This window comes from Shewanella sp. 492, from assembly GCF_059338445.1.
This window is the reverse complement of sequence record NZ_CM181702.1, coordinates 2710562-2825904: the sequence shown is the minus strand read 5'-3', so window position 1 is coordinate 2825904 and position 115343 is coordinate 2710562. Positions and strand designations below refer to the sequence as shown.

Sequence of the window (115343 nt, the reverse complement as noted above, 5' to 3'; positions counted from 1 at the left end):
GATAAATATGATGCCGCTGGAGCTCTTAAAGGGGTTGATACGCGATCCTAGGCGCGCCGTGGAACTAGATAAAGAGTTAACCATTTTACGCGGTGTGAGCCAAGGGCTCGCGTTGCAGCAAAACTATGGTCAAGTATTAGCGCAGCAAAATCAGCAGCTATTCAATTTGACGGAAAAACTGGCGCAGTTAAATAGTGCGGTTGACGAGGCCATGCAGGCACAGCAGGCTAAAGCCGCCGAGGCGCGGCAGCAATTTTTACAGCAACTGTCTTGGGCTAAAGCCGGGTTATGGAGTACGGGCTTATTGATGTTGATCTTAATGCTGCTGGTGGTCTATCGGGTGATTTACCGTGGTATTGCGCTGCGTTTAAATGAGGCGACCTATGCGCTGTCTCGCCTCAGTCGCGGTGATACCTCGGTCGCGTTAGACCCACACGGTGATGACGAACTCACCGCCATGGCATCCGCTATCGAAGTGTTTAAGCAAAAGACGCGGCATAATCAGAAGCTGCAAGCTGAGCTTATTCAGCATAAAGCCTCGCTGGAAAAGACCATTCAAGCTAGAACTCAGCAGCTCGCCGAGGCGAACCGCCAGCTCGATGCCGAGGCCAAAGGGCATAGCGCGGCAAGGGTGATAGCCGAGGAAGCCAGTAAAGCCAAATCGCTATTCTTAGCCACGATGAGCCATGAAATTCGCACGCCGCTCAATGGATTATTAGGCACTTTAACCTTGCTGGGACAATCACCGCTGCCCACGGCGCAAAAACAGATGTTGGCCTTGTCGCAATACAGCGGCACGCTGCTGCAAACGGTATTAAATGATATTTTGGATTTTTCACGTTTAGAGCAAGGTCAGTTTAATAATGAACCGCGTCCGGTCGCCTTGCCTGCGCTGCTCGACGATATCGTGGCCATTATGTTAGCCGGCGCCGGATTATCTGGTTTAGCTCTCAGGCTCGAGAGTGACAATGTGCCTGATTGGACGTTGCTTGATGGGCCTAAACTGCGACAAGTGTTGTTTAACTTATTGGGCAATGCCATCAAGTTCACTCCCGAGGGTGGGATCATCTTACGAGTCCGCGCACAGGAAAATCGGCTCTATTTTGAGGTGGCCGATACTGGCGTTGGCATCAGTGATGAGGGGAAAGCACAACTTTTTAAAGTGTATAGTGACTTGCCAAATCAAGGTCGCTCGCGCGGAACCGGGCTAGGGTTAGCCATCAGTAAAGAGCTGGTGGAGGTGATGAATCAAGGCGCAAGCGAACACGCCGCGAGCGAGCACACCACATTATGGGTGCAAAGCGAGCAAGATAAAGGCAGTGTATTTGGTTTTAGTGTGCCATTTATTAACTGTGAGCCGGCGGTTGAGGCCAGCGGCGAAATCATCAAAACCGTGTTAAAGCAGCGAGTGCTTGTCGTTGAGGACAACAAGGTTAATGCCATGGTGGCGCAAGGCTTTTTAGCCCATTTAGGGCATGAGGCCGTACTGGCGACCAGCTGTGCACAAGCGCTCAATTGCTATTATGCTGACGCGCGTGGTTTCGATGCCGTTATGCTTGATATTCAGCTAGGTGATGGTTCGGGATTTGAATTACTGAGGCAATTGAAACCTGACAATGACACCAACATATCATCGGTAACGTTTGCGGCATTTACGGCGCAGATCCAAAGCGAGGATGTTGTCAGTTATCAGCAAGCGGGTTTCGATGTGGTATTGGCTAAACCGCTCAATATGCAAGCCTTGATGAGTTGGATTGGTGTGGTTGCAGTTAAAGATACACCACACACGCCTGATGAGGTTGTTATACAAACTGACGGGCAGCAAGATAGTGAGGTAATAGCAGGGGATGCAACCCTGCCGCACCCGTTACTCAATCAGCGCCAGCTAGATGAAGATAGGCAATATATAGGTAAAGCCACCCTAGTTGAGATGTTTACCTTGTTTCAAAGCTCGAGCCGCGAGCAGCTTGCCCGCTTGAGCGTGTTACCCGAAGACGCCGCTAAATGGCTGCATGGGTTAAAGGGCAGCAGCGCGAGCATGGGCATGTTGGCGTTGATGCAGCGGTGCCAATTACTCGAAGCGCAACTGGCTGCGGGAACTGCTTTGACTCTTGAGCAGTATCAACAGCTAGAAGCCTTATGGCTAGCCTCGTTAGCTGCCATGACCGCTGAGTTGGATAAAGAGGCGTAATGAAACACAGTGCCAGCGTTGCAGCAGCCTTAACGGGAGAGGTGGCTTACAGCGGGCGTAAATCTGGTAAACTTGACGCTTATTGATTGTCTCTTACTCGTTACTTATTGTTTTTACGCTTGTATCTGCAAGCAACAGGTTGATTTGAATGCAATTTGCTCAGTTAGATTTACATCCATCATTACTCCGCGCGCTGACACTCTTAGGCTTTGCTCAGCCAACGGCGATTCAGGCCGCCGCCATCCCGGCCATTTTAGCGCAGCAAGACATACTCGCCTCGGCGCAAACGGGCACAGGTAAAACCGCCGCATTTGTGTTGCCGATATTGCAACAGCTGCTGGCGCAGCAGGATGACGGGAGTCACTCACCCGTGGCGATTAAGGCGCTCATTTTAGTCCCAACACGCGAGCTGGCGCTGCAGGTGCAAGCGAGTGTACAAGCCCTTGCGCAGATGACGTCATTGCGCAGCGCCGTTGTGTATGGTGGTGTCAGTATCGATGCTCAGCAAAGCCAATTACATCAAGGTGTTGACCTGTTAGTTGCAACCCCAGGACGGTTACTCGACCACCTACGCCGCGGCGGATTGAGTGTGGACGCGGTCTCATACCTGGTGTTTGATGAAGCTGACCGCATGTTGGATATGGGCTTTATGGATGAGATAAACGCCGTGATGGCGCAGCTGCCAAGCACTCGCCAGACCTTGTTATTTTCAGCAACCCTTGACGATAGTGTGCTGAGCTTTAGTCGCAATCTGCTGCGCAGCCCCCAACGTATCGAGGTCGACGCCCCTCATAGTGCGGCGCGCGACATAGAACAACGGGTTTATGCGGTCGATAGTGATAATAAGTTCGCTCTACTCAGCCATCTTATTCGTCAAGGTCAGTGGCAGCGGGTTTTGGTGTTTAGTCGTAAAAAGATCGCTGCCGATAAGTTAGCTCAGCGCTTAATTGATGCGGGTATCATGGCTAGGGCACTTCATGGTTCATTGTCGCAAGGCGGGCGAGAGCAAGTGTTGCAAGCATTTAAGGCTGGCGATATTAATGTGTTGGTGGCGACCGATGTGGCCGCTCGTGGTATCGACATTGCCTCGCTCGATCATGTGGTTAATTATGAGTTACCGTTTGCGGCGCAAGATTATGTGCATCGCATTGGCCGTACTGGGCGAGCCGGACAAAAAGGAGTGGCTATTACCCTGTATAGCGAGGAGGAGGATGCCTTACTGCTCGAAGAGGTCGAAGCCCTATTAGACAAGCGTTTGCCGCAGCAGTGGTTGCCAGGGTTTGAGCCCGATCTGACTAAAATGGCGCCGTTGGCGGGTAAGCAGGGGAAGTCGGCGCAGAAACGCCGCGCTAAACGCCGTGGTCGCGGCTGAACAGTACCTATAAAAAAGCGCCGCAGAAGCGGCGCTTTTTTTCGTGTTGTGCTGATTTAATGCGATTGTGATGCGGCTAGCGTTTCACAATCAACCTTGACCCAATGGGTGGTTAAATGGGCCAATGCGGTATAAAACTGACCATTATCGCACTGGCTCACTTTGTCGCTAAACGTCTTTAACCAACTATTAAGGTAATTGTTGATAAACGCCTGTTGTGTGGTGCTATCGGCTCGTTCAGCCTGATGGGCAACATAGGCTAAGATCACCGCCAGATGATCTGCAGGCTCAGGGAATTCACTCTGAACCTGTAACTGACTCTGTTCTAAATGGTCGAGCATCTGTTGATGTTGCTCGCCAAACAGCAGTACGTCATCATCGTCTTGCTTATCATTGGCCATATACAGGCTAGCGTATGGGCTGGCGCTATGTTTAGTGCCGACCAAAAACAGGCCGCAATAGTCCGCAGCCAGTTCCAGTAGGGCTTTATCTGTGGTTAAACCTAACAATACCGCGTTGATCTTAGCCACATCGGCGCCCAACAGTGGATCGCTTGCCAGCTGTGCCAAGAAGGCTTGCGCCTGCGCACTGGTCAGTTCATGCAATAGTGGCTGGTCGACCTCTTTAGCAAATAATGCCGACAGTAAGCGATAGACCATGGCTCTGCCCTGATTAACGTTATTGTCCTGTGCGTTGCTGTTATTCATTGCTGTCTCCTTGGCGTTGGCCATTGTCTTAAATTGCCGTTTCGATAGGGCCACTAAACGAGCTGACCTCAGGCACTTTACCTTGGTAGCGCTCAAATTCGACCAAACAGGTGTAGGCCGAGCAGGCTTGGGCCAATTTTGAGGTACCGATATCGAGGGTCAAGGTATTGGGGTCACCATAGCTGCACAATGCGCCAATTTCGTTGCCGCCTTGCTTGCTACCATCTTTACCGACCGGGCCATACCAGGCACCTTCTTGGATACGCACCACCCCTTGAGGGAAGCGGTTAGACACCACCGCACCAGCCAGTAACTGACCTCGGCCGTTAAATACCCGCACAATATCGCCATCGTTAATGCCGCGCTGCTTGGCATCGAGTGGATTGATAAACACTGGCTCACGACCCTGAACCGTATAGGTTTCTCGGTATTGCTCTGACTCACACATCTGCGAATGTAAGCGATGGTCAGGGTGGCATGATTGCAGCCAAATCGGGTGTTTATCCGAACCAGGGCCGCCATGGCTGCGCTCTGATTTTTCTATCCAGGTGGGGTGACCGGGGCAATCATCGTAATTATATTGCGCTATTTTACGACTGAATATTTCAATTAAGCCCGAAGGTGTACCCAGTGGATTGATTTCAGGATCGTCTCTAAAGTCAGCGTGACGTGTCCACGGTTCGCCCTCGCCAAAGTGGACATAACCTTGCTTCCAGAAGGTGTCAAAGTCAGGCATGGCAAAACTACCATCGTTATCGGCCTTACAGTCGTTATACAGCTTTTTGAGCCAGTCAAATTCACTCATGCCGCGAGTATACTGTTCACCTTTGCCTATCAGAGTGGCAAAGCGGGTGAAAATTTCAAAATCTGACAAGCTTTCATACAATGGCTCAACCATCTTTTGCATCGCCAAGACCCCGCGATTAGCATAACTGCCGTACACATCTAGATCGTTGCGCTCAAAGGTAGTACAGGCTGGCAGCACGATATCAGAGAAGCGGCAAGTGGCTGTCCAGTTAGTATCTATGGTGACGACACATTCGAGTTTGTGAAATGCACGTTTCATGCGGTTACGATCTTGGTGGTGATTCCAAGGGTTATTACCGGAAAATACCATCATCTTAATGTCTGGATAGGTAACCTTAGAACCATTAGCTTCAATGGTTTTCCCAGGCTCTAAAATGGCATCAATCCAACGTGCTACCGGGATAGTGCTACTGGCGCCCTTAAAGTCATTGTTATCAAATAACGGCTTTTGGCCTTCATCTAGGTTACGCGGAAACGCGCCCGGCGCCGCGGCACCCGATGAGGGCACACCAATACCCGAATAGTGATGACCATAGCTGATACCTCCGCCCGGTAAGCCAATTTGGCCTATCATGGTGGCGAGTACGGCGGCCATCCAATAGGGTTGCTCGCCATGTTGTTGGCGTTGAATACACCAACCCATCATAATTTGGGTGCGCCCCGCAGTCATCACTTTAGCCAGATCGCGGATGATCTCCTGGCTAACGCCGGTGATCTTACTGGCCCACTCGGGGGTTTTCGCTACGCCGTCTGACTCACCCATAAGGTAGGGGAGGAATTGATCGAAGCCTAAGCTATAGCCTTCGATAAACTGTTTATCATGCAGGTTTTGGCTCACCATCTCATGGGCGATACCCAGCATTAAGGCGACATCGGTTTGCGGATTGACATATAACTGCTCACAACCCAAGTATTTTTGGGTTTTGGTGACCACAGGATCTATGCTGATCACTCGGATCTTGCCTTGTTTCACTTTTTCTTTAAGTTGCGCAAGGTAAGCAAATGACTCATGAGTCTCGGCGTTCCAACCCACTTGCAGATTTTTATAGGGATCATTTGACCATAAAATAATGGTGTTGGATTCTTGTAAGATCAGCTCCCATGAGGTGCCCTGTGCATAAACCTCGGTCGAACCGAGCACATAAGGCATGATGGTTTGACCGGCTCCGGTTGAGTAGTCACCGATTTTTTTGATGAAGTTACCGTGCATACCCACAGCGCGTTGCATATGGCTGGTACAAGAGTGCAGTTGGCCTGTGGCGCGCCAGCCCGTTTGGCCAGCGTGTAGGCCTGAGGGACCATATTTGGTTTGCACTTCATCGAGTGAATCTTTAAACAGTGATAAGGCCTTATCCCAGGTCACACGTACAAAGCGAAAATCACCACGTTGGCTGGTGTCACTCTTGTGGCCGTTAAGCAAAAAGTCTAAGCGCACCATAGGGTAACGAACCCGAGATGGATTGTAGACCAAGCCTTTAATACCGTTAATCATATCGGTTGGATATTGGTCTCGGTCAAATGGGATCACCTGATCGATAACGCCATTTTTACGCTTCATCTTAAATGCACCAAAGTGCGACCCGGTTGTTAACCAGCCATCATTGGCGCCTGTGTTGGCGAGGGCATTAAGGGGGGCCAATACTGACGCACCACTGAGGGTCACATAAGAGGTGGCTGCAAGGCCCTTAAGAAAATCTCTTCTGTTCATGTTGATATCCTTTTTAGTGCGCCGACTTATCGAAAGTAGATGAATGTTCTTGCAAGTATTTTTGTACTAACGCTTGAGTGTCTTGGTCCATGTTGACGAACGCTATCATGCCTTGGAACATGCCTGGCCAAGTGTTGGCATCGAAATGCGCTTCGTCTGGTTGGGTATGACAGACGCTACAACTGGTGGAGTAGGTCTCACGTGCGTAGTCCCACAGGGGTTGTAAATCTTTGACGAGGAAATCTTTTTCGGTCCAAATCTTGGCTTCGACTCGTTGCCATTGCAGCCCTGTCATCGGATCTTCTTTCTGCTCGAACACCTCCATGACGCCTTCTTCCAGTGCGGCTTCTTTTGACAGTTGCGCCGACAAGATATTGAGACCAAAATCGAAGTAGATCACCCGTCCCGCGCCCACTTTCTTACGCCAGCCGTCGATGCCGACTTTAACGCGATCGCCTTGGGTTTCGAGTACGGTCACTTTAGTGGCGATATTCAATGTGCCGGCTTCGACATCTGTGGTGCCATTAAAATAGAGTGGTTTAGTCAGTGCGGTGAAGTAGGTGTCACCCACTTGTAGGCTGCTTTCGCCAGAGCCCACTTGGGCGATGAGTTCAGGTGCACGTGAGGTGCCCATATCAGGTAGTTTGTGAGCAATACCTTTATGGCAATCGACACAGCTTTGATCCATTTCGGCTGCGCGTTTCATCTGTTTTTGCGCCAGTTTTGACATGCTTTCCCATTTCATTGAGGCATAGTCGTGGCAATTTTTACAGGCTAGCGAGTCATCGCGATCGAATCGTTTCCATTCGCGGCTGGCCATTTCAAGTCGCTTAGCTTCAAATTTTTCATCTGTGTTGACCGTTTGCAGTAACCAACCCCAGACATCGTGAGAGGCTTCCATTTTACGGGCAATTTTACGCGTCCAGTTGTGTGGTACATGGCAGTCAGGGCAGGTGGCGCGCACCCCTGAGTGATTTGACCAGTGCACCGTTTGTTGCAGCTCTTGGTAAGGCTTACTTTCCATGCTGTGACAGCTAATGCAAAAGGCTTCGGTATTGGTCATTTCCAGTGCGGTGTTAAAACCACCCCAGAAAATAATGCCCATGAGAAAGGCAGATAAACTGATGGTACCTAAGGTGAGGTACTTGGCGGGCTTGTTGAGCGTACGCCAGATAGTAATAAACCACTTCATAACAGCATCCTTAAAAAATAGATCAGGTAATTATTTAACTTAGTGTGAGACGACGCCGCCGAACGCTTGGATCATCCAAATGACAAAGCCATAAGCCCCTATGCCGCTGACCGTTAAAATGGGAAACAGTAAAAAAATGATGAAGCCCAGCGCCTTAAGTTCTTTGGATTTCACCTGACTGGGTTTAGTCGCTAACTCTTGCTCTGCCATGATCTGCTCTCTTAGTGGTGATCTTTGTCTATGGCTACAATATTAGAGGAGGGTTGTTAACGGCTGTCACACTTGGGATGAATGAACATCGACAACTTATGAAAAAATATGAAAATTAATTTTGAACATCACAGCAATTGCCCACTGTTACTGTTAATCATCTGGTTTTAAATGGATTAAATTGACATGTGCATCTAAAAAATCGCTACGATCAGGTGTGCAGAAGCTGCTTTAATCACAACAGGTACAGGAAGCCTTGGCCTATGTGATAAATATCTGCTGATTTGTTAATTTGCGCTAGTTTATCGCGCCAGATTTCCTGTAAAATTCGCGCCAATCAAGGTTGTGTTGGCGCTCGATTATGCCGAGCTTCGCTAGGTGCTGCATTTTTGTTCCCTCATTATGCCGCGCACAATAAGGTACATCATAAGTACTCTGTGGTTCTTTAATCCGATAGTGTTGAACGGGATCCTCACTGCCATAACCTTGTCAAACTAAGCGCACAATAAAGGTAAATAATTATGAAGTCTGAACAGACTCTCGATACCCCTGCTGTACCTACAAGTTCGATGTTGGATCGTTTTTTTACTATTTCTGCCCGTGGCAGTAGCATAAAACAAGAAGTGATTGCCGGGTTTACCACCTTCTTGGCCATGGTTTACTCGGTCATAGTGGTGCCTAATATGCTTGGTACCGCTGGCTTTGATGCTGGCGCAGTATTTATTGCGACCTGTTTAATCGCCGCTTTTGGTTCGTTGTTAATGGGGCTGTGGGCTAACCTGCCAATGGCGATTGGCTGTGCCATCTCATTAACCGCTTTTACCGCGTTTAGCATGGTATTAGGCCAAGGGATCTCGATTCCGGTCACGTTAGGCGCCATCTTTTTAATGGGGATAGTGTTTACGTTAGTGAGCGTGACGGGGATTCGTCAGTGGGTACTAACCAACCTGCCTAAAGGGATTGCCCACGGTACGGGTATCGGTATCGGCTTATTCCTTTTGCTTATTGCCACTAACAGTGTGCAGCTTATCGTCGCTAACGATGCGGGTTTACCGGTGAAGTTGGGCGATATCCATAGCTTACCTGTGCTTGCGACCGTTATTGGCTTGGCGGCGACCATTGGCCTTGAGCGCCGTGGTGTGCCAGGTGGCATTTTGTTGGTGATTATCGCGCTGTCGCTATTTGGCCTTATGTTTGACCCTTCGGTGACCTATCAAGGCTTGTTTGCTTTGCCGGATCTGATGTCTGAACAATCGTTGATCGGTCAGCTCGATATAATGGGGGCGTTAAACCCCTTAGTATTACCTATCGTACTCGCGTTAGTGATGACAGCGATTTTTGATGCCACAGGCACTATCCGTGCGGTGGCGGGTCAAGCCGAATTACTCGATAAAGACGATAATATTGTTGGTGGTGGTAAGGCGCTCACCTCTGACTCTGTGAGCAGCATCTTTGCTGGTGCTGTGGGCGGCGCGCCCGCTGCTGTGTATATCGAGTCGGCTGCAGGGACCGCCGCTGGTGGTAAAACTGGCCTGACAGCGACCATTGTCGGTGTGCTATTTTTACTGATGATGTTCTTGGCACCACTGAGTTATTTAGTGCCTGCTTACGCCACAGCGCCTGCGCTAATGTATGTCGGATTGTTGATGTTGAGCAATGTGACCAAGCTTGATTTTAACGATAAAGTCGATGCTATGGCTGGACTAACTTGCGCAGTGTTTATCATTTTAAGCTGTAACATTGTCACAGGGATCATGTTGGGCTTTGTCACCTTAGTGATAGGCAGACTGTGCAGCGGCGAATGGCGTGCCATCAAGCCGGGTGTGTTAGCGATCACTATCGGTCTGGTGGTTTTCTATCTCGGTGGCTGGGCAATTTAAGCGCTTATCCATATCATAACCTGCCTAAATTTGTTGCTGTAGCTGAATTGCCCCTCAGCGCAGCGCATAAAAAGGACCCCAAAAGACGAAATATCCTTTCGTCTTTTTTTATTGGCTGTAAGCGCGCAGCAGATCTTTCCAGGTGACGATGCCGACAATCTTATCCTGAGATAATACTGGCAGTGAGCCAATATTATGTTGCAACAACAAATGAGCCGCCGCTTGTAAGGAGCAATCTGTTGTGGTGGTGATAGGGTTGCGCGTCATCACTTGGTGTGCGCGTCGCTGCAGGGTTTCAGCATCACGTTCGGTTGCGTTGATGGCGCCAATATGGGGGCTTAATGTGCGCAGGTAATCTCGCTCAGATAACACCCCTTGTAGTTTATCGTTTTCAATCACCAATAGATGATGAAACGGCGCACTGTCAAAAATCTCTTTGACTACGGTAAGACGGTCATCCATGTCGATAGTGGCGACTCGGGTACTCATAATATCGGCAACGGTGACGCTCATAGTCTACTCCCTCATGTTGATGTTATTTATAACAGACAATTAACCGTTCAACAAATCAACGATTTTGCTGAAATATGCAAAGGCTTACTACCGTGATATAACCTGCGGCAAGTGTTGCTGTGCGTCATTCACCAACAGGAGATGAGTCAGTCACACTGAGCCTTAGTCTGTTGGCGTTAGGCAGATAAAGAGTGTTAACAGATTGAGAGACTAGCCATTGCATGGTGTTTCTTAACTATGACGGCAGGGCCCAAATTGAGGCGTGTTATCGAGGTGAAGGGGACATCAGCCTAGGCGATCCTAGGCTGATGTTAGGTTTTATGTGTCGAATGTATTAGAAAATCAGATGCGCGGCACCCGCGATAACAGGCAGGGTCACTAGGGTTCTTAAAATAAACACTACAAATAACTCGACAATATTGACCGGGATCTTACTGCCTATCAGCAAGGCGCCCACTTCACTCATATAGATAAGCTGGGTGACCGACAGGGCGGCAATAATAAAGCGAGTCATATCTGATTCGATAGTACTGGCCAAAATCGAGGGGATAAACATATCCGCAAAACCCACTACGATGGTTTTTGAGGCCTCAGTGGCTTCAGGAATTTGCAGTAACTCAAGTAGTGGGATGAATGGCATGCCAAGGTAGTTAAATAGCGGCGTGTATTCGGCGATCATCAATGCGATGGTGCCGATAGCCATGACGACCGGGATCACGCCAAATACCATATCGATGACATTTTTGAGGCCATCTTTTAAGGTGTGCGACACGCCTTGTGCATGCGCCGCTTTGTTCATTGCTTGCTCAAAGCTCCAAGCAAACACGCCCTTGCCGTGCGGCACGACTTCATCGTCTGGGTGACGTGGTGTGTCGTCGATGTAGAGATCTTTTTTCCAGCACAGTGGCGGTAACTTAGGCACGATAATCGCTGCAACCACACCTGCTAAACAGACGGTTAAGTAAAATGGTGCAAACAGGTGCTCCAATTTAACCTGCGAAATCACCACCAATGAGAAGGTGATTGAAACCGCCGAAAAGGTAGTCCCTATCACAGCCGCTTCTCGCTGAGTATAAAGGCGGGCTTCATATTGTTTACTGGTCATCAATATGCCAACGCTGCCGTCGCCAAGCCAAGAGGCCATGCAATCAATGGCGCTGCGACCTGGCAAGTTAAATACTGGGCGCATAATTTTGGTTAACAAGGTGCCAAATAGTTCTAGCAAGCCGAAGTTAAGCAGTAATGGCAATAACATACCGGCAAAAATAAATACGCAAAATAGCACGGGCAGTAGGTCGTTGAGGACCAAAGCGCCGGTATTACCCGAATGTATCGCTTCGGGGCCTATGCCCATATAAGTCAATACAATGAAGACCGCACCAATGATGCGAACGATTGCCCACATTGGGTTTACGTCAAGCAATGCATTGATAAAGTGATGCTGCTTTAAAGCGTTAGGCTTGAGTAATTTGCAGATAATGGTCGCGATAGCGGTAATGACCACTATAAAGGTCACTATGGCGGTTAGTGCATCGCCTAATAAGCTTTGTAATCCTTTTGATACGATAGCGATGGGGATGGTGATCGCATCTTGATAGCTAATCGGTGTCATAAACAGTAATAAGCCGATCAGCGAAGGGATGAGAAATGTAAGTAACGTTTTTATGTTAGTTTTTTGTTTTATAGCCACTTTTTTTGCCTTAAATTACGCTGTCTGTACAACGGCAAGAAATAAGAATTAAATCCATAATTTTATTTACAATGAATATCCATTCATCTAATCGACGGAGGTTACCGCCTAAGTCCAGTGATGTAAAACCATTTAATGCGCAATCTTGTGACTGGTTGCAATAGCATAGTTATTTGCACTTAATGACTATTTATATTGTACTCAAAATTATCGCTTTTGCACTATGTAATTTCTGGTTGCAATTGGGTTAAGTGTTTGTTGTTGATTGGTTTTATTAAGTTTGCTCTAGCGTCAGCTGTTGTCGGTTGAGAGCGGCATTAATTGGGTGAGTTCGGCGCTAACATGATGATGCTAAAGCATTTGATTTGTGGACTTAAGGGGCTATGACGACAAGTTTTGCGCCTAATCGACTGTCGATTAGGCGCTGTTTGCGGTAAATACACGGCTAATATAGAGCGGTTAATAACGTATGTGGTCAATAGTTAGCACGTTTCAGTGCTGCGTTTTTATCGACTTAATGCTCGCTCGGGATAAAGATATTCGCGCGCCAAGTTTAGTGGATTTTGTCCGCCAGTTAACCGAAAGTCTGCCTTAGGCTTTTGGCTTTATCCGCATTAATTTTCAGCTCAGAAATGGAGCCTTCAACGCTCTGTAGTGCAACCAGATTATTATTCGATGCCTGGGTGATCTGATTAATTCCCTGATTTAGTTCTTGTACCACTTGCATCTGCTGCTGCGCCGCGACGGCATTTTGCTGGGCAAATTCGTGAATGCTGCTGATTGATGTATAGAGTTCATCCAGCTTTATCGCCGAAGATTCGGTTTGCTGGGCGCAGTGTTCGGCCAATTGCTGGCTTTGACGCATCTCTTCGCTCCAGTCGCTGAGCATCTTGAACATTTTGTCGACGCTTTGGGATATGCTGGTTGTCGATTCTTGAGTGCGGCTCGATAGCGCCCTGACTTCATCGGCAACGACCGCAAAGCCGCGCCCCTGTTCGCCTGCTCGGGCAGCTTCAATGGCGGCATTGAGTGCCAATAAGTTGGTTTGCTCGGCGATGGCATCGATTTCGCCCATGGCATTGGCCACATGTTGAGCTTCTTGATGCAGCTGCTGAGTATTTTTTGCTACATGGGTGACGCTTTGAGTGAGCGAGTCGATATCTTGGCTGTTTTGCTGCATCATGGTGCGATTATCGTGACAAATTTGATAAGTGTCATCGATATGGTTTGAGGTCGACTGAATATTACTCACCACCTCATTAAGGGTCGCCCCCATCTCTTCCATAGCGCTGGCCATCTGCTCAATTTCTTGATGCTCTTTATCGATGCCACTGTGAGTTTGATTCATGGCAATAATCAGTTGATTGGTGATGTCGGTGATCTTATCGGCGCTATCTTGATTTTTGCCTAACACGCCCTGCATCTTGGCGTCTTTCATCAATATCTGAAATGTTAGTAGTGAGGAGGAGTCTTTTCCGCAATACACAAAGCGGCTGACCGAGTCATACTCTTGTTTCATCGCCATTAACTGCGTTGGCACCCGAAAGGCCTCATCGTAAAAGATGGCCAGATTCAATCCGATCAATACCAGTCCGACTAAAATGGTCTGCCAGCCTAAGAAGTAGCCCGCCATCGCCAGCCCTAGGGTGGTAACCACCGCAGAAACGATGCGCTTTTGCACTAATGAAAGTGGATCCTTGACCGTTTTACCTTGGTTAATTTGCTCATATAGGGCCTGCGCGCTGCTGATTTTTTTTGCATCGGGTTTTACCCTTACAGATTGATAACCTATGAGTTTGCCTTGCTCGTATAAGGGGGAGACAAAAGCATCGACCCAGTAAAATGAGCCATCTTTACAACGGTTTTTCACCATACCGCGCCAAGATTGGCCGGCTTTTAGTTTTTGCCAAAGATCGGCAAATGCCGCCGCAGGCATGTCGGGATGACGCACCAGATTGTGATTATGGCCCACCAATTCTGATTCACTGTAACCTGAGATGTTGATAAAGGCTTGGTTAACGTAAGTGATCACGCCACGGGTATCAGTGCTCGAAATGAGCTCGTCTTTATCTGCAAGTTTTACCTCGCGCATCGAGGTGGGGAGATCATGATGTCTAGTTGTGCTCATGTAGGGAGGTCTTCAGCAAGTCGCCATCTCCAGCTTGTTATTTGCGAAGTGGTTGGTGGCGTAATAAAAAATTCATGGGAATTCTAACAGGCATGCCATCAATTTGTTAGCTGCCTCACAAATCTATTTTTAGTGAGACGTGGCGCGTAAAATAAATGCTAAGATTATGATCTTGCTCTAATAAAAATATTGACTCAGTGATGATGTCACGTATATTCGTTTACCCTTTTATATTATAAGGTTATTTGTGAGCGAGTCGCAGAATAGGCTAATAATGTTGCTAAAATTGTTATCAGAAATATGCGCCAAAGCTCGGCATAAAATTCTAATTCCATATAACCTAGTAGGACGACAGCATTGCATTATCAACGGACTATGAATTCATCACAGCGTAAATTACCCACATTGGGGTTTAGATTTGGCATGCTGGGCATTACTGTGCATGTGCTTAGTTTAATAGTGGCGGCGTTGGGATTTAATGATTTTAATGGTAATGGTTTTAGCTTTTTTAATTTCTCATTAAGTGAACTGGGCCAATATGGTCATTCTCAATTAGCGGTAGTGTTTAACGGTGGGTTATTTTTTGGTAGTTTGAGCTTGGTGTTGTTTTGTTTGTTTTCATTGCAATATAGCGACAGCCCGCTGCTGTACCCTTGTCTGTTACTGCTGATATTAGCCTTGTTGGCGCTGGCCATTACAGGTTTATTTCCCATCAATGTGCACCATTTACACACCTTAGGTATCGAGTCTTTCTTTTATTGTTCGCTGCTGAGTATCGCTTGTTACTTGGGGTATGTATGGCAGGGTGCAAGGTTGGCAATAAAGCCCCTTAAGCGTTTTGCTTATCGAGGCTGCGGTGTGTTGAGTTTGCTGTGTTTAGCCGTGTTTGGTTTGTTTGTTTTTTTTGCTCAAGTGGATAATAGCCTAAGCAATAATGGCCAAGCATTTTACCATGGAATGATGATGATCGAGCCACGCCCTGAATTTTGGTGGCCCGCCATCGTTGAGTGGTTAGCGTTACTGCTGTTTCTTGGTTGGAGCGCGGCCTTGGTGTGGACTCAGCGCCCTACGCGCGACTAGCGCCCTTGCTCAAATCCCGCTTGTCCAAACCAGTATCCATTACAGGTTAAGTTATTGTTAGTGGTGACATCGGCACTCGTGATATTGACGCTATTAGCTGTCTGGTTAGTTTTTAACTTATTGTCAATAAACAAGTTATTAGCTAACTCTATTGAAGCTAAGCTACTAGGGGAAACCCTAAAATAGTCGACGCCGAGGCGCTGCATCTCCTGTTGCTGATCACTCAAGTCAATATAACTGGCCGATTGAGTTTGAATGCCATTAAGGCGTAGCAGCGGCTGGTTTTCTTGGGTTTGCGCCAATACACCTTGCGGATAGTCAATACAGATGGTTTGGCAGCTATCTTTGGTTAATCCTTGTTGGCGCGCGGTAAAGCAGCGCGCAGAGTGTGCCAGTGGCATGTAGCCATGGCCAAAGACTTCCACCTCGATTTGCCTTGGAGCCAAGTCGGTTAATACTCGTTCGAGCCAGTGCTTTGATAGCTCCAGTGGCATGACAAATCGTTGCATTCCCCAAGCGGCTAATTTCTGCAAACTGGCCGCATTATAGTTGTTAATACTTGGCCCACAGATAAAAGGTAAGCCGAGTGATTTCGCTACTTCCACTGCACCCATATCGTTGGCTTCCACCATAAACTCACCATTATCGATTTGCTGCTTTAAGGCGGTAAATTCAGATTGTGCTTCGATCAGTGCCAGCGTGGAGAGCACCACCTGTTTACCCGATGCCTTGAGCATCTGAGCTAGCTCAAGGTAGTCGCTAAATTTCAGTTGGCGGCGACGGCTGCAGACGGTTTCACCTAAATAGATCAGCTCAATGTCGCTATTGGCTGCTTGTTGATAAAATTCGCTGACCTGCGCCTTTGACCAGCAATATTGAATAGGGCCTAAAGATATTTTCATATTTGCTCCTTTATTAGCTACTGCCAAGTGCGCTCATAGGCTCCAAGTGTGGTGACTTGACCTTCAGATACTTTGGCTAACGCTTTGTCCCACTCAGCTTGAGTTGTGTAGGCCTCGGGATGGTGTAAAAACGTGTCGATAGCCTGACGCCAAACACGGGTGACTTGCTCAACATAGGCAGGGCTGCGCTGGCGTCCCTCGATTTTAAGCGAGGCTATGTTCGCCTTTGCCAGCTCTGGCAATAAACTGAGGGTATTAAGGCTGGTCGGCGATTCCAATAGATGGCTCGGTTGGTTGTTATCTGCTGTGATATAACGGCCCTTACACACCACGGGGTAACCCATCTGTTCGTTAATATTGGACTTATCAATAAGCACTTCATTTAGACGCGTTAAGCGTTGATCGCCAAGCTCTTGCCAGCGCACTGCATTGGCCGGTGAGCAGGAGCCACCAGTATTGGGCGATTGCCCGGTCACATAGGAGGAAAGGTGGCAACGCCCTTCGGCCATAATGCACAAGCTGCCAAAGGCAAACACCTCCAGATCCACAGGTGTCACCTTAGCAAGGTCGCGTACCTGTTTCATCGACAACACTCGCGGCAACACGGCTCGCTCAATATTAAACTCGCGTTTATAGAGGCTTAAGGCGCCAAGATTGGTGGCGCTGGCTTGCACCGATAAATGCAGTGGCAGCTGAGGGTAGCGGCTATGGGCGTAATCAAGTAGCGATAAATCGGCGACAATTAAGGCATCGACGCCAAGATCGGCGGCGATATCGATAGCCTGATACCAACGCTGTTCTTCTCCCGGTTGAGGAAACGTATTGATAGTCAAAAATAACTTCTTCCTCAGAGCGTGAGTGTACTGCACCGCCTGCAACAGTTTCTTCGGGGTAAAGTTTAGGCCAGCAAACGAGCGCGCATTGGTATCATCTTTAAGGCCAACATAAATCGCATCGGCACCTGCATTGAGTGCTACTTTCAATGCGGCTAAGTTCCCCGCAGGGCATAAGAGCTCCATAACTGCCTCTTTCTTAAAAAGTGTGCAGTGTAAAAGGGAATGGCCACCTATATGTTGATGTAAAACAGGTTTGCGATCATAAAAGCTGGGTAAAATTGAATTATCTCTCACTTTCGGGGTGAAAGCCGAATCGATCATTAATATTAAGCGCGGTTGACGCGAGTTGGTCACGCTTGCATAAAGGAGTTATTCACGCGATGCAAAAAAGTGTGCTAGCCAATACCGCTCAACATCTGTTGCAACTTGGTCCTCAGGTGATCGCCAAGCCGTTAACTATAGTGCCTTTTGCCGTGAAGGCGCGCATATTAGAAAAGCTGTTGAACTTGTTAATGGCGGAACAAATCGAGGATGGTGAGCTGAGCTTTCTTCTGCAGCGCTGGGTTAAAATTGACATTGTCGATATGAAACTGAGTTTTGATGTTAGCTTTGATAAACACTTTGTGGTGCGAGCGCCCGCAAAGGCCGAAGTGACCTTTAGCGGTCGCAGCAAAGAGCTGGTATTGATTGCCGCAGGTAAAGAAGATCCCGACACGCTATTTTTTCAACGTCAACTGGCTATCGAAGGCGATACTGAATTGGGGCTTGAGGTGAAAAATTTATTGTTAAGTATCGAATTTGACACTATGCCGGGTTTGGCCAGAGAAGGGCTAACCGCCTTAGCTTCGCTGCTTGAACAACTGCAGCGTCAAGCCGATGCTCAGTGGGCATAACGCTAACTTTTGTACCGTGTTGTACGTAACCGGTGAGGCTAGTTTAGGCAATTTAAGCGTTAGGCTTTACTTGGATGCCGTTAATAAAAAAGCGAAGTGTAATACTTCGCTTTTTTGTGGTTTTGCGTCTGTTAATAGACTAAGTGAATTACTCGCTCAGCGGTTTGCCGGTGATCAAGTGATACTTGAGCAACAGCGCTTCATCAGACTCAATATGTTGTGGATCTGGGTCGATACAATCGATAGGGCATACCGACACACAGGTGGGCTTGTCATAATGGCCCACGCATTCGGTACACAGGTCTGGATCTATCTCGTAGATCTCCTCGCCCATAGTGATCGCTTGGTTGGGACACTCAGGCTCACACATGTCACAGTTAATGCAGCTATCATCTATCAGTAATGCCATTATCTGGGTCCAGTTACACCGCTTGGTGCGGGTTGCGGGTGTTTTGTCCGCTATTAAGATTACGCATTAGTATCGCTTTATCGACATTAACTTCTTGCGGTACCGGTAAAAACACAAAGTGGCCCGAACCGAGTCCAGCTTCGACGGCTTCACCCTTACGGTTTTCTAAATGTTCGATAGTCAGGTTAATATTGCCTTGCGGCGTCATCAACTCAACACTGTCGCCAACCGAAAATTTGTTTTTCACATCCACTTCGGCCATGCCTTTATCGTTACGCTTGCCGGTAAATTCACCCACAAATTGCTGTGTGTCACTGATAGAGTAACCGTAGTCGTAATTTTGGTATTCATCATGCACATGGCGACGCAAGAAGCCTTCGGTGTATCCACGGTGGGCGAGTCCTTCCAGTTGGTGCATCAGCGCTGGGTTAAATTCACGACCAGAAGCGGCATCTTCAATCGCTTGGCGATAAAGCTGTGCGGTACGTGCCACGTAATAAAATGACTTGGTGCGGCCTTCGATTTTAAGCGAGTCGATGCCCATTTTGGTCAGGCGCTCAACATGCTGGATGGCACGTAAGTCTTTAGAGTTCATGATGTAGGTGCCATGCTCGTCTTCAAAGGCGGGCATGTATTCACCTGGGCGTCCCGCTTCTTGCAGTAACACCACCTCATTACTCGGTGCGCCGGCGCCTAGGGTCGGGTTATGCAGTTGTACATCTGGGTTCACCGCGACTATGTCACCGGTGTCGGTTTGCACTGCTTCATGGGCGTCATATTTCCAGCGACAGGCATTGGTGCAAGTGCCTTGGTTTGGATCGCGTTTATTGATGTAACCCGACAGCAGGCAGCGGCCCGAGTAAGCCATACACAAGGCGCCGTGCACAAACACTTCCAGCTCGATATCGGGGCAGCGCTGACGGATCTCTTCAATCTCATCGAGCGAGAGTTCACGGGATAAGATCACCCGCTTAATGCCTTGTTGTTGCCAAAATTTAACCGAGGCCCAGTTGATGGCGTTAGCTTGTACGGACAGGTGCACCACTTGATCGGGAAACGCTTCGCGTACCATCATGATAAGCCCGGGATCTGACATGATCAGCGCATCAGGCTGCATGGCAACCACAGGCTCCATATCTTTGATATAGGTTTTCAGTTTGGTGTTATGCGGCGCGATGTTGCTCACCACGTACAGCTTTTTGCCTAACGCGTGAGCCTCTTGAATACCGGTAGCGAGGTTTTCCATTTTGAAATCATTGTTTCTAACACGCAGGCTATATCTCGGCTGGCCTGCGTAGACCGCATCCGCGCCATAGGCAAACGCATAACGCATATTTTTTAAGGTCCCAGCAGGAGACAGTAGCTCAGGTTTAAACATAATTTCTCTCAATTAACAGGTTGCAAACTAACTTGGGGCGGGCATTTTACTCAATGGAGGGAGCCTTATGCAAATAGTAACCTTGTTTATTCTGTGGTCAACCGCCCATTGCCGCCATAAATAGGCTTCCTATTCCACTGTTTTACGCCGCATACTTGCCCTTGTAGCCAGATGACAGTGATTGCCGCTCTTGTTGGTGGCTATCACGTCCAGCTGGTTTGCTTTAGGGGGCATAGGTTCGCGACTTACCTTTTAATAGCCTATTTTATCCATTATTGCCAAAATGCCCTCTTAGTGCTTGGTGTTATATCAGCGTTGATTGTGGGCGCAGCGGCTATCGTAGAACCATTTAGTTGGTAGTCGGTGAACCAGCGGCGAGGGCTTTTATCGGCCAATATGTGTTGCCGCATGATTATCCTTTAACTAATATTGACGCTTAAAATAGCAACAGACCTTAATTTATCTGCTTAAATTTAAGCGATATTTAGCTCCTTTGAGTCTAGGGCCTGTTGATCTTTGCTGGTTGAATTTCGTTCGAGACAAAAACGTTTTTAGCCGAACCCTTCGGGCAGCGTTTGTTGGTCATTTCTACTGCGTTGTCAGCTTTTTATGTAGAATAACTACACCATAAAGCTTCCGCCTTGTATAAATACCCAACAATTCGCTGCAAAAACAACCTTGAAAGATCAACTGGCCCTAGCTAAGCCATTTTACCATCACGCTTGGCAACCAGTCCTGATATACTCTAGCGCATTATTAGGCGGTAATATTTTATTAAGGAGTCAGCATGTCTAGCGAGCATCAACTACTGGTTGGGTTATTAAAAAAGTTAAAGGCCGATGCGTTAGTGTTGCCAACTTTGCCCGAGGTAGCAATGCGCGTCCAAGAGGTCGTTGCTAGGCCCGATTCCAGCCCTAAACAGGTGGCGGAGATTATTGGTCAAGATGCCGCGATATCGGCGCGTATGATAAAAGTGGCCAACAGCGCCATGTACAGTCGTGGCACCAAAGCAGAAAACATTAACAGCGCAGTGAGCCGTATCGGTTTAACTCAAATAAAGGCTATCGCGACATCGGTTGCCATGGAGCAGTTGTTTATCTCTACTAATGAGATGGTGTGGGAGGTGATGGATGAGGTGTGGCGCTCGTCAATCGAGGTGACCTCTGCGGCCTGTGCATTATTGATGAAGTACTCGAAGACTCATAAAGGTTGTGGTTTAAATTACGATACCCTGACGCTTGCCAGCTTGGTACACAATATTGGTGCCTTGCCTGTATTGACGGAGGCAGAAGCTCATCCGCATCTGTTTACCAGCATAGAACAATTACGCGCTCTGGTGAGAAAAATGCAGGGGCCGATAGGTCGAGCGGTATTGAAAAGTTGGGACTTTTCGCCAGAGGTGATGGAAGTGGTTGAACGATGGGCTGACTTACCCTATCTGCCTGAGCGAGTGACCTATTTAGACTTTGTGCGTTCGGCCGCTTTTTATACCGGTGAGTTAAGAGCGGGTCATGAGCTTGAAGAGCGTTTAGATGTGTTTGTGAAGCGTGGCTTACCCGTATCGCCAGAGTATTTAGGCTCTGATGAATTTCTCGATAATTATCATTCTATTAAGATGAGTTACGAATAGTTGTGACGGTCGATTAACTCTGTTAATAATAGTGGTTAATTTTTCTGCTTCGTAAACATTAAGGCTTTGTGTGGATGCTGCTAATCTCTATTGGATAATGGCTTACATTATAGCCATTGGCGTCGCTGGTACCCTCTATTGGTACTGGCATAGACGTGCTGGCATCCGCTTTTTGCAACAACTCACAAAGCAATTGCAGCAACAAGATAAAGTGCGTAAGCCGTTAGACATTGATTCCGTCCCCAGTGATTTTATTCCGTTATACCTACAGTTACAGCGATTATTAAAGCATTTGCCACCGCCGCCAGGGCGAGATAAATTAACGGGCTTGCTTAATCGAGTTGGGCTTAAATCACGTTTATCTCGCCTGATGCCTCTCAATCAGGGCATGTTTGTGCTGATTGATATTCATCGTTTTCGCTACGTTAACGATCTGTTTGGTTTCTCTTTTGGCGATAAGTTACTGCTGGCCATGAGTGAGCGAATTAAACAGCCGCTGAGTGCTCAAGAGCTTGTCGCGCGTATGAATGAAGATGAGTTTTTAGTGGTGTTTAAAGCGCCGCTAAGTAGTGAGCAACTCAACGCATTGCAAAACCAGTTACAACAGCCATTTTATATTAATGATACCGTGATTAATCTACAGGTACAGCTTGGGTATATGGATCTCTCATTGCATCATGCCGATGTAAGCCAGATGCTAAGGCGCATCGATTTGGCCTTAGTGCGAGCTAAGTCTAGCTCAGGCTTAATCGCCGCCTATCGACAAGGGGATGATAAGAGTCAACATAGGCAGTTGAGTATTATTCGCTGTTTTCCTAAGGCGTTAGCGCAAAGTGAACTCTATGTGGTATATCAGCCTAAATACAACCTCATCAGTCGTAATTGCAGCCACGCTGAAGCCCTTATTCGCTGGGAAAGCCCATTATTAGGCACGGTTTCGCCAGCAGAGTTTATTCCTTTGCTCGAGCGTGCAGGGATGATTTCTATGCTCAGTCAATGGGTTATTGAGCAGGTGCTCGAGCAACAAAGTGAGTGGCGTCAAGGTGATGTTAAGCTGCAGGTGGCGGTCAATCTAGCGCTTGATGATTTATGTGGCAGCCAATTGTGCCAGTGGATCGTGGCGCAGATGCAGCAGCGTCAACTGAGCTCTGATGTACTGGCCATCGAGGTTACCGAGAGCCAGTTAATGACAGATATGCAGCGCACGATTAATGCCCTCGATTGTCTCAAGCGTGCGGGTATTAACGCTGCCATCGACGACTTCGGCACCGGGCACTCCTCTTTGGCGTACCTCAAAAGCCTCCCTGTGAACGAAGTTAAAGTGGACAAAGCTTTTTTGGATAATGTGACCACAGATTTTCGTGGCCAGCATATTCTTAGCAGCGCAGTGTCATTAGCTCAAGGGTTGGGGTTTTCGGTCACAGTTGAAGGCGTAGAAACCCAAGCTGAGTTTATGTTACTACAACAGATGGGCGTCGATAAAATTCAGGGTGATCTATTTGCTAAACCTATGAGTGCAGCCGAGCTTGAAATGTATTGGCAAACACTCAATCGGCCCATTGCCGTATTATCTTAATAATAAGGTGTCACTCTTGCTTTGTAATGTAACGACTGAGCTCGGCGATAAGCTCTGCTGACATGGGGGTCATCTGCCGCGCTTTATTCATGCATACCATCTCAATTTGGGCGCTGACCGCCGGTTTTTTGCCTTGTGGTCGCCAGATCTCTTGTTGCCATACAGTGCGGTATTTACTCTCAAAATAAAACTGCGTGCGCACATCGACAATCTCCGCAAACTCGACGCCATCATGGCATAGCATATCACTGCGATAGACGGCAAAACCTAAACCTTGCTGGGCCCAAAGGCGAGCCAAGGTTTCGGCGCCGATGACATGTTCTCTGGCACGTTCAAAATATTTTAAGAAATTAGGGTGATACACTACACCTGAAAAATCGGTATCTTCATAATAAATCTGCACCGGAAAATGAAATTGGGTGCTGTATTGCGCTTGTTGAGGCTGCTTCATATCTTAAAGGGAGGCGGCTAATAGTGCGCGCCAGCTTAGCACATTTAAGTAAAACCGCACATGCTGCCTAGCCATTTCAGTTTTAAGCCTTGATAGTCGCTTTCGATGGATGATTGTCGCCATTGATTGCCATCACTGATAAGTGGTTTTCCATTGGTGGTATCGACCTAATAGAAGGGCGGCTTTCACTTCTGGTTAAGCGTATTTTTTATTCAACTCTGCTACACTCTGCAGTGTGTTATCTACTTGATAATAAGATGTTAGATTACTTATGTCCCTCGATACTTTATCTGTTTTTTTTCAAAATGCAGCACTACTGCTGGTATTAGTTGTTATTTATGACGCAGTGCCGCGTCAGCGTCATCACCACTATGCTTGGTTGTGGCGTGTGCTCGCGGGATTACTCATAGGTGTGGTGCTTGTGATCACTATGATCACCTCATGGGAATACCAAGTGGGTATTTTTGTCGACGCGCGCGCCATCATTTTAGGGATCTCCGGACTGTTTTTTGGTGGCGTACCCACCTTAGTTGCTACCCTCGTGGGGATTGTTTTTCGTGTATTGGAAGGCGGTCCAGCGATGCTTCCCGGCATTATGGTGATGGTTGCTACGGCCAGTTTGGGCTGTTTATGGCGTTATTATCGTAAAAATGATATCGCCGATATGACCTTTAAAGAGTTACTACTGTTTGGCTTTGTTTTACATCTGCTCACTTTATCCCTATTAGCGCTGCTACCCTTTGAGTTGTTTGTGGATATATTATCCTTGGCGGCGCTGCCAATGATGATGATCTTTCCCTTGGTAACGGCACTAATTGGCCAGCTATTGTCACGTCGGCTTGAAGTTGAGCGCGACGCTAAGATTAAGCTGCAAGATGATTTTATTTTTCGCTCGCAATTTGACATTGGCAATATGGGCATCGCCATCACCTCGGTGGATCAGCATTGGATAAAAGTGAATCCAAGGTTATGTAAGATGCTGAAATATTCCGAACAAGAATTGCTTCAGCGTACTTGGTCTGAATTAACGTATTTTGAAGATCTTCAGGCTGATGAAGATCAGTATAAGCGCCTATTAAATGGAGAGATTGATGTTTACGAGATGGATAAGCGTTATGTCGCCAAAGATGGCGAAATTGTTTATACCCATCTAGCGGTTGCGTGCCGACGAGTAAATCATCAAGTCGATATGGTGATTGCTGGCATTATCGACATTACGGCCAATAAACAAGCCGAATTGGCCGTCAGAACCAGTCAAGAAAGGTTAGCTCTCGTGTTAGAAAGCAGTGATTTAGGCCTATGGGACTGGGATATCAACCGCAATGAAACCAGGCGTAACCCATGGTGTGCTAAGGTGCTTGGTTGCGAGTTAGAGCGCCTCAATAATGACCCAAGGTTGTGGACTGATGCGATTCACCCGCAAGATAGACCCACGGTATTAAGTGCTATCGATAAACACCTTAAAGGTGAGACCCCCAAGTACAGTGCTCAGTATCGGCTAATCACCCTTACTGGCGAGGAGCGCTGGATTGTCGATACAGGTAAAACCGTGAGTCGTGATATTCACGGGCGGCCATTGCGGATGTGTGGTGTGCACAGCGATATTACTGAGCAGAGACAGATCCAAGAGTCATTAGAGCTCGCCGCCTCGGTCTACAATAACTCTAGCGAGGCGATGAGCGTGTTAGATCATCAAGGTCAAATCATCACGGTTAACGCCGCCTTCACCGCCATCACAGGTTATCAACAAGAAGAAGTAGAGCACCAAGGTATTGGCATATTAAAGTGCGAGCATGGTGATAAGTTGCAATATGCACAACTAAAGCAAGCTGTGAGCGATGTGGGGCGTTGGCAGGGTGAGTTGTGTATCAAAAATAAAGATGGCAATGAATATATGGTGTGGTTCACCATTAATACCATTTACGACCAACAGGGTGAGGTTTTTCGCCGTGTCGCCCTGTTTTCTGATATTACCGATAAAAAACAAGCCGAACAGATTATCTGGAAGCAGGCCAATTATGATCCTCTCACCGGCTTACCCAATCGACGTATGCTGCTCGAATATTTAAGCAGTGAGATGTTACGTATCGACCGTGACGAGAGCCATTTTGCGTTATTATTTTTGGATTTAGACTGTTTTAAAGAGGTGAACGATACCTTAGGCCACGACATGGGTGACTTGCTATTGCAAGAAACGGCCAAACGCTTAAAGGGCTGTATTCGTGAAGTCGATATGTGTGCCAGGCTGGGGGGCGATGAGTTTACCGTGGTGTTATCGGGCATTGATTTTCCCGGCGGAGTCGAGCGCGTTGCGCAATGTATTTTACAGCGCATTAGTGAGCCTTATAGCTTAGGTGATGAAACGGCTTACATCAGTGTCAGTATTGGGATAACTATGTATCCCGACGATGCGACCAGCGTTGAAGGGTTATTAAAGCATGCTGATCAGGCGATGTATGCCGCTAAAGAGCAAGGGCGAAATCGCTTTCATTATTTTACTCCCTCGATGCAAGAGTTTGCCCGTTATCGTATGGCGTTGATTAAAGATCTGCGTCACGCCATCATCCATGATGAGTTTGAGCTTTATTATCAACCGATCATCGATATGAACAGTGGCGATATTTATAAGGCGGAAGCCTTGATCCGCTGGAATCACTCGTCGCGGGGCATGGTGTCACCCAGTGAGTTTATTTCGGTTGCCGAAGAGACGGGCTTAATCAACGATATCGGTAATTGGGTGTTTGAGCAGGCGGCGCATCAGAGTGCGAAGTGGCGTAAGCAATTTGGCACCGAAATTCAGATAAGCATTAATAAATCGCCGGTGCAGTTTCGTGACGAAGGTGACACCTTTAGTGACTGGCTCGCCTTATTGCAGCGCCTCAAACTATCTAGCAATGCCATCTGCGTCGAAATAACCGAAGGGTTGTTATTGGATGCATCCATGGGGGTCACCGAAAAATTACTCGCCTATCGTGATGCTGGTATTCAAGTCTCGCTAGATGATTTTGGTACGGGTTATTCGTCGTTAGCCTACCTGAAAAAATTTGATATCGATTACCTCAAAATTGATCAATCTTTCACCCGTAATTTAGAAAGTGATACCGATGGCGTGGCCTTGTGTGAAGCCATTATCGTGATGGCGCACAAACTGGGGATTAACGTGATTGCCGAAGGTGTAGAAACCGAGTTTCAACGTGACTTTTTAGCCAAGGCTGGCTGTGATTATGCCCAAGGTTATCTGTTTGCTCGGCCGCTGCCACAAGCGGAGTTTGAGCAAACTTACTTAAATCAACACTCAAGCTCGTCAAGCCGAATGGGCCGTGATTGTTAAATGAGTTGCTAAGTGATAAACGCTCAATATTAACGACTGATAACGGGCCAATCATGCTGAATTGTTATCCTTATGGCGTGGATTTTGATAGACTCCGCGCTCAGTTTTGACCCAATAGCCATTGACCATCGAGCCCATTATGAATTTTGATTCACTCCCTTTGCATCCTCTGCTTATCCAAGCGACAGCGCTATGCGGTTATCAGCAATTAACCCAAGTGCAGGCCAAGGTGATTCCGATTGCATTGCAAGGCCGAGATGTGATGGCCTGCGCCGAAACGGGCACGGGTAAAACAGCGGCCTTCAGCCTGCCTTTCCTACATAAGCTGCTTGAGAGCGACAGGCCATTAGGCCAGCTCAGTGTGCTGGTGCTAACACCAACCCGTGAATTAGCGATACAAGTGGGCGAGAGTATTGCCAAGTACAGTCAGTTGACGCCATTAACGTCACTGGCGGTTTACGGTGGCGCTAATATTAACCCTCAGCGTAAGGCACTGGCAAAGGGCGTCGATATTTTAATTGCCACTCCAGGGCGTTTATTTGACCTTATCGGCCAGCATGGCTTGGATCTGTCGTCGGTCGAGCAGCTGGTTATCGATGAAGCCGACCGTATGTTGGATTTAGGCTTTGTTAAAGACATTGAGCGAGTCAAAAACCTTATCGCCCCGCGCCATTCGACTCAGCTGTTTTCGGCGACCTTTAGCAAGGCGATTAAGGTGCTAGCCACTAAGATGCTAGATGATCCCGAGTGGATTAATGTGACGCAAAATACCACCGCAGCCAATATAAAGCAGGAGGTGTATCCGGTCGATAAGCGCCGTAAAGCCGAGCTATTGGCTGAGCTGATCGGGCGTAATAATTGGCAACAGGTATTGGTCTTTGTTAGCAGTAAAGAGAGTGCAGAGTCGCTGCACAAAGAGCTAAAACTAGACGGTATAAAAAATGCCGTATTCCATGGTGACAAGACCCAAGGCGCGCGCAATCGGGCGCTGGAGCAGTTTAAATCGGGTGAACTCAGAGTGATGGTAGCGACCGATGTTGCCGCCAGAGGACTGGATATCGCGGCGTTACCACTGGTGATTAACCTTGAATTGCCGCTGGATGCTGAAGATTATGTGCATCGTATTGGCCGCACCGGCCGCGCGGGGTTAGCCGGCCATGCCATCTCATTTGTGGCATTGAATGATGAAAAAATGCTGCAAGAAATTGAAGCCTTAATTGGACAAACCTTGCCAAGACACATAGTGCCTGGATATGAGATAGGGGCGCCATTACCTGCCCGTTACCGTGAGTTGCAACTGGAAACGACCAGCCCATCACATAAACCCAAGCGAGCGAAGCGCCCTTCAGCACGAGACAGTCAGCATCATAGTTATGCTAGCCGACGGGCGAATAAGTCGCGCAAGGTGTAATGAACTTGGGGCTATCGTTACTGAGTCATAATGGGGCTAAAGCGATATCATTAGAGTCAACTGGCACAGATAAGCGTTATCTAGCGTAAAGGTTAGCCAAGCTGATGAGCCGGACCGTAATGTAACTATAGCGAGAACAAGATGCGCAAACCGATCATAACTCAGCCTGTCGCAACCAATGTGATCACCGGTTTTTTAGGCGTGGGTAAGACTACGCTCATTCAATATTTATTAGCGAATAAGCCCGCTAATCAAGTATGGGCTGTGTTAATTAATGAGTTCGGTGAGATCGGTATTGATGCCAGTTTTATCGGTAAACAATCGGGTAAGGTGCAAATAAAAGAGGTCGCCGGCGGCTGTATTTGCTGCGCCGCAGGCGTGCCCACTCAGGTGGCGGTTAATCAGTTGCTTGCACAAGCTAAGCCCGACCGATTATTGATTGAGCCCACAGGATTAGGGCACCCTAAAGCAATTATAGACACCCTAAGTCAGCCGCATTTTCGACAGGTTATCGCCTTAAAAAGCACTATCTGCTTAGTGGATGCACGCAAGGTGAGCGATAACCGCTATCGAAAAAGCGATATTTTTAAGCAGCAGTTAGCCATTGCCGATCAGATCTTTGTCACCAAAGGTGATTTAGCGGCAGAGGATGATTTGGCACAGTTGCACACCTTTCTCGCCCAGCACTCTATTAGCGCGCCAGTGCAATCAATCAATTTAACCCGCGAGCAAGAGAGCCAAACTCCGGCGTTATTTAATCGGTTAGCGGAGCAGGTGTTAGATAGTGCTCAGCGCCTTCCTAACGCGCAGGTCAGTTCATCAGTCCGCAGTGGCCCATCTCTTGGCTCTAATTCGTCCCTCTTTTCAGCTTCAATACCGCTAAGCCCTTTATTCGAGTCGTCCACCATGGAGCCACAAACATCGCCGTTGGCGGAGTTTGATCAGCTTGGCATCTATCGCAATGATAATCAGCATGAGGGGATATACAGTGCTGGCTGGGTATTTGATTGCCATTATGAATTTGATTTTGAAGCCATTGTCGCCTGGGTAAAGCATCAGGACTACCTGCGTTTAAAAGCCTTGTTAATTTGCGATGAAGGTATTGCCGCCCTTAATTACGTCGATAAGCAGCTGCAGGTTGTTGAGCTTGATGATGCGTTGGATTCTCGTATTGAGTTGATTTCTCGCCAACCAATCACTATATCCACAACCGAGCAGCAACTGCTGTCGCTTGCCAAGCGCTACGCCGTTTAACGACGTAGCGCCTATGATTATCAATCATAGTAGCCAATCCTTGTCGGCAAGGTAGCGGCTAGGTCCGCGTTACAGTGAATGGTTAACAGGATTTCTTTGTCTTTTTTACTGAGCAGATAGATAACTGACTATGCAAGACGTACCACATGATCAATCGTTAGCAACAGACCCAATCCCAACATTAGTATGGCGTTATACCATTCCCACGATCTTATCTATGTTAGTGACTGGGGTGTATATGGTGATAGACGGCATGTTTATTGGCCATTATCTGGGCGAAGTCGGCTTGGCCGGAATGATGCTGGCGTACCCGGTTGGGGCCATTTTGTATGCGGTCGGTGCGCTGTTGGGGATGGGCGGCGCCTCATTGGTGTCTATCAATTTGGGGCGCAATGATCCGGCGCGAGCGCGAAAAATACTCGGTAACACCTTTACCCTCTGTTTAATTACCGGCGTTTTATTTGCGCTGGTGGGCACATTTTTTAGTCGCGATATCTTAATTTGGTTGGGCGCCGAGGGAGAAGTGCTACGCAGCGCCGATGAATACCTGTTTTGGTATTTTGCCTTAGGTGTGTTTCCTATTTTGGCCATCGCGTTTGCAGCGCTGTTAAGAAACGATGGTCGCCCAGGTTTTGTAACTTGGATATTGATCATCAGCGGTTGCCTTAATGCGCTACTCGATTGGCTGTTTATTGTGGTGTTTCCTTTCGGGCTAGCAGGTGCCGCCATTGCCACTATGATCTGTCAAGCAGTGACAGGCTTGGCTTGTTTACAACATTTTTTTACGGCAAAAACGCGCCTCGGTATCAATATCGAGCAGATGAAGCTGACCCTAGATCACTGCCTCAACATTGTAAAAGTGGGTTTTCCCAGCTTTTTAATGAACCTGTATCTCTCTATTGTGTTAACGCTACATAATATGGCGTTTTTATGGGTGGGTGGGCCAATACATGTTGCCGCTTACGGTGTGGTCAGCTACACCGAGGCATTGTTTTATTTGATTTTTGAGGGAATAGCGCTCGGCACGCAACCCATTTTCAGTTTTAATGCGGGAGCCAACCGGTTCGACAGGGTGTTCCAGACGTTTAAAATTGCTACTTTGATGACCTTAATCACAGCGGCCATCGGTTTATTGTTTATCTATCTGCTGCCGAAATATTTGGTGTATATTTTTGCCGGCGATAATGCCGAGTTAACGCCTGTGGCTATCGAAGGGATGCGCCTCTATTTTTGGGGACTGCCTTTTGAAGGCGTTATTCTTACTGGCGCGGCATTTTTCCAGGCGATCAATCGCCCTAAAGACGCGGCCATGCTAACGGGCAGTAAGTTAATTTTAATTGCCGCTATTATTTATCTGTTTGCTTGGGCGTTTGGGGTGACAGGCGTGTGGATCTCTTTGGCGTGTTGCAGCGCCTTACTGACCTTATGGATGGTCAGGCGATTAAGCTTACTTTACAAGAGTTTGCAATAACTGGGTAGACTGTTAGGATAGCTGTTAACCAGTGAAATGCTTGTTTAACATGAGTCGAGTTTACCTAATATAAAGCAGGGAAAAGCTGCGTTAGTTTAGTTTCACAAATAAGGATATTTGTTTATATGGTTTTAAAATTACCGCTTTTGGCGCTAAATGCAGTACTGTTAATCAATTCTGCATCGCTTAGCGCCTCTCCTTTTAGCGACAGTTATGCCGCTTATCAACATGCCGTTAAAGTTAAAGATAGCCAAGCTGCTGAGCAGTATGCAGAGCAAACCTATCTGCTCGGTCAGGGGTATTTTGAACCTGGCGCTATCGACATTGCTCACCTGCAATTGAACTGGGCAACATCCCTGCAGGCCAAAGGCGATCTTGAGGCCGCGCAGCAACAGTTTTTGCAGGTTTTAGCACGCTATCGCGGCCATTTTGGGGCTGAAGCCATCGAGCTTATCGACCCACTACTGGGCGCTGCGCAAACCATGTCGGCGTCTAAAGAGCAAAAGTCGCTGTTTAAAGAAGCTATCTCCATTGCACAGACAAGCGATAACCTGTTACTTACCGCCGAGGTCAAGTTATTGGCTTTTAAGGCGTTGGTGTCGACGGAATATTACGGTCGTGATATTCGCAGTGATGTATTAGATGCCTATGAGATCTATCAGCAGCTGCCTAATAATGATATCCGCCGGATAACGGCAACTTATTACGTTGGCGTAATAAAGGCGAGTGAAAAGCGCTACAGTGATGCAATTCCCCATCTAGAAGAGGTGGTCAAGCAGTTTGCTGTGCTCGATTTTAGTCATCCCTATAAGCTGTCAGCCCATGCACGTTTAGTCGAGCTATATGAGCATGAGGGCGAGAGCGAGCAGGCCACAGCCCACTGTATTGCGATTGGCAGTATGACGCCTTGGGATGAACAACAAGAACAAACACCGCTGTTTCGTTCGTCGCCTAACTATCCTATGTCCTATATCCGTGCTGGACGCGAAGGATGGTCGGAGATTGAATTTACTGTCGATGAACAAGGGTTTGTGCAAGATCCTGTGACCCTAGCCTCTGAAGGGGGGCCTTTATTTATAAAAGAGTCGCTAAAGGCGATAAAGCAGTGGCGCTATGCGCCTAAGTTTGTCGATGGTAAGCCCGTTGCGGCGCAGACCAGAGTGCGATTACTGTTTGAGGTACAAGGTTAACAGCTAGTCTGCCTTTTTGGCGATTAAGCCATCGAATGGTAAGTTATTAATTAATAAGCCCTCTTGTAATGCGAGGGCTTATTTTTGAGTGTCACAAAATTTGAACCGATGGCATGTGACCTATTTGAGTTATATAAAAATAGGTAAATTGCCTGTTGTCATTCGCTTGGGTGATTCTGGGGTAAGTGGCGTTATTACCCGTAGCTATAAGTGTGGTCATTAGTTAAAACAATTTACTGCCCCAACCGAGTTTACTTCTTAGTACGTTAAAGTAGTTATATCCCGTAGGATGGATTAAATGTAAGCGCTCTTTGCTGCGGCGGATAATAATTTCATCGCCTGGCAGTACCGCTAAAGTGACATGACCATCACAGCTGACCTCTAAGGCATCATCATTATCGGGTGACACCACTAGTTTAATGGTGCTACAGGCATCGACCACTATCGGCCGGCAAGACAAAGTGTGTGGAAACATCGGCACTAAAATGAGCGCCTCAAGGTTGGGGGTTAAAATGGCTCCCCCGGCAGAAAGTGAATAGGCTGTAGAGCCCGTTGGGGTGGAAACAATCATGCCATCGGCGCGCTGACTATACATAAAGTTGCCGTCAATATAGACTTCAAACTCAATCATATGCGCAATTTTACCTGGATGGAGCACCGTTTCATTAACAGCGGTATTACTGGCTTTTACGCTGCCATGACGATGGACTTCCGATTCGAGTAAGAAGCGGTATTCAGTTTCGTAATTGCCTTCGAGCACTTTAGTTAATGCGGGTTCAAATCCTTCGGGAGGCAGATCGGTTAAGAAGCCCAAATTACCGCGGTTGACGCCGATAACGCCAATATCAAAACGGGCTAGTACGCGCGCCGCACCTAACATATTACCATCACCGCCGACGACGATAGCCAAATCGCAGTATTCACCTATTTGCAGTAAATCGACCGATTTGACATGGGGGCCAATTTCAGCGGAAACTCGCTCTTCAACATAAACATCATAGCCTTGTTGGGTTAACCAATGATGCAGTTGTTTTAGAGTATTATGTGTCCCAAGGTGATGGGGTTTGCCAATTAAGCCGATTGTGTGGAACGCTTTACTCATATTTGTCTTTGATCCATGCCTTAGGGCTTGAAACCTCAAATTTGATCCCCATAATATGCCCAGAGCATGCAGAAACAAAGCATTTTTAGCTGGAGTAACAATGAGCAACGAATCAAATAAAGCACAAGAGCCACAGATTGATCAAAATATCGCGCCAGAAGTCGACACCGAAGTGGTTGAAGATGCGGCCAATTTGATGGATGAGCTAACCCAAGCTAATTTTCGTATAGAAGAGCTTGAACAGGCACTCGCCGCTGCGGAAGCGAAAGTCGAGGAGCAGAAAGATTCTGTGATCCGCGCCGCTGCAGAAGTGGATAATGTCCGTCGTCGTGCTGCCATGGATGTGGAAAAGGCCCACAAGTTCGCCCTCGAAAAGTTTGCCAATGAACTTTTACCTGTTATTGATAACATGGAGCGAGCGCTTCAAGGAACCAATGTAGAAGATGAGACCACCAAGGCGATTTATGAAGGGGTTGAGCTGACGCTTAAGAGCTTTACTACAGCGGTTGAAAAGTTTGGTCTATCACCATTGAACCCACAAGGTGAAGCCTTTAACCCTGATCATCATCAAGCTATTGGCATGCAGCCAAGTGATGAGTTTCCGGCAAATACCGTTATGATGGTCATGCAAAAAGGTTACATCCTTAACGACCGCCTGCTGCGCCCTGCTATGGTAATGGTGTCGCAAGGTGGCGATTCGGCCGATACTGGCTCAATCGATACCCAAGCCTAATAGGTATTCGATGTCGTTAGTATAAAAAGACGTTATTATAAAAATAGGCCTCAAGTTGAGGCCTATTTTTTTGTCACTATTTGACTAGATATACTGACTGATCACGCACCGATATAGGCGTTGATTTGATGTAAAATCCCTTCGCCATCGAGTTTCAACTCTGCCAAAATCTCCGCCGACTCACCGTGTTTAATAAACTCATCGGGCAAACCGATATTAAGCACTGGCATGGGCAATTTCAGTTGTTGCAGTAGTTCCAATACGCCAGAACCTGCGCCGCCCATAATGGCATTTTCTTCCACTGTCACTAACAGGTCGTGGCTGGTGGCTAATTGCTTAACCAGTTCAGCATCTAATGGCTTAACAAAACGCATGTCAGCCAGTGTGGCATCTAAGGCCTGGGCCGCATAATCTGCCGCAGCCAAGGTGGTGCCGAAGTTAAGGATGGCAATTTTTTGGCCTTGACGCTTAATCAACCCCTTACCAATTTCCATAGCCGTCATGGTGTCAACTTGTGGTTCGCCAGTGGCACTTCCTCTAGGGTAACGGATGGCCGTTGGGCCATCGTTATAACAGTAGCCTGTATAGAGCATTTGCCGGCATTCATTTTCGTCAGATGGCGCCATGATCACCATATTAGGAACCGTGCGCATAAAGCTTAAGTCAAATGCGCCCTGATGGGTCGGGCCATCTGCGCCAACAATACCGCCGCGGTCGATAGCAAAGATCACCGGTAACTTTTGCAGCGCCACGTCATGAATTAATTGATCATACCCGCGTTGCAAGAAGGTCGAATAGATGGCCACAACGGGCTTATACCCTTCACAAGCAAAGCCTGCGGCTAATGTCACTGCGTGTTGCTCAGCAATCGCGGCATCGAAATATTGCCCCGGGAAACGCTGAGAAAACTCAACCATGCCTGAACCTTCGCGCATGGCGGGGGTGATCCCCAAGACTTTGTCATCCTTTGCTGCCATATCACACAGCCAGCGGCCAAATATTTGAGAAAAGCTAGGATTTGAAGGTTTTGCGGCCGGCTTGGCAAAGGTTGACGGATCAAACTTAGGCACTGCATGCCAGCCTATGGGATCTTTTTCTGCCGGTTCATAACCACGACCTTTCTTGGTCATGATATGTAAAATCTGCGGTCCCGATAGGTTACGCATGTTTCGCATGGTTTCGACTAAGGCATCGACATCGTGACCGTCGATAGGGCCAATATAGTTAAAGCCCAGCTCTTCAAACATGGTACCAGGTACGACCATACCTTTAAGGTGCTCTTCGGTGCGCTTAGCCATCTCTTTGATAACAGGCATCCCTTTGAGCACTTTTTTACTGCTTTCACGGATGGTGGTATATAAGCGGCCAGACATCAGTTGGGCTAGATGATTATTGAGTGCGCCGACGTTTTCTGAAATCGACATCTCGTTATCATTAAGCACGACTAACATGTCGTTATGCAGGTCTCCAGCGTGGTTCATCGCCTCAAACACCATGCCGCCAGTCATCGCGCCATCGCCAATCACAGCGACCACTTTTCGCCCTGCTTGCTCTTTCTCTGCAGCCACGGCCATGGCCAGAGCTGCACTGATAGAGGTACCTGAGTGACCCACACTAAAGGTGTCATATTCACTTTCTTCACGCCAAGGGAAGGGGTGTATGCCGCCCTTTTGACGTATGGTATGCATCTTATCGCGGCGCCCGGTTAAAATTTTATGTGGATAGGCTTGATGCCCCACATCCCAAACGAGTCTATCGAATGGCGTGTTATAGACATAGTGCAAGGCAACGGTGAGTTCGACTGTGCCGAGCCCTGAGGCAAAGTGGCCACTCGAAATGCCTACCGATTGCAGCAAAAAACTTCTGAGTTCATCAGCAAGTTTTGGGAGCACGCCCTGTGGCAACTGTCTCAGCTCATCAGGGGTGTTGGCCTGTGCTAACACAGGGTATTTCGTTATATCCAAACTCATAGCGAGATTCTTTGGCTCTTTATTATACTCTTCGCTCAATGATAAAACGGGCGAATTCGGCAATTAACTGGCTATTGTATGGTAATTTAGCCAGCGCTGATAGGGCATCATCGATCAAACTTTTAGCGGTTGCTTGTGCACCAGGCAAGCCCAGCAATTTAGGGTAGGTGCTCTTATTGGACTCGCAGTCAGACCCTTGTGGCTTTCCAAGCTCTTCGGTGCTGGCGATAATATCGAGCACATCGTCTTGAACTTGAAAGGCTAAACCCACTGCGTCGGCAAATTCTAACAGTAGATCGCGCTCGTTATCTGTGATGGCTGCGGCAATGATAGGTAATTCCACTGCGCAGCGAATTAGGGCGCCAGTTTTAAGGCGATGTAAGCGTTTTAATGTGGTTAAGTCTATCTGTTTATCGGTGGCATTAAGATCCATCGATTGACCGCCACACATCCCATGATAGCCAGAAGCCTTGGCTAGCGAGCGTACCATGGCCAACTGTTGGCTTGGTTGTAAATCTGGCTGCTCTTGGCTAATAATTTCAAAAGCTAGGGTCTGCAAAGCATCACCGGCTAAAATCGCGGTGGCTTCATCGAAGGCGATATGCACTGTGGGTTGACCGCGGCGCAAGGCGTCGTCGTCCATGGCGGGTAAATCGTCGTGAATAAGTGAGTAGGCATGGATGCATTCGATGGCGGCGGCGCAGGCGTCGAGTTGCTTCAAGGGGACATTAAGCATGTCGCCTACAGCGTACACTAGGAAGGGCCGAATACGTTTGCCCCCCAGTAATGCGCCATGCGCCATCGCGGCTTTGAGTTTCGGCTCGGTATCATCTTGAGCATGGATAAAGTGGCGCAGCTGGTCATCGACTCGCTGCTGATATTGGGTTATCGCATCGGCTAGCAATTATTCGCCCTCGGCAATATAGGGATGCAAACTGGGTTGGTCGTGCTCTTGGGTTAGAATAGTCACTTTTTGTTGTGCCTGCTCTAACTTTGCTTGGCTGTTTCTGACTAGGTTGATACCGCGCTCAAATTGTTTTAATGCGTCATCGAGCGATACATCACCTTGCTCTAAGTCGCCGACAATCCGTTCTAACTCGGATAAGGATTCTTCAAAAGTGAGGTTTTCAGGTTTTTTAGCCACAGTGATTTTCCCAAGAAATTAGCGACAGACAAAGTATCTCAGTCAACCTTAAGGGTCAAATTACGCTGCCGTATATTTGTGCAACAGCACGCTTTAAAGAGGTTTTTTTATAAAAAATTGAATTTATAACTAAACTTGCGTGTAAGCTGTCCGATAATGGTAATAGATTAAGACTCAATTTTGTCGACGATTATACCCTAAAGTGCGCGAAGCCGTTAAGGTGGTCTGTGGCCGATAATGGCTTTATCTGGCAAACATAGACCGTATAATTATTTGTGTTAGGGATATATGGGGTGACCATCAACAGGCCCCATTTTTTGCGTTTATCGAGCTGATTAACTTGGTCGCGTTGCTTGAGCGAGCAAGTTAGAGACAGCCTATTTTATAGATAAGGAAGAGTTGTGGATTTAGCGACACTGATAGGCCTAATTGGTGCGTTTGCTTTTATTATCGGTGCCATGTTCACCAGTGGTGGCATAGCAATTTATATTGATGTGCCCTCGGTACTGATTGTGATGATAGGCTCGCTGTTTGTGGTCATGATGAAGTACAACTTAAAGCAGTTTTTAGGTGCAGTAAAAATTGCCGCCAAAGCCTTTATCTTTAAAATCGATAAACCCGATGAGTTGATTGAACAGTCGGTTACTATGGCAGATGCGGCGCGTAAGGGCGGTTTTTTAGCGCTAGAAGAGGCTGAAATCAGTAATAGTTTTATGCAAAAAGCGGTCGACATGTTGGTCGATGGTCACGATGGTGAGGTGGTGCGTGAAGCACTGGAAAAAGATATTTCGCTCACAGAGGACCGCCATAAAACCGGCATTGGTATTTTTCAATCCTTAGGTGATGTTGCCCCTGCTATGGGGATGATCGGTACCTTAATCGGCTTGGTGGCCATGTTGTCTAACATGGATGACCCTAAGTCTATCGGGCCTGCGATGGCCGTCGCCTTGCTGACCACCTTATATGGCGCCATCATTGCCAATATGATCGCTATTCCGATTGCCGATAAATTGACCCTGCGTATGAGTGAAGAGATGCTCAATCGTAACTTGATCATGGACGCGGTATTGGCTATCCAAGATGGTCAAAACCCGAGGGTGATAGAAGGTTTCTTGAAAAACTATTTATCAGAGAAGCAGCGCACAATCGATACCACGGACGGGGAATAGCCGTATGGCTAAGAAAGTCAAATGCGATTGTCCGCCTGCGGGGGCACCTAAGTGGTTGGCGACCTTTGCAGACTTGATGTCGCTGTTGATGTGCTTTTTCGTGCTGCTGCTGGCGTTTTCCGAAATGGATGTCATGAAGTTTAAGCAGATCGCCGGCTCAATGAAATACGCCTTCGGGGTGCAAAATAAGGTTGAAGTTAAAGATATCCCTAAGGGCACGTCTGTTATTGCGCTAGAGTTTCGTCCTGGCAAACCCGAGCCCACACCTATTGAAATCATTAATCAGCAAACCAATGAGATGACAGAGCAGACGATTGAAGTGCAGGCGGGTGAAGATGACAGCGCTGGTGGCATACAGCAGCAACAAGGGGCTCAGCGCGGTGGCGATGCTTCGTCGACGGCACAAGAGCAGGCGGAAGCCGAAGCTCAGTCGCAGCAACAAGCCTCTTCACAAGATCAGATTAACGACCAAGTAAAGAAAATGGCTCAAGCCCTCAATAAAGAGATTGTTGATGGGGCGATTGAAATTGAGTCTCTAGGGCAGCAGATCATCATCCGCATTCGTGAAAAAGGCGCCTTTGCATCTGGCTCTGGTTTCTTACAGCCGAGATTTAAACCAGTAGTGCGCCGTGTTGGCGAACTACTCAAAGATGTGCCGGGTGTGGTGACGGTATCGGGGCATACCGATGATATAAAAATCAATAATGAACTCTATAGTTCTAACTGGGATCTCTCCAGTAAGCGTGCGGTGGCTGTCGCCCATGAGTTAATTAAAGTGGACGGCTTTAAACCACAACGGATGAAAGTGGTCGGTATGGCCAGCTCAGAGCCTCTGGTGGCTAACGACTCTGCCGAACATCGTACACGCAATCGACGTGTCGAAATTGCCATTGAGCAAGGCAAGGCAAAGGAAACCGATGAGATCAAGGTCGGGCCATAACCGCTGACTTATATCATAATTGTTCATAACGGGTCACTATTTGGGGCCCGTTTGCTGTGTGCCCGTTTAAAATTATGATCTTTTAGCGCTGCACAATAGGCATTTGTGCAGTGAGCTTGATATAATGGCTAAATTGCTGTCTAAATTTATCCCCCTCGGAACTTCCATGAAATTTATCGTAAAACTGTTTCCTGAAATCATGATGAAAAGCAAACCGGTAAGAATGCGTTTTACCAAGATGCTTGAAACTAATATTCGTAATGTGCTGCGCAAGGTCGATGAGGACGCAAAAGTCCAGCGCCAGTGGGATAAAATCATGGTTATGGTACCCGCAGATAAGCCTGAAATGGTGGCTGTATATGCCGAGCGCTTAGCCTGTATTCCTGGGATCGCCCATGTGCTGCAAGTTAAAGAGAGTACCTTTGAGTCGGTTGACGATATCTATCAGCAGACGTTAGCCCTATATAAAGATCAACTTGCGGGAAAAACCTTTTGTGTAAGGGTCAAGCGCAGTGGTAAGCATGAGTTTAACTCGATTGAAGTTGAACGCTACGTGGGCGGTGGTTTAAATCAGTTTACCGACGCTACTGGCGTTAGGCTGAAAAACCCCGATATGACGGTTAATTTAGAGATCGATAGAGAGCACCTTTATCTGGTTGAAAAACGTATCGACGGACTCGGCGGTTTCCCTATGGCTACCCAAGAAGATGTACTTTCTTTGCTGTCTGGTGGGTTTGACTCGGGTGTGTCGAGTTACCAGTTTATTAAGCGTGGCTCGCGAACCCATTATTGCTTCTTTAATCTTGGCGGCGATCAACATGAGATCGGTGTAAAGCAGGTTGCTTACCACTTATGGCAAAAATACGGCGAATCTCATAAGGTTAAATTCGTTTCAGTCCCGTTTGATCCTGTCGTGACCGAGATTTTAGAAAAAATAGATAATGGTCAGATGGGTGTTATCCTTAAGCGGATGATGATGCGCGCTGCGACTCGGGTTGCCGAAAAAATGGGTATTCAAGCATTAGTGACTGGTGAGGCTATGGGGCAGGTATCGAGCCAGACTTTGACTAACCTCAATGTGATAGATCGCTGCACCGATATGTTGATTTTACGCCCACTTATTGTGATGGATAAGCAAGATATTATTAATCTGAGTCGTCAAATTGGCACCGAAGATTTCGCCAAGTCGATACCCGAATACTGCGGTGTTATTTCACAAAAACCTACGGTAAAAGCGGTATTATCAAAAATCGAGGCCGAAGAAGCTAAGTTTTCTGACGATCTGTTAGATAGGGTGATTGCCGATGCCGAAATTATTGATATTAGGGAGATAGCAACCAGCATGGATACTAAGATCACGGCAACTGAAACCGTTGACTCAATTGGTGGTGGCGAAGTTGTCATCGACATTCGTGCTCCAGAAGAGCAAGAGCAGAGCCCATTAACGATTGACGAGGTCGAGATTAAAACCATTCCATTCTTTAAGTTGGCCACTCAGTTTGCCGCTCTCGATAAAGATAAAACCTATCTATTGTATTGCGATAGAGGGGTAATGAGTAAGTTGCAGGCGTTGTATCTGCAAGAGCAAGGCTATAATAACGTGAAGGTCTATCGCCCGTAATTGTTATTTAGCTTTTAAAAGCCGCCTAACAGGCGGCTTTTTGTTATCTGATGTTTACACGATAGTCAGTACATTATGTGGTTAACATACCATGGCGACTCACAAGGGTTTAGCGCCTGAATCTAATGCAGCCTGCAGGTTAGTGTATCTGCGAAGGTTTAGTTTATATGACTTGATTGAGTCCAGCTAGCTGACTTAAACGATGAGACAAAGCGACTTGATAAAGTTAAGAGATTGGCTTCATAGGTAAAAGTCACAATGGGAGGCACAGTCATCCATGGGCCTAGCAGATGGCTATAATGGTGCAAGATGAATATTGCTAATATTATATTACCAATAAGCTACTTTGATTGGCTCAAAGGTTGAATAAGTGGCCATAATGAGTGGTAATAAAAAAGCCGCATCAAAGAATGCGGCTTTTTATGACTTGCAATAAGTACTATTGCTCGTGATGATGCAACTTATGCTACTCTGCAAGTTGTGCGCTAACGGCTTCGGTCTTTAATTGCTCATCTTCATGTGCAATTAAAATAGCGTTGAGGTCATCATTGAGATCTTGTTGCATCTGGGTCAATCCTTCGGCCAACTCTGCGCTGATCGATGCATGTAAATCGGTAGTATCTACAAGGATTTCATCTGCGTTTACGACAGTTGAGCTAGAGAGCAACGCCATAGCAAAAACAGTCTTAAAGTTAATCATATTAATTGTCTCCGAGCGATTGCTATTGGGGGATTAGACACTCCCCCTTCTCGTCGTAGAGGCTGTCTAATATCATCGTTTAATTGGCGAAAATTTTACCAGTTCCTTGTTTCTTTACAAACGATAAAATGTAACAATTAGGATTAGGAAAACTAATCAAAATGTGCGACAAGGATCACTATGTCTAGACGTCTACCTCCACTGAATGCGGTCAAAGCATTTGAAGCTGCTGCCAGGCATTTAAGCTTTACACGAGCAGCAGAAGAATTGTTTGTCACGCAAGCCGCTGTTAGTCATCAAATTAAGGCGTTGGAGGAGTACCTTGGCTTAAAATTATTCCGTCGTAAAAACCGCTCTTTGTTGTTAACTGAAGAGGGGCAGGGCTATTTTCTCGATATCAAAGATATTTTCATTCAGCTGGCCGATGCAACAGATCGTTTACTTGCTCGAAGCGCCGTAGGATCCCTTACTGTCAGTACCTCGCCGAGTTTTGCGATTCAATGGTTAGTGCCTCGTTTATCTAATTTCAGTGAAAAGAATCCTGATATTGATGTGCGCATTAAAGCTGTCGACGATGAAACCAGTTCGCTTACTGACGATGTTGATGTGGCTATCTATTATGGCATGGGAAACTGGCCCGGTGTGCGTGCCGACAAGCTGCGCAATGAGGTATTAATTCCGGTGTGTTCACCCATGTTACTCAATGGACCTAAACCACTTCAGCAGCCAAGTGATTTAAAGCATCACACCCTATTACATGACTCAAGTCGTCACGATTGGCAGGCTTGGTTTCGGCAATGTGGCATTAATGATATTAATGTGAACCAAGGTCCCATTTTTAGTCATTCATCGTTAGTCTTACAGGCGGCAGCTCATGGTCAAGGGGTTGCATTGGGTTACAGTGTCTTGGCGAGACCCGATATTAAAGCCGGCCGTTTAGTCTGCCCTTTCTCTGAAGTGCTGGTAAGCAAAGATGCCTATTACCTCGTGTGTCAGCAAAACCATGCCGAAATCGGTAAGATTGCCGCCTTTAGGCAATGGATGTTAGATATGTTTGAAGAGGAGTCTCGTAGTGAGTTGTTGCCAGGTTAAGGATGCGGATAATCAAGATACTAAGACGGCTACCTTTAGCCGTTTGTTGCTTGAGCAACCTATGCTTGATAACGCATTGCCGAGTAGCGAATGTTGGCTTTCAGGGCCTGTGGCGGACAAAGACACTGATATCGACACGCTGATTTTGTTGGCCCATGGCGCAGGTGCCAATATGGCGCATCCCTTTATGGCCGATTTGGCTGCTGGATTAAGTGCTACAGGAATGAGTGTCGTGCGCTTTAATTTCCCTTATATGCGTAACAATGCCATTGATGGCAAACGACGCCCGCCAGACAGGGCGCCTAAACTCTTAAATGATTTTAAGTTACATATTGAGGCGATACGTCAACGCTACCGTCCGCGGCAACTGATTTTAATGGGTAAGTCGATGGGCGGGCGTATGGCCGCTATGGTATCGAGCGAAGTGGCGGTCGATGCCGTGATTTGCTTGGGTTATCCATTTGTGCCACCGAAAGGGGGCGAGCCAAGACTCGAGCCGATTGCTTTGTGTCCCGCGCCATTGCTGGTGATACAAGGGGAGCGCGATAAATTTGGCGCTAAAGGGCAAGTAGAACCATGGCTTACCCCATATTCTGCGCAGTTACTATGGTTAAGCGATGGCGATCATAGTTTTGCGCCGCGAAAGTCGTCAGGCACCACACAAGCGGCTAATCTGCAACAGGCAATATCTTATAGCGTGAGTTTTATTAGGGGGTTACATGCATAAAGGATTTTTACTCATGGCGGCGCTCAGTGGTTTTATGGCCGTGGCGTTAGGCGCCTTTGCCGCACACGGGTTAAAGCAGGTCACGAGTGCCGAGATGATAACTATCTTTAATCTGGGCGTTGAGTATCAGTTTTATCATACCTTTGCCTTAATTGCGGTGGCCTTTGGTGGTCATTGGTTAAAGTCGCGTTTAATCACGTGGGCTGGATATCTGTTTATGCTGGGGATTGTGCTGTTTTCAGGCTCGCTTTACTTATATGCCTTGCTTGGTGCCAAATGGACTGGCCCTGTAACGCCGATGGGGGGATTTTGCTTCTTACTTGGTTGGCTGTTTATTGCCGTTGCGGTATGGCGTGACAGGGTGGTTGAGCTGGATGATTAGTGCCTTGCCTGTTATGGCAATCGTATTCGTTTAGTAGAAAGTGTAGAATGGCGGCCGATTGTTTTGGTCGCCATTTTTTATTCAGGAAGTTCTGATGATTAACCTATTTTTATATTGCCGTGCTGGCTACGAGAAAGAGTGCGCCGCCGAGATCCAGCATCGCGCTGCTGAATTGGATATTGGTGGCTTTGTCAAAACCAACAAAAATGACGGTTACGTTATTTTTCAATGTTTTCAAGCTGGCGACGCCGATATTCTGGCTAAAAAGCTGGAGTTAGATTCGCTCATTTTTACTCGTCAGATGTTTGCCGCCAATGAGTTACTAAAATCACTGCCTGAAAACGATCGCGTCACGCCAATCGTTGAAGCGTTAGCCAAAGTGAGCAAAGCGGGCGAGCTGAGGGTTGAAACCCCTGATACCAATGAAGCGAAAGAGTTATCTAACTTCTGCCGTAAGTTTACGGTACCGCTTCGTCAAGCCTTAAAGCGCAGTGGCACTCTGCTAGAAAAAGAAAATCCAAAACGCCCGATTATTCATGTCTGTTTTGTTGGTTCAGGCACGGCGTATGTGGGTTACTCGCTCAGCAATAACAGCTCGCCCTACTTTATGGGGATCCCGCGTTTAAAGATGGCTGCGGATGCGCCGAGTCGCTCAACGCTTAAACTGGATGAAGCCTTTATCCATTTTATTCCTAAGGATCAACAAGAGCAGCGTTTACGTAGCGGAATGAACGCCGTCGATTTAGGCGCATGCCCTGGTGGGTGGACTTATCAATTGGTGCGTCGAGGCATGTTTGTGGCCGCTGTCGATAATGGCCCAATGGATCAAGGCTTAATGGACACCGGACAGGTAAAACATTATCAAGCTGATGGTTTTCGTTTTGAACCGCCGCGTAAAAATATTTACTGGTTAGTGTGCGACATGGTTGAGAAGCCTTCGCGAGTGGCGGAGTTGATAGAAGCATGGGCAATTAATGGCTGGTTTAAAGAGGCTATTTTTAATCTTAAACTGCCGATGAAGAGTCGTTATAAAGAGGTGTCGACAATATTAGACACCATGAAGACCATCTTAAAAGAGAATGGCATTGAAGAGTTTCATTTAGCCTGCAAGCATTTGTATCACGATCGTGATGAAGTGACAGTGCACTTATGGCTGCGCCCTAATACGGCTTGGAACTAAGCCTTATCTTGGACAGCATGATATTAAAAAGCCCCACATAATTGCTTATGCGGGGCTTTTTTAATGAGGTGTTAAACCATTAAAGACGGTCAATCACAGCTTGAGTGAAATCGGTAGTACCGTGAGTACCGCCTAAGTCACGGGTAGTACGATCGCCTTCGGCGATAACTGCCGACACAGCGCCTCGGATAGCTTCGGCTTTATCAGACATACCCAAGTACTCGAGCATCTGGATAGAAGCTAAGATCACTGAAGTTGGGTTTGCCAAGTTTTTACCCGCAATGTCAGGTGCGCTGCCATGAACGGCTTCGAAGATCGCGGCATTTTTACCAATGTTGGCGCCAGGAGCCATACCTAGGCCACCGACAAGACCGGCACACAAGTCTGACAAAATGTCGCCAAATAGGTTAGTCGTCACAATCACATCGAAGTTTTCTGGGCTCATCACCAGCTTCATGCAAGTTGCGTCAACAATCATCTCTTCGGTCGTGATGTCTGGGTAACGTAGGCTCACTTCACGTGCCACTTTCAGGAATAGACCGGAAGTAGACTTCATGATGTTGGCTTTATGCACGATAGTGACCTTCTTACGGCCCTCTTTACGAGCAAGTTCATAAGCAAATGTGGTGATCTGCTCAGCGCCTTGACGCGTAATAATGCTGGTGGCTTCGGCTGTGTCACCATCGGCCGAGATAGTTTGTCCAAGGCCTGAATACATACCTTCGGTATTTTCACGTACGGTAATAATGTCGATATTGTCGTAACGGGCTTGAGTACCTTTAAAAGACAATACAGGACGTACGTTAGCGTAAAGACTGAATCGCTTACGTAAAGTCACGTTGATTGAGGTAAAGCCTTCGCCAACTGGAGTGGTAAGTGGACCTTTAAGGGTAATACGATTTTTTTCAATTAAATCGAGAGTACGTTGCGGAAGAAGCTCACCTTGCTTCTCAAGCGCAGCCAAACCTGCATCGGCAAACTCATACTCAAAATCACAGCCTGCTTTATCTAAAATTTTGATTGCTGAGTCGATAATACTAGGTCCAATCCCATCACCCGGGATCACGGTAATTGTTCTTTTTGACATGGAGAGTCCTTCCACGGTTGGTCGTTACTGCTATTGTCTGACCATGTCGAAGACACGGTTTTATGACTATGAATTGTTTAGAAACTTATCAGCTCTATTTTAACCACTTTCGCGCAAGTTTTACAGGAAATAGTGAGCAAAATCACATTATTTGTTGCGCTTAACTTGCATTAATAAAGGCTAATGACGATGATTGATCCTTAAGCGTTAAAAAAGTCTACTTTAGTCTAAGATATAGCGACAGAATGCGACAAAATTGTTAATAAAATAATTATAAATGAGGAAAGCCTTGAAGTTATTACCTACAGCATCACTGACCATGTTATGTGTCAGCCTCTTTTCTGCCGGTACGTTTGCCGCAGATGTCACCCCCAGCGCCATCATGAAATTTGAGTCACTGCATAAGCCAGTATTAGCAGCCCAAGGGAGCGCCTTTGCCGTTGAAGTTGCCCCCGATCGCGGCGATAGTCACGGTTTAGCGAAACGACTCGACTCCAAGAAGTCATTTACAGTGAAAGGCGGATCTAAACCGCAAATCAATCGTGATGGTCGTTTTGCCGCGTTTGTGATTGAGCCGACTTTACTTGCGCAAGAGATGGCTACAGATAAGGCGCGTAAGCAATTAAAGTCGGGGTTGGTATTACTCAATACCGATACCGGTAGCCAAGTGCAGTATGCCAGCGTCGAGCAATTTGCTTTTAATGAAGTAGGCTCGCATCTGGCCATCTGGTATGTGGCCGATGAGGCTTCCGATGAAAGTGATACTCAAGAGGAGGGTGAGCCTCAAGAAAGCGCTGCTACTGAGATTGCTACCCCTAAGGCGACTGACACCAGCGCCCCTAAAGTGGATAAATACGATAAAGGCCGCACTTTAGAATTAGTAAACTTAAACGGTGCTAGCAGTCAAAAAATCGACCAAGTGACTGCTTATTATTTTGATAAGGCTGGCCGTTATGCGCTGGTGGCGCAAAATGATATCACCGCCAATGTGCACAATTTAGTGTTAATCGATCTAACTACCGATAAACAAACTGTGCTACAAACCTATGTTGACCAACAAATTGGTGCGGTAGCAGTAAGCGAAGATGGCCGCTTTGTGGCACATACTTTTGGTGCGGCATCACAGGCGCCTTTTGGCCGTGAATACCAATTGAGCTTATATGGTTTAGCCGATGGCCGCGCTCATAGCGTTTCCAATACAGATGGATGGACCCTTAATCGTTATAGTGAACTGACCTTTTCTGATGATAGCCAGCGCCTATTTTTTGGTCGTGTGCCTCAGGTAAGCCAACAGCTTGAGCTGCCTAAAGTGGCGTCAGAGTCCGATCTTTTTGACCCTAGTATGATCACCGCTCAGCGTGGTCTTAAGCTTTGGCATGGCGACGATCCTAGGATTAAACCTAACGAAATAAAACAATATGAAAAAGATCTTAAGCGCAGTTATCTAGCGGTATTGCATCTTGATAGCAATCAAGTGGTGCAACTAGCTGATCTACAAATTCCAGATATTGAGCTGCAACAGCAGCAGCGCTATTTGATTGCCAGTTCGGATAAGCCTTATCTTAAAATGATCACCTGGGCGGGCTTTTACCGCGACTACTATATTGTTGACATCAATACGGGTCGCAAAACGTTGTTTTTAACCCAGCAGCCCAGTGATGAAGTACCGACCTTATCGCCAAATGGACGTTTTGTGGCGTATTACCAGCAAGGTGAGCTATTTCTCTATCAGATAGCACAAGATCGACGCGTGCACCTCACCATGGGGATAGATACGCCGTTTGCCGACGAAGATCATGATTACCCCTCGGCCGCACCGAGTTACGGTTTTGGTCCCTGGCTGGACGATGGCTCGGCGCTTTTAGCTTATGATAAATATGATATTTGGCAATTTAATACCGAATCATTTACTGGGTTTACGCTTACGGCGGGCCAAGGGCGTCAGCAGCAGATCCAATATCGAGTTGCAGCTTTAGTGGAGCATAAAAATAAACCCACAACCTTAACCGATGGCCAAAGCGTGTTATTACATGGTTATAACGAGCGTACTAAAGGTGATGGTTTTTATCAGGCTAAGGTTGGGGTAGCTGGGGTTAAGGCATTGATGCAAGGCGATTATAAACTCACGCCTTTAGCCCGTGCAGAGCACAGTGATACGGTACTATTTAGTAAGCAGCGTTATGACCTGTACCCCGATATATACAGCAGCGATATTAGCGCGCCGCAGCGCGCAGTGCGTCAAACCGACCTAGATAGCCAAAAACGTGGTCTCGATTGGGGTAATGCTGAGCTGGTACACTGGACCAATGGTGATGGCCAGCCATTGGATGGCGTATTAATTAAACCGAGCAATTACCAAGCGGGTAAACGCTATCCTGTACTGGTCTATTTTTACCGTTTTATGAGTGACAGGTTGCATGCTTTTCCGCAAATGAAACTCAACCATCGGCCCAATTTTGCTTGGTATGCCGACAATGGCTACGCTATTTTCTTACCCGATATCCGTTTTGAAGTAGGGTATCCGGGGGCGGCATCGGTTCAGGCTTTAACTTCTGGTGTACAGCATTTGATTGAAATGGGGATTGCCGATAGAGAGGCGATTGGTATTCAAGGTCATTCGTGGGGCGGGTATCAAACCGCATTTGCGGTGACTCAAACCCATATATTTAAAGCGGCGGTAACAGGGGCTCCAGTGGCAAACATGACCAGTGCTTACAGTGGCATACGTCACGGAACAGGCCTTGCCCGTCAGTTTCAGTATGAAACGGGTCAGAGTCGTATAGGTGAAAGTTTGTTCAATTCGCCGCAAAAATATATCGAAAATTCACCAGTATTCTATGCTGAGCGGATTAAAACACCTATGATGATCATGTTCGGCGACAAAGACAATGCCGTGCCGTGGGAGCAAGGCGTTGAGCTTTATTTAGCCATGCGACGTGCGGGTAAAGAGGTGGTGTTTTTACAGTATGAAGATGAGCCTCATCATCTGAAAAAGTACCCCAATAAACTCGATTACAGCCTACGTATGATGCAGTATTTCGATCATTACCTTAAAGGCACGCCAGCGCCGCAATGGTTGCAGCAAGGCGAAGCGTATACTGAGTATAAAAAAGCCGATTAAGTGATGTTGATGCGCGAGCAATAATTTAATTGAGTGAAAGCCGAGCGCAACCTTGCTCGGCTTTTTGTTATCCAAAATAACAACAGGAATGCCCATGACGATTAAAAATAACGATGCAGATACTGACAGAGCAAAAACCCTTGGCGACAATCAAGGCGCGCACAACCAAGGTGCTAGGGTAAAGTTTCCACCACCGCTAGTCTTTATCATTATGATAGGGTTAGCCTATGTGGCTGAGCTGTATTATCCGTCGGGTATTACGTTGCCCACAGTCGTTAAGGTGTTGGCGCAGCTGCTGATGTTACTTGGCTTGTTGATGCTTGTGCATTTACTGTTGATTTTTAAACGAAACCGTACTTCGATTGAGCCTTGGGGGACGGCCTCATGCATCATCACCAGTGGCTATTATCGTTACTCGCGTAACCCAATTTATGTGATTTTTTGTCTCTATCCTCTTGGTCTGGGAGTGGTACTCGATTCGCTATGGGTGATATTTAGTGTGATCCCCAGCTGCGTGGGAGTGTATTACATTGCGATTAAGCCTGAGGAGCGTTATCTGCGAGCCCGCTTTCCTAAAGCGTATGGCGAGTATTGTCAGCGTGTTAGGCGCTGGTGTTAATCGCACTATCTAGATTATGTGGTTGATTAAGCTCTGCTATGGGTTTCCCCCGCCAACATTAGTGGTTAAATATTGCTGATAAGTATCTTGACCCCATGCAATAAGTTTATTGTTTTTAAACAGCAGTGGGGTGCATTCATCCCGCGTAGTTTCACCATCAGATTGACTGTGGTGAGTGCGGTAAAACAACACTTGTAGCGAGTCTTGCTCGACAGTTTTAGCCTCTGAAAAATCGGCTTTACCTAGCACCAATGTGACGGTATCTAATGGTTGGCCTAAGGTTAACTCACTCAGCTTTGCATTGTTGTAAGCCTGTCTATCTTGCCAGTCCATATCTTCAGGTCTTGGTTCATAAACCAATACAACCACAAGTACAAAAGCGACGTAAGCCGCAAACAGAGTACCAATAATAACGGGGACCTTTGATTTCATGCCGGTATACGCTCCTTATGATTGGCGGTAAACAGAATATCGCCTTTGCAGTTAACATAACCTTTACAATATAAAACAGATGAAATAGCGAAGATAGCTTTAGCTTGGTAAATGTACTCAATTATTCAGTAAGCCAATGTTTACGCGTTATTGGCCTGCTTGATTCTAAAATGGGCCAAATGGGTGTTGAGTGGTATATCAGTTTGAAGTTGGACTAATTTATAGCTCAGTCTGGCAAGTGGTTTTCCCTGCTCAAGTTTCTGTGCCTGTTTCGCGCCGATACTCTCTAGTGAAGCATATACATTGGCTAACGTTCTATAGGTTTTTAATAGCTCAGCAGCCGATTTAGGGCCAATGCCGGGCACACCGGGGATCTTATTACCGCTATCGCCAGCTAGTGCTAAAAAGTCGATGAATTGACTGCGATCGACAGCTAGCTTTTGTTCGCGCTCTGCGATACTGATATCACATTGGTTAAAGTAGTCCCACAGTAAAATGTTGGGGTGCAATAATTGCGTGAAGCCTTTATCGGTTGAGACGATAATGGCCCTGTGCGCTTGACTCATTTTAGTGGCGAGTGTGGCTATGACATCATCGGCTTCCGCTTGGGCATTGATTGAGTTTATTCCAAGCTCTGCCAAGTAGTTTTTAATGCCATCTAATGCTTTTGCTAGCGCATCTGGCATAGGTTTACGGCCTTTTTTATAATCTTCATATAACCGTTTACGCCAAGAGATCGCATCACCATCCCAGACAATAGCGATATGGGTCGGTTCGTGGACTTTGAGTAGTTTTAAGCAGGCAGAACCGACACGTTGGGGTAAGCCATTAACGTCATTTTCGTTGGGTTGGGCGGCATGGATACGCCGCACTAGATTCAGTCCATCAATGATTAAAAACGTATTCATAAACGGTATCGGGTCTCTGCGTTAGCTGATGATTTTATAGCAAGGAAGATATTTGCTACCGGGTAATTTCATACGTTGTTGGTCGACAAAGGCTTGCAATAGTGTGTCCATCATCGCCATGAGTTTAGGGTCGCCTTTAAGTTCAAATGGGCCAAATTGTTGAATATCTCTGATGGTATCCATTTTCACATTTCCCGCGACGATGCCTGAAAATGCGCGCCTTAGGTTAGCGGCTAGTTCCGCTTTGTTATTGATAAAATATAGGTTTAAATTACTCATTACTTCATGGGTGGGTGTAAAAGGTAGCTGGAATTCGGGTTCAATTTTAAGTGACCAATTGTACTGGTATGAGTCACCAATCTCCTTACGGTAGTGTTTAATATCATCCATGCCATGGCTCATAATGCGAGCCACATGCACAGGATCATCTATGATAATTTGGTACTTGTCTTGCGCTTCTTTGCCTAATGTAGCGGCAATAAATTCATCAATTTTATTAAAATAATCTTCACTCTCTCTTGGCCCTGTTAAGATGAGTGGAAAAGGGAGTGGTTGATTTTCTTTACTGAGTAAAATACCCAGTAGATAGAGCAACTCTTCGGCGGTTCCGGCGCCGCCGGGGAAGATAATGATACCGTGACCAAGGCGTACAAAGGCTTCTAGGCGTTTTTCTATATCAGGTAGAATGACCAGTTCATTGACAATTTGATTGGGCGGCTCGGCGGCGATGATACTGGGTTCGGTTAAGCCTATGTATCTGGCATCGCGGACCCGCTGTTTAGCGTGACCAATCGCCGCGCCCTTCATTGGTCCCTCCATTGCGCCAGGACCACAGCCAGTACAAATATCGAGATTGCGTAAACCTAGCTGATAGCCGACTTCGCGGGTGTATTGGTATTCATCGCCATTAATACTATGGCCACCCCAGCACACGACAATATTAGGTTCGCGGCGAGGAATAGCCTGAGCATTACGTAAGATATCAAATACCACATTGGTGATGTGGCTCGAATTTGTGAGGTTAATATGTTTGAGGTTATCGTAACGGTCACTTAAATAGACGATATCGCGTAAGACGGCGAACAGGTGTTCTTGAATGCCCGCAATAATATTACCGTCGACAAAAGCCGCTTCTGGTGGGTTGATTAACTCTATCTTTATGCCACGTTCACGGCGTAGCACATTAATATTAAAATCTTTGTATTGTTCAAATAGTTGAACGGCATCATCGGTGTGGGAGCCGGAGGCGAGTACCGCGAGCGCGCAACTGCGAAATAGTTGGTACAGTTCGCTGCTGGCGTTTTGTTTGAGGCGATCGACTTCCAGTTGTGAAAGTTGATCCATACTGCCTCTAGGACTGATGTTGACGATCATGGCATCTCCTTAATGTGCACAGTGACGCATGAAGATGACAGGAGAATGTCCGGATGCTCACTATGCTAAAAGTGATGTAGCTTTAGCGATATGACTTATGTCAGGGGACTTAAGTTGATGGCTAAATCTTCGGCTGTCGGTTTATGCCTTGGCCTCGGGTTACGCGTCAATAATCACTCTGTCTCTGCTTTCATGTTTAGCCTGATAGAGTGCAGCATCGGCTCGTTCAAAGGTTTCATTTATCTGTTCGGTATCGAGAAGTTGTGCAGCACCTATAGATACTGTAACTGTAATTCTCTGATTTTTAAATTTAAAAGGAATGTTTTTCACTTTTTCCCTTACGCGATTGAGCAGATACTTTATATCGGTCGCCGAGACATCGGGGATAAGTAGGACAAACTCTTCACCACCGTAACGGGCTACAAACTCAGATTCTCGTAAGGAGTTTTTCAGTGCCATGGAGATCACCTGCAAGGTTTTATCGCCTGTGCTGTGACCAAAACTATCATTGATGGCCTTGAAGTGATCGATATCGGCCACTGCGACCCATAGTGGATTTTTATGGCGTTGGTAATTGCGGTACTCAAGCTCCATTCGATCTTCAAGGGCGGCTCGATTGGGCAGTTGTGTCAGTGAGTCGAGCATATTAAGTTTTTGTTGCTCAAATAACCGTTCTTTATAAGCATTGGCCTCTTGACTCAACTCATTGAGTTCGTCTCGCATCGTTTCTATCGACTTACGGAGTAGGGCTTGCTCACGTTGTTCCAACGCTTCTTTGCGACTTAAAGCAGTACGAATAGAGACCAGTTGTTGAGTGACCTGTGATTTGAGCTGGTCAATATTATTAATATCGATAACCGCTTCACCCACATTATCTACTCGTAAATTAATTTCTCTATTAAGCTGCTGTTTGAGTTGGTAACTGCGTTGACTATTATTATAGGAGTCAGTAACCACTTCTCGCACGGCCGATAGCGCATCGTTAAGTACATATAAAAATTCTTGTGAGGCACTTTTTTCTAGCGCGATATTTTCCAGTAATAGGGTTAATACGGTTTGATAAGCATCGATAAGACCATCAATGTCTATTTCACTGGCCAAATAGTCTTTAATGACTAAGACTTGATCGCGCTGATCTTTTCTAAATTCGATTTCTGAGATCATTTGAGCCAACTCATGGGCGAGTTGGCGGTGTTTGGGTAATATCTCGAGGGAGTGACCTTGGGTCAATTGCGCCTGTAAAATAGCATCATAAAAATTGACTAGGCTTTTGACTTTTGGGAAATAATCCCAATAACTATGAAAAGGTTTTCCTAAATCTTGTTTGAAATAGGCGATCTCTTTTTTAAGTTTTTCGGGTAACGAGTCAAATCGTTGTAGCTGGCGTACCACTTTGGTTAAGCTTGCGCGGCCATCTTCTAACTGCGCCATAACATGATGATATTGGTGTTTAATTAAATGCTCAACTTCGACTAATTCAGGTAAGACTTCTTCGATTTGTTCGACGTTTGTCAAGTTATGACGCAGTTTAGCTAATTTATTATCCAGTTCGATATTTTGCCCTTTACAGGCGAGGCTTAACTGACTGATAAATTGCAGCAAACAATGTTGATTTTGGTTTTTTTGTTCGCTGAGTTCAACTAATGCAGCTCTAGCAGAATGAAGTTTCTGCTGCAAAAGTGATACTTGTGAAACACTAGCCATAGAGTCTTTCATGCTAGACCTTATAATTGTAATTACGCGTAATCATAATGGTAAAAATATCCTGGGCCGTGCATCTTGAAATAGCTAAATTGATAGCACTTTAAAGCAAGTTATATGGCACTTATGTTATCTCATTAAAGGGGGTAAGCAAACGAACTTTAGGCGCGAGTTGCGTCATTCTCCGCACTTTTGATCATTTAAGCTGTAGCAGAGTCATTATTTGACCAACGAATAAGCGTTTTATCATCATTACATTCCACTTTGACTAAACCGCGATTAATGCCTTTTTCTAAGTGTGAATAGAGCGGCGCGGAGAACACAGCGACAGGTGCAAAACTCTGTGGTGTGATTGAGACAAAATAGTCTTTATTGTGGCCGAGACTTATCGCACCAGCGACCATCATTTGCAGTACATCAAAATAGGTTTTTGGTTCGAGTTTAATATCGGGGTCTTGTAGTAGCGGTAGGCTCAATATACCTAAATGTAACTGGGCATCATTAAGCTTAGGTTGGGAGTCAAGCACGTGGCGAATATTTTCCAGCAGTGTTTGGCGTTCTTGCATCTTTTTGAGCGTAATAGCCAAAACGCCCGGGCGGATTAGGTAACTGTCACAATCGAGTTGTTGGTTTAATTGGTGTATAAACTGCTGCTGCACTTGTGCAGAAGTGTCCAGTCCCCATTCGATGTCGATATTGTGTTTGTTGGTTAAGGAAATTAATCCCACCATGGCTAGATTGTCGATTTGGGCTAAGGATTCAATTAACCCTCGGTAGCCATTAATTTCACTAACGGGTTCAGTAGACAATTGGCGTTTTAGGTTGAACTTACGTCGGCGAATTTGTTGCTTACTACGCCATTGATAAAGACAAAACAATAACAATAGGGCTGCTAATGCAAGGCTTATCACTGATGCCGTTTTAAACTGTGCAAGTTGTTGTTGTAGGAGGTTACTTGCGGCTTTTAATTGGCTTAATTGTAGTTCAAGCTTTTGTTCTGCAAGGCTATTACTATGCTGTTCTGTTTTTTCATTGGCTTGTTGATTAAGCTCTTCGCTAAGGTCGAGCAGTTGTGTTAGCGCATTGTGGGCTTTTTCTGTATCTCCTAGTGCGATAAAGGCTTGAATGCGATAGCGTAATGCCTCAATCATCTGCTCTAAGAGGCTTTTTTCTTTGGCTAACAGAAAGGCTTTGGCGGCATAGTGATTAACCATGCGCCAGTCTTCAAGGCTACTGGCAACTTGAGCGATAAGTAGGTCGTTGTATACTAGGTAGTGTTTGCTTTTTTTCTGTAAAAATAAGTTGTTAGCCTTTACTAAGAAGTCTAATGCGGTTTGGGCTTCATTGTTATTAAAATAGGCTTCACCTAAATTATGAAAGTTAAGCGCCTGAGCGGTTAGGTTACCGCTTTTGACATCAATTTGTTGCGCATTAAGATAATAATCAATGGCTTGGTTCCATAACCCTTGCTCGGCATAAACAATCGCAATCGCTGTCATGCAACTTGATAAATAATTATCGTTATTGAGAGCTTTAAAACTGTCTGCTGCCTTGTGAGCATATTGTAATGCTTCATCCCAAGATTGTAGATCGCGATAAACCCGTGCCAATCTCAGTGATAATGTTGCATTTAAGAAAGGTTTGTTGATGTTTTCTGAGCGACGATATGCTTCGGTGTAATGTTGTAATGCTTTAGTAAATTCTTCATTTTGAGTATAGAGTTTGCCTAATGCTGCTTCAGCGTTGGCGCTGAGGTAGTCATTATTGAGCTGATAGGCGAGTTGTCGATATTGATTAAGGTGGAGTTGGGCTTGAGGTATTTGTAGTGTAATACGATAGAGATCGCCTATTTGGTGATGGATATTGTGTCTTAGCAGCGTGGTGCGAATATCTTCAGTGTTACCTAGTTGATTAAGGGCTTGAGTATAAAGCGCAATGGCTTGTTGGTAATCTTGCTTTTCTCTTCCTGCTTTACGTGCTTGTAACATGTATAAATTACTGATGTCGTAAGGTGTGTCAGCAATGGATTCTAGTGACGCAATGAGAGCGCTAGCCTTGCTTATGCTGGTGTTTTCTCCTAACCCTGGCTCAAGATAGATACGTGCGAGCCATTGCAGTTGCTCTTCTAATTCATCAGCATCGAAACCATGCTCAAGCGCCAATTGTCTAAATTCAATGTCACTGCTAAAGCTGAGGTCAAAGTTTAGAGGTGGCATCAACTCTTCAAAAAGCAGGCTAGGCGTCTCCCGTATTTTAACCTCTTGTGATACAAGTTGAAGTTGGCTATATGCGGCAGTTGCCGCAGAGCAATACAAGAATGCCGATACTAATAAACAATAGAAAAAAGCGCGCATGAGGATCTCGCCACATCCCTTTAATTAAGGGCTTATTATGATTTTTAAATTAGGTTCGTAACTCAATGTTATTGAGGTATGAGGACGAACTTGATGTGGCAACAATAGTAACAGAAGGAGACGCGCGAGAAACTAGCTATACGCTTGATTTTGAGTTTAAATGTCTTTTTTATCGTCGAATATTCTATCGAGGTTAAGTGCTATATAGACTTTAGTCTAAGCCTGTCACCTAGCTGGATGTGTTATTTCTATTAACGTTTATTGCTTAATATCGATTGAAGCTTACCTTTATTTACGGCGGTAAAGTGTCAATTTATCTTAAGGTTTGGCAACTCGATACAAAAAGCCACCGCAGATGGTGGTGGCTTTTTATTCATACCTGCAGAGCTAACCAATAGGTCAGGTTAAGCCTTGCTCACTAACTTAGTGATTAACTGCTTTACAGGCTATCTTCGAAACCGCCAAGCACTTCCACTAAGGCGTTCATCAAGGCGATTAATTCGCTGCCCATTAAGGCAAAGTCTGCGTCCAGTCGTGCGATAGGATCTTCGGTGCCCACTTCGTCATTGCCTGCTCTAAACTCTTCAGAAAACTTAAGGCGTTTAATGCCAGCATCTGATTGCAGTACAAACGCAATGGATTGAGCAAAATGCAGTGCTAACTTATGTACTTGCTTACCCGTTTCGATATGGGCAAGGACCTCGTTTTCGGTCAGATCTTGCTGCTTGAAGCGTACAATACCACCTTCATCTGAGTCAGATTTGAGTTCAGCTTCATCTTGCATCTCAAACGGCGCTGGTGCGCTATTGGCTTTTAACCAATCGGTTAACTGGGTTTCAATAGGCGTTTTAAAGCTCAATGGAATAACCGGTAGCGAGCCTAATGCCTTACGCAGTAGCGCGAGTAACTCTTCTGCCTTAGCGGCGCTTGAGCTGTCGACTAAAATCATATCGATCTCAGGCAAGATCAACGCATGAGTCTGGCTACGACGAGAAAAAGCGCGTGGTAGCAAGGTCGTGGTGATCTCATCTTTTAATGCATCTTTCTCTTTTTTCGCCAGTTTACGATTTTCTGCATCTTCAATTTGCATGACTTTTTCATCAAGCGCTTCTTTAATCACTTGTGAGGGGAGAATTTTCTCTTCTTTGGTGACACAAATAAGGTGTCTGTCACCTGCGCTATGGACTAAGGTGTGCCCGAGTTTACCTAATGCTTTTGAAAAGCCAAACTTGCTGATGTCCTGACTTGAGCAGGGAGAAAAGGTAAAGTCTTCAAGTGACTTCTCTAGCGCTTCTGTATCGACAGAGAAAGGTTTATTAAAACGATAAACAGTAAGATTTTTAAACCACATGATAGGCGCCCAATCAAAAATAAAGCCGCAGTGTAAGCCATTGTCGACGTCGGGTAAACCGCTATCGCTTAGCGGCAAAATGTCATAAAAAGTTCGCTTTTAGCATAATTCATTAAACTGTCACATTACTTTTAGCCTTGCTCAAAGCCTTACTCTGTATGGCTTTGAGAGCCAATCTCATCGTCTTCATACGCTTAGCTCGATAGCAATGCCAAAACATGAAATAAAACTGCAACATAAAAATTGCACACTTTCGGCCGTCCAAACCAATAACCCAGACGAACATACGTCGAAAGGATTAAATGATGAACGTTTTTTGTAAAACTCTGCTTGCTTCTGCGTTAGCGACTGCCACTCTTGCATCTGCACAGGCGGCGGATTCATTGACTGTTTACGGAAAGTTAAATGTGACGGCTCAATCTAATGATGTCGATGGTGATGCAACGACGACGATTCAAAGTAACGCTTCACGCTTTGGTGTTAAAGGGGATTTTGAGTTAAGCCATTCGCTCGAAGCTTTCTATACTGTGGAATATGAAGTTGATACCGGTGACTCAGCCAAGGAAAACTTCAAGGCGCGCAATCAGTTTGTTGGCCTTAAAGGTAACTTTGGGGCTTTTTCTGTTGGCCGTAACGACACTATGCTTAAGGTGTCTCAAGGTAAGGTTGACCTGTTTAACGATCTCTCGGGTGATCTGAAAAACTTATTTAAAGGTGAAAACCGTATCGAGCAGACCGCGACTTATATTACGCCAGCCTTTAGCGGTTTTACCCTTGGGGTGACCTATGCCGCAGAAGGTGCAAGTTCACAATATGCTCAAGATGGATTTAGCGTTGCAGCCATGTACGGTGATGCTAAGTTGAAAAAATCGCCTATCTTCGCCTCGGTTGCCTATGATGCAGACGTAAAAGGCTACGAGGTGGTGCGCGCCACGGTGCAAGGTAAAATTGCCGATTTAGTGTTAGGTGGTATGTATCAGCAGCAAGAGGCGACTTACACTAAGTTAGGTGAAGCGGTTGTCGGCGCCGAGAGTAAAACGGGCTACTTGTTAAGTGCGGCTTACACCATAGAGGCTATCGTGCTGAAAGCGCAATACCAAGATATGGAAGATTTGGGTGACTCATGGTCAGTGGGTGGTGATTACAAACTGGGTAAGCCGACTAAGCTATTTGCTTTTTACATTAACCGTTCGTTAGAAGCTGAAGTTAACGATGAAAAATACTTCGGTGTAGGCTTAGAGCATAAATTTTAATGTGACTCTATAGCCGGCTTTAATTGCCATTAACGCTGAGTCAAAAACCCTTAATGCCAGCATTAAGGGTTTTTTGTTTGATGGATTTAATCTAGCCCTGCTAGTCATTAAAGGTAGCCATATCTATGTTTATTCACCTTATATGGGGGCACTTAAATTAAGGTGATATTGTGGTGGCATAGGCAACAGGGATAAAGCAAATAGGCTGAATAGAGGTGGCTTGGTAAGTAAGGTTAACTTGCCATAAATGCAAACAGGCGCCATTAACTCATCGTTAAGTGGCGCCTATTTATTGCGAGGTTATGCGAGGAGGATTTACTTGTCGTCCTTTTACTGATTACTGGTCATCCTGCTGAGGGACATAACCTTCAATTTCGACCTCTTTACCTTCAAATAAAAAGTTGACCATCTGCTCTTCGAGGAACTTACGGTCGTCAACATTCATCATGTTGAGCTTTTTCTCGTTGATAAGCATGGTTTGTTTTGCTTGCCAAAGTGTCCATGCCTCTTGACTAATATTGTCAAAAATACGTTTACCCAACTCTCCTGGGTAAAGTTGGAAGGCTAGGCCGTCAGCCTCTTTCTTTAGATATTGGCAATTCACTGTACGCGCCATGATTACTCCTTAATGACTACTGAACCTAGGCTGGCTAAAATACGCTCGGTTGCCGCAGCAAGGCCAACTTTCGGTGGATTGGTTATGTTATACCAGAGTGATGCATCATCTTCCATTACCAGATGGGCTTTTGCTGCCACTTTATCTTGGCTGTCACTTTGGACTATGGTGCCCTCTATGGCGGTGATATCGAGATGGAAATGGCTAAAGGTGTGCCTAAAACTGGTGAGCGGCTCAGCTAAGTGCAGCCTAATTGCCTGCTGTTGGGCATAGTTATCCAACTCGGCTTGAGAGACAAATTGAGGGAAACACCAGAGCCCGCCCCAAATGCCTGCCGGAGGACGTTTAATCATCATGACCTGCTTGTTATTGCGGATCACCAACATAAAGGCTTGTTTTTCTGGGATGCTTTTTTTAGGTTTTTTCCCTGGGTACTCGGTTTGGCGCCCCATTAACTGGGCTTGGCAATCGACTGCCACAGGGCACTGTTCGCACTTAGGTTTTGTGCGAGTACAGATGCTGGCACCAATATCCATCATCGCTTGATTGTATTGGGTAATGTGCTGTTTTGGCGTAAGGGTGTCGGTAAGCTGCCATAGCTGCTCCTCAACCTGCTTTTTTCCTGGCCAGCCAGCGATGGCGCCGTGGCGCGCGAGCACTCTTTTTACATTGCCATCTAAAATCGGATGATGTTGACCAAGAGAGAGCGATAACACCGCGCCTGCGGTGGAGCGACCAATGCCGGGTAACGCTAATACTTGTTCAAATTCAATAGGAAACTCGCCGCCATGCTGGGTGACGATAAGCTGGGCACTTTTATGCAAGTTGCGCGCTCTGGCATAGTAGCCTAGGCCCGTCCAATGGTGCAGTACTTCATCTTGCTCGGCCATTGCGAGCTCTTTTATGCTCGGAAATCGCTGCATAAAGGCTTCGAAATAGGGAATAACGGTTGCGACTTGCGTCTGCTGCAACATGATCTCAGAAACCCATACTTTATAAGGGGTTTTATCTTGTTGCCAAGGAAGGTGCTTACGGCCGTGTTCGGCGTACCAGCTAACAATGCGCTGGTGAAATGGCTCTTTTTTCATGGCGCACAGTGTATAGAGCGTATCTTGGTTTCTCAACCTAAATAGGCGTTAAGCTATAGCGTTGGTCGCATCTATGATGATTATTGGTATACTTTGGCGACAATAGGGCTTGCACTGCACCAGTAACTTTGCATAATGCCCTTCTTTTTATGATTTCCAAATATATTAGTATCAAGGTTAACTACAATCTTGCTGGTGAGGCGTCGTTATCGGCAGATAACCCTAATTTAAGCTACATCAGAGACTATATGGCCATCGCTGGCAGATTATTGAGGCTAAAACAATGAGTGACGTTACCACCGCTGAATTTAATGAAGAGGGTAAATACCTTCGTAAAGTAAGAAGCTTTGTATTACGAGAAGGGCGTTTAACAAAAGGTCAAGCGGTTGCAATGGAGCAACAATGGCCAGTGATGGGGCTAGATTACTCGCCACAGCCACTGGATTTAGCCGCCATATTTGGCCGCGAAGCAGATACCGTACTGGAGATCGGTTTCGGTATGGGTGCCTCACTGGTCGAGATGGCTAAGGCCGCTCCTGAGCTGAACTTTATTGGTATTGAAGTGCATAAGCCTGGGGTTGGCGCATGTTTAGCCGATGCCGCCGAAGCGGGCGTGACCAATTTACGCGTGTTCCATCATGATGCGATTGAAGTGCTCGAAAACAGTATCTTACCTGGCTCTCTTGCGCGGGTGCAGCTGTTTTTCCCCGATCCTTGGCACAAAAAACGTCATCACAAGCGTCGTATTGTGCAGCCTGAATTTGTGCAGACGATTCGTAACAGCCTTAAGATTGGTGGTGTGTTTCATTTGGCAACCGATTGGGAAAATTACAGCGAGCATATGCTTGAGGTTATGACCGCGGCACCTGGTTATAAAAATCAGTCTATTACCGGGGATTTTGTGCCACGTCCAGAGCATCGCCCCTTAACTAAGTTTGAAGCCCGTGGTCATCGTCTCGGCCATGGCGTATGGGATTTAATGTTCGAACGCTGTGAATAAGATTTTAACATTGCCATGATAATCAAATGATTAATCTGGCTGTATTGAGTAAGTATTGTTAGCAATTAACGGGGTAAAATATGGCAACACGTAGCCGTCGTCTTCGCAAAAAACTGCGTATTGATGAGTTTCAAGAGTTTGGATTTGATGTTAACTGGACATTTGACGATTCAGTGTCAGAAGAGCAGATCGACACTATAGTGGATCAGTTTATTGCCCAAGTGATAGAGGCGCGTAAGTTAGGCTTCCACGGTGGTGGACATAAAGAGTGGGAAGGTATTGTTGCCACTCAGTCTATCGGTAAGTGCACCGAAGAAGACCGTGAAGCGGTACGTGCGTTTTGGCAGCAACAACCGACAACCAAGGTTGAAGTTAGCGAGCTTTACGATATTTGGTGGAATTAATGCCCGAACAGGCATTATTAGAGCAGGTGGTGGCGCAAGTTCGCCCCCTGCTCGGCCAAGGCAAGGTCGCCGACTATATTCCTGCATTAGCTAATGTCGATCCCGGTAAGTTAGGCATTGCGGTCACCACTATTGATGGCACCACCATAGGCGCTGGTGATTACTTAGAGCCTTTTTCGATACAAAGTATCTCCAAAGTGTTTAGCCTGACTGTGGCGCTCACCCTGTATGAAGAACTAGATATCTGGTCTCGGGTAGGCAAAGAACCATCTGGACAATCATTTAACTCCCTAGTGCAAATTGAACTTGAACGTGGCGTGCCGCGTAATCCGTTTATTAATGCTGGCGCTTTAATTATTGCCGATCTATTGCATACTCGTCTTGGTGCACCTAAGCAGCGCATGCTGGAGATAGTCAGGGGCCTTAGCGGTAACCCGCATATAGTGTATGACAAGCAGGTGGCTGCATCAGAATATGATCACAGCGCCCGCAATGCTGCGATTGCCTATTTGATGAAGTCTTTTGGTAATTTCAATAATGATGTCAATAAAGTCTTAAAAAACTATTTTCATTATTGTGCCATGCGTATGAGCTGCGCCGATCTGTCTAAGGCGATGCTTTACTTGGCGAATGGCGGTAAAAGTTTGTCGGGTGAGGCGATTGTTTCGCCGGTTCAGACCCGAAAGCTCAATGCCTTATTGGCTACATCTGGCCTATACGACGGCGCAGGGGAGTTTGCTTATCGCGTCGGCATGCCGGGTAAAAGTGGGGTTGGCGGTGGCATCATTGCCGTTATTCCCGGCGATATGAGCGTATGCGTTTGGTCGCCCGAGTTAGATAAAAATGGTAACTCTCTTGCTGGCACCGCAGCCCTTGAGCTGCTATCTCAATCTCTGGGTCGCTCGATTTTCTAATCTTTTGATGAGATTAGCAATAGTGACTAACTACTGGTTTAAATTGCTAACCTCTCGCTTATACCTCTTTTAAATAAATCCTTAAACAATTGATAGTTATACTTATATTTATTTTGGCATAAATCCTGTATTCATTGAGCTTACATTAAGTCAATCTAACAAGTGTCAACGATAGCGATATCTCATGCCCGTTTCTGGTGATGCCGCTGGCAATTGATATCCATAACTTATAATTAAGGATTAATGATATGAACAACATCAGCACTTCTTTGGGATTGTGTGCACTACTGGTCACTAGCAGCACTATGGCGAGCGAGCAAGATAATCGCTTTTCTTTTGGCCATGATAATCATCAGTGCGAGGTAAGCCTTAATTATGACGTGGCGGTTGAACCTCAGAAACTGGTGATAACAGAGGCTCAAAAAGAGGTGTATCGCATCGAGCTTGGCAAGCTGTATGTCGATGGCGTCGAGGTGGCACTCAACGAGGAGCAACGAACTTTAGTTAACCAATACGCTGATGAAGTGTCGAGACAGTTGCCAGAGGTTATTGATCTTGTTCATGATGCTGTGGATATTGCCTCAACCGCAGTCAGCATGGCGTTAACCCCTTTGCTTGGTGATGCGAGTGGCGCCAAAATTGATGAAATGATGGCCGGATTAAGCCAGCGAATTGATACTGTTGCTTACCAAAATGGCGATAAATTTTATCTAGGTGCTACAGAGTCTTCATTGGAAGAGACTTTCGGCCAAGAGTTTGAACAGCAGATGGAGCAATTGGTACAAAGCTCTATTGGTAGCATGATAATGACGCTAGGTAGCGAGATGATGAAAGGTGATGGCGACTCGTTTGAGCAAAAAATGCAAGCATTCGCCACCAAGATGGACAATGTCGGTAAAGATATCGAAGTGCAAATTGAGCAACAAAGTAATGATTTGCAGCAGCGCGCCGACAAACTGTGTGATGACTTTCAGCAGTTGGTTGCGCTTGAGTCGCAATTACGTCAACAAGTACCTGAGTTGACTGCTTATCCCCTAATGAATCCCCCTCAGAAACTATTGTTAGAATAACTGCGAATTGTTGCATCTTCTCTAGTAGGCCTTATATGGCTACATTTTCCCTACACTTGCCTTGGGTGTAGGGCTTTTTTGTTTGCAGGTTGGTTATATTTCTTCATTTACCCACAGAATCAATGCTAATGCATGGCAGGAATTAGAATTAAAGCGTAAATTTTTGGTATACTTGCGAAAAATTATAACAATGCTGGCTAAATTTCGATGATGAAATGAGTAACAGTTTGACTCTACTGTTAAGTTATTTTTAATTATCACAGAGATAACCATAAATGGGTGGCTTATCACTATGGTTTACAACATATATTAATATGGTCGCAAACACCTTAAGGCTATTTAAATGTTAGAACTTTTAGAACCTATTGCAATTTTTACTCATGTTGCTCGTGCAGGTAGTTTTAGTTCCGCCGCGCGTAAATTGGGGATTTCTAAATCTAAAGTTAGCACCCAGGTTGCTGATTTAGAACATAAACTTGGTGTTCAGCTGATCCAGCGTACCACGCGTAGTTTGAGTCTAACCGAGGCCGGACAGTTACTCTATACCCAAGGTGAAGAGTTACTGAGAGATGCCGAGCAAGCGGTTGCGAGTGTACACAATCTTAATGATGCCACCCGCGGTGTGCTTAAAGTGGGGATTTCACAGTCTTTTGGAACCATGCATCTTATTCCAGCATTACCTGATTTTATGGCTAAACATCCTGAGTTAGAATTACAGGTCAGCTTGTTAGACCATAAAGTGGATGTCGTCAGTGAAGGATTAGACCTGCTATTAACTATGTCAGAGCAATTGCCGCTGGGTATGGTGGCCAGACCCTTAATGAAGTGCCAGTTTTTACTGCTGGCTTCACCCGATTATGTCGAAAAGCATGGTTATCCTGAGCGTCCAGAGCAGTTAGTCGACCATAACTGTCTTGTGTATCAAGGCGAGTGGCACGAACACAGTGTTTGGCAGTTTAAGAAAGAAGATGATTATTGTGAGATAGGGGTCTCGGGTAACTTTAGGGTCGATAATGCACCTGCCCTGAAATCGGCTGCGGTTAGTGGTTTAGGTGTGGTGTATCTTGCCAGTTATCTATTAGAAGATGAGATAGCCAAAGGCACCTTAGTCCCGCTGTTACCAGAATGGCAATTGACTCACCATTTACCCTTGCAAGCCGTCTACCCACGACGTAAACATTTAGCACCCAAGGTGAGTGCATTTATTGACTTTATTAAGGGGCATATCGGTGCGCCACCTTATTGGGATGCGCCTTATGAGTCGCTATATGCTAAGCGAAAGTAATTTTGTAGACTCGTTATTGTTCTCGCAATGGTGCTAGTCTCTGCGGGGGAGTTTGTGAGAGAGTAAACATATAATTGAAAACATTGTTCTAGCATGAACACAATAAGCCCACAACCGATTGGTTGTAGGGCTTTTTTGTTTTAATTCATATAGTTAATCTTGCTTTGGCGATTGAGCTTGTGCTGATTTTTAAACGTGATAATAACTTGGCTATATTACACGTTGCACAACGTTCTTAATTTAATACAATAGTTGCAGTTGATTTGGGATGACCTGATCCCGTTAAGTCGATTAAGAATGACCCCTCTTGATCGGTTTTACGCAGGTTCGCACTATTTAGTACTATGCAATCTTAAATTGATGCTGGCAGCGGTTTAATAACTAAAACAATGCTAGCCTTAACCATCATCCTAGTTTTGGTTTACCCCAGCAAGGCTTGCTGGGGTGATTTTTCTTTATCAATAGCCCTGCGCCCTTCAATATACTTTCCATTAGCTATCCTAGTGCTATTTCTTATTTGTCCGACTAATGATTCGATTTTTGAGCACATTAACCAGCGCGGCAGGCTTAATTGAGTGCTGTTTTGTCATGATATCGCTATGCCTTAATGGGCTTGGAATGGCGATTGAATTTGTGGTTTCATCGTCAAGTTTATCGATTGATGACTGCTGAAATATTCAGATGGTTGTAGATAAAGGAAGGTACGCAGTAAGCGATATTTCGATTGCCCGCTAGTCTGTTCTAGCGGGCAGGAGAATAGTGCTGTATTAACAATATTGGCGATTAATCGCAGAACTGCGCGAGTAGTTCATTGACGAACATGTTGCCTTTGGGGGTGAGCTGCCAATGCTCGTCACCTGTGGTAACTAAGCCTTTTTGTTCACCCAGTAGCATACCCTTATCGAGTACACTGCGATGCAACCCTGTGCGCTGCTCGAACTCCAGTTTAGGGATAGGCGACATGAGCCGAAGGCGGTTCATTAGGTACTCTAGCGGGCGATCCTCATTTAGCACTTCACTCTTGTCAAACAGGTGATCTACTGCACTGAGATACCCCTTAGGGTGCTTAATTTTCACCGTGCGCCAAATGCGTTGTTCAGCTTCGAGGGTTATCTTGCCATGGGCACCGCAACCTATGCCTAGGTAATCACCAAACTGCCAATAGTTGAGGTTGTGTTGGCATTGATAGCCGGGTTTCGCATAGGCGGAGATCTCATATTGCTCATACCCAAGCTGTGCCAGACGTTGCTGCCCCTGTTCATATATGTGCCATAGCGCCTCATCATCGGGCAGTTGTGGCGGTTTAGAGTGGAACAGGGTGTTTGGCTCAATCGTCAGTTGATACCAAGACAGGTGCGGAGGGTTAAGTGCCGCGGCTGTTTCGATATCCTGCATGGCTTCGTCAAAGCTTTGATTAGGTAGCCCATGCATCAAGTCTAAGTTAAAGCTATTGTAGTTAGCCTGCTGGGCTTTTTCTGCCGCCACTTGAGCTTCATCTTTATCATGGATGCGTCCTAATAGATTAAGCTTATCGCTGGCAAAACTTTGTACCCCAATTGATAAGCGCGTAACGCCTGCTGCGCGGTAGGCGGCAAAGTCATCGTGCTCTAAGGTGCCTGGGTTGGCTTCCATGGTGATTTCGATATTGTCTTTAAAGGCAATTTGTTCTCTTACACCTTCAAGTAACCGTTGTATTTGGCTCGCATCAAACAGTGACGGCGTGCCGCCACCAATAAAGATGGAGTGTAGCTTACGCCCCTGAACATATTGATGATCTTTAGCTAAGTCGACCAGCAGTGCATCGACATATTCTTGCTGGGGCAGCTCGCCATGTTGACCGTGCGAATTAAAGTCACAATAAGGGCATTTTTGGACACACCATGGGATGTGAATATAGAGACTCAGTGGTGGCAGTAGTAACATTACCCTAGTACGCCTTTGGCTTGTAATTCAGCAAGTAACAGTTGCATCGCCTTACCGCGGTGGCTTAAGGCATTTTTCTCTTCGCTGCTCATTTGTGCCGCGCTGCATTGATGATGCTCTGGGATAAAAATCGGATCGTAGCCATGACCATTATCGCCTTGGGGCTCGAAAGCAATACTTCCTTCCCACGCCGCTTGGCAGATAATTGGAGTCGGATCATCTGCATGACGCATATAGACCAAAATACATTGAAAGCGCGCACTGCGCTGCTCGGGGCTATCTTTTAATGCTGCTAGGAGTTTGTTGTAATTATCGCTGTCACTGGCATTGTCACCGCCGTAACGGGCCGAATAGATCCCTGGCGCGCCGCCAAGAACGTCGACCTCTAGTCCTGAGTCATCGGCAATGGCCGCTAGTCCGGTAATGTTTGCGGCGTGACGCGCCTTGATAATCGCATTTTCAACAAAGGTGGTGCCTGTTTCAGGCACTTCTTCAACATTGAACTGGCTTTGGGGCAGTACTTCGATACCAAATTCAGCTAAGATTTCAGCAAACTCTTTTAACTTGCCTTTATTGCCGCTGGCTAACACTATTTTATTCATCTGGAGCACCAATGAGAGATGGAGATAATTGGCGGCAATGATACCCAAGCTGGGGCCGAAACGGTAGGGGAAAGCGCGTTTTACTTTGCTCTTTAGCGGCGACTAAAAAGCAAAGTGCTGTGCCGTGTTTGTGTGAGGCGCAGCTCGCTGTGTACTGTTATTTTTTAGGCTTAATCGACATAAAATTTCTGCTTAAAGGTGATCTGGGTATTGAGTTTATTGCCGTATTTAATTGCCACCTGAAAATTGATTTCTTGATCATCACGATAAGGCACTTCAGCGATGTAGTAGATGGCGTCGCCTTCTCTTATTTCGCGAAATACTAAATCGAGACGAGCATCGAGCAGATTATTGGCAATGCCAGAAATTTCCACCGGGATAGCAGGATTACCTTCTTTGCTGGTGTCTAGCACAGAGATATTAATTAATCCTGTGTAGCTGCTACGTTTTATGCCATAGGTTTTGGCTATATTTGGGGTGATGAAAGTGCTGCCTAAGGCGACATAATGAATATCGTAATAGCCCACGCTCTGTTTTTGCTCGGCGCTAGCGTGACCTGCTATGCCTAGCGACAGCAATAGAGCGCAAAATAAAGAACGAAACATGGTTAACTCCTAGAGACTAAATAATGGATATTAGTATAGCTTTTAATGCTTAACTTGGTGTCTTTAAGCATAGCGGTATTGAGTCTTAATATTGAATTTAGACTACTTTCGAGCATCATTAGTTTATAGCGTGAGTAAGCTCGCAATCTCATCAGGCAGCTGTTTTGGCGCCAACACCTTAACTTGTTTATGGCGACCCAATTCGCCTTTTTCGATAACAATATGGCTTTTCGGCACCTTAAACAGCTTGGCCAAATATTTGCTCAAATGAGCGTTGGCCTTGCCGTCGATAGGCGGAGCGGTGATCGCCACTTTCAGCTCCTCACCATGGGGACCCACAATCTGGTCCCGGCTGGCTTTAGGTTGTATATAGAGCTTGAGCAGCAGATCACCTTGCTCTTGTGTCACTGACGCCATTAAACATTGGCCCAAAATGGCACGTATTGAGCGAGCAAAATATTGACAAAGTTAAGAATGATCATCATCACCAGTAACGACAAATCTAACCCTCCCATCGGCGGCAAAATACGGCGGATCGGTGACAATAGTGGCTCTGTTAGTTGTGCCATGACCATTTCGATAGGGTTATGGCCTTGGCTCACCCAGCTTAAAATTGCACGTAAAATCAACATCCAAAACAGCAATACCCCAGCCTCTTTAACCACTGAGACTACAGATATCAGTAAAATTGTCGGAATGCTAATGGCGGCGCCAGCAATCAAGCTGAGTATGACAAACTTAGCCACAACCACTAATAGGGCAAGTACCACTGATGCGGTATCTAATGCCCCTATAGAGGGGATGATACGTCGCATTGGCGCCACAATGGGTTGAGTGGCTTTTACCACAAATTGGCTAAATGGGTTGTAAAAATCGGCGCGAGCCAGCTGCAACCAGATGCGGATAATGACCACCATCAGGTACAGGTCGAAAACGGTACTGATTAAAAAGCTAAATGCGTTCATTGGATCTCTCTATTTAACGGTATTGAATTAAAATTGTTTAACCATCTCTGCGGCGCGATCCATACAATCGTGCATTGCATTTCTGACGATGCCCCTTAAATTAGCCGCTTCAAATGCCGCTAATGCTTGCGCCGTAGTGCCGCCTTTAGAGGTGACATTTTCGCGTAACTGTCCGGCCGACAGTTGTGGATTTTGCTTCACCATTTGCGCGGCGCCAAGGGCGGCTTGCTGCACTAATTGACGGGCCATATCCTCGTCAACGCCATCTTGCTTCGCGCTGTCAATCATAGCCTCCATCATCAGGAAAAAATAGGCGGGGGAACTGCCCGCTAACGCAATGACTTGATTAAGATCATCTTCCTTTGACACCCACACAGTTTCGCCGCCACTTTGCATGATTTGTTCGCACAGGGCTTTGTCTTGTGATGACACCGACGGCTGGGCATACAGGCCAGTCATGCCGTAGCCGATTTGCGTTGGCGTGTTTGGCATAGTGCGAATGAGCTTTATCGGCTGCTTAAAATAATCATGATAACGTGATGCCGCTACGCCCGCAGCTATGGTAATAATCAGTTTTTGTGATAAATCTAAGTCGCTTAATGCTTCGCACACTTGCTGCATTAACTGAGGTTTTACCGCCAGAACGATAACATCGGCTTCAATAGCCGCTTGGCGATTATCATGTGACACCTTGATACCGAGTTGCTGCGATAAGACTTGCAGCTTAGCTTCACTGGGGTTGGTGGCGTGGATGAGTTCAGCTGGATAGCCACTGTTGACTAAACCGCTGGCGATGCTGCGCGTCATGTTACCGGCACCAATAAAGCATATTTTTTTCTGTATCATAAGGGTCTCTGTTTTTTTGCCTAAAACTGATGTTAATAATATTAGGGCAAGTGATGAAAAAACAAGGCTTGTCAATCTAATAGACTAGCCTGCTGATGGGGCAGCATTTAGATTAGCACTTTTACACCGACCTAATTTTACGCTGTTTAGGGCATCGCTATGCTATTTCGGGCCTATTATTGCCAGCCAATCATTGCTAGCCAATCACTCCTGAGCGATGACGATTGCAGATTGAGATTAACCTAGCTACGGGCACCGAAAATGGCGCTGCCAATACGTACTAGGGTCGAGCCAGAAGCTATCGCCATTTCCAAATCGTTACTCATACCCATCGACAGAGTGTCAAGCTGCGGATATTTGACTTGTAATGCTTGATATAGCTGCTGCATATGTGACAACTCTTGCTGTTGGCGGTGCTCATCATCGGTTGCAGTAGGAATTGCCATCAACCCGCGTAAACATAAATGTGGTAATGAGTCGATCACATCTGCCAATGCCGTTATCTGCTCCTCATCAGGGGGGAGCCCAGATTTACTGGCTTCTTGGCTGATATTAAGTTGAATACACACATTGAGCGGCGCGCACTGAAGCGGGCGCTGCTCATTTAGGCGCTGAGCTATCTTGGCTCGGTCTAGGGTGTGCATCCAATCAAAGTGCTCGGCAATCACTTTCGTTTTATTCGATTGCAGCGGGCCGATAAAATGCCATTCAATATCGGGGTAGTCAGCTTTTAGGGCAATAATCTTGGATTCACCCTCTTGAACATAGTTTTCACCAAAAAGACGTTGTCCGGCCTGATAAGCGGCTACTATCTGTGAAATAGGCTTAGTTTTACTCACTGCCAGTAGCTTTATTTCGTCACTATGACGTGATGAATTTTGCGCCGCTTGAGCGATTCTTTGGTGGGCTAGCGCCAGTCTGTCTGCTATTGTTGTCATGGTCTACGTTTTTGGTTAAATGGATATCCCAAACTATGGAAATCACAGAGTTACTTGCCTTTAGTGTAAAGCACAATGCATCGGATCTACACCTTTCTGCAGGTGTATCGCCAATGATACGTGTAGATGGTGAGGTCAGAAAGATTAATCTGCCTGCTTTAGACCACCAAGGCGTGCACAGCCTTGTTTATGACATCATGAATGATAAGCAGCGTAAAGATTACGAAGAACATCTTGAAATCGATTTCTCCTTTGAAGTACCTAATTTAGCCCGTTTCCGTGTTAACGCCTTTAACCAGTCTCGTGGCGCAGCAGCGGTATTTCGTACTATTCCCAGTGAAATTTTAAGCCTAGAAAAACTCGGCGCCCCTGAGATTTTTAAAAAGATAGCCAGTTACCCTCGTGGCTTAGTATTGGTGACGGGGCCGACAGGCTCGGGTAAGAGTACCACCTTGGCGGCAATGATCGATTACGTTAATGAAAACCGCCATGATCATATTTTGACCATTGAAGACCCTATCGAATTCGTCCACCAAAATAAGCAATGTTTGATTAACCAACGTGAAGTGCATCGCCACACTCACAGCTTTAATGCCGCGCTCAGAAGTGCACTGCGTGAAGACCCTGATGTGATTTTGGTGGGGGAAATGCGCGATCTCGAAACCATACGTTTGGCGATGACGGCGGCAGAAACCGGCCACTTAGTCTTTGGCACCTTGCATACCACCTCTGCGGCGAAAACCATTGACCGTGTGGTCGATGTATTTCCCGAAGGTGAAAAAGGCATGGTCAGAACCATGTTATCAGAATCGCTGCAGGCGGTGATTTCACAAACCCTGATTAAGAAGGTGGGCGGTGGTCGTGTTGCAGCCCATGAGATCATGATGGGAACACCGGCCATTCGTAACTTAATCCGTGAAGATAAGGTCGCCCAGATGTATTCAGCCATTCAAACGGGTATGGCCCATGGCATGCAAACCTTAGATCAGTGTTTACAAAACTTGGTCAATCGAGGCCTGATCACTCGCGAAGACGCCATGTCAAAGAGTTCCAATAAGAACGCTAGTTTCTAAGTTAAGGTAGTATTATGGAAGTTCGTCCTTTTTTAAAAGTCATGGTCGATCGCAAAGCGTCGGATCTGTTCATTACCGCAGGCTTTCCCCCTAGCGCCAAAATCGATGGTGAGGTCAGGCAACTGGCCGAAAATCCGTTTACGCCGCAGCAATCGCTTGAGTTTGTCGAAGCGTTAATGACTGAAGCGCAGCGTAAAGAGTTTCATGAAAGTCGTGAATGTAACTTTGCCTTTGCGGCCAAAGATCTGGGGCGTTTTCGTGTCAGTGCCTTTTGGCAACGCGAATCTCCCGGTTGCGTGATGCGCCGTATCGAAACCAAGATCCCTGAGGTTGAAGATTTAAAATTACCGCCCATCCTAAAAGATTTAGTCATGAGTAAGCGTGGTCTTATCATCATGGTTGGGGGCACCGGCACGGGTAAATCAACCTCTTTAGCCGCATTAGTGGGTTATCGTAATGCTAATGCCCGCGGGCATATTTTAACTATCGAAGACCCGGTTGAATTTGTACATGATCACCGCAAGAGCATTATTACCCAGCGCGAAGTAGGTATCGATACCGAATCGTTTGATGCCGCGCTTAAAAGTTCGTTACGTCAGGCGCCCGATGTCATTTTGATTGGTGAGATCCGCAGCCAGGAGACCATGGAATTTGCCCTCTCTTTTGCCGAAACGGGTCACTTATGTATGGCGACCTTACATGCTAATAATGCCAACCAAGCGTTAGATCGTATTATGCACCTAGTTCCTGAGAGTAAGCATCAGCAGTTACTGTTTGATTTATCGCTTAACTTACGGGGTATTGTGGCGCAGCAACTGGTGCCAAAAAGTGATGGTACGGGTCGCCGAGCCGCCATTGAAGTACTCATCAATACTCCGCGAGTCGCCAGTTTGATCGCCAAAAACGAACTGCATGTGTTAAAAGAGACCATGGCCAAGTCTAATGAGCAAGGCATGCAAACATTCGATCAGGCGTTATTAAAGCTCTATGTTGAGGGCGAAATAAGCTATGCCGATGCGCTGCATCATGCCGACTCTCCTAACGACTTGCGCTTAATGATTAAGCTACAAAGTAGTGAACCAACGAGCTCAGGTTTTATGGAAGGTGTAACTCTAGACTTAGATTAACGCCTTATGTGACAAAGCCGAAAAACCTCTATGGTTATCGGCTTTGTCATTATGTGAGTAGACGTTAATTTTATGCCGCTAACTGAAGCCAATTATCCGCTGAAGAATCTTTCGATGCTGTGATCTAATACACTGATTAACACGTATATTCGCCTTTACAGTGCTGGAGATATCACGATGAAATCGATATTATTACCCTTAGTTGTTTTAGGCATGGCAAGCTTATCAAGCCAAGCAAGTGCGGCGGAATGTGCCGAGTTTTTCCAAGTTGAGGCGCGTAAGTTGCATTCTGAGCAAGAACTCGACTTGTGTAAGTTGACCCAAGGCAAGCCGGTATTAGTGGTCAATACTGCCAGCCGTTGTGGCTATACCTCGCAATTTAAAGGCTTAGAGCAACTGCACCAGCGCTATAAAGATAGCGGCTTAGTGGTATTAGGCTTTCCTTCTAATGACTTTAATCAAGAAGAAGCACAGGAGGTAAAAACCGCCGATGTGTGTTACATCAATTACGGCGTCACCTTTACCATGCTAGCCACAGGCGCGGTAAAAGGCGATGCGGCCCAGCGTCCATTTGACCACTTAGCCGCGGTGACTAAAGCTCCCAGCTGGAACTTTAATAAATACTTAATCAGCGCCGACGGTAAACAAGTTCAACGATTTGCTTCTAGTGTAAAACCTAACGACAGTGTTTTAATCGAAGCAATTGAAAAGCAATTATAAAAATTGAAAATCAGGGAGTTAAATTGGCTAAATATATTGGTTTAACCAAAGAGCAAGGGCATCAAAAGCGATCGAAAGTAACGGTATTGCTGATGAATTTAGGCACCCCTAGCGCACCGACAACATCAGCGGTGCGTCGTTATTTGGCCGAGTTCTTGGCCGATCCGCGTGTGGTCGAGATCCCTAAGCTACTTTGGATGATCATTTTACATGGCATTATCTTACGAGTGAGACCGGCTAAATCGGCCGCGTTATACAAGCAAATTTGGGGAGAGTCAGGCTCGCCATTGATGGAGATCACCCAAAAACAGACGGCCAAGTTAGCAGAGCGGTTTCGTGAGCGCGGTGATGACATTAATGTCGATTTCTGTATGCGTTACGGTGAGCCAAGTGTCAAAGACACCCTAAACCGTTTACATCAACAAGGCACAGACAAGCTAGTCGTGTTGCCGCTTTATCCTCAATATGCGGCGCCAACCACGGCATCGGCGTTTGATGCCTTGACCTTAGAACTGCGTAATTGGCGCTATCTACCCAGCGTGCATTTTATTAATACCTATCATGACAACCCTGATTATATTGCCGCATTGGCCGACTCTATTCAGCGTGATTTTGACAAACATGGTAAGCCGAAGAAGCTAGTGATCTCTTATCACGGCATGCCTGAGCGTAATTTACATTTAGGCGATCCTTACTCTTGTTTTTGTCATAAAACCACCCGTTTAGTGGTGGAAAAGCTAGGTCTTACAGAGAGTGATTACATTACCACCTTCCAATCTCGATTCGGTAAGGCAAAATGGCTGACGCCTTATACCGATGAGACGCTGCAACGCTTGGGCAATGAAGGAGTAGATGATGTCGCCATTATCTGCCCAGCATTTAGTGCTGACTGTTTAGAGACGTTAGAAGAGATTGAACATGAAAATCGTCAGGTGTTTATCGAAGCTGGTGGCAAGCAGTATCGTTATATTGCTGCGCTAAACGATGATGATGCGCATATTGCGATGATGGAAAATTTAGTTAAGCCTTACTTGGTTTAACACACTCAATATTTATCACTTGTAAATATCTATAGGCCTTCCAATGAAGGCCTATTTTATTTTGGCGCAAAGTTTGTTGGCCTTGGAATGAAGAGCAATCACATCTGCTTGAGTAGCGGTTGGCTGCATTTTCATTTATTGAAAGCGTTTGAAGGGCAAACCTTCACTGTTATTAATCGCCTGCTCGGTGGGGGGGAATGTGCAAGCCAGTCGCAACTGGCTCGGGTGAGGTTAATAAAGGTTCTCGAAATAGCTTTCGATAATCAGCACAGCGGACATCGAGTCCACTTGTCCTTTCGATAGTGCTTTAAAGCCACCCATTTCAAACAGTCGCGCTTTAGCATCGGCCGTGGTTAAGCGCTCATCTTGGGTGGCGGTTTTGACGCCAAATCGGCCGCTGATTCGGTTGGCAAACTTACGCGCCCTTTGGGTCATCTCTTGTTCGCTGCCATCCATGTTGAGTGGTAAACCGACGACGACAATATCGGGTTTCCACTCATCGATTAACGCGCCAATTTCTTCCCATTGCGGGATGCCATCATTAGCTTTAATTGACGTTAGCGGGGTAGCACTTGCGGTAATTTGTTGGCCTATTGCCACGCCAATACTCTTAGTGCCGAAGTCGAAACCAAGCACTGTTGCTGCATTCATCTCTTATGTCCTGTTGGGGTTAGGCATGGCCTATTTGGTTGCAAAGCTGGCCAATATCAAAGCCTAGGGTTTGGGTGGCCTTTTGCCAGCGTTGCTCGTGTGGCGTTTTAAATAAAATATCGAGAGAGGCGGGGATGGTTAACCATGAATTTTCCCCTAACTCTTGCTCTAATTGCTGCCGGCCCCATCCGGCGTAACCTAGTGCGACAATAAAGTTGTCGGGTGCATTGTTACTGCCCAGTGAAGCCAGTACATCGCGCGATGTAGTGAGCATTATTTCATCATTTATAAGCTGACTATTACTCCACTTATCTTGGGGGGTGTGAAGCACAAAGCCCTTTTCTTGTTCTACAGGGCCGCCAAGCAGTACTTCACTGTTAATGCTGTCAACTTTATTGACCTCGTTGAGGTTCATCTGCTGCAGTAGCTCATTAACATCGATACCGACTGGGCGGTTAATCATCAGCCCCATGGCGCCTTGTTGGTTGTGTTCACATAAGTAGATGACTGAACGCTCGAAAAAGGTATCGTGAAGCGAAGACATTGCAATAAGTAGATGATGCTGCAAACTTTCCATCTAGCACTCCAGAGTCATTAGCCACCGGCTAATTTAACTTGATAATTGAGTTTTTCAAGTAGGGTTTTGAGTTGTTCGCGATTGTCGGTTTGTACTTCAATATTGAACTCTTTGACCGTGCCGCCGCAACCGCACTGTTTTTTGAGCTTCTGTGCTAATGCTTTTAACTCTTTTTCATCTAACCCTAGGCCTTTTATAACAGAGACCCCTTTGCCTTTACGGCCTTTGCTGTCTTTGTGAATTCGGACTATGCCGTCACCTTGTGGGGCGGATTCTGGCTGTTTCTTTTCAGTGATTTTGCCTATATCTGTGCTATAGACTAAAGCTACATTAGGATCGATTCTCATCTTTAATCGGACGGTTATGGGCGATATATCGAGTTTACCAAATTGCGCTATCCAGTGGGAGGTCTTCGCAACATTAGACAAAAAAAAGACCACAAAAATGTGGTCATGGATAAGGCTTTATATCAATCTGCAGGGAGATATAAAGTCTGTATTATCCCAAAGCAACTAACGAATTAGCGCAAGGTGTGAGCAAATGGGTTATCGCTGTAATACTAATAATAGCAGGCTTAATGCGGTAAATGCCGCGCCAGTAATAATATAAGGGTGTAGTTTAGGTACTGCCACTGCGAAGCCTGTAAGGGTAAAGGCCATTGCAACCGTAAGGTAAGGGGCGTTGTCTAAGGTGGCTAAAATAAAAGCAAGCGACATCAACAATAGCAGTGGCAGTAGCAAGCATCGCCACTGCCCTTTAATTTGGGTGAGAGAGTCGGCGGTTGGCGTGGCTAATGACTTTGGCGCAAAGACAAAAATAGCACTGGCGATAACAAATGCACTGATAAACCAAGTCATATTTAACCCCCTTTTTAAATCTAATTGATAATCATTATCATTTGGTGGTTGCTTCAAGTCAAGGTATTTATGTTTTACAGTGTGCCAAAATAGAGTTGTAGATCAGAAATTTGCTCTGTAAGCTAAAATTTAATGAGTTAGGTTGATAGTAGGCCTTGTTTTTTGCTGGAGTTAGTATGAAAAAAATAATCGTTTTAGCAGCTGCGCTAGCGTTAACTGCTTGTAGCACGATGAAGTCGAGCTCAGATTATGATCCAAAAGTAAATTTTAATCAGATTAAAAGTTATGCTTGGGTAGATAAAAGAAATGATGATACGACTTATCATCTTGATGGTTTGATGGATCAACGTGTTAGAAGTGCTATCGAGAGTCAGTTGCAACTTAAAGGCATCACCAAAACCCGCGCCGAACAGGCCGATGTATTAGTGAACTACTTTACTAAGGTCGATAAAAAAATTGATGTTGATACTTTCAATACCAACTTTGGCTACAACCCCTATTATGGGCCGGGCTGGGCATGGGGTGGCAATATGCATACCCAAACTACGGTGCGCGAATATGAAGTGGGTACTTTAGTGGTCGACTTGGTTGATCGTAGTTCTGGGCAGTTAATTTGGCGTGGTTCTGTTGCCGATACCGTGCGCAATAAGAACACCCCCGAAGAGCGTATTGAAGTGGTTAATCGGGCGATTGCCGAGGTGATGACCCACTACCCACCCAAAGCTGAAGTAAAATAGTACTGAGGGTTGAACTCTTAGCGTAATGCATCAATGGCAATGTTATCAGGTGATAAATTCAATTTTACTTTTGATGGTTAACATTAAAACAACACAAGCGGCTCAGGTCGCTTGTGTTGTTTCTATCTATTAGGTTAGATGCGTAAAAGTTGCATACTCCACAAGCAGAGGTATTTAGACCAAAGTGCTAGATATTATTGCTGCTCTCTGGTGCTATTCTCACCAGACTATCTACTGGTTATGGGTTATGGAGGCAGCGTGGAACAGTTTTTACAGCAATGGTTTCATCATTACGATAAAGGTGTAGGCGTAGAGGCGAGTGATTTGAGCCAAGAGACTACTCGACATTGGCAATGTTTACTCCTTAACGCCAAAAGTGGTCAACTTAATAGCTGGCAACATAATCCACCAGGCAGGTTGGCACTGATTTTACTCATGGGACCTGTGGCGCACCTTTTAGAAGATGATAGCGCCATGACATTACAGCTTAAAGCTAGAGAGCTGTGTGTCTCAGGGGTTGATAAAGGTTTTGATACCCAATTAGAGCCAGTGCAACGCCGCTGTTTTTACGATCCGCTATTTTATTCAGCTAAAGCCGATGATAGAGCCTTGTTGATCCGCTTACTCGAAGGGATGCAGTCGCAATTAGCTTCTGCGGCCAAGCCTGCTTGGTCTACCTGGTATCAGCAAGCATCTGTTGCAAGTCATTAAGTCACCATGTGCAGTGAATGCTTATTTTAAGTGAGTGAGCAGCGATTATTGGTTACGCAATCCTGAACAATATGACTTCATATGTTATGTGACCATATTGTTCATCATATTTTTAAGTAGTTGCCTTACTAAGCAGCTGAGCTCCTCATTGATACCATGATGTTGTATTACGTCAACATTCACTATCCAACCAAATTGTTCAAAAGACATAGATATGCTGCATAATTGCTGTTTGTTCAGTGCTTCTTGAGCTAAATGTTCGGGTAATAGTGCCCAGCCAAAGCCTGATTTAGTCTGCTCCAACAACACATAATAATTGTCCGCATCCCCAACATCTGGCGAGTGTTGTAATTGATAACTTGAGTGCTGAGTATCTTTTGCTCCGATCACCAATTGTCGATATAACGTTAAGCTGTGGGTAGCGCTCTGCTAGCATTTTCAGTTGCTCGGTTAAGTCAGCCTATGGCACTCCTTCGTCTATGGCTAAACTAAATCGCTGCGGAACACACCGGCCTCTATCTTGGCTATGTGTTCGAGTAACTGGCGACGGATGGCTATACTGGTTAACAGATTCGTTTGAGATGTTGAGCTCTTCGTTGGCGATTGGCGCTTAAGTAGCTAAAATGGATGGGATATTAATGATTTTTAATTGCATTTCATCCCCTTGTTAGTAAAAGAGGCAATAAATCTGCCGCACTTTTAGGTCAGTTATAATGAACATATTTATTCGCATAGGGCTGTTAGTATTAGCGGGATTGTATTGTGCGAATGCCTTTTCGTGGCAAGATACAGATAACGACGGTGTGCCCGATCCCAAAGATGCTTGTCCACATACTGCGGCAGACACCAGAGTCGACGCCCGTGGCTGTGAAAAACTAAGGCTGGTGTCTTTGTGTTTACCGACAACCAGTGGTGAGGCATATCCGGCACAATGTAAACTTAATGAATCAGTTAGGATCTACTTTCGCTTTGCTCGTGCCGAGGTGGATTATTCACAATGGTTCAGTATTGCTCGGTTAGCGACTTGGTTAACTGATCATCCCATTAAGTTGTGTATTGTTGGCCATACCGATAGTGTAGGCACTGCAGAGTTTAATCAAGTTTTGTCTTATGATAGAGCCTTGAATGTCAAAAAAGTACTTGTTGAAGAGTATGGGTTTAATCCCAGTCGGTTTTGTATCGCAGGCAAAGGCAGTACTCAGCCCATTGCCAGTAATGCCTCTGTTGCCGGGCGAGCACAAAATCGACGAGCCGAATTTATTGTCGAGACGCGGTAGTTACCGGGTTTATATTATTGAGGGAACGTTAAATGGAAAACTTGGATAGTTATATTGCACAAGCGCCAGAGCTTATCATGACCTACGGTTTGCAGGTTGTGTTAGCTCTGGTGATTTTCGTTGTTGGTAAATACTTTGCCAATATTGCTAAAAAAATCACCAGTAAATTATTAACTAAACGCAAGATAGATCCGACGGTTGTCTCGTTTGTGTCTAATTTGGCGTGGGCGGCGGTGTTTGTCTTTACCGTGATAGCCACGTTAGGACAGATAGGGGTGCAGACGGCTTCATTAGTGGCCGTTATCGGTGCCGCCGGTTTGGCTGTGGGTCTTGCATTACAGGGCTCTCTATCAAACTTTGCCTCTGGCGTGTTAATGGTAATATTTCGTCCTTGTCGTGTCGGGGACTATATTGAGGCTGCGGGTATCGCGGGGACAGTCGATGAGATCACCATCTTTTCGACTAAACTGCGCACCCCTGACAACAAGGTGATTGTTGCGCCTAATTCCTCGGTTATGAATGGCACTATTACCAACTACTCGGCAATGGACACTCGTCGTATCGATTTAGTCATTGGGGTCTCTTATGATGCCGATCTAAAAGAGACTAAGGCGGTATTAAAAAGTGTATTAGATAATAATAGCTATGTACTCAAGGAGCCTGCCTACACAGTGGCACTGGTTGAGTTGGCTAATTCATCGGTTAATTTTGTGGTGCGTCCTTGGGTTAAAGGCAGTGATTACTGGCCTGCACGCTTTGAGATCCTTGAGCAAATTAAAGTCGCGCTGGATGAAGCTAATATTGGTATTCCTTATCCACAAATGGATATTTACGTCAAAGAAACACCCGCCACTTAAGCATTAATCTTATTGTGTGGTCTAAAGCCAGCCGTTACTCACGGCTGGCTTTTTTGTTTGCCATTTATCTAAGGTGAATACCCTAAAGCGGTGATATACAGCGGCGAAGAATTACCTTGGCTCCTCTCTGTTTTTAAGTTTCATGACAATAATAAGCGACTTTATGACAATATAGGGGGGCTGATTCATAATTTTGTAATAAAACGGCCTAATAATGGCAACGTGGGTATTCACTGATAGAAGATCGCATATGACTGCTAGGATTTTGATAGTTGAAGATGAGTTAGCCATCCGAGAGATGTTAGCTTTTGTTTTAGAACAACATGGATTTACGACAACTACAGCAGAGGATTTTGATTCAGCACTCGACATGCTGACAGAGCCCTATCCCGATTTAGTGCTGCTGGATTGGATGTTTCCCGGTGGGAGTGGTATTCAATTAGCTAAAAAGCTGCGTCAGGATGAATTTACGCGCCATATACCGGTGATCATGTTAACGGCAAGGGGCGAAGAGGAAGATAAGGTCAAAGGGCTAGAAGTCGGCGCCGATGACTATATTACCAAGCCTTTTTCGCCTAAAGAGTTGGTAGCACGAATTAAGGCGGTTATGCGCCGCAGTGCGCCTACGGCCTTAGATGAACCTATTGATGTGCAAGGTCTGGTGCTAGACCCTGTTAGTCACCGAGTCACCGTCGGCGAACAGGTAGTCGATATGGGGCCGACCGAGTTTAGATTATTGCATTTCTTTATGACCCATCCAGAGCGAGTATATAGCCGCGAACAACTGCTTGATAATGTGTGGGGCACTAATGTGTATGTTGAAGACCGCACCGTTGATGTGCATATTCGCCGCTTACGTAAAGCCGTTGAACCCTCTAATCACGACAGGTTGATTCAAACCGTTAGAGGGGCCGGGTACCGTTTTTCGACCCGGCTCTAATGGCTTGTGTTGAGTTAATGGGTGCATGAAAATTTAATAGGCGTTAGCCTCAGTATCGATTATCTTGTGCTCACTTGCGCATTAGGGTTTCGCTATGTTTAATTCATACTCTGGCTATCAATTGCTGAGTCGCTTAGCGCTGTTTTTGTTGGCTTGTCTGGTTATAGGCTTGCTGCTTGGGCAATTGTTGCCAGTGATGCTGTTCGGTTGTATCGGTTTATTGGCTTGGCATTATAAGCAGCTATCTAGGCTTAATTTTTGGCTATGGCGTGATAAACGTCTGACTCCTCCTAACGGCAGCGGAAGTTGGGAAGGGGTGTTTAATGGTATCTATCGTCTGCAAGGTAAAAACCGTAAACGGGTGGCGCAATTAGCCGATCTGCTAGCGCGTTTTCGGCAAGGGGCGGAGGCGCTGCCAGATGCAGCTGTCGTGCTTGATTCAGACAATAATATTGCTTGGTGTAATAAATTAGCCCAACGATTGTTGGGATTAGTATGGCCACAAGACAAGGGCCAGCGTATCGATAATCTGCTACGGCATCCCGACTTTTCTGGTTATCTTAAACAAGCGACTTTTGATGAGCCCTTTGAGTTTGTCGATAGTCAAAATGAATCACGCGTGTTAGAAATTCGTATTATGGATTATGGCGCTGGGCAACGCTTGCTGATCGCCCGTGATATTACCCGTATTCGTCAACTCGAAGGGATGCGCAAAGAGTTTGTCGCTAATGTGTCGCACGAATTAAAAACGCCCTTAACCGTGTTACAAGGTTATTTGGAAATGATGCAGGAGATGGCAGAGTTTAATCCTGGTCAACATAAAGCGTTAGAGCAAATGCAGCAACAGACTAATCGCATGCATTCTATGGTCGAGCAGTTACTGGTGTTATCACGTATTGAAGATGGCTCTGCGGTCAATCTCGATACCAAAGTTAATATGGCTTTGTTGATTGATATGCTCAAAGAGGAAGCACAAGCCTTAGCTAAGGGGCAGTATCAATTGAGTTTTGATTGTGATCCGACCTTGAATATTTTTGGTAATGAAGTCCAGATAAGAAGTGCCTGCTCGAATTTGCTCTCTAACGCCATTCGTTATAACGATCCCGGCGGCAGTGTACATGTGTGTTGGCAGCGAGTGCCTTTAGGGGCGCAGTTTAGTGTGACCGACTCGGGTGAGGGCATTGCGCCACAGCACCTAACACGACTCACTGAGCGATTTTATCGCGTCGACAGTGCCCGTTCTCGGCAGCGGGGCGGAACAGGGCTAGGATTGGCGATCACGAAACATGCGCTTAATCATCACCAGAGTGATTTGATGATAGAAAGTCGACTGGGTAAAGGTAGCTGCTTTAGTTTTATTATTCCCAATCACCTTATTGATACGGGTAAGCGTGCTCATTAAACCTATGGGTTAAAGGTGCTAAGTGACTTTAAATTATCTGTCTATTGCATAAATCAGTTAACCATCCCTGTTTATTCGCATCATGAAGAGAGATAGCGCCACTAAGGCGCTTTTTTGCTATTTGTGTTTTGGAATGTACAAGTTAAGGCGAGGCTGCAATAAATCACTTTTATGGTGGTCTGTCATCTCAGTGTCATATCTTCGTCATACACTTGTCATTGTTGCGATAGATACTGACTGCAACTTAAATAAAACGAGTAAGCAAGTCGCTTAACACTGGAGCAAAGAATGAAACTTAAACAGCTTGTTGGTGCGGTAAGTTTGACAGCCGCTAGCGTTTTCTCTGTCACTTCTATGGCAGCTATCGATCCGTCACTGCCCACTTATGAAAAAAGCAGTGGAGTCTCGGGTAACCTTTCATCTGTTGGCTCAGATACCTTAGCGAATATGATGACCCTGTGGGCCGAAGAGTACAAAGAGATGTACCCTAACGTTAACATTCAAATTCAGGCGGCGGGCTCTTCTACTGCGCCGCCAGCATTGACTGAAGGCACTTCACAGTTTGGCCCAATGAGCCGCAAAATGAAGCCCAATGAAGTCGAAGCATTTGAGAAACATTATGGCTATAAGCCAACGGAGATCCGTGTCGCCATTGATGCGCTGGCTGTTTTTGTTCATAAGGATAACCCTATTAAGGGGCTGAGTATCGAGCAGATCGACGGTATCTTCTCGGCTACCCATAAGTGCGGCGGTAATGATGTGCAGCGTTGGGCTGATGTGGGGCTTGGGGGCGATTGGGCAGCGAAAGATGTGCAGCTTTACGGTCGTAACTCGGTTTCTGGAACCTACGGTTACTTTAAGAAAAAAGCACTCTGTAAAGGCGACTTTAAAGCCAACGTGAACGAACAACCTGGTTCGGCGTCGGTAGTGCAATCTGTCTCGCAGTCATTAAATGCCATTGGTTATTCTGGTATTGGTTATAAGACTGCTGGGGTGAAAGCCGTGGCTATCGCCAAGAAAGGCGATGATTACATCGAAGCAACCGCTGCCAATGCAGCAGACGGCAGTTATCCACTATCACGTTACTTATACGTTTATGTGAATAAGCATCCCAATAAAGACTTAGCGCCATTAGAGCGTGAATTCCTACGCTTTATTTTGTCTAAGCAAGGGCAGAAAACAGTAGAGAAAGACGGTTATGTACCACTACCGCTGACTGTGACAGCCAAAGATTTAGCAAAAGCCGGTATCCGCCTATAACGGACATAGTGTAGAGTGACACCCCATCAAAAAGGCCTCAATAATGAGGCCTTTTTGTTTTTTTGTACTATCAGGTATGAGCCATCAGTTATGAACCCATTTGATAGGCGAGGCGCTTTACCCATGTTATTTCGGTGGCTAACAATACGATAACAGGGGATGCCATATTGGTGAGCAAAAAAAAGCGACCTAAAGTAGGTCGCTACAAATGCCAGTTGGGATTTGGTTGATAGCCGCGCTAGAGGCTATCGAAAAAGGGAGATGATGAACCATGAAAACCTTACTAACCAATTAATTACCCGTTAGGGACTCTGTATTCGTTAATATCAATTCTGTTCATATAATCAGAGTCTACTTTACTATTTTAGTTCCGATTTTTTGTGATTATTTTTTGGGGTTGATTTTTAAGGTCCGAATTTAGCCGAGAGCCAATCTTTGTAAACGGTGAACTTAGCGGCGAATGCTGCTGCATAGGATAGTGGTTTGCTTAATCTCAATGACAAGCGGTTAGTCGATGATTACACTAAGCGCTATTGACGTTAGGGCAACAATAATAAGGATAAAATGTGGCTAAGCAATGGGATAATCAGCAAGACCATCACTCTTTTGCGAATGTTGAACAGATCCGCGTATTGCATCTAAGCTTGGTGGTTGCGGTCGATTTTGAGCGGCATAGGCTCGCTGGCAGTGCTAAGTTAACGCTGAATTATCTTGATGAGCAGTGCCGCCATTTGTATCTGGACTGCCGCGATCTCGTGATCCACTCGGTGCGAGATGACAAAGACAATCGGCTCGACTTTCATTTTGATAAGCACGATCTTATCCGCGGGCAGCGACTGCATATTCAGCTGCGTGCTAATTCAGCGAACATCACTATTGATTATCACACTAGCGCCAATGCGCAGGGGCTGCAGTGGCTAACTCCCGAACAAACCAGCGGCAAGCAGTTACCGTTTCTATTTAGTCAGTCGCAACCCATTAATGCCCGCAGTTGGATCCCGTTGCAAGACACCCCTAAAGCCAGAATCACCTTTGATGCCAAAGTGAATGTGCCTGCTGGTATGCGCGCTGTGATGAGTGCCATGAACGATGCAAGCGCGCCGCTTAATGGCCAGTTTTTATTTGAAATGGAAAAGCCCATTCCGACTCATCTGCTGGCGATTGCCGTTGGCGATTTACAATTTGGCAGCCTAGGCCCGCGTAGTGGCGTTTATGCCGAGCCTGAGGTGCTTGGTTCGGCGGTGAGTGAATTTGAAGATACAGAGCAGATGATCAATACCGCAGAGTCGCTGCTGGGCCCCTACCCATGGGGGCGTTACGACATGATAGTCTTACCGCCTAGTTTTCCCTTTGGTGGTATGGAAAATCCGCGCTTGGCCTTTATGACCCCCACCTTAATTGCAGGTGATAAAAGCCTAGTGTCCACCGTTGCCCATGAACTGGCACATTCATGGACCGGCAACTTAGTCAGCAATGCAACTTGGCGCGATCTTTGGCTTAATGAAGGATTTACCACCTATTTTACCCATCGAATTGTTGAAGCGGTTTATGGCAAAGAGCAAGCGCAGCTCGAATTAGTCTTAGAGTATGGTCGCCTAGCGCAAGAACTCGCCTCCATGCCGACAACGGCGCAAACCTTGCCAGCTAATGTGCAAGCAGGCGATCCAAATGAGGCTTTTAACCGTTTTACCTACGATAAAGCATCGATGTTTGTGCATGACTTAGAAAAACGCTTAGGCAGAGAGGCGTTCGATGCATTCTTAAACGCCTATGTGAGCCATTTTGCCTTTGAGGCGATCACCACAGAGCAGTTTATCGATTATGCGCAGCAGACATTACTGCAACAACATGGTGATGTACTGAGTGAGGCTGAGTTGCTGGAATGGATCTACGGCACAGGCATGCCGTCATGGTTTACGCCGCCTTATTCAAATAGTTTAGATAAAGTCGATGCGCTTCTGATGAGCTGGCGAGCCGGTGGTGATATTACTCCCGCGCAAACCGCAGATTGGCGCGTGCATCATTGGCAATATTTTATTAATAGCTTGCCGGAACAATTAAGCCATCAACAGCTGCAACAGCTAGATAGTGCTTTTGATTTTAGTCATTCGACTAACGCTGAAATTGCCTGTGATTGGTATCGGGTGGCCATTCGTAATCATTATGATGTCGTGCTGCCCTTGGTGGAGACGTTCTTACTAAATATTGGCCGAGCTAAGTTTGTGCGGCCCTTATATGCCGAGCTTTTGTTGGCAGGCTATGAGCAACCCTTAATGGCGATTTATCAACAGGCGCGAGTAAGGTATCACCCGTCATTAGTTGCGCAACTTGATAAGCAATTGGGCGTGTAACAGCTTGCCAATCAATAGGTAAAAAAAATGGCAACCTAATAGGTTGCCATAAACGAAAGTGGTGGAGTGTGATTAACCCAAATGCGCTAGCGTGGGGTTAATGCTCCTGGGGCCCATCCGGCCACCAAAGGGAGATGATGATGAACAAATCATGATGAAAAATCTGTTACCCTTTATCAGAGTGCATGGTTGCCAGTTAGTTCCCAGCTTGAGTAAAAAAAATAATATTGCCGCTTAATATCACGCTTTATTTGTACTTTATAGAGGGGCGCAATTTAACGACTTTATGAGGTAGCTACATGATGTGCCTTACATTGTTCACGACTTATTCTATCAGCAGACTTCGCAGCGCTCGTTGTCAAAATAGCCAAAAAAAAAGGCAACCTAATAGGTTGCCATAAACAAAGTGTTGGAGTGTGATTAATCCAAATGCGCTAGCGTTGGATTAATGCTCCTGGGGCCCATCCGGCCACCAAAGGGAGATGATGATGAACAATGAAACAAAATTATGTGCCGTGCACCTAATTCAATAATCCGTTCAAGTAATCAGAGTCGTCAGCGAATAAAAAGTTCACTGAGTTTGTCAAAAAAATCATTTAATTTTGCCGCCCGATAAAAGAGGAGGGTTAATACCGACAACCGAGGGCATAAAAAAAGGCAACTCAACTGGTTGCCTGTTGATCTATTTAGATCAAGGGGACCGCGCTAGAAGTCCCAGGGAGAATGATGAACATGAATAAGCAAATCTTCGCGTTCAATTATTGGAGTGCAAGCGACACATAAAGTTCATTTCAACGTACATAAAATGAGCGTTTTTTATGGTGTCATAGGTTGACCTATTGCTATCTAGCTGGATTTATTCAGTAAAGATTTTATTTTGTCCCTCATAGATTCGGGTTTAGTCGTGGGAGCATAACGCTCAATGACCTGCCCCTCACTATCGACTAAAAATTTAGTAAAGTTCCATTTAATTGCTTCGCTGCCAAGCAAGCCTTTGGCTTGGTGTTTCAAGTAGTCATAGAGCGGATCTGTGTTGGCTCCATTGACCTCAATTTTGGCAAACAGCGGGAAATTAACCCCAAAGTTGAGCTCACAAAAATGATTAATTTCGGCTTCAGCCTCAGGTTCTTGCTGCCCAAACTGGTTGCACGGAAAACCTAATACCACAAATTTTTCTGGGCCAAAATCTTCATATAGCGCCTGTAATGCCTTGTATTGTGGTGTAAAGCCGCATTTGCTGGCGGTATTTACAATCAGCAACACCTTTCCCTTAAACTCTTGCATTGAGCGCGTGCTGCCATCGATATTGGTCAGCGAAAAATCATAAATAGACATCGTATTCTCCTTTTTTGATGAAAGGATAGCCTATCAGTAAAGTAAATTGTGCGCAATTTACATGGTGGTTTGAGTAGTAAGGTGAGTGTCATTTAGCGTTAAATGAGCATTGAATGCCTACCGCAGTGTGATAAGCGGGGGGATTTAGCAAGAGTCGATTCAAGCGATGGGTAAAGGATGAGTTTGATAAAAAAAACCTTTGCTGCAGGGCTACAGGGCCAGTAAACGGCTTTAGTGTGACTGGCCCTGTATGGCGGCGTTAACGCTTTATCATCTTCGCGACAAACATGCCGTCGCTATCGGCTTGATAGGGTAATACGGTTAACATCGATTGCTGCTCACCGGTAAATGGATGGCACAGCTGTTGTAATTTAAAGTTAGGGTTGCTGGCGAGGAACGCCTCAACCACAGCTTCATTTTCGGTGGGGCTAATGGAGCAGGTGGCGTACACTAGTACTCCGCCAGTGCGCACCGCCTTGGCTGAGCGCTGTAAAATATCTAACTGTAAAGCGGGTTTGTCGCTAATGGCGCTTGTATCATCGAGCCAGCGCATATCGGGGTTGCGTCGCCAAGTTCCAGTGCAACTGCAGGGGGCATCCACCAATACACCATCGAACTGATCGCTTGCGACAGGCAATGCATCGGTTTTCCATGGCGATACACTGATCTGGCTAAAATGGGCCCGTTTTGCGCGTTTAGCCAGTTCTTCTAATGGCTTACGGCGAATATCTGACGCAATGATACTGCCTTTACTGTGGCTGTCTTGCTGTAACATTAAAGAGCGTAGTTGCAGCGTTTTACCGCCGGCGCCACTGCAGGCGTCCCACCAGTTATCATCGGGGCGCGGCGCGCAGATATGCCCAATCACTTGCGAGCCTAAGTCTTGGATCTCCAGTTGTCCCTCATTGTAGAGCTTAAGGCTATTTAGGTTGATGCTCTTATGGCCAAGGTTGATGGCATCACCGAAGTAGTCACTCATTTTGGCTTCGATACCGCTAGTATTTAGTGAGGAGAGTGCATCTTCACTATTAATACCTTGCAGGCGGCCCCAAATGGGGGGGCGAGAGCAGAGCGCTTCAATCAAGGCATATTGCTCATCAGCACTGCTTGTTGGGTAGTGTTGCCAATACCAAGTTGGGACTAATTGAGTGAAAGCAAACTCATGCTGTGGAAAGCACGTTTGCAGCAGTTGTTGCTTGGCCGCTAGGCGGGAGAGATCGCCAGCATCGTTAAGGGGCGCGAGTGCAGGGTGCGCCGCAAAGGTTTGCCAAGCATCGCTAAATTCCTGCCAAGGGTGGCCTTCAATTTTGGCGGTTAATGCTAAAGAGGCAAACCAAGCTTTAGGCGCTGTGCAAAGAGTTGCCAGTTGACTTAACCAACCATGCCAACGAAAGAGTCCAAATAGGCTCTCGCGGATCACGCGTCTATCTTTAGAGCCATGCTTCTTATTGATACGAAAATATTCAGCCACAATACGATCGGCAGGTTGCTTGCTCTGCATCACTTGTTCAAAGAGCTGGTGGATTGTGATGCTGTAGCTCAGGGCGCGTTTTTGTGCCGATGTATCGGCATTGATACCATGATGCAACCCTAAAGTTGGGGAAGTATCGGTTGCCTTTTGAGCTTGAGAAGAGGTTAACGAAGAAGGTGTAGTATCGGCCATGAATATTTGCCCAGCGCTGATAGGTGTTAAGAGCGGCAAGTTTAACAGAAGTGGCCGATTTTGGTATCTCTTGGCTAGAGATTGACACACTTTAACTGCTTTTATAGCAGCGGTTCTCGAGTGATCCAAAAGCGTGCCTTGATGATAATCGTGCTTAAATAAGGTGGCTCTCTAGCGCTACTTGATTGCTATAAGGCATGGTTTGTTATCAGTACTCACACACTTACTTGTGTGAGTTTGTAGAGGGCAAGTAGCCGTTGTTGCTGTTAATAGTAAGCGGCCTAAGTCATGGGCGGATTACCCTCACGCTCGCATTTGAGTGGTCTATCGGAGCACTTTGAACAGCGAATGGATTATAACTTAGTTAATGGTAATGGGTTATCGCTCAGATAACAGTTACGGTTGAAACTAAGTTTTCCGTTAATGTTAAACCTTAGAAGTTGCAACTATGACTGATTTTTAATGGGTTTTTATTAAATTATTTTACGTCTATTAAATTTTAATTTCCCTCTCTAAATTTATCAATATAAAACAAGGTATTACAGACTCACCTCTACCTATCATACTTGGCGTTAAATTCTGTGATTGATGTCGCAAATATTAAGTTGCTGTTGATAGTTACATCTCTAACTATTATGATTGCGTTGATTGAACGTTCAATTAACTAATTTTTAACGCGGAGATATCAGCTTTTATGCCTAGACCAGCGATGAAAACAGTGAGACAGCAGCAGCTAATTGACGCCACATTAATCTCTGTTGAGCGTTACGGTTTACACCACACCACCATCAACACCATTAGTGGTTTAGCAGGTATGTCGTCTGGGATCATCAGCCACTATTTTGGCGGCAAACAAGGGTTGATAGAAGCCACACTTAAATATTTGCTCGACGAACTTAAACAGGCGTTATTAAGCCGCACAGCGGGGAAAATGCTGACGCCCATTGAGCGGTTGTCCATGATTGTCGAAGCCAATTTCACCGAATTACAACGTTCAAATGCTGCCACCAAAACCTGGTTGAGCTTCTGGTCCCAAGCGATGCACGATCCGGGATTAGCAAGGCTTCAACACATCAACTGCCAACGCTTGTATAGCAACCTTCTGTTTTCTTTTAAGCCCCTTATGGGCAAGTCGGCAGCTATTGCCGCAGCCAAACAGACCGCAGCAATGATCGATGGGTTTTGGTTACGCAGTGCCTTAAGTGCGTCGCCTGAACAAGAGTTCGAGCAGGCGCAATATTTATGCAAAGCCTTTATCGAGGCGGCGATCGTGCAGCACGGAGAAAATAGATGTCACTAGTTGTTTATCAAAATTATGTTCATGGTCAGCCCCTGTCCAATGGAACCGGTGAAACCTTTGAGGTGATCAACCCTGCCACAGGTGAAGTCAGTTATCTGGTTGAAGTGGCTAATGAACAGGTCCAACGCGCAGCCATTGAAAGTGCTAAAACTGGTTTCCAGCAATGGTCATCGATGACCGCCATGGAGCGTAGTCGTATTTTATTAAAAGCCGTGGCCTTGCTGCGCGAACACAATGATCAACTCGCAGTAATAGAAGTTGAAGATACTGGTAAACCTTGGCAAGAAGCTTCCGTGGTCGATGTAGTCACTGGCGCCGATGCCATTGAGTTTTTTGCAGGCCTTGCCCCGAGTATTGAAGGTAATCAACAATCCATTGGCGATGATTTTTACTATACCCGCCGCGAACCATTAGGGATCTGCGCGGGAATTGGCGCTTGGAACTACCCACTGCAAATCGCCTGTTGGAAAGCTGCGCCTGCGCTAGCGTGTGGCAATGTGATGGTGTTTAAACCGTCAGAAGAAACCCCACGCGGCGCCCTTAAGCTAGCTGAAATCTTCACACAAGCCGGTGTACCCGATGGAGTATTTAATGTGGTGCAGGGCGATGGTCGAATCGGCGCTTGGTTAACCCATGATCGCGATATTGCTAAAGTCTCTTTTACCGGTGAAGTGGGCACTGGCACTAAGGTGATGGCGGCGGCTGCTAGCACGCTAAAAGAGGTCACCATGGAGCTTGGTGGTAAATCGCCGTTGATCATTTTTGATGATGCGGATGTCGGTAATGCCGTATCGGCAGCTATGCTGGCGAATTTTTACACTCAAGGTGAGATCTGCACCAATGGCACTCGGGTGTTTGTACAGCAAGGGATTTATCCTCAATTTATCGAAAAACTGCTCGAGCGTACTCAGCATAATATTGTTTGTGGCGATCCTATGGATGAGGCGACTAACTTTGGCGCGCTGATCTCTAAAGCCCATCAACAGAAAGTGCTTGACTATATTGCCCTAGGCCAAGCAGAAGGCGCGACGCTATTAACCGGTGGTCATGCCCTTAAGCCCGACAATGCCCCTAACGGTTACTTTGTGGCTCCGACCATTTTTACCGATTGCCGTGATGAGATGACCATAGTTAAAGAGGAGATCTTTGGCCCTGTGATGTCGGTATTAACCTTCGATGATGAGCAAGAAGTCGTGTCGCGTGCTAACGATACCCACCTAGGATTAGCCGCTGGCGTATTTACCCAAGATATTACTCGTGCCCATCGTGTTATCCATCAGATGCAAGCCGGTATTTGCTGGATAAATGCTTATGGCGCCTCACCATCAGAAATGCCAGTGGGTGGCTATAAGATGTCAGGCATCGGCCGCGAAAATGGCAGTGAAACCTTAAAGGCCTATACCCAAATCAAGGCGGTATATGTAGGAATGCAACCACTTGAGAGCCCATTTTAAGGAGTCCCCATGAGTCAGATTAATCCTAAAGTAGAATACGATTTTATTATTGTGGGCGCAGGCAGTGCAGGTTGTGTATTGGCTAATCGTCTATCGGCCGACCCCGCTAACAAGGTGTTGTTATTAGAAACAGGCGGTAGCGATAAAAGCATTTTTATTCAGATGCCTACCGCTTTATCTATTCCAATGAATACCAAGAAGTACGCATGGCAGTTTGAAACAGAAGCCGAGCCTTATCTAGACAATCGCCGTATGCATTGCCCACGCGGCAAGGTACTGGGTGGTTCATCGTCAATTAACGGCATGGTGTATGTGCGAGGCCATGCCCGTGACTTTGATGAATGGCAGCAAGAGGGAGCCAAAGGGTGGGATTATGCCCATTGTTTGCCTTACTTTAAAAAAGCTGAAACCTGGGCTTTTGGTGGCGATGAGTACCGCGGTGACAGCGGCCTACTTGGGGTAAACAACGGCAACGAGATGAAAAACCCTCTCTATCAAGCCTTTGTTGATGCGGGTGTTGATGCCGGTTACTTATCGACCGCAGATTACAACGGCGCGCAGCAAGAGGGTTTTGGCCCGATGCACATGACGGTTAAAAATGGGGTACGTTGGTCAACAGCTAATGCCTATTTGCGACCAGCAATGCAGCGCAGTAACTTAACCGTGATCACCCATGCATTAGTACATAAAGTGCTGTTTGAAGGTAAGCGCGCCGTGGGCGTGCGTTACGAGCGTAAAGGCAAGACTCATGATGTGATTTGTAATCGGGAGGTTGTGCTATCGGCAGGTTCAATTGGTTCGCCGCATATTTTGCAATTATCTGGCATTGGCGCCGCGCAGACGCTCAAGCAAGCGGGTATTGCTCAGGTGCATGAACTGCCGGGCGTGGGGCAAAACCTACAAGATCATTTAGAGTTTTACTTTCAGTTTAAGTGCCTCAAGCCAGTCTCATTGAACGGTAAATTAGATCCGCTCAATAAGCTGTTTATTGGGACGCGCTGGATCTTGAATAAGTCAGGCCTGGGTGCGACTAACCATTTTGAATCTTGCGGCTTTATTCGCTCTAAAGCGGGACTGGAATGGCCCGACTTGCAATACCATTTCTTACCTGCAGCGATGCGTTATGACGGTAAAGAAGCGTTTGCCGGAGACGGTTTTCAGGTGCACATTGGCCATAATAAACCTAAGAGTCGCGGTGCGGTCACTGTGGTATCAGATGATCCTAAGGTGGCGCCGAGCATTCAGTTTAACTACCTGTCACACCCAGATGATATTGAAGGCTTTCGCGCCTGCGTGCGCTTAACTCGAGAGATCATTAATCAGCCTGCCTTAGATGAATATCGCGGCGAAGAGATCCAACCGGGCATGCATATTCAAAGTGACGATCAGATAGACAGCTTTGTGCGTAGCGCGGTGGAAAGTGCCTATCATCCGTCATGTACTTGTAAGATGGGTGAAGATGCCATGGCGGTTGTCGACAGTGACACCAAGGTGCATGGCGTGTCGGGATTAAGGGTGGTCGATTCATCGATTTTCCCCACAATCCCTAACGGTAACTTGAACTCACCGACGATCATGGTAGCCGAGCGCGCTGCCGATATTATCTTAGGCAAACAGACGCTTGCTCCCATCGATGCCAAGGTGGTATTGGCACCGGGCTGGCAAGATCAACAGCGCCAACGTGCGCCCAAAAGACAGAGTGCTTAACTAAGCACTTTCTAGGTTCACGGCCTACCTAAGTCAATTGACTGAAAGGCCCTGATTGTCAGGTTTAATTTTTAAGTGTTTGTATCAGGGATTTCATATCGTTAGCGCGATATTTAACGCCTGAGGGATAGTTGCAGCCTTTAGAAATTAATCCTTGGCGTTATATAAAACTAAAAAATGAGATAACTCTATGTTTTATCTAATATTGAAGGCAAGGAAATAGCAATGACGACATGGTTAACAATTGGCATTTTATTTACCTTTGCGGCCATCGCTTTGGTGATATACCGCTGGGGAAACATTAAGTGTGTTGGCGTTACGCCAGTGCGGACTTTTACTTTTATTGCGATTTTATTTACCTCTGGTTTGGATGTGGGCTTGATCATGTTCCCGCTGACCGAGTTTACCGGTTATGCCGATCTGGCCGCTAACCCTGAATATGGCTTTACCAATCCGCTGGCGATTGAGTTTGGCTTTTGGGCATTCCTTATCTGGGCATTTTACTTTTTAACTTGCTTCTATTTCTGTGTGATTGAGCCAAGGGTTAAATTCTTTGAGATCCCAGTGATCAAGTTTATTAATAATTTAGTGATTATTGGCACCTGTGCCTTTACCGCCTATTTATTACTAACCAACTTACCTTGGTATTTACCAGGGCTGGGTGATGGTGAAACCATAGTGAGTAGTTTCTACCTGATTGTGTTTGTAGTGATTGCCGCCGCTGTCTATTCGAGTACCAGCATCCGCTACGTTCGCACCCTTAGTCTTGCCAGCACCTGGATGTTTTTAGGGCTAATTGCACTGATGTGGGTGGGGGCCTTTATGTCGCCAGAGTCAGGTGTTGGCGAATTTGTCACTACCTTTGCGCTGCTTGGCGATTACTTTGGTAACTTGCACCATTTTGTGTTGCCGTTAAACGACTACCATGAATTCTACCTATTTTGGTGGTTTGCCTGGAGCATTATGATTGGTCAGTTTACCTCACGCTTTGTGGGGGGGATGAAAACCTATCAAGTGTTAATCGCCATGATGGTGTTTCCGTCTATCCCCATCGCTATTTGGTTTAGCGTGCTTTATTACTACAGCGCTAATGCCATTGCGACGGCAGGCTTTTACAATCTCGCCATGGTTGCGGTTGGCATCACCTTTGTTATCAACTCATTAGACTCACTAATCCGACTCTACACCGACAACCTTAACCTTACCGTACAGCGTTTGGGTAAGGCGCAATACATCATAGGTAATCTGGTATTGATGTGTGGGTTGACCTTACTGTTTAGCCTAGACTTCTTACAAATTCAGTGGGTTGGTGCGCTAGCCATCGCGCTTATCTTAGGTTGCTTTACTTATATATTGATGACCCATTATCAGAAAGTGGCCGAAATCGAGCGTTCACCGAAAGAGAACAAGATTGATTTTACTAAGATTGAACTTGCCAGTTAATCACTGGGTAAATCGTAACGTTAAACGATAAAAATAATAGGAAAAATGATGAACACCATGATAAAAAATAGAGTAAATCGTCCCATTAATACCGCCATCAAAAATATGGCTATTTTGGGGTTACTGGCTTTGCCTACATCGGCCTTTGCTGGGTTAAGTTCTACCGTTAATCTGGCCTCTGATTATACTTTTAACGGTGTTAGTCAGACCGACAATGGCCCAGCACTGCAAGCCAGCTTAGATTACGATGTCGACAGTGGTTGGTACGTGGGCGCGTGGGCATCAAATGTCGATTTTGGGGCCGGTGACGACACCTGGCTAGAGCTGGATTTTTACGGCGGTAAGTATATACAGTTAATCGAGCGAGTGTCACTCGATGCGGGTATTGCTTACTATACTTACCATGGCGACTCTTTCTCTGACGATTACCAATATCCGGAAGCTTACACTAAGTTTGGTTACGGCTCATCACTTGGACAAACTGAGTTAAATTTTTGGTATTCTTGGGATTATTTCGGTCTCGATGCTGGGCATTACATCATGATGGCCGCGCATACCTTTAGCATTGCCGAAGGTCACGATATTCGAGTCAGTCTTGACCGCTCAACGTCACTCGATGAAGACAAATATTTATGGAACGGCAAAGATGCGTATAATCATTATCGCGTCGAATACATGACCAGCTGGAAAGGCTTTGATTTTAACCTCGCCGCTGAAGATACCAGCATGGATACCGACACGAGTGATACCCGCGCGATATTGTCGGTTTCACGTACCTTTGCGTTTTAATCTATAGGGTATGTTTGCTGTGCTAAAGGCGACATTGATAGTTTTCGCTCGGCTAACGCTAACTGAGCGAATAAAAAGTATAGCCAATAAACGGCGGGGGCTAACCTCAGCCTAAAAGCGCAACTGGCGCTTATCATATCGGCTATTTTAGGGCTGATGGTGGCCAGTGAGTATGAAAGCAGAGCAACTGGTTAAGTTGTTCTGCTTTTTTTGACTGTGGCGCATGAGTCTGGGCGTGATTTCTGTTATGGTGCAGCTCAAATGAGAGGGGATTATGGAAAAGTACGAACAACTATTAATTTCACTGCGCCGCGTAATAAGAGCCATCGATATACATTCTCGGCAACTCAGTAAGCAATCGGGGTTAACGGGCCCACAGTTGATGGTGATGCAGAAAATTGCCCAGCTTGAAGTGCCGCTCGCCAAGCAAATTGCTCAAGATGTGGCGCTGAGCCCTGCAACGGTTGCTACCATCATCGAGCGATTAGAAACCCGTGGCTTAGTGACTCGAACCCGCAGTGAAACCGATAAACGTAAATTGCATTTGTCGCTAACCGAATCGGGTAAAACGATTTTGGGTGCGGCGCCTAAACCGTTGCAAGAACACTTTATTAAGCGTTATCAAAATCTTGAAGAGTGGGAGCAGAGTCAACTGTTATCTGCTGTCGAGCGTATCGCCTCGATGATGGATGCCCAAGAGCTCGATGCGGCACCCGTATTGCTAGTGGGGCAGATTCAAGCCGAAGAGTGAAACCTATAATGTGACAGGCCAATGAGTGTAGGTGTTATGTCCACCTTTGGTCTGACTACTTTAACGGGGCGCTTGCTCATTGGTTGATGTTATTTCTCGCTGTTGTGCTCGCCTCGCTTAACTCGCCACCATACTGTTCGCTCTCCTATCCTCACCAGATTAAAATAACCATTTAATAACAATGCATTGCCATGAAATCTATGATGGTGGTGTTTGTTATTTTTAATTTATCTGTGTACTCTCAATGTCGATTTTATAGAAGCAAGCTATTCGGTATATTGCGATAACAGGCTTGTAGTGGCAATGCAGGTGCAGTCTAACTGGTGTTAGTCGCGCATATGATAAATGGGAGTAGGGTGCTTAATTTAAACTCGGTGAACAAGACAACATCGTCTCGCGGCCTAACAATTAGTGACACAGCCTTAGTGCTCGAGGGCGGTGGGCTGCGCGCTATCTATACCGCTGGGGTATTAGACGCCTTTCTCGCTGCCGATGTTCATTTTAAGTATTTGGTTGGGGTCTCCGCTGGGGCGATTTATCCTGCGTCTTACCTGTCGCGTCAGCACGGGCGCAACCTTAAAATTCAGCAACACTATCTTGCCGATAAGCGTTATATGGGATTGAAGTATTTTTTACGTGATGGCAATTATGTTAATACCGATTTTACCTATCGGCGTATGGCCCATGAGCTCTTACCCTATGATTTTGAAGCCTTTCAACATGCTGACGCTGAATTTAAAGTCGGCGCCTTTAATTGCCTAACGGGTGAGACCGCATTTTTTGGTAAGTGTGATTTTGCCGAGCATGACACATTTTTAGAGGTACTTATTGCCTCGAGCAGTTTGCCGTTTATCTCTTCCCCCACCCTATTAAACAACACCCCCTATTTAGACGGCGGGATTGCTGCGCCTATCCCTTTGGCGCAAGCAAGAGTTGATGGTTATCAACGTCAAGTGGTTATTTTGACCCAAGAGCCAGACTATCGAAAATCAGCCTTTAAATTAAAGTGGTTAGCACAGCGCGTTTACCGTCGTTACCCTAAAGTGGCCGCCGCGATATTAGCCCGTCATCAAGTATACAATGACGCTTTAGCTGACTTGGCCGCCGCACAAGCAGCGGGCAGTGCGCTGGTATTACAGCCACAAACGTCTTTGGGGTTATCGCGTTTAGAGCGTGATGTGTCGAAAGTCGAGGCGGTGTATCATCGCGGCGTATCAGACGGTAACGCTTTTTTGCCTCAGCTGCTCGATTTTGTCGCTTAGGTTTTTGCTGCTTAGTTTTATTCAGTTTCTGCTCTATCGGATTTAAAGCCGAATGTATTATTTTTTAATCACTTGCTGTACTCATTATCAAACAGTATTTTAAAGTATTGTTAATGAATTTTAGGAGTGCAACCGATGGACAAAGGTAAGTTTCAGCAAGGGTTAGCGGTAAGGCGAGAAGTGATGGGCGATGCATTTGTCGATAGGGCGCTAAATTCAGCCACAGATTTTACCCAGCCACTGCAAGATCTGGTGACCCGTAATGCGTGGGGAGAAGTGTGGGTGCGAGAGGGGATCTCAAAGCAAACTCGCAGCCTTATTACCATTGCCACTTTGGCAGCACTAAAGGCGCCGACAGAGCTTAAAGGCCATTTAAGAGGCGCGCTACGAAACGGCTGCACAATTGCAGAGATCCAAGAGGTGTTACTGCACTCAACCGTCTACTGTGGCATGCCATCGGGTATCGAGGCATTTCGCGCCGCCGCCGATGCCATTGAGGCTTGGCAGATCGAGTGCTCACAAACGGATATAGAGTAACTTTAGACTGTGGCCATGCTGGCTTTAAGGCGCGTTTTGCCACAAGACTCTTAACCTAAAAATGATTAGCATGGTGGCAAGCGTATAGATAAGGCTGAGCGACACAGCTTAGCCTTAGTTGTCTCAATTTAATGAATACAAACCCACAAAATGGACTCTTTAACCAGTAATCTAGATACATGGAATAAGCACACGGCTATTCATATTAACGTTAGCTGCAACGGCGGCGTTTAATCTAGCCCTATAATCAGTGAGGCGTTATTGTGAAACAAAATATTGTCCATATTGCATTAGTCGTAAAAGACTATGATGAAGCGATCGATTTTTATGTCAACAAGTTAAAGTTTGATCTGGTCGAAGATACCTACCAAGCTGAACAAGATAAACGCTGGGTGGTGGTCGCGCCGCCGGGTTCAACTGGCATGAGTCTACTGCTCGCTAAAGCATCTAAACCTGAACAAGAGGCCTTTATCGGCAATCAGGCCGGTGGACGCGTTTTTTTATTCCTTAATACCGATGATTTTTGGCGTGACTACCATCACATGGTCTCTGTTGGGGTTAACTTTATTCGAGAGCCTGCAGAGCAAGATTATGGCACCGTCGCTGTGTTTGAAGATCTCTACGGCAACCGCTGGGATCTATTGCAATTAAAGCCAGATCATCCAATGGTATCAAGAACCGCATAACGACAATGGCTCAGATGAGCCTTAAGCATTAGATTGAACTGGTTATCGCGTCTCTTGTGGATAGGCGCCAGGTTCAAGAGAGGGTGAGAATGAAGCGGATATTAACCTGTATTCTATTGAGCTTAAGCCTATTGTCCTTGCCTGTGTGGGCCAATGATGCGCTTTTACAACAGGCTTATGAATCACAACAAAGTCATATTCAGGTGCAAGGCGAGGGCACAGTGATTCGTTTGTTAGCTGATGATAATAAAGGCTCAAGACACCAACGCTTTATTTTACGTCTTGATAATCGACAGAGTATTTTAATTGCACATAATATCGATATCGCCCCCAAGATCCCTAACCTAGCTATTGGCGACTTAGTGCAATTTTATGGCGAATATGCGTGGAATAAAAAAGGCGGCGTCATTCACTGGACGCACCAAGATCCTAAAAACCGTCACCCTCATGGCTGGTTAAAGCACAAAGGGATAAAGTACCAATGAGTGAGCGTTGCTCCTGTGTGCTGTTAAACCGTTACCGGCAACGCGAACATCGCCTCATCAACCATAAGCCTACCATTATCAATTAGGAAGATGCCGTGGAAGTAAATATTTATCAAGTTGACTCGTTCACATCTGAAGTCTTTAAAGGCAATCCAGCAGGGGTATGTATTACAGAGCAGAGTCTCGATAAGAGTACTATGTTGGCCATTTCAGGTGAGATGGCGGTGTCAGAAACGGCATTTTTAGCACTTGATACGATGCAATTACGCTGGTTTACACCAGACGTTGAAGTCAACTTGTGTGGCCATGGAACCTTAGCCGTTGCGCATATACTTAAAGAACAGGGGCGCAATCATGCTGGTGACATCATTGAGTTCAATACGCTATCGGGAGTATTACAAGCAGAGCTGGATAGCGATTGTATTCATCTATCGTTTCCCGCCCCACGGTTAAATATGAGCCGTGACATGGATCCTGCGCTTATTCAGTTATTAGGGATGACCGCAGAGAGTGTTATCGATTCTGGTACTTTTGATACTAAACACTTAATCGTGCTCGATAGTGAAGATAGCGTCAAGCGGCTTTCGCCTAATTTCGGCCGTCTAGCAGAGCTTCAAGGTCGTGGTGTGCTTGTCACGGCTAAATCAGACTCCGCAGTTGATTTTATTTCCCGTTACTTTGCGCCTTGGGTGGGGGTTAATGAAGATCCTGTGACGGGATCAGCCCATTGTGCCTTGTGTCTCTATTGGTCAGAAAAGTTGCACAAATCTCGTATGCAGGGGTTTCAGGCCTCTTCGCGAGGTGGCTATGTTGATGTTGAGCTGTTGGCATCAGGTTTGATTAAACTATCAGGTCAGGCGATTACGGTACTGAAAGGACAAATGAAAATCGCATAACATAGCATTAAGCACTAAAGATGAAACACAGGCGTCCAACGCGTGACATTAGGCTAGAACTGTTGCTGCTTGCGGGCGCCGTTAGATAATGATTTTTACCATGGAAAAGAATTACGTCATTCTTAGGTGCTGAAGTGATTAAGTATCGTCGTACTGTTGAGACTCATATCTCCTCACTCTTTATTATCGAAAGTATCGCAAGATTTTGATATTCAATCGTTATTGGAGTCAAAACCATCAATTAAGTTAATCGAGATAATGGGCTAGCACGATGGGCTTAGGTGATCAATGATGTTAATTATAAAAGTCATCAAAAATAACGCCGAATAAGCGATTGGGTGGCTTAATCTAAGGCGTAGTGATTACATCTGTATTATTGATGTAACCACTAAGCCCAAGTCCCGCACCAAAGACGTCGGTGTAAGAGTGGTCAACACGACACTCAACCTGACGCTAGTTTAGTGATACAGCTAATGTTACCCCGGCGATATAAACATGCATTGAGCGATGTGATCGCCCTGTGCTGCGCACGGTTAATCTCTGTTAAAGGTCATTCTCTTCGGTCCAATCTTTGAGTTTTTCTAATATCGCTAGTGCGGTGCGGCCAAAGTCGGTGATTTCATAAGTCACAGCAATAGGACGAGTACAGATGATCTCTCTGGTCACCAGCCCTTGGGCTTCTAGTTCTTTAAGGCGTTGATCGACCATTTTTTTACTGGCGCCTGCCAGCATGCGTGACAGTTCATTAAAGCGTACTGGGCCATCTTTTAAATGCCACAAAATGGATGCCTTCCACTTTCCGCCTAAAATCCGCATGCCGCGCTCGATCAGACAAGGTTGTTCACAGCTTGGTGAATTTATTTCTTTATCTTTAGTCATTGTATTTAGTCATTGTATTTAGTCATTGTATTTAAACTATTATTTTTAATATTGTCGTTAAAATATGGGCGGTTACTAAAAGTATACTGGTTGCTTTAATTTACCACTCTAGCAAACTATGTCTCAATCACCAAAGATAATGTATCTGGCATGAGCCTAAGTTAATGCCTTTGAAGGAAACCAATTGATGTCTATGCTCACCTCTTACAACCCAATCGATCAACAAGCGCTCGGTGAGGTTGCCATTACCACTCTTGCACAAATGCCTTTGCGAGTTAAACGGGCACAAGCCGCGCAGCGCTCTTGGGGGCAATTATCCTTAAGCGCGCGGCAGCAAAAAGTGGTTCAGGCATATGCCAATCTCACAAAAGTCCAGCCATCACTGGCATTATTAATCAGTAAAGAGATGGGTAAAGATCATCGTAGAGCGAGTTATGAAGCCGCAGGCACGGTACAAAATGCCGAGTATTTTTGCCAAGAGATTGCCGCTGCGCTAAAGGCTGAGCCTTTAGGGCGCGGCGCCGAGTTGCAATACCGACCTTTAGGCGTGGTTGGAGTGATTTCTCCATGGAATTATCCGCTTGCGATGGCGAACAACTTGTTGCTTCCTGCGCTAATGGCAGGTAACAGCGTGATATTAAAACCATCAGAGGAAACCCCTTTGGTGGCAGACTTATTTGTGAACACGTTAAATGAGGTGTTGCCCGAAGGCCTATTGCAAATTGCCCATGGCGGGGCGGAAACGGGGAAGGCTTTAGTCAATGCCGATATTAATATGGTGGCCTTCACCGGCTCGCTTGCTGCGGGTAAACACATAATGGCGTCAGCGGCATCTTCATTAAAACGCTTAGTCATGGAGCTTGGCGGAAATGATCCATTAATCGTCATGGCAAGCGCGGATATTGATAACGCGGTGCAGTTTGCTGTGGCGAGCTCCTTTGAAAATGCGGGGCAGATGTGTACCTCGACCGAGCGTATCTATGTCGATGCTCGTATTGCCGATGAATTTGAGCAAAAAGTGGTGGCTCTAGCTAGCCGTTATCGCGTGGGGGCTTGGGATCAGGCTAATGTGAACATTGGGCCGATAGTCAACCATAAGCAGCATCAGAGCGTGGTGGCACAGCTTATCGATGCTCAAGATAAAGGCGCCCGATTCCTACTCGGTCAGGCGCATTATGAGCCACCATTTATACAGCCAACGGTAGTGGCCGATATCACCGCCGACATGCAATTAGAGCAAGAGGAAACCTTCGGCCCAGTTGTGGCCATTAGCCGCTTCACTGATATATCTCAAGCGATTGAGCGAGCGAATGCCACTCCTTATGGGCTGGGCGCATCTGTGTTTGGCGGTGTTGGCGCCGCGGATGTAGCCGAGCAGCTGCAAGCGGGTATGGTGGGGATTAATCAGGGCGCTGGTGGTGTCGGACCATGGGTTGGGGCTAAACAAAGTGGCTTTGGTTTTCATGGCACGGCTGCTGGGCATCGCCAATTTGCGCAGGTGAGAGTACTCAGCCGATAACGCGGTTGGATAATATAAGCCAATTGTTACTTATCAAATTGATATTAATGATATAGATGAAAATTGTTTGCCAGTGATGCGCCGCTTAATCACCGCAAAATTAACTGTAATTCGAGATAAATATGAAACCTGAAAATAAGCCAGAATCGTTTTTTGTTGCCGCCTTTGAGCCAGGGGCTGAACATCCGGCGTTGCCTGCATGGGGAAACTCTGCTGCTAACCCGGCCATGTTAAGCCGTGACTTTGATATTAGCCAGATCATGCGCCGCGAGTTAACCCATGTCCCCGGGGCGTTTCAGTTACTAAATGTATTGTCTAAGGATGAATGCGCGAGATTGATTGCGCTCAGCGAGCAGCTGGGCTTTTTACCTGACGCCGCAGTATCACTGCCGCGCAGTGTTCGTCATAACGATAGCTTAACTTGGGTCGTTGATACTCATACCGATGGCATAATTTGGCAACGAGTGGCACATCTGATGGACGATAGGCAGGGGATTTTTAACGGTGCGACGGCGTTAGGCATCAATGCGCGGTTTCGTTTTTATCGTTATAGCCAAGATGACTATTTCAAACCTCACTCGGATGGTGCTTGGTCGGGTAGCCGCATTATCGACAACCAACTTGTTGCCAATGCCTACCCAGATCGTTTTAGCCAAATGACCTTTTTAATATTGTTAAGTGATGACTTTGAAGGCGGAGAAACCCGCTTTATGGTCAACGCTAACGATGCCGCTAAACCGGCTAAAGCCGGGGATGAGGTGGCCAATGTCGATGTCAGAACCCCAGGCGGTAGCGTGTTATGTTTCCCACATGGCATGCATCCAATGCACTGTATTCATAGCTCTGTGGCGATAACCAAAGGGGTAAAATATATCATTCGCAGCGATGTGTTATTTAGCCTCTAACTGCCCTAGTCTTTATATCGGCTAAGCCTAAGTGAAGCCCGATTGGCCTCACTTAGGCTGTGATCAGCGGCGGTGCTGCGCCGTTACTCAGCTGATTAACCCGCAGTACAGCAGTCAATTTGCCCTTAGTGACTTACAGTAGTTACTTACATTACCGACTTACATTACTGCATTTACCTTGTAGCACTGATATTCGTGCTGAGGCTGAGTCACTTGTTAGTACTTACCTGAGTTAACCGCTTGAATCGAGGGGCGTTGCTCAATTTGATTTAGCCAAGCGATGAGGTGTATTTGAGCCTCATCAGGGGTTATTTCAAGATGTTTGATAAAGCTCAGAATGACATAAGCGGTAATGTCGGCGACCGAAAAATGTTTGCCAGCGATATAGGGCTGCTTGCTGAGCTGAGTGTCGAGTGTGGGCAGAAATTCGATGACGCGTTGGCGTGACTCTTCCCCCCAAGCTTCGATGCAGCGCTCACGGTCTTGGTAAATCTTAGTGATATTTCTAAAGGCCTGAAACGCGACGAATAAACCTTGTAGCTCACAGATACGTTGCCACATCTCAATTTGGGCTTTCTCAAGTGCAGCGTTGCCAAATAGCGAACGCGGCGCTGGATAGATCTCGTCAAAGTAGCGACATATGGCTATGGACTCACACAAGGTTTGTCCATCATCAAGCTGCAGCACCGGAATACGACCGTTGATGCTAAGCGCCTTAAATTCAGGGCTGAGGTTGTCGCCAGCACGTATATTGACCGTTTCGCGCTCAAGTTCAATTCCCATCTCGTTAAGGAAAATATTGACCCGCCTCGCACTCGGGGTCATGGCTAGTTCATATAGCTTCATCGTTCCATCTCCTGTTGTGCACTATTTCGCGCCTTTAATCAGCGGAATGCCGTTGGTTCCGACAGGTATGTATACCGTGGTGTGATTGGGCGAGTCAGCCATTTTCATTTGGGCATTAATGGCTTCATGTTGCAAGTAATTGGGGGTCAGGGTGGTGTTGATGATCTTTTGCGCCTCAGCGATACCTTTCGCTTCTTCTATGCGGATCTCGGCATCTTTTTGCGCAATCTCTTTTTGGGTTTCTTTCTCAGATAATAACTGCTGCGCAGCCAGCTTTTTCTCAACCGCGATCGCCACAATCTCAGGATAGTTGATATTGCCTATGACCACGTTTCTAAGCTGAAACGGTGAGGTTTTAAGATAGCCTTTGAGGTTTATCTCGACCGCTTCGGCAATTTTTGAGCGGTTTTCTTTTAGGGCAACACTATCGTAGTGCTGCACTTCATCGCGGACATAGGTCCTGAAGGTTTCACGGACAAAACGGATATACCAGTTTTCTGCGCCATACTGTTCAACCACGTCTTTGACAGAGCCAGCTTTAATGGCGATGACCGCATGAAAATTAAAACTGATGTTGAGATCATCATTGGCCAGTATGTTAAAGCTTTCGGTGTAAGTATTGGGCCGCATATCGATATTAATGATTTCGTTGCGCCACAATGATACGCCATAGTTACTGGGGCCTATCAGGCTGCCACGATATCCACCAGAGCCAAAGATCCTAGGTTTTTCGAAGACATAACCTTCTTCACCTGCCGGCGTGTTTGGGTTGGTACAGCCTGATAGTGAGGCGCTGACCAGGCCGATGGTCATTAATGTCGTTAGTGGTTTTGTGATCGTTTTAGTCGTTAACCGCTTGTTCATCTAATATCCCTATTTTTTTAATAATCTAAATCCAATGCAAAGCAAAGGTAACCCATAAGCTTGTTGGCGTGGCTAAATTGCTTGGCGCACCACACATCAAAATTGTCGGCAAATAGTTGCTCTGTGCTGATGGTTTTGATGGCGATAAAGTCTTTGCGCTTAAGCTCATCAATCATAGGGTGGTCTTTATCAAATCCTTTCGGTGGCCTGATTAGACTGTCGCCCTCCATGGCGAAACCGGCATCAGCCAGTTGCTTTAAGGCTTGTTTATAGGCATTGGGGTTGTCAAGGATACAGCTACGAATGTGGTTTAGCGCCTTGCTGTCAGGGTGCCAAATACCAGCGCCGATAAAGCAGCCTTCGTTGGCAATATGCAGGTAAAAACCCGGTGCATGCACATCCTTGCCTTGGAAGTGGCGAAACTGGATACCGACATTGATTTTATAGGGGGTTTTATCTTTGCTAAAGCGGGCATCGCGTTGGGGGCGCATTAGGCTGCCGCCGACCTTTTTGGCCACCGCCGTTAGGCGAGGCGATAGCTGTTGAATGTGCGGCGCCATCGCTGCAATAAATTGCAGTGCAGGGGTGCGCACCTTATCTTCATAGTCGGCTTGATTGGCCTTAAACCAGTCGCGATGGTTGTTCGCTTCAAGTTGAGCTAAAAAGGCGAAGGTGTCTGGCGTAAAGGCTGGCGCAGGTGCGTTGCTGCTAACTACTGTCATAATAAATTGATTACTAATAAAGCCCTGATAATGGGATAAAAATACCATATCTTTTACTAAAGTGTTAATCGAACCTTGGCCAAGATGGGGGCTGGGCATATTTAGTCGCCAAGCGGATTTATGCTATAGTCGCCGCCAATTAATCATGCACTTAATCGCGCTGCGCCATTGGCATAGATAGCGACGCATGAGGGTTAAGTGCAATAGATAGGCACATAAGTGTTTGCTCAAATGAGCTGGAGGGGTAAATGAAAATTTGGGTCGATGCCGACGCATGTCCTGGGGTGATAAAAGAGATGCTATTTCGCGCAGCCGATCGCGCCGAAATCGAGGTGACCTTAGTGGCGAATCACGCAATGCGCATTCCGCCGTCACGTTTCATCAATTTAGTGACCGTTTCGTCAGGCTTTGATGTGGCCGATGATGAGATAGTCAAACGCTTAAATGCAGGCGATTTGGTGATCACCGCCGATATTCCACTAGCCTCAGAGGTGATAGATAAGGGCGGCTTTGCGTTAAACCCAAGAGGCGAGCTATATACCACGCAAAATATTAAATCGATTCTTAATATGCGTGATTTTATGGACACCATGCGCGCCAGTGGCGTACAAACGGGAGGCCCCGCGGCGATAGGCCAAAGTGAGAAACAGGCCTTTGGCAATCAGCTTGATAAGTTTATCACTAAGCACCATAAGCGTTAAGCTCATCACCTTGGCCGTTTAAGCTTGCATAGCTTATCGGCTGCTACCTAGCCTTTAGTCAACCGTGTGAAATAAAAGATTTAACCTAGCCATTAGTCGTTATTTTACGGCAACAATGTTATCTTTTTGTAAACACGATGCGCTAGGACTCAATATGGACCCCCAACTTGTTGAAATAAAGGATTTCGTCTCTTTTACCTTAGCGATTATTGCGCTATTTATCGGTAAAAATATCATTTCACGTTATGAGCTGCTGCGTAAATACAGTATTCCAGAGCCTGTGGTGGGGGGCTTTGCCTGTGCGGCGATTGTGGGCATTCTCTATTATGGCTTCGATCTGCAGATTGAGTTTAACCTCGATGTTCGTGATATCTTACTGTTGTACTTCTTTGCGGGTATTGGTCTTAAGGCTGATATCGCTACTCTGTTGAAAGGTGGTAAGCCGTTACTGATTTTACTGCTGCTCTCCTCCAGCTTTATCTTTATTCAAAACGTGATGGGCGTCAGTGTCGCGACCCTATTTGGTCTCGATCCTAAAGCGGGATTAATGTCTGGGTCTATTGCCCTCATCGGTGGCGTGGGGACCACCATGGCGTGGACGCCCACTTTTGTTGAAGAGTTAGGTATTGCCAATGCGGCTGAGCTCGGGATAGCGTCTAATACGCTCGGTTTAATCTCTGCTTGTATGATTGGGGGGCCGATCGCGGCTTATTTAATGAAACGTCACCACCTTAAAGCCAGTGGCGATGATGAGCTTGATATTGGTACTAGCCATCAAGAGAATAGCCAGCACATGCAGGTCGACTATTTTGGGGTATTACGAGCGTGGTTATGGCTCAATGTCACCCTCATCATGGGTTATTTTATCGATGTTGGGTTAACGGGGTTTGGGCTTAAATTACCGTTATTTGTGAGCTGTTTACTGGCGGGGATTATCCTTGGTAATAGTGGTCGATTTTATCTTGAGCGCAAGGGGCGAGCGCAAAGTGCTTATATCCTTGAGGCTGGCCGGGGCTTAACCTTGATCCAAGATATTTGTTTGGGGATGTTTTTAACCATGGCATTGATGAGCCTAAAAATATGGGAACTTGAAGGCAGTTTACTGTATATCTCGACGGTGATGGGCTTACAGGTGCTGTTATCTGTGATGTTCACCATCTTCGTGGTGTTTCGGGCTATGGGCAAAGATTATGAATCTGCGGTGATATGCTCAGGTTTTGGCGGTGTGACATTAGGCTCAACCGCTACCGCGATTGTCAATATGACCGCGGTGACACAGCAATATGGCGCCGCTCACCGCGCCTTTATTATCGTGCCACTGGTGTGTGGGTTCTTTATTGATATTATCAATGCGATGATCATCAATATGTTTGTAAATTTTTAAGGCTTTACTGACGGATTTAAGAGGGAGAATCATCTCCCTCTTGCTGACATTATAACAGTTGTTGGGTGATCAATTTTAGCAGGTAAGTTTCGCGTTCAATCGACATCCCTTTTTTATTGCTATGGGCCATAGTGTGCTCGTTATGGGCGATTGCATCATGGATGTTAATCCACACCGGATACATGCCATTTTGGATCTCATGGGCTTCAAGCTTAGTGTCTCCTAGGGTTTCACCAATGGAACACACAAAGCAAAATGACTCCATATGAACAAAGTCAAAACCATCTTTATACCAAGGACGGTATTCTTCATAGCGGCCAAATTCAGACACAATTTCAATGGTGTGCGCGCCAGTTTCCTCTTCGAGTTCACGAATCAAGCCTTGGCGGATATCTTCGCCTTCATCCACTCCGCCGCCGGGAATACTGTAATCGTGATAACGCTCGGTATATAGCATCAAAATTTGTTCGCCGCGTAAAATGATGCCGCGCGCAGCCTGGCGATGAAAACCTTTCGCGTTCGTTTGTTGGTTGTTAAGAGCAGCATGGGTGGATGATTTTAATAAGCGCATAGGACGTTAGGCGAAGGTCAATTATAAAAAAGGCGCCGATTATAGCGTTAATGGGGGAGCGATGACATCTTTATACCGATGAGGGTTAATAGCCCATGCTCAGCATTTGTTGGTTATCTAATGTCGCTATCGCTGTTGGCTCAATGTGGTTAAGTGTAGTGAGCATCGCCTTGGCGACGACATCTGCTTTTATGGGGCGATATTGAGCTAGCTTACCCAGCATTAATGGGGCGATAAGTGGCATGATATGCTGGCCAATATCTTCAAGTATCCGACTGTGATCGCGCTGGCCTAACAGCAGACTCGGTTGTACCAACAGTAGGGCTTTACTTTGCTCTACTGCCCAAGTGGTGAGTTTAAGTTCGGTTTTTCCTTTGACTCTGTTGTAAAACACGCGGCTGTTGGCATCGGCTCCCAGTGCCGTGATGACAGCCGTTTTGTTAGCATTACAGCACAGGGTGAATTGAATTACCGCGTCGTGGTCAACCGCGGCAAAAGCTGCTTTACTGCCCGCTTGTTTTATTGTGGTGCCAAGACAGCAAAACCCATGGTCAATAGGGAAGGGGGGCGTGAGTTGCGCAAGCATATCAAGCTCAATTGACTGAAATATTAATTTTGGATGCTCCAAAGCAGGCGCGCGTCGGCCTAATACCCAGATTTTTTGATATCTTTGATCTGCAACAAGGCGCATTAATAGCGCGTTACCCACTAATCCAGTTGCGCCAATAATTGCAGCATTCATATTGCGGTCTCGGTAACGCTCCGGCTGTTGTTAGCGTGATGAGTTATGCGATTACATCCATCTCAAGTTCAATGTCGGTGCAGCCTTTTTTACAAAAAACGCCGTATTTACCACTGGCTTGCTTATCGGTTGGTACAACCAATTGCAGTGGCTGCTTACACTCTTCACACAGCACGGTATTGCCTTTGAACAGGCGTTTGATCAAATTTTTTTGTTCATTAAAGGATTTGGCGGTGGTTTTATTGATGGCTGAAAAATCCAGTTTCTGGGTCTTCGGGGCGCTATTCTCGCTCATATTTCTCATTCGTCGTCGGTCAATCGTTGCGCCAGTATATTCAGTCTTGCTATAACACTAAAGTCTTTCTGTTTAATCCGCTACCTGAGTGGTTAATTATTCACATTGATGACAGTTTACAGCGGCTATTTATCAGGTTTCTCTGATACCTCATCATCCTCAAATATAGTGGCTTAATAACATAGCCCTGCACAAAAATAGTCCTACACAAATACGCGTTAACACATCGCCGTTAGCAAAATCACTCGCAATCGACTTTTCATGGTGAGATTAACAGGCTTATGGGATAGAGTTAGCTCAACGACTGTTTTACGGCTGCTATGCTTTAACCATAAAGTGGATGCCGACTGTTAGTATAATGAGGTGCGTGGCGATGGGGTTTTTTAATATGCTCATCATATTCAGCATAACCATAATGATGACGTTGTCTGTTATGGCTAATCCCAGTAGCGTCGAACAACTTAAAAGCGCTATGGGTGGCGGCAATGCTGAGCAGCCCGATGAGATATTGTCGGTCGTCAGTATTCATTACCCACCCTTTACCATGAGATCGATTGATGGCGATAATGGCTTATCCTATACTCTGCTTCGTCAGGCGTTAACGGGCGCACATATAAAAGTTAAGACGTTAACCTATCCCCCTGCACGAGCCGAAAAGTTAATCGACAGCGAGCAGTGGTGTGCCAGTTTTTACCCGCCTACCTTAGCATCTAAGCGCGAGGTGTTAGTCGGACTATCAGATCAACTGGTTCATTTGGGCTTACTTAGAAAACGGCAAAATAACCGTTTTCGATGGCAGGATTTATCCGAATTAAGCGGCAAAAAAGTGGCTTATTTTCGTGGTTCATTAAAACCCTCAGGGATGGGGCAAGCGATGCTTGATGCTAACATGAGTATTTTTGATGTCGAAACCATCAAGCAAGGGGTGCAGTTATTGATTAAAGGCAGAGTCGACTACGCTTTTGCCGATAACATTTCGACCAAGGCGATATTCGAGCAGTTAGATATCGATGCGCAGGAATATCAATTTTCAGAAACCTTGTTGAAAGATGTGCAAATAGGAATTTGGCTTAATCTTGAATGCGCGACTGCACGAAAAGCCTATCAATATTTGTTATCTAAAGGCTATGTTGTCGTCACGCCAGATAATGGGCGGTAACGGTGGATGGCTTGTCCTGACGGTGGGGCTGTGTGAAAATATCGGCTCATTTTGGTTAACTCAATATCGCTATGTCATCTAAAGCCAACCTAACTCAAGAAAGTCAGCGCCAAGACGGTACTCCTCGAGCGAATCAAGCTGGGAGCGGCGAATCGCAAGCAAGCCCTTTAGCGGAGGCGAGCGATGAGATGAAACTGGCGGTGGATTTGATCTACTTGCTAGAGACGCATGCCATTGACCCACAAGTTGCGCTGGACGCACTCGCCATTGTCAGTGCCGATCTGCGGGCTAAAATTGCCGCCAGTGAGGAGTAAGGCGCTGGGGTCAATCAGCGACCCATAAAAAAGCCACTGTTTTAATCGAACAGTGGCTTTTTAGTGCAAGGCTTTGGCTTATCGCTGTGGGCTATTGCTGCTGGCAGGAACTCGCCATGCTATTTGGCTCGTTTGCATCGAGTATCAGTTAGAGGCGGGCTTTGCTTACCTTGCCCATCGGCCAGCAGACACTGGCCGTCTTTTATTAATAACTGCACAATGCGCGGCGATTCATAGTCACGCCCCATAATAAGCACGCCGTTGGCATCCTTATGCGCTAGGCGTGCTAGTGTCAGGTTGGGGTTTTGAGTAAAAGCCCCTGCAGCCAGAGTCACCTTTTGCATCTGCAGCAGGGTGGCAATAGTACGCTCTAATTCTAAGGTGCTGGCGGCACTAGGTTCAACGATAACTGCTGGCAAGGCTTCGGCCTGACTGTCATCGGCTTGTAGGCTACAGCCTGCAAGCAGCAAGTAAGTCATCAGCCACCAGCTATGGCGAGTAAGAGGGTGAGATTTAGCATCAGCTTGCATCTGTACTCCTTATAACCCAGTAGGCCAAATACGGTTATTACGTAGCTTACTTTGCATCCGCGTGTCTTCGAGGGTAAACCCTTTATCGATAAAGGGTGCCTGTACGGCGGCTCTGGCCATTGATGTGCTCACGGCTGGGCAGCGGTTATTGTCGCGATAAAAAAGTGCGGCGGATAACAAGCGCTCTTCAGTATTACCGAGCGGCTGGCTAAAGTCATCATTAAGGGCGCAACCTGGAAGATCGCTGGCTAATGTAGGGTTACTACTGGGGACAAATCCGTCCGAGTAATCGCCGAAGCCTTTGTCGTTGATCCCTTTAAATTGCACGCTAAAGTAGGTGGTATCACAGTTCGGCGTTGGATAAAAACCATAAGGTTTACCGCAACTGGTGCCGCCGATTTGGATCACCTCAATATCGATGCCGCGCAGGCCATTCATTAAGGCTTCACTGGCTGAGCAGGTGTTATTGGTGGTAAGTACAAACACCCGTTGTAGATTGAGTGACGGCAGGGCTTGTCCGGCCCCAAGTGAGCTGGGATCAAAGCCGATGCTCTGGTCGATAAAGGGGATAGGGGTTAAGGCATCACCCGTCACCGGATCGCGAGTAGGGTATTTGTCGTTAAAAGTGAGTCGTTCAAAGGTGCGATTTTGGGTCGCTTGCTCACCGGCAATCATGTAACCCAATTGGCTTGCTAGGGCGAGTAAGCCGCCGCCGTTATAGCGTAAGTCCAACACCAGATCTTGTACATCAGAATTCTTTAAGCCGTTGATGGCATCAACCAATTGACCCTCTGCAGTGGCGATATGGGCGTTAAATTGGATATAGCCGACATTGCCGCTAAATGTGGGGATGGCGCTGGCAATAGGCACTGGTGTCGACACCACGCTTTTGGCGGTTAAAGTGACATTGCGGGTCTCGGTGGCGCCTAAGTCGAGTACGCCAAAGTCTGTCTGTTTGCCTGACACACTAGGGAATAGACCGGCATTAAGAATGTTGATTGAGTCGCTGTCATTCGCATCTTTAATACTGACGCCATCCACACTGACAATCACCGCGCCGCGGCCGATACTGGCCAACGCCGCTGGAGAGTTGGGCTCACTAAAGGTGACGGTGACTTTTCTATCCACCCCGGCACTGGCCTGCTGTAAGTATAAATTAAAGCCGTAACCTAACGACGCTCCCGCCTGGTTTAATTGCTCCCACTCGTCGCTGGGCATGGCGAAATGGAACTGATCTTTGATGTTGCCAGATGCCGATAATTCATCGGTTTTAAGCAGGTCAAAGTACTCGAGCACCGTATAAGGTGCGGGATCTCTATCGATGATTTCGTCATACCATAAATAGGTGTCGTTACTCCATGAACGCAGCCACAGCTTTTCATTGAGTGCAGATCCCGTTTGGTCTGCAATGCATTGGTTTGCCAGTTGGGCATAAGGGGTGAACTCACCCTCAACCCAGGTCAAAGCGCCGTTATTGTTGCCCGTATCGCTAGTTCCACCAGTGAGATCAATAGTGTTACCACTGCCGCCTCCACCACATGCGGTCAAGAACAGTGCCGATAGTAATAAGCTTGGCAGTCGGTGTTTAATGGATAACGTCATAAATAATCCTTTATTGTCTATTAGTCGTTGTTACTAGGACGAAATTCTACAACTCATCAGGGCTTAAAACAATTCATTAACAAGTGTTTCATCTTTTGGTGAGGATTTCGTGCTAAATGGACAAAGGCTGTGCGAGTGGGCTTGTCGTTTGTTTGCAATATTAATAGCATATGATTTAATGAGTTGTCGCCACGGGTATGCTGTGGTGCTACCTGCACTCGGTGGATGATGTGCGTTAAGGACGATTAACTGTGATGACCTATTATCTGTTCGACATGATTGCCGCGCTCTGCTTTTTTAGTTGCTGGGCGGGCTATAGCCGATTTGCACGCATTAAGGCTAAATCAAGCAATTGTATCGCCAAATGCATGCATCAACATCGTATTCATTGGATGAACCAGTTAGTGGGCCGTGAAGTGCGGGTGGCAGAGGCAGCATTACTGGCCAATTTAGAGCGCAATATTACTTTTTTTGCCTCGACCACCATGCTAGTGCTCGCTGGCGTACTGACCCTATTTGCCCAAGTGGAGCGCTTAGAAGCGGTGATCGCATCGATACCCTTGACGGCGCCGCCCGAGCACTTACTGATCCAATTGAAACTGACGTTATTGGCATTTATTTTTGTGATGGCCTTTTTTCAGTTTACCTGGTCGATGCGCCAATATGGCTTTTTAAACGTGATGATTGGGGCAACGCCAGTGGATAAAAGTGGTACTAATAAGCCGTTGCAAGACTATGCGTTGCAGATGGCCAGAGTGCAAGATCGCGCCGCCCATGCCTATAACTACGGTTTGCGTTCCTATTATTTTGCCATGGCGGTGTTATGTGGCTTCTTTCACCCCTTGCTGTTTATTGTGGCCAGCCTTGTGGTGGTGTATACCCTCTACCGCCGAGAGTTTAAATCTAAGGCGGTGGTGGCGATTACTGCAGGCATGCAGATCCTTGATGCCGAGCAGCTTGCTCACGATAAATCACGTGCACAATGATGCGGCCCCG

The 115343-nt window shown here is 46.2% G+C and carries 107 protein-coding genes (1 of these 107 cut by a window edge); 58 read left to right on the top strand and 49 right to left on the bottom strand.

Translation table 11 applies throughout. From position 1 onward, the window contains the following. On the top strand, positions 1 to 2191 hold the 3' portion of the coding sequence (gene torS, locus AC5YBX_RS12475; protein WP_494521220.1) for a TMAO reductase system sensor histidine kinase/response regulator TorS. It extends 809 nt beyond the left edge of the window; the window shows 2191 of its 3000 coding nt (coding positions 810-3000); its start codon lies beyond the left edge, outside the window; the stop codon is at positions 2189 to 2191. A 148-nt stretch (positions 2192 to 2339) separates the two neighbouring features. Next, positions 2340 to 3563, top strand: a complete 1224-nt coding sequence (locus tag AC5YBX_RS12470) for a DEAD/DEAH box helicase (protein WP_494523773.1) — start codon at positions 2340 to 2342, stop codon at positions 3561 to 3563. A 56-nt stretch (positions 3564 to 3619) separates the two neighbouring features. Here the strand turns inward: AC5YBX_RS12470 and torD are convergent, their stop codons facing one another. Genes torD through torE form a run of 4 tightly spaced genes read right to left on the bottom strand, consistent with a single transcriptional unit; the run spans position 3620 to position 8187 of the window. Continuing rightward, the gene (gene torD, locus AC5YBX_RS12465) at positions 3620 to 4270 is read right to left on the bottom strand and encodes a molecular chaperone TorD (protein WP_494521222.1); all 651 of its coding nucleotides are present in this window, start codon (positions 4268 to 4270) and stop codon (positions 3620 to 3622) included. Positions 4271 to 4298: 28 nt separating this feature from the next. Continuing rightward, complete coding sequence (gene torA, locus AC5YBX_RS12460; protein WP_494521223.1) at positions 4299 to 6785, bottom strand: trimethylamine-N-oxide reductase TorA; 2487 nt, start codon at positions 6783 to 6785, stop codon at positions 4299 to 4301. Positions 6786 to 6798: 13 nt separating this feature from the next. Next, the gene (gene torC, locus AC5YBX_RS12455) at positions 6799 to 7977 is read right to left on the bottom strand and encodes a pentaheme c-type cytochrome TorC (RefSeq protein WP_494521224.1); all 1179 of its coding nucleotides are present in this window, start codon (positions 7975 to 7977) and stop codon (positions 6799 to 6801) included. Between the two features lie 39 nt (positions 7978 to 8016). After that, on the bottom strand, positions 8017 to 8187 hold the full coding sequence (gene torE, locus AC5YBX_RS12450) for a trimethylamine N-oxide reductase system protein TorE (protein ID WP_494521225.1): 171 nt from the start codon (positions 8185 to 8187) through the stop codon (positions 8017 to 8019). 521 nt (positions 8188 to 8708) lie between these two features. On the opposite strand from torE, the gene AC5YBX_RS12445 reads away from it, so the two are divergent. After that, positions 8709 to 10067 (top strand): NCS2 family permease, encoded by a 1359-nt coding sequence (locus tag AC5YBX_RS12445; RefSeq protein ID WP_494521226.1) that lies wholly within the window; start codon positions 8709 to 8711, stop codon positions 10065 to 10067. Positions 10068 to 10175: 108 nt separating this feature from the next. Here the strand turns inward: AC5YBX_RS12445 and AC5YBX_RS12440 are convergent, their stop codons facing one another. The 3 genes from AC5YBX_RS12440 to AC5YBX_RS12430 form a co-directional block, all read right to left on the bottom strand. Next, on the bottom strand, positions 10176 to 10580 hold the full coding sequence (locus AC5YBX_RS12440; RefSeq protein ID WP_494521227.1) for a CBS domain-containing protein: 405 nt from the start codon (positions 10578 to 10580) through the stop codon (positions 10176 to 10178). A 334-nt stretch (positions 10581 to 10914) separates the two neighbouring features. Beyond that, positions 10915 to 12192 (bottom strand): YjiH family protein, encoded by a 1278-nt coding sequence (locus AC5YBX_RS12435; RefSeq protein WP_494521228.1) that lies wholly within the window; start codon positions 12190 to 12192, stop codon positions 10915 to 10917. Positions 12193 to 12844: 652 nt separating this feature from the next. Continuing rightward, positions 12845 to 14398, bottom strand: coding sequence for a methyl-accepting chemotaxis protein (locus AC5YBX_RS12430; protein WP_494523772.1), 1554 nt, complete (start codon positions 14396 to 14398; stop codon positions 12845 to 12847). Between the two features lie 375 nt (positions 14399 to 14773). Between AC5YBX_RS12430 and AC5YBX_RS12425 the strand changes: the two genes are divergently transcribed. After that, positions 14774 to 15478 carry a DUF998 domain-containing protein gene (locus AC5YBX_RS12425; protein WP_494521230.1) on the top strand — a complete coding sequence of 235 codons (705 nt, stop codon included), beginning with the start codon at positions 14774 to 14776 and terminating at the stop codon, positions 15476 to 15478. Here AC5YBX_RS12425 and AC5YBX_RS12420 read toward each other — a convergent pair. Both AC5YBX_RS12420 and ubiU read right to left on the bottom strand, forming a co-directional pair. Beyond that, complete coding sequence (locus AC5YBX_RS12420) at positions 15475 to 16380, bottom strand: U32 family peptidase (protein ID WP_494521231.1); 906 nt, start codon at positions 16378 to 16380, stop codon at positions 15475 to 15477. The two genes, AC5YBX_RS12425 and AC5YBX_RS12420, sit on opposite strands and share 4 nt — an antisense overlap. A 17-nt stretch (positions 16381 to 16397) precedes the next feature. Beyond that, positions 16398 to 17399: a ubiquinone anaerobic biosynthesis protein UbiU gene (ubiU, locus tag AC5YBX_RS12415; protein ID WP_494523771.1), complete on the bottom strand. Its 1002-nt coding sequence runs from the start codon at positions 17397 to 17399 to the stop codon at positions 16398 to 16400. Between the two features lie 197 nt (positions 17400 to 17596). On the opposite strand from ubiU, the gene ubiT reads away from it, so the two are divergent. Further along, positions 17597 to 18109, top strand: a complete 513-nt coding sequence (gene ubiT, locus AC5YBX_RS12410; RefSeq protein WP_494521233.1) for a ubiquinone anaerobic biosynthesis accessory factor UbiT — start codon at positions 17597 to 17599, stop codon at positions 18107 to 18109. Positions 18110 to 18257: 148 nt separating this feature from the next. Here ubiT and AC5YBX_RS12405 read toward each other — a convergent pair whose 3' ends face one another. Together AC5YBX_RS12405 and trhP are read right to left on the bottom strand one after the other, a co-directional pair. Next, positions 18258 to 18518 (bottom strand): YfhL family 4Fe-4S dicluster ferredoxin, encoded by a 261-nt coding sequence (locus AC5YBX_RS12405; RefSeq protein ID WP_110458198.1) that lies wholly within the window; start codon positions 18516 to 18518, stop codon positions 18258 to 18260. 13 nt (positions 18519 to 18531) lie between these two features. Beyond that, entirely contained in the window at positions 18532 to 19896 is a 1365-nt protein-coding gene (gene trhP, locus AC5YBX_RS12400; RefSeq protein ID WP_110458485.1) for a prephenate-dependent tRNA uridine(34) hydroxylase TrhP, read from the bottom strand. A 787-nt stretch (positions 19897 to 20683) separates the two neighbouring features. Here trhP and AC5YBX_RS12395 point away from each other — a divergent pair. Both AC5YBX_RS12395 and AC5YBX_RS12390 read left to right on the top strand, forming a co-directional pair. Beyond that, positions 20684 to 21526, top strand: coding sequence for an HDOD domain-containing protein (locus AC5YBX_RS12395; protein WP_494521234.1), 843 nt, complete (start codon positions 20684 to 20686; stop codon positions 21524 to 21526). A 70-nt stretch (positions 21527 to 21596) separates the two neighbouring features. Continuing rightward, on the top strand, positions 21597 to 23102 hold the full coding sequence (locus tag AC5YBX_RS12390) for a putative bifunctional diguanylate cyclase/phosphodiesterase (protein ID WP_494521235.1): 1506 nt from the start codon (positions 21597 to 21599) through the stop codon (positions 23100 to 23102). Between the two features lie 10 nt (positions 23103 to 23112). Here AC5YBX_RS12390 and AC5YBX_RS12385 read toward each other — a convergent pair whose 3' ends face one another. Then, positions 23113 to 23553 carry a thioesterase family protein gene (locus AC5YBX_RS12385; protein ID WP_494521236.1) on the bottom strand — a complete coding sequence of 147 codons (441 nt, stop codon included), beginning with the start codon at positions 23551 to 23553 and terminating at the stop codon, positions 23113 to 23115. 271 nt (positions 23554 to 23824) lie between these two features. On the opposite strand from AC5YBX_RS12385, the gene AC5YBX_RS12380 reads away from it, so the two are divergent. From AC5YBX_RS12380 to AC5YBX_RS12360, 5 genes are all read left to right on the top strand, one after another. Next, complete coding sequence (locus AC5YBX_RS12380) at positions 23825 to 26884, top strand: EAL domain-containing protein (RefSeq protein WP_494521237.1); 3060 nt, start codon at positions 23825 to 23827, stop codon at positions 26882 to 26884. A 139-nt stretch (positions 26885 to 27023) separates the two neighbouring features. Then, entirely contained in the window at positions 27024 to 28295 is a 1272-nt protein-coding gene (locus AC5YBX_RS12375) for a DEAD/DEAH box helicase (RefSeq protein ID WP_494521238.1), read from the top strand. Between the two features lie 141 nt (positions 28296 to 28436). Next, a complete protein-coding gene (locus AC5YBX_RS12370; protein ID WP_494521239.1) occupies positions 28437 to 29549 on the top strand; it encodes a CobW family GTP-binding protein in 1113 nt (370 codons plus the stop codon). 130 nt (positions 29550 to 29679) lie between these two features. After that, the gene (locus AC5YBX_RS12365; RefSeq protein ID WP_494521240.1) at positions 29680 to 31020 is read left to right on the top strand and encodes an MATE family efflux transporter; all 1341 of its coding nucleotides are present in this window, start codon (positions 29680 to 29682) and stop codon (positions 31018 to 31020) included. Between the two features lie 125 nt (positions 31021 to 31145). Beyond that, complete coding sequence (locus tag AC5YBX_RS12360) at positions 31146 to 32210, top strand: TonB family protein (RefSeq protein WP_494521241.1); 1065 nt, start codon at positions 31146 to 31148, stop codon at positions 32208 to 32210. Between the two features lie 223 nt (positions 32211 to 32433). Here the strand turns inward: AC5YBX_RS12360 and nadK are convergent, their stop codons facing one another. Next, a complete protein-coding gene (gene nadK / locus AC5YBX_RS12355) occupies positions 32434 to 33312 on the bottom strand; it encodes an NAD(+) kinase (protein ID WP_494521242.1) in 879 nt (292 codons plus the stop codon). 100 nt (positions 33313 to 33412) lie between these two features. Here nadK and grpE point away from each other — a divergent pair, with 100 nt between their 5' ends. Beyond that, positions 33413 to 34045 (top strand): nucleotide exchange factor GrpE, encoded by a 633-nt coding sequence (gene grpE / locus AC5YBX_RS12350; protein ID WP_494521243.1) that lies wholly within the window; start codon positions 33413 to 33415, stop codon positions 34043 to 34045. 101 nt (positions 34046 to 34146) lie between these two features. Here grpE and dxs read toward each other — a convergent pair whose 3' ends face one another. The 3 genes from dxs to xseB are packed head-to-tail and all read right to left on the bottom strand — an operon-like array spanning position 34147 to position 37159. After that, a complete protein-coding gene (gene dxs, locus AC5YBX_RS12345; protein WP_494521244.1) occupies positions 34147 to 36015 on the bottom strand; it encodes a 1-deoxy-D-xylulose-5-phosphate synthase in 1869 nt (622 codons plus the stop codon). Positions 36016 to 36037: 22 nt separating this feature from the next. Further along, entirely contained in the window at positions 36038 to 36919 is an 882-nt protein-coding gene (gene ispA, locus AC5YBX_RS12340; RefSeq protein WP_494521245.1) for a (2E,6E)-farnesyl diphosphate synthase, read from the bottom strand. Further along, the gene (gene xseB / locus AC5YBX_RS12335) at positions 36920 to 37159 is read right to left on the bottom strand and encodes an exodeoxyribonuclease VII small subunit (RefSeq protein ID WP_494521246.1); all 240 of its coding nucleotides are present in this window, start codon (positions 37157 to 37159) and stop codon (positions 36920 to 36922) included. It lies immediately after the preceding gene. A 401-nt stretch (positions 37160 to 37560) separates the two neighbouring features. On the opposite strand from xseB, the gene pomA reads away from it, so the two are divergent. From pomA to thiI, 3 genes are all read left to right on the top strand, one after another. Beyond that, on the top strand, positions 37561 to 38328 hold the full coding sequence (pomA, locus tag AC5YBX_RS12330) for a flagellar motor protein PomA (protein ID WP_494521247.1): 768 nt from the start codon (positions 37561 to 37563) through the stop codon (positions 38326 to 38328). A 4-nt stretch (positions 38329 to 38332) separates the two neighbouring features. Continuing rightward, a complete protein-coding gene (locus AC5YBX_RS12325) occupies positions 38333 to 39268 on the top strand; it encodes a flagellar motor protein MotB (RefSeq protein WP_494521248.1) in 936 nt (311 codons plus the stop codon). A gap of 166 nt (positions 39269 to 39434) precedes the next feature. Further along, positions 39435 to 40889, top strand: coding sequence for a tRNA uracil 4-sulfurtransferase ThiI (thiI, locus tag AC5YBX_RS12320; protein WP_494523770.1), 1455 nt, complete (start codon positions 39435 to 39437; stop codon positions 40887 to 40889). A gap of 466 nt (positions 40890 to 41355) precedes the next feature. On the opposite strand, the gene AC5YBX_RS12315 is transcribed toward thiI, so the two are convergent. Then, positions 41356 to 41589: a hypothetical protein gene (locus AC5YBX_RS12315; RefSeq protein WP_494521250.1), complete on the bottom strand. Its 234-nt coding sequence runs from the start codon at positions 41587 to 41589 to the stop codon at positions 41356 to 41358. A gap of 180 nt (positions 41590 to 41769) precedes the next feature. Between AC5YBX_RS12315 and AC5YBX_RS12310 the strand changes: the two genes are divergently transcribed. The 4 genes from AC5YBX_RS12310 (at position 41770) to rlmM (ending at position 44970) form a co-directional block, all read left to right on the top strand. Continuing rightward, the gene (locus AC5YBX_RS12310) at positions 41770 to 42681 is read left to right on the top strand and encodes a transcriptional regulator GcvA (RefSeq protein WP_494521251.1); all 912 of its coding nucleotides are present in this window, start codon (positions 41770 to 41772) and stop codon (positions 42679 to 42681) included. Beyond that, on the top strand, positions 42662 to 43408 hold the full coding sequence (locus AC5YBX_RS12305; RefSeq protein ID WP_494521252.1) for an alpha/beta fold hydrolase: 747 nt from the start codon (positions 42662 to 42664) through the stop codon (positions 43406 to 43408). The genes AC5YBX_RS12310 and AC5YBX_RS12305 overlap by 20 nt, the downstream gene beginning before the upstream one ends. Then, on the top strand, positions 43401 to 43790 hold the full coding sequence (locus AC5YBX_RS12300) for a DUF423 domain-containing protein (protein ID WP_494521253.1): 390 nt from the start codon (positions 43401 to 43403) through the stop codon (positions 43788 to 43790). Before AC5YBX_RS12305 ends, AC5YBX_RS12300 begins: the two co-directional genes overlap by 8 nt. A 94-nt stretch (positions 43791 to 43884) precedes the next feature. Then, positions 43885 to 44970: a 23S rRNA (cytidine(2498)-2'-O)-methyltransferase RlmM gene (rlmM, locus tag AC5YBX_RS12295; RefSeq protein WP_475514489.1), complete on the top strand. Its 1086-nt coding sequence runs from the start codon at positions 43885 to 43887 to the stop codon at positions 44968 to 44970. A gap of 79 nt (positions 44971 to 45049) precedes the next feature. Here the strand turns inward: rlmM and AC5YBX_RS12290 are convergent, their stop codons facing one another. Further along, positions 45050 to 46057 carry an isocitrate dehydrogenase gene (locus AC5YBX_RS12290; RefSeq protein WP_494523769.1) on the bottom strand — a complete coding sequence of 336 codons (1008 nt, stop codon included), beginning with the start codon at positions 46055 to 46057 and terminating at the stop codon, positions 45050 to 45052. 289 nt (positions 46058 to 46346) lie between these two features. Here AC5YBX_RS12290 and AC5YBX_RS12285 point away from each other — a divergent pair, with 289 nt between their 5' ends. Continuing rightward, positions 46347 to 49178, top strand: a complete 2832-nt coding sequence (locus tag AC5YBX_RS12285) for a S9 family peptidase (protein ID WP_494523768.1) — start codon at positions 46347 to 46349, stop codon at positions 49176 to 49178. 94 nt (positions 49179 to 49272) lie between these two features. Continuing rightward, entirely contained in the window at positions 49273 to 49797 is a 525-nt protein-coding gene (locus AC5YBX_RS12280) for a methyltransferase family protein (RefSeq protein ID WP_494521256.1), read from the top strand. A 36-nt stretch (positions 49798 to 49833) separates the two neighbouring features. Here AC5YBX_RS12280 and AC5YBX_RS12275 read toward each other — a convergent pair whose 3' ends face one another. The 6 genes from AC5YBX_RS12275 to rdgC all read right to left on the bottom strand — a co-directional run bounded on the left by AC5YBX_RS12275 (position 49834) and on the right by rdgC (position 57917). Continuing rightward, entirely contained in the window at positions 49834 to 50229 is a 396-nt protein-coding gene (locus AC5YBX_RS12275) for a DUF3192 domain-containing protein (RefSeq protein WP_494521257.1), read from the bottom strand. Positions 50230 to 50369: 140 nt separating this feature from the next. Continuing rightward, the gene (xni, locus tag AC5YBX_RS12270) at positions 50370 to 51137 is read right to left on the bottom strand and encodes a flap endonuclease Xni (RefSeq protein WP_494521258.1); all 768 of its coding nucleotides are present in this window, start codon (positions 51135 to 51137) and stop codon (positions 50370 to 50372) included. A gap of 21 nt (positions 51138 to 51158) precedes the next feature. Further along, positions 51159 to 52511 carry a nucleotide 5'-monophosphate nucleosidase PpnN gene (gene ppnN / locus AC5YBX_RS12265; RefSeq protein ID WP_494521259.1) on the bottom strand — a complete coding sequence of 451 codons (1353 nt, stop codon included), beginning with the start codon at positions 52509 to 52511 and terminating at the stop codon, positions 51159 to 51161. Between the two features lie 159 nt (positions 52512 to 52670). Beyond that, the gene (locus AC5YBX_RS12260) at positions 52671 to 54227 is read right to left on the bottom strand and encodes a GGDEF domain-containing protein (protein WP_494521260.1); all 1557 of its coding nucleotides are present in this window, start codon (positions 54225 to 54227) and stop codon (positions 52671 to 52673) included. Positions 54228 to 54412: 185 nt separating this feature from the next. Continuing rightward, positions 54413 to 56566: a tetratricopeptide repeat protein gene (locus tag AC5YBX_RS12255; protein WP_494523767.1), complete on the bottom strand. Its 2154-nt coding sequence runs from the start codon at positions 56564 to 56566 to the stop codon at positions 54413 to 54415. Positions 56567 to 57005: 439 nt separating this feature from the next. Continuing rightward, on the bottom strand, positions 57006 to 57917 hold the full coding sequence (rdgC, locus tag AC5YBX_RS12250) for a recombination-associated protein RdgC (protein ID WP_494521262.1): 912 nt from the start codon (positions 57915 to 57917) through the stop codon (positions 57006 to 57008). 302 nt (positions 57918 to 58219) lie between these two features. On the opposite strand from rdgC, the gene AC5YBX_RS12245 reads away from it, so the two are divergent. Then, the gene (locus tag AC5YBX_RS12245) at positions 58220 to 59170 is read left to right on the top strand and encodes a porin (RefSeq protein ID WP_494523766.1); all 951 of its coding nucleotides are present in this window, start codon (positions 58220 to 58222) and stop codon (positions 59168 to 59170) included. Positions 59171 to 59507: 337 nt separating this feature from the next. Here AC5YBX_RS12245 and AC5YBX_RS12240 read toward each other — a convergent pair whose 3' ends face one another. After that, positions 59508 to 59786, bottom strand: a complete 279-nt coding sequence (locus tag AC5YBX_RS12240) for an oxidative damage protection protein (protein ID WP_494521264.1) — start codon at positions 59784 to 59786, stop codon at positions 59508 to 59510. 2 nt (positions 59787 to 59788) lie between these two features. Continuing rightward, on the bottom strand, positions 59789 to 60874 hold the full coding sequence (mutY, locus tag AC5YBX_RS12235; RefSeq protein ID WP_494523765.1) for an A/G-specific adenine glycosylase: 1086 nt from the start codon (positions 60872 to 60874) through the stop codon (positions 59789 to 59791). A gap of 283 nt (positions 60875 to 61157) precedes the next feature. Here mutY and trmB point away from each other — a divergent pair, with 283 nt between their 5' ends. The 5 genes from trmB to AC5YBX_RS12210 all read left to right on the top strand — a co-directional run bounded on the left by trmB (position 61158) and on the right by AC5YBX_RS12210 (position 65547). Then, the gene (gene trmB, locus AC5YBX_RS12230; protein WP_494523764.1) at positions 61158 to 61874 is read left to right on the top strand and encodes a tRNA (guanosine(46)-N7)-methyltransferase TrmB; all 717 of its coding nucleotides are present in this window, start codon (positions 61158 to 61160) and stop codon (positions 61872 to 61874) included. A gap of 80 nt (positions 61875 to 61954) precedes the next feature. Further along, a complete protein-coding gene (locus tag AC5YBX_RS12225; RefSeq protein ID WP_475514477.1) occupies positions 61955 to 62278 on the top strand; it encodes a YggL family protein in 324 nt (107 codons plus the stop codon). Further along, positions 62278 to 63192: a glutaminase B gene (gene glsB, locus AC5YBX_RS12220; protein ID WP_494521267.1), complete on the top strand. Its 915-nt coding sequence runs from the start codon at positions 62278 to 62280 to the stop codon at positions 63190 to 63192. Before AC5YBX_RS12225 ends, glsB begins: the two co-directional genes overlap by 1 nt. A gap of 248 nt (positions 63193 to 63440) precedes the next feature. Beyond that, on the top strand, positions 63441 to 64262 hold the full coding sequence (locus AC5YBX_RS12215) for a YggN family protein (RefSeq protein ID WP_494523763.1): 822 nt from the start codon (positions 63441 to 63443) through the stop codon (positions 64260 to 64262). 343 nt (positions 64263 to 64605) lie between these two features. Then, the gene (locus tag AC5YBX_RS12210; protein WP_475514476.1) at positions 64606 to 65547 is read left to right on the top strand and encodes a LysR family transcriptional regulator; all 942 of its coding nucleotides are present in this window, start codon (positions 64606 to 64608) and stop codon (positions 65545 to 65547) included. A gap of 783 nt (positions 65548 to 66330) precedes the next feature. On the opposite strand, the gene hemW is transcribed toward AC5YBX_RS12210, so the two are convergent. The 7 genes from hemW to AC5YBX_RS12175 form a co-directional block, all read right to left on the bottom strand. Next, entirely contained in the window at positions 66331 to 67470 is a 1140-nt protein-coding gene (hemW, locus tag AC5YBX_RS12205; RefSeq protein WP_494523762.1) for a radical SAM family heme chaperone HemW, read from the bottom strand. Beyond that, positions 67470 to 68072: an RdgB/HAM1 family non-canonical purine NTP pyrophosphatase gene (gene rdgB, locus AC5YBX_RS12200; protein WP_494521270.1), complete on the bottom strand. Its 603-nt coding sequence runs from the start codon at positions 68070 to 68072 to the stop codon at positions 67470 to 67472. The genes hemW and rdgB overlap by 1 nt, the downstream gene beginning before the upstream one ends. Positions 68073 to 68242: 170 nt before the next feature. Further along, positions 68243 to 68677 (bottom strand): DUF4426 domain-containing protein, encoded by a 435-nt coding sequence (locus AC5YBX_RS12195; protein WP_494523761.1) that lies wholly within the window; start codon positions 68675 to 68677, stop codon positions 68243 to 68245. Positions 68678 to 68800: 123 nt separating this feature from the next. Then, a complete protein-coding gene (gene yggU, locus AC5YBX_RS12190) occupies positions 68801 to 69094 on the bottom strand; it encodes a DUF167 family protein YggU (RefSeq protein WP_494521272.1) in 294 nt (97 codons plus the stop codon). Further along, positions 69094 to 69642, bottom strand: coding sequence for a YggT family protein (locus AC5YBX_RS12185; RefSeq protein WP_494521273.1), 549 nt, complete (start codon positions 69640 to 69642; stop codon positions 69094 to 69096). Before AC5YBX_RS12185 ends, yggU begins: the two co-directional genes overlap by 1 nt. A gap of 27 nt (positions 69643 to 69669) precedes the next feature. Beyond that, positions 69670 to 70488 carry a pyrroline-5-carboxylate reductase gene (gene proC, locus AC5YBX_RS12180; RefSeq protein WP_494523760.1) on the bottom strand — a complete coding sequence of 273 codons (819 nt, stop codon included), beginning with the start codon at positions 70486 to 70488 and terminating at the stop codon, positions 69670 to 69672. A gap of 242 nt (positions 70489 to 70730) precedes the next feature. Beyond that, on the bottom strand, positions 70731 to 71426 hold the full coding sequence (locus AC5YBX_RS12175) for a YggS family pyridoxal phosphate-dependent enzyme (protein WP_494521275.1): 696 nt from the start codon (positions 71424 to 71426) through the stop codon (positions 70731 to 70733). Positions 71427 to 71461: 35 nt separating this feature from the next. Between AC5YBX_RS12175 and AC5YBX_RS12170 the strand changes: the two genes are divergently transcribed. From AC5YBX_RS12170 to hemH, 4 genes are all read left to right on the top strand, one after another. Continuing rightward, positions 71462 to 72499 (top strand): type IV pilus twitching motility protein PilT, encoded by a 1038-nt coding sequence (locus AC5YBX_RS12170; protein ID WP_110458530.1) that lies wholly within the window; start codon positions 71462 to 71464, stop codon positions 72497 to 72499. A 14-nt stretch (positions 72500 to 72513) separates the two neighbouring features. Next, a complete protein-coding gene (locus AC5YBX_RS12165; RefSeq protein WP_475514468.1) occupies positions 72514 to 73626 on the top strand; it encodes a PilT/PilU family type 4a pilus ATPase in 1113 nt (370 codons plus the stop codon). Positions 73627 to 73803: 177 nt separating this feature from the next. Beyond that, on the top strand, positions 73804 to 74346 hold the full coding sequence (locus AC5YBX_RS12160; protein WP_494523759.1) for a glutathione peroxidase: 543 nt from the start codon (positions 73804 to 73806) through the stop codon (positions 74344 to 74346). Positions 74347 to 74369: 23 nt separating this feature from the next. After that, the gene (gene hemH / locus AC5YBX_RS12155; protein ID WP_475514466.1) at positions 74370 to 75386 is read left to right on the top strand and encodes a ferrochelatase; all 1017 of its coding nucleotides are present in this window, start codon (positions 74370 to 74372) and stop codon (positions 75384 to 75386) included. Between the two features lie 231 nt (positions 75387 to 75617). Here the strand turns inward: hemH and ruvX are convergent, their stop codons facing one another. The 4 genes from ruvX to AC5YBX_RS12135 all read right to left on the bottom strand — a co-directional run bounded on the left by ruvX (position 75618) and on the right by AC5YBX_RS12135 (position 77471). Then, a complete protein-coding gene (gene ruvX, locus AC5YBX_RS12150; protein ID WP_475514465.1) occupies positions 75618 to 76037 on the bottom strand; it encodes a Holliday junction resolvase RuvX in 420 nt (139 codons plus the stop codon). Between the two features lie 19 nt (positions 76038 to 76056). Then, positions 76057 to 76614, bottom strand: coding sequence for a YqgE/AlgH family protein (locus tag AC5YBX_RS12145; RefSeq protein WP_494523758.1), 558 nt, complete (start codon positions 76612 to 76614; stop codon positions 76057 to 76059). Positions 76615 to 76631: 17 nt separating this feature from the next. Next, the gene (gene yciH / locus AC5YBX_RS12140; RefSeq protein ID WP_475517015.1) at positions 76632 to 76961 is read right to left on the bottom strand and encodes a stress response translation initiation inhibitor YciH; all 330 of its coding nucleotides are present in this window, start codon (positions 76959 to 76961) and stop codon (positions 76632 to 76634) included. 198 nt (positions 76962 to 77159) lie between these two features. Further along, positions 77160 to 77471 (bottom strand): hypothetical protein, encoded by a 312-nt coding sequence (locus AC5YBX_RS12135; RefSeq protein ID WP_475514463.1) that lies wholly within the window; start codon positions 77469 to 77471, stop codon positions 77160 to 77162. A gap of 176 nt (positions 77472 to 77647) precedes the next feature. Here AC5YBX_RS12135 and AC5YBX_RS12130 point away from each other — a divergent pair, with 176 nt between their 5' ends. Both AC5YBX_RS12130 and AC5YBX_RS12125 read left to right on the top strand, forming a co-directional pair. Continuing rightward, positions 77648 to 78208: a DUF4136 domain-containing protein gene (locus tag AC5YBX_RS12130; protein WP_475514462.1), complete on the top strand. Its 561-nt coding sequence runs from the start codon at positions 77648 to 77650 to the stop codon at positions 78206 to 78208. A 258-nt stretch (positions 78209 to 78466) separates the two neighbouring features. Further along, positions 78467 to 78919: a DUF924 family protein gene (locus AC5YBX_RS12125; RefSeq protein ID WP_494521279.1), complete on the top strand. Its 453-nt coding sequence runs from the start codon at positions 78467 to 78469 to the stop codon at positions 78917 to 78919. An 84-nt stretch (positions 78920 to 79003) separates the two neighbouring features. Here the strand turns inward: AC5YBX_RS12125 and AC5YBX_RS12120 are convergent, their stop codons facing one another. Then, a complete protein-coding gene (locus AC5YBX_RS12120; protein ID WP_494523757.1) occupies positions 79004 to 79309 on the bottom strand; it encodes a hypothetical protein in 306 nt (101 codons plus the stop codon). 323 nt (positions 79310 to 79632) lie between these two features. Here AC5YBX_RS12120 and AC5YBX_RS12115 point away from each other — a divergent pair, with 323 nt between their 5' ends. From AC5YBX_RS12115 to AC5YBX_RS12090, 6 genes are all read left to right on the top strand, one after another. Further along, positions 79633 to 80196 (top strand): OmpA family protein, encoded by a 564-nt coding sequence (locus tag AC5YBX_RS12115; RefSeq protein ID WP_494523756.1) that lies wholly within the window; start codon positions 79633 to 79635, stop codon positions 80194 to 80196. A 32-nt stretch (positions 80197 to 80228) separates the two neighbouring features. Next, positions 80229 to 81053, top strand: coding sequence for a mechanosensitive ion channel family protein (locus AC5YBX_RS12110; RefSeq protein ID WP_494521282.1), 825 nt, complete (start codon positions 80229 to 80231; stop codon positions 81051 to 81053). A gap of 250 nt (positions 81054 to 81303) precedes the next feature. Then, positions 81304 to 81993, top strand: coding sequence for a phosphate regulon transcriptional regulator PhoB (gene phoB, locus AC5YBX_RS12105; protein WP_475514456.1), 690 nt, complete (start codon positions 81304 to 81306; stop codon positions 81991 to 81993). 94 nt (positions 81994 to 82087) lie between these two features. Beyond that, positions 82088 to 83395, top strand: a complete 1308-nt coding sequence (phoR, locus tag AC5YBX_RS12100; RefSeq protein WP_494523755.1) for a phosphate regulon sensor histidine kinase PhoR — start codon at positions 82088 to 82090, stop codon at positions 83393 to 83395. Between the two features lie 288 nt (positions 83396 to 83683). Then, positions 83684 to 84655 carry a PstS family phosphate ABC transporter substrate-binding protein gene (locus tag AC5YBX_RS12095; protein ID WP_494521284.1) on the top strand — a complete coding sequence of 324 codons (972 nt, stop codon included), beginning with the start codon at positions 83684 to 83686 and terminating at the stop codon, positions 84653 to 84655. A gap of 566 nt (positions 84656 to 85221) precedes the next feature. Then, the gene (locus tag AC5YBX_RS12090; RefSeq protein WP_494523754.1) at positions 85222 to 87006 is read left to right on the top strand and encodes a M1 family metallopeptidase; all 1785 of its coding nucleotides are present in this window, start codon (positions 85222 to 85224) and stop codon (positions 87004 to 87006) included. A gap of 846 nt (positions 87007 to 87852) precedes the next feature. Here the strand turns inward: AC5YBX_RS12090 and AC5YBX_RS12085 are convergent. Then, complete coding sequence (locus AC5YBX_RS12085; RefSeq protein ID WP_494521286.1) at positions 87853 to 88341, bottom strand: glutathione peroxidase; 489 nt, start codon at positions 88339 to 88341, stop codon at positions 87853 to 87855. A gap of 259 nt (positions 88342 to 88600) precedes the next feature. After that, positions 88601 to 90004, bottom strand: coding sequence for an RsmB/NOP family class I SAM-dependent RNA methyltransferase (locus AC5YBX_RS12080; RefSeq protein WP_494523753.1), 1404 nt, complete (start codon positions 90002 to 90004; stop codon positions 88601 to 88603). 694 nt (positions 90005 to 90698) lie between these two features. Here AC5YBX_RS12080 and betI point away from each other — a divergent pair. The 11 genes from betI to AC5YBX_RS12025 all read left to right on the top strand — a co-directional run bounded on the left by betI (position 90699) and on the right by AC5YBX_RS12025 (position 101314). Next, on the top strand, positions 90699 to 91304 hold the full coding sequence (gene betI / locus AC5YBX_RS12075) for a transcriptional regulator BetI (protein ID WP_475514451.1): 606 nt from the start codon (positions 90699 to 90701) through the stop codon (positions 91302 to 91304). Beyond that, a complete protein-coding gene (betB, locus tag AC5YBX_RS12070) occupies positions 91295 to 92758 on the top strand; it encodes a betaine-aldehyde dehydrogenase (protein WP_494523752.1) in 1464 nt (487 codons plus the stop codon). Before betI ends, betB begins: the two co-directional genes overlap by 10 nt. Positions 92759 to 92767: 9 nt before the next feature. Continuing rightward, positions 92768 to 94465 carry a choline dehydrogenase gene (gene betA, locus AC5YBX_RS12065; protein WP_494523751.1) on the top strand — a complete coding sequence of 566 codons (1698 nt, stop codon included), beginning with the start codon at positions 92768 to 92770 and terminating at the stop codon, positions 94463 to 94465. A 225-nt stretch (positions 94466 to 94690) separates the two neighbouring features. Continuing rightward, complete coding sequence (locus AC5YBX_RS12060) at positions 94691 to 95908, top strand: BCCT family transporter (RefSeq protein WP_494523750.1); 1218 nt, start codon at positions 94691 to 94693, stop codon at positions 95906 to 95908. Positions 95909 to 95965: 57 nt separating this feature from the next. Beyond that, positions 95966 to 96697, top strand: coding sequence for a TorF family putative porin (locus AC5YBX_RS12055; RefSeq protein WP_494523749.1), 732 nt, complete (start codon positions 95966 to 95968; stop codon positions 96695 to 96697). 274 nt (positions 96698 to 96971) lie between these two features. Further along, complete coding sequence (locus AC5YBX_RS12050; RefSeq protein ID WP_475514445.1) at positions 96972 to 97448, top strand: MarR family winged helix-turn-helix transcriptional regulator; 477 nt, start codon at positions 96972 to 96974, stop codon at positions 97446 to 97448. A gap of 407 nt (positions 97449 to 97855) precedes the next feature. Further along, positions 97856 to 98710, top strand: a complete 855-nt coding sequence (locus AC5YBX_RS12045) for a patatin-like phospholipase family protein (protein WP_494524820.1) — start codon at positions 97856 to 97858, stop codon at positions 98708 to 98710. Positions 98711 to 98845: 135 nt separating this feature from the next. Continuing rightward, complete coding sequence (locus AC5YBX_RS12040) at positions 98846 to 99247, top strand: carboxymuconolactone decarboxylase family protein (protein WP_494523748.1); 402 nt, start codon at positions 98846 to 98848, stop codon at positions 99245 to 99247. Between the two features lie 263 nt (positions 99248 to 99510). Next, complete coding sequence (locus tag AC5YBX_RS12035) at positions 99511 to 99933, top strand: VOC family protein (RefSeq protein WP_475514443.1); 423 nt, start codon at positions 99511 to 99513, stop codon at positions 99931 to 99933. Positions 99934 to 100022: 89 nt separating this feature from the next. After that, positions 100023 to 100418 carry a DUF3465 domain-containing protein gene (locus AC5YBX_RS12030; protein WP_494523747.1) on the top strand — a complete coding sequence of 132 codons (396 nt, stop codon included), beginning with the start codon at positions 100023 to 100025 and terminating at the stop codon, positions 100416 to 100418. Between the two features lie 95 nt (positions 100419 to 100513). Continuing rightward, on the top strand, positions 100514 to 101314 hold the full coding sequence (locus AC5YBX_RS12025) for a PhzF family phenazine biosynthesis protein (protein ID WP_494523746.1): 801 nt from the start codon (positions 100514 to 100516) through the stop codon (positions 101312 to 101314). Positions 101315 to 101857: 543 nt separating this feature from the next. Here AC5YBX_RS12025 and AC5YBX_RS12020 read toward each other — a convergent pair. Beyond that, positions 101858 to 102193, bottom strand: coding sequence for a winged helix-turn-helix transcriptional regulator (locus AC5YBX_RS12020; protein WP_494521290.1), 336 nt, complete (start codon positions 102191 to 102193; stop codon positions 101858 to 101860). 187 nt (positions 102194 to 102380) lie between these two features. Between AC5YBX_RS12020 and AC5YBX_RS12015 the strand changes: the two genes are divergently transcribed. Beyond that, positions 102381 to 103712, top strand: coding sequence for an aldehyde dehydrogenase family protein (locus tag AC5YBX_RS12015; RefSeq protein ID WP_494523745.1), 1332 nt, complete (start codon positions 102381 to 102383; stop codon positions 103710 to 103712). 122 nt (positions 103713 to 103834) lie between these two features. Next, the gene (locus AC5YBX_RS12010) at positions 103835 to 104617 is read left to right on the top strand and encodes a 2OG-Fe(II) oxygenase family protein (protein ID WP_494523744.1); all 783 of its coding nucleotides are present in this window, start codon (positions 103835 to 103837) and stop codon (positions 104615 to 104617) included. A 216-nt stretch (positions 104618 to 104833) separates the two neighbouring features. Here the strand turns inward: AC5YBX_RS12010 and AC5YBX_RS12005 are convergent, their stop codons facing one another. The 3 genes from AC5YBX_RS12005 to AC5YBX_RS11995 form a co-directional block, all read right to left on the bottom strand. Beyond that, on the bottom strand, positions 104834 to 105463 hold the full coding sequence (locus AC5YBX_RS12005; protein ID WP_494523743.1) for a glutathione S-transferase: 630 nt from the start codon (positions 105461 to 105463) through the stop codon (positions 104834 to 104836). A 21-nt stretch (positions 105464 to 105484) separates the two neighbouring features. Continuing rightward, positions 105485 to 106276 carry an SPFH domain-containing protein gene (locus AC5YBX_RS12000; protein ID WP_494524819.1) on the bottom strand — a complete coding sequence of 264 codons (792 nt, stop codon included), beginning with the start codon at positions 106274 to 106276 and terminating at the stop codon, positions 105485 to 105487. 68 nt (positions 106277 to 106344) lie between these two features. Then, entirely contained in the window at positions 106345 to 107049 is a 705-nt protein-coding gene (locus AC5YBX_RS11995) for a DUF2461 domain-containing protein (RefSeq protein ID WP_494524818.1), read from the bottom strand. Positions 107050 to 107297: 248 nt separating this feature from the next. Here AC5YBX_RS11995 and AC5YBX_RS11990 point away from each other — a divergent pair, with 248 nt between their 5' ends. Further along, positions 107298 to 107750, top strand: a complete 453-nt coding sequence (locus tag AC5YBX_RS11990) for a YaiI/YqxD family protein (RefSeq protein WP_494521294.1) — start codon at positions 107298 to 107300, stop codon at positions 107748 to 107750. Between the two features lie 154 nt (positions 107751 to 107904). Continuing rightward, complete coding sequence (gltS, locus tag AC5YBX_RS11985) at positions 107905 to 109134, top strand: sodium/glutamate symporter (protein WP_494521295.1); 1230 nt, start codon at positions 107905 to 107907, stop codon at positions 109132 to 109134. A 49-nt stretch (positions 109135 to 109183) separates the two neighbouring features. Here the strand turns inward: gltS and AC5YBX_RS11980 are convergent, their stop codons facing one another. The 3 genes from AC5YBX_RS11980 to AC5YBX_RS11970 form a co-directional block, all read right to left on the bottom strand. Further along, the gene (locus AC5YBX_RS11980; RefSeq protein WP_494521296.1) at positions 109184 to 109705 is read right to left on the bottom strand and encodes an NUDIX hydrolase; all 522 of its coding nucleotides are present in this window, start codon (positions 109703 to 109705) and stop codon (positions 109184 to 109186) included. A gap of 85 nt (positions 109706 to 109790) precedes the next feature. Further along, positions 109791 to 110447, bottom strand: coding sequence for a Rossmann-fold NAD(P)-binding domain-containing protein (locus tag AC5YBX_RS11975; RefSeq protein ID WP_494521297.1), 657 nt, complete (start codon positions 110445 to 110447; stop codon positions 109791 to 109793). A gap of 43 nt (positions 110448 to 110490) precedes the next feature. Next, on the bottom strand, positions 110491 to 110742 hold the full coding sequence (locus AC5YBX_RS11970) for a hypothetical protein (protein ID WP_494521298.1): 252 nt from the start codon (positions 110740 to 110742) through the stop codon (positions 110491 to 110493). A gap of 415 nt (positions 110743 to 111157) precedes the next feature. Here AC5YBX_RS11970 and AC5YBX_RS11965 point away from each other — a divergent pair, with 415 nt between their 5' ends. Further along, positions 111158 to 111901, top strand: a complete 744-nt coding sequence (locus AC5YBX_RS11965) for a substrate-binding periplasmic protein (RefSeq protein WP_494521299.1) — start codon at positions 111158 to 111160, stop codon at positions 111899 to 111901. Between the two features lie 71 nt (positions 111902 to 111972). Beyond that, positions 111973 to 112215: a DUF2496 domain-containing protein gene (locus AC5YBX_RS11960; protein WP_494521300.1), complete on the top strand. Its 243-nt coding sequence runs from the start codon at positions 111973 to 111975 to the stop codon at positions 112213 to 112215. Positions 112216 to 112334: 119 nt separating this feature from the next. Here the strand turns inward: AC5YBX_RS11960 and AC5YBX_RS11955 are convergent, their stop codons facing one another. Next, on the bottom strand, positions 112335 to 112745 hold the full coding sequence (locus tag AC5YBX_RS11955) for a hypothetical protein (RefSeq protein WP_494523742.1): 411 nt from the start codon (positions 112743 to 112745) through the stop codon (positions 112335 to 112337). A 9-nt stretch (positions 112746 to 112754) separates the two neighbouring features. Beyond that, the gene (locus AC5YBX_RS11950) at positions 112755 to 114347 is read right to left on the bottom strand and encodes a S41 family peptidase (RefSeq protein WP_494521302.1); all 1593 of its coding nucleotides are present in this window, start codon (positions 114345 to 114347) and stop codon (positions 112755 to 112757) included. 254 nt (positions 114348 to 114601) lie between these two features. Between AC5YBX_RS11950 and AC5YBX_RS11945 the strand changes: the two genes are divergently transcribed. Then, on the top strand, positions 114602 to 115333 hold the full coding sequence (locus AC5YBX_RS11945; RefSeq protein WP_494521603.1) for a DUF599 domain-containing protein: 732 nt from the start codon (positions 114602 to 114604) through the stop codon (positions 115331 to 115333). Positions 115334 to 115343 lie beyond the last annotated feature (10 nt).

What these genes read in the sequence shown, in the direction of transcription:
- xni (WP_494521258.1), bottom strand. Translation starts at nt 51,137, where the DNA reads ATGAATACGTTTTTAATCATTGATGGACTGAATCTAGTGCGGCGTATC.
- betB (WP_494523752.1), top strand. Translation starts at nt 91,295, where the DNA reads ATGTCACTAGTTGTTTATCAAAATTATGTTCATGGTCAGCCCCTGTCC.
- AC5YBX_RS12050 (WP_475514445.1), top strand. Translation starts at nt 96,972, where the DNA reads ATGGAAAAGTACGAACAACTATTAATTTCACTGCGCCGCGTAATAAGA.
- gltS (WP_494521295.1), top strand. Translation starts at nt 107,905, where the DNA reads ATGGACCCCCAACTTGTTGAAATAAAGGATTTCGTCTCTTTTACCTTA.
- torA (WP_494521223.1), bottom strand. Translation starts at nt 6,785, where the DNA reads ATGAACAGAAGAGATTTTCTTAAGGGCCTTGCAGCCACCTCTTATGTG.
- rdgB (WP_494521270.1), bottom strand. Translation starts at nt 68,072, where the DNA reads ATGAATAAAATAGTGTTAGCCAGCGGCAATAAAGGCAAGTTAAAAGAG.
- AC5YBX_RS12005 (WP_494523743.1), bottom strand. Translation starts at nt 105,463, where the DNA reads ATGAAGCTATATGAACTAGCCATGACCCCGAGTGCGAGGCGGGTCAAT.
- dxs (WP_494521244.1), bottom strand. Translation starts at nt 36,015, where the DNA reads ATGAGTTTGGATATAACGAAATACCCTGTGTTAGCACAGGCCAACACC.
- AC5YBX_RS11950 (WP_494521302.1), bottom strand. Translation starts at nt 114,347, where the DNA reads ATGACGTTATCCATTAAACACCGACTGCCAAGCTTATTACTATCGGCA.
- torE (WP_494521225.1), bottom strand. Translation starts at nt 8,187, where the DNA reads ATGGCAGAGCAAGAGTTAGCGACTAAACCCAGTCAGGTGAAATCCAAA.
- AC5YBX_RS12010 (WP_494523744.1), top strand. Translation starts at nt 103,835, where the DNA reads ATGAAACCTGAAAATAAGCCAGAATCGTTTTTTGTTGCCGCCTTTGAG.
- AC5YBX_RS12160 (WP_494523759.1), top strand. Translation starts at nt 73,804, where the DNA reads ATGAAATCGATATTATTACCCTTAGTTGTTTTAGGCATGGCAAGCTTA.
- AC5YBX_RS12395 (WP_494521234.1), top strand. Translation starts at nt 20,684, where the DNA reads ATGTCTAGCGAGCATCAACTACTGGTTGGGTTATTAAAAAAGTTAAAG.
- AC5YBX_RS11995 (WP_494524818.1), bottom strand. Translation starts at nt 107,049, where the DNA reads ATGACAGTAGTTAGCAGCAACGCACCTGCGCCAGCCTTTACGCCAGAC.
- AC5YBX_RS12085 (WP_494521286.1), bottom strand. Translation starts at nt 88,341, where the DNA reads ATGTCTATTTATGATTTTTCGCTGACCAATATCGATGGCAGCACGCGC.
- trhP (WP_110458485.1), bottom strand. Translation starts at nt 19,896, where the DNA reads ATGTTTAAACCTGAGCTACTGTCTCCTGCTGGGACCTTAAAAAATATG.
- nadK (WP_494521242.1), bottom strand. Translation starts at nt 33,312, where the DNA reads ATGAGTAAAGCGTTCCACACAATCGGCTTAATTGGCAAACCCCATCAC.
- ppnN (WP_494521259.1), bottom strand. Translation starts at nt 52,511, where the DNA reads ATGATCGTCAACATCAGTCCTAGAGGCAGTATGGATCAACTTTCACAA.
- AC5YBX_RS12055 (WP_494523749.1), top strand. Translation starts at nt 95,966, where the DNA reads ATGATAAAAAATAGAGTAAATCGTCCCATTAATACCGCCATCAAAAAT.
- AC5YBX_RS12260 (WP_494521260.1), bottom strand. Translation starts at nt 54,227, where the DNA reads ATGAAAGACTCTATGGCTAGTGTTTCACAAGTATCACTTTTGCAGCAG.
- betI (WP_475514451.1), top strand. Translation starts at nt 90,699, where the DNA reads ATGCCTAGACCAGCGATGAAAACAGTGAGACAGCAGCAGCTAATTGAC.
- AC5YBX_RS11960 (WP_494521300.1), top strand. Translation starts at nt 111,973, where the DNA reads ATGTCATCTAAAGCCAACCTAACTCAAGAAAGTCAGCGCCAAGACGGT.
- AC5YBX_RS12145 (WP_494523758.1), bottom strand. Translation starts at nt 76,614, where the DNA reads ATGGAAAGTTTGCAGCATCATCTACTTATTGCAATGTCTTCGCTTCAC.
- AC5YBX_RS12240 (WP_494521264.1), bottom strand. Translation starts at nt 59,786, where the DNA reads ATGGCGCGTACAGTGAATTGCCAATATCTAAAGAAAGAGGCTGACGGC.
- rlmM (WP_475514489.1), top strand. Translation starts at nt 43,885, where the DNA reads ATGATTAACCTATTTTTATATTGCCGTGCTGGCTACGAGAAAGAGTGC.
- AC5YBX_RS12020 (WP_494521290.1), bottom strand. Translation starts at nt 102,193, where the DNA reads ATGACTAAAGATAAAGAAATAAATTCACCAAGCTGTGAACAACCTTGT.
- hemW (WP_494523762.1), bottom strand. Translation starts at nt 67,470, where the DNA reads ATGTTACTACTGCCACCACTGAGTCTCTATATTCACATCCCATGGTGT.
- AC5YBX_RS12185 (WP_494521273.1), bottom strand. Translation starts at nt 69,642, where the DNA reads ATGAACGCATTTAGCTTTTTAATCAGTACCGTTTTCGACCTGTACCTG.
- yciH (WP_475517015.1), bottom strand. Translation starts at nt 76,961, where the DNA reads ATGAGAATCGATCCTAATGTAGCTTTAGTCTATAGCACAGATATAGGC.
- AC5YBX_RS12420 (WP_494521231.1), bottom strand. Translation starts at nt 16,380, where the DNA reads ATGAAAATATCTTTAGGCCCTATTCAATATTGCTGGTCAAAGGCGCAG.
- AC5YBX_RS12445 (WP_494521226.1), top strand. Translation starts at nt 8,709, where the DNA reads ATGAAGTCTGAACAGACTCTCGATACCCCTGCTGTACCTACAAGTTCG.
- AC5YBX_RS11990 (WP_494521294.1), top strand. Translation starts at nt 107,298, where the DNA reads ATGAAAATTTGGGTCGATGCCGACGCATGTCCTGGGGTGATAAAAGAG.
- AC5YBX_RS12325 (WP_494521248.1), top strand. Translation starts at nt 38,333, where the DNA reads ATGGCTAAGAAAGTCAAATGCGATTGTCCGCCTGCGGGGGCACCTAAG.
- AC5YBX_RS12290 (WP_494523769.1), bottom strand. Translation starts at nt 46,057, where the DNA reads ATGTCAAAAAGAACAATTACCGTGATCCCGGGTGATGGGATTGGACCT.
- AC5YBX_RS12300 (WP_494521253.1), top strand. Translation starts at nt 43,401, where the DNA reads ATGCATAAAGGATTTTTACTCATGGCGGCGCTCAGTGGTTTTATGGCC.
- AC5YBX_RS12080 (WP_494523753.1), bottom strand. Translation starts at nt 90,004, where the DNA reads ATGGCCGATACTACACCTTCTTCGTTAACCTCTTCTCAAGCTCAAAAG.
- mutY (WP_494523765.1), bottom strand. Translation starts at nt 60,874, where the DNA reads ATGAAAAAAGAGCCATTTCACCAGCGCATTGTTAGCTGGTACGCCGAA.
- AC5YBX_RS12310 (WP_494521251.1), top strand. Translation starts at nt 41,770, where the DNA reads ATGTCTAGACGTCTACCTCCACTGAATGCGGTCAAAGCATTTGAAGCT.
- thiI (WP_494523770.1), top strand. Translation starts at nt 39,435, where the DNA reads ATGAAATTTATCGTAAAACTGTTTCCTGAAATCATGATGAAAAGCAAA.
- AC5YBX_RS12210 (WP_475514476.1), top strand. Translation starts at nt 64,606, where the DNA reads ATGTTAGAACTTTTAGAACCTATTGCAATTTTTACTCATGTTGCTCGT.
- AC5YBX_RS12115 (WP_494523756.1), top strand. Translation starts at nt 79,633, where the DNA reads ATGAACATATTTATTCGCATAGGGCTGTTAGTATTAGCGGGATTGTAT.
- AC5YBX_RS12315 (WP_494521250.1), bottom strand. Translation starts at nt 41,589, where the DNA reads ATGATTAACTTTAAGACTGTTTTTGCTATGGCGTTGCTCTCTAGCTCA.
- AC5YBX_RS11980 (WP_494521296.1), bottom strand. Translation starts at nt 109,705, where the DNA reads ATGCGCTTATTAAAATCATCCACCCATGCTGCTCTTAACAACCAACAA.
- betA (WP_494523751.1), top strand. Translation starts at nt 92,768, where the DNA reads ATGAGTCAGATTAATCCTAAAGTAGAATACGATTTTATTATTGTGGGC.
- AC5YBX_RS12030 (WP_494523747.1), top strand. Translation starts at nt 100,023, where the DNA reads ATGAAGCGGATATTAACCTGTATTCTATTGAGCTTAAGCCTATTGTCC.
- AC5YBX_RS12175 (WP_494521275.1), bottom strand. Translation starts at nt 71,426, where the DNA reads ATGACAACAATAGCAGACAGACTGGCGCTAGCCCACCAAAGAATCGCT.
- rdgC (WP_494521262.1), bottom strand. Translation starts at nt 57,917, where the DNA reads ATGTGGTTTAAAAATCTTACTGTTTATCGTTTTAATAAACCTTTCTCT.
- grpE (WP_494521243.1), top strand. Translation starts at nt 33,413, where the DNA reads ATGAGCAACGAATCAAATAAAGCACAAGAGCCACAGATTGATCAAAAT.
- AC5YBX_RS12015 (WP_494523745.1), top strand. Translation starts at nt 102,381, where the DNA reads ATGTCTATGCTCACCTCTTACAACCCAATCGATCAACAAGCGCTCGGT.
- AC5YBX_RS12375 (WP_494521238.1), top strand. Translation starts at nt 27,024, where the DNA reads ATGAATTTTGATTCACTCCCTTTGCATCCTCTGCTTATCCAAGCGACA.
- AC5YBX_RS11975 (WP_494521297.1), bottom strand. Translation starts at nt 110,447, where the DNA reads ATGAATGCTGCAATTATTGGCGCAACTGGATTAGTGGGTAACGCGCTA.
- phoB (WP_475514456.1), top strand. Translation starts at nt 81,304, where the DNA reads ATGACTGCTAGGATTTTGATAGTTGAAGATGAGTTAGCCATCCGAGAG.
- AC5YBX_RS12370 (WP_494521239.1), top strand. Translation starts at nt 28,437, where the DNA reads ATGCGCAAACCGATCATAACTCAGCCTGTCGCAACCAATGTGATCACC.
- AC5YBX_RS12245 (WP_494523766.1), top strand. Translation starts at nt 58,220, where the DNA reads ATGATGAACGTTTTTTGTAAAACTCTGCTTGCTTCTGCGTTAGCGACT.
- AC5YBX_RS12425 (WP_494521230.1), top strand. Translation starts at nt 14,774, where the DNA reads ATGAATTCATCACAGCGTAAATTACCCACATTGGGGTTTAGATTTGGC.
- glsB (WP_494521267.1), top strand. Translation starts at nt 62,278, where the DNA reads ATGCCCGAACAGGCATTATTAGAGCAGGTGGTGGCGCAAGTTCGCCCC.
- AC5YBX_RS11955 (WP_494523742.1), bottom strand. Translation starts at nt 112,745, where the DNA reads ATGCAAGCTGATGCTAAATCTCACCCTCTTACTCGCCATAGCTGGTGG.
- AC5YBX_RS11965 (WP_494521299.1), top strand. Translation starts at nt 111,158, where the DNA reads ATGATGACGTTGTCTGTTATGGCTAATCCCAGTAGCGTCGAACAACTT.
- AC5YBX_RS12130 (WP_475514462.1), top strand. Translation starts at nt 77,648, where the DNA reads ATGAAAAAAATAATCGTTTTAGCAGCTGCGCTAGCGTTAACTGCTTGT.
- AC5YBX_RS12060 (WP_494523750.1), top strand. Translation starts at nt 94,691, where the DNA reads ATGACGACATGGTTAACAATTGGCATTTTATTTACCTTTGCGGCCATC.
- AC5YBX_RS12430 (WP_494523772.1), bottom strand. Translation starts at nt 14,398, where the DNA reads ATGAGCACAACTAGACATCATGATCTCCCCACCTCGATGCGCGAGGTA.
- AC5YBX_RS12405 (WP_110458198.1), bottom strand. Translation starts at nt 18,518, where the DNA reads ATGGCATTACTGATAGATGATAGCTGCATTAACTGTGACATGTGTGAG.
- ubiT (WP_494521233.1), top strand. Translation starts at nt 17,597, where the DNA reads ATGCAAAAAAGTGTGCTAGCCAATACCGCTCAACATCTGTTGCAACTT.
- ubiU (WP_494523771.1), bottom strand. Translation starts at nt 17,399, where the DNA reads ATGGAGCTCTTATGCCCTGCGGGGAACTTAGCCGCATTGAAAGTAGCA.
- phoR (WP_494523755.1), top strand. Translation starts at nt 82,088, where the DNA reads ATGTTTAATTCATACTCTGGCTATCAATTGCTGAGTCGCTTAGCGCTG.
- AC5YBX_RS12275 (WP_494521257.1), bottom strand. Translation starts at nt 50,229, where the DNA reads ATGAAATCAAAGGTCCCCGTTATTATTGGTACTCTGTTTGCGGCTTAC.
- ruvX (WP_475514465.1), bottom strand. Translation starts at nt 76,037, where the DNA reads ATGAATGCAGCAACAGTGCTTGGTTTCGACTTCGGCACTAAGAGTATT.
- torD (WP_494521222.1), bottom strand. Translation starts at nt 4,270, where the DNA reads ATGAATAACAGCAACGCACAGGACAATAACGTTAATCAGGGCAGAGCC.
- yggU (WP_494521272.1), bottom strand. Translation starts at nt 69,094, where the DNA reads ATGGCGTCAGTGACACAAGAGCAAGGTGATCTGCTGCTCAAGCTCTAT.
- AC5YBX_RS12095 (WP_494521284.1), top strand. Translation starts at nt 83,684, where the DNA reads ATGAAACTTAAACAGCTTGTTGGTGCGGTAAGTTTGACAGCCGCTAGC.
- AC5YBX_RS12470 (WP_494523773.1), top strand. Translation starts at nt 2,340, where the DNA reads ATGCAATTTGCTCAGTTAGATTTACATCCATCATTACTCCGCGCGCTG.
- AC5YBX_RS12440 (WP_494521227.1), bottom strand. Translation starts at nt 10,580, where the DNA reads ATGAGCGTCACCGTTGCCGATATTATGAGTACCCGAGTCGCCACTATC.
- AC5YBX_RS12255 (WP_494523767.1), bottom strand. Translation starts at nt 56,566, where the DNA reads ATGCGCGCTTTTTTCTATTGTTTATTAGTATCGGCATTCTTGTATTGC.
- AC5YBX_RS12280 (WP_494521256.1), top strand. Translation starts at nt 49,273, where the DNA reads ATGACGATTAAAAATAACGATGCAGATACTGACAGAGCAAAAACCCTT.
- AC5YBX_RS12135 (WP_475514463.1), bottom strand. Translation starts at nt 77,471, where the DNA reads ATGACTTGGTTTATCAGTGCATTTGTTATCGCCAGTGCTATTTTTGTC.
- AC5YBX_RS12000 (WP_494524819.1), bottom strand. Translation starts at nt 106,276, where the DNA reads ATGACCATCGGCCTGGTCAGCGCCTCACTATCAGGCTGTACCAACCCA.
- AC5YBX_RS12435 (WP_494521228.1), bottom strand. Translation starts at nt 12,192, where the DNA reads ATGACACCGATTAGCTATCAAGATGCGATCACCATCCCCATCGCTATC.
- AC5YBX_RS11945 (WP_494521603.1), top strand. Translation starts at nt 114,602, where the DNA reads ATGACCTATTATCTGTTCGACATGATTGCCGCGCTCTGCTTTTTTAGT.
- AC5YBX_RS12365 (WP_494521240.1), top strand. Translation starts at nt 29,680, where the DNA reads ATGCAAGACGTACCACATGATCAATCGTTAGCAACAGACCCAATCCCA.
- torC (WP_494521224.1), bottom strand. Translation starts at nt 7,977, where the DNA reads ATGAAGTGGTTTATTACTATCTGGCGTACGCTCAACAAGCCCGCCAAG.
- AC5YBX_RS12110 (WP_494521282.1), top strand. Translation starts at nt 80,229, where the DNA reads ATGGAAAACTTGGATAGTTATATTGCACAAGCGCCAGAGCTTATCATG.
- proC (WP_494523760.1), bottom strand. Translation starts at nt 70,488, where the DNA reads ATGATACAGAAAAAAATATGCTTTATTGGTGCCGGTAACATGACGCGC.
- AC5YBX_RS12170 (WP_110458530.1), top strand. Translation starts at nt 71,462, where the DNA reads ATGGAAATCACAGAGTTACTTGCCTTTAGTGTAAAGCACAATGCATCG.
- trmB (WP_494523764.1), top strand. Translation starts at nt 61,158, where the DNA reads ATGAGTGACGTTACCACCGCTGAATTTAATGAAGAGGGTAAATACCTT.
- AC5YBX_RS12195 (WP_494523761.1), bottom strand. Translation starts at nt 68,677, where the DNA reads ATGTTTCGTTCTTTATTTTGCGCTCTATTGCTGTCGCTAGGCATAGCA.
- AC5YBX_RS12380 (WP_494521237.1), top strand. Translation starts at nt 23,825, where the DNA reads ATGTCCCTCGATACTTTATCTGTTTTTTTTCAAAATGCAGCACTACTG.
- AC5YBX_RS12225 (WP_475514477.1), top strand. Translation starts at nt 61,955, where the DNA reads ATGGCAACACGTAGCCGTCGTCTTCGCAAAAAACTGCGTATTGATGAG.
- AC5YBX_RS12215 (WP_494523763.1), top strand. Translation starts at nt 63,441, where the DNA reads ATGAACAACATCAGCACTTCTTTGGGATTGTGTGCACTACTGGTCACT.
- AC5YBX_RS11970 (WP_494521298.1), bottom strand. Translation starts at nt 110,742, where the DNA reads ATGAGCGAGAATAGCGCCCCGAAGACCCAGAAACTGGATTTTTCAGCC.
- AC5YBX_RS12385 (WP_494521236.1), bottom strand. Translation starts at nt 23,553, where the DNA reads ATGAAGCAGCCTCAACAAGCGCAATACAGCACCCAATTTCATTTTCCG.
- AC5YBX_RS12360 (WP_494521241.1), top strand. Translation starts at nt 31,146, where the DNA reads ATGGTTTTAAAATTACCGCTTTTGGCGCTAAATGCAGTACTGTTAATC.
- AC5YBX_RS12040 (WP_494523748.1), top strand. Translation starts at nt 98,846, where the DNA reads ATGGACAAAGGTAAGTTTCAGCAAGGGTTAGCGGTAAGGCGAGAAGTG.
- AC5YBX_RS12165 (WP_475514468.1), top strand. Translation starts at nt 72,514, where the DNA reads ATGGAAGTTCGTCCTTTTTTAAAAGTCATGGTCGATCGCAAAGCGTCG.